Below are 104,464 nucleotides of genomic sequence, written 5' to 3' on the forward strand. Positions count from 1 at the left end.
CGGCCCGCGCCCGCCCGCCAAGCGGAGCCCGCCGCGCCCGCCAAGCGGAGCGCACCCGTGAGCGAGGACGGCGGAGCCGCCCGAGCGCGGAAAGGGTCAGCCGACAGCGGCGATGGAAGCAGTCGGAACGGCCGCGGTGGTACACCCGCTGGGAGCAGTGGAAGCGCTCGGCACGGTGGACCCGATGGCGCTGGTCAACCCGATCACCCACTGCGACGAGCCGGCCTTCGCCCCGGGAACGTTGACCTTCACCGGGATCTCCCGGTCGACGGTCTGCCAGACGGTGGAGCCGGAGGCGTCGGTGGTGTGCCAGCACACTCCGTTCAGCAGCCAGACGTCGTCGGTCTCCGGGAAGCTCGCCGGGGGAACGCCGCACGACACCACCATCGCGGGATCGCCGTACGCCGCGTTCTGCTCGGTGCCGGCGGTGACCGGCCGGCGGGGCATGTCGCGTACGCGATCAGGCAGCTTGGCGACGAGAGCCCGGCAGACGACGGCGGCGCGTTCGTTCAACGGCTGGGCGTCGACGGTCACCGGACCGGTCGCCGTAGCGTTGGGCTGTGCGGAGGTGTCGCCGGGCATGCCGAGGTTGTAAACCACGACACCGGTCAGGAGGGCGACCGGCAAGGCGATGAGGGCCGCGAGGAGGCGTGGGCTCAAAGCTTGACCACCGAGCAGGTCAGGGTTCGGGTGATGCCGGGCACGGCTTGCACTTTACTGATAATCGACCGGCCGAGTTCGTCGACGTTCGGGCTCTCCGTGAGCACGACGACGTCGTACGGGCCGGTGACCGCGTCGACGCGGACCACACCCGGGATCTTCTCGATCTCGGCGGCCACGTCGCGAGCCCGACCGACCTCGGTCTGAATCAGGATGTAGGCGTGGACCACGACGTTGAAGCTACCGCACGTGACAGGCGTGTTTCTTCGGGTGTCCGGTTGAGTGGCACAGGAGAGTTCGGTCTCATCGATCGAATGACGGCTCGCCTGCCGCAAGGCGAGATCAGTCTGCTCGGCCCGGGCGACGACGCGGCGATTGTGGCCGCGCCCGACGGACGGGTTGTGGCCTGCACGGACGCGCTCGTCGAGGGCCGGCATTTCCGCCGGGACTGGTGCGAGGCCGCCGACGTGGGGCATCGGGCCGCGGCCGCCAATCTGGCCGACGTGGCGGCGATGGGCGCCGTCCCGACCGCTCTGCTCGTCGCGCTGTGCGCGCCGGGCGACCTCCCGGTTCAGTGGGCGGAGGAGTTCGCGGAGGGTGTCGCCGACGAGGCCGGGCTCGTGGGGGCCAGCGTGGTGGGCGGGGACACGACCTCGTCCGCGCTGCTCACGATCGTGGTCACGGCACTCGGCGACTTGCAAGGACGAGATCCGGTGGTACGCGCGGGGGCGCGACCGGGTGACGTCGTGGCCTTGGCGGGGCGGGTCGGCTGCGCCGCTGCCGGGTACACGGTCCTGTCGCGGGGGTTCCGGACGCCGAAGGTGCTGGTGGACGCGTACCGGCGGCCGGAGGTCGACTATCGGGCCGGTCCGGCCGCCGCCATCGCGGGCGCGACCAGCATGATCGACGTCTCCGACGGGCTGCTGGCCGATCTCGGTCACATCGCCAAGGCCAGCGAGGTGCACATCGACGTGACGAAGGACGCGTTCGGTCTGCCGCAGCAGTTGCGCGATGCCGCCCGAGCCCTCGGCGTCGACCCGTACCAGTGGATTCTTGCGGGTGGTGAGGACCACGCGTTGGCCGCGACGTTCCCCGCGCACGCGTCGTTGCCGCCCGGCTGGATGGTGATCGGGAAGGTGGGCCGGGGCGAGGGCGTCACCGTCGACGGCCGCGACTGGGTCGGACCGCGAGGCTGGGACCACTTCACCCGCAGCGGGTCTTGATCTACTCTCACGCTCGTGAGTGATCTCCAGATCCGCCCCGTACGCTACGGCTCGCCCGTCGCCCAGCGCCTGGTCCAGGCGATCTTCGCCGATCAAGAGGCGCGCTACGGCGGCAGCGACGGCGCCCCGGTCGAGGCGATGGAGTTCGACCCGCCCGAAGGCGCTTTCCTGGTCGCGTACCTGGCGGGGGAGCCGGTGGGCTGCGGGGGCTGGCGCAGCTTCGACGAGAGCGAGGAGGTCGCCGAGCTGAAGCGGCTCTACTGCGCGCCGGAGGCCCGCAATCGGGGCATCGCGTCGGCGCTGGTCGCGGCGGTCGAGGAGAACGCGCGCGAGCACGGGCGCAAGCGGATGATCCTGGAGACCGGCGACCGGCAGCCGGAGGCGATCGCGCTCTACACCAAGCTCGGGTACGCCCCGATCGAGCACTACGGCTTCTACAAGGACGAAGACGGCGTCGTCAGCCTAGGCCGCGACCTGTAGACCCACGCCCGAATCCGCATACGCGGAAAGGCCGCCCGTCGACGACGAGCGGCCTTGGCCGAAGTTCAGGCTGAATCAGCTGCGGGCGACCTTGCCGGCCTTGATGCACGAGGTGCACACGTTCAGCTTGCGGGTCGTGCCGCCACCGGCCGGGGTGCGAACCGTCTGGATGTTGGGGTTCCAACGACGGTTGGTCCGCCGGTGCGAGAAGGACACGTTGTGGCCGAAGCCCGGCCCCTTGCCACAGACGTCGCACACGCTTGCCACGGGATACTCCTGAGGTGGATAAACCCCGCCGCTGCGGGGACGGATCTGGACCCGCGTCGCGGGCAACCTGGCCAGGATACCTGACCGGACCGGTGCGTACCCAATCGGGCCGCCTCGGCAACCGGTGGAGCTTAGCGCAGTACGCCGCGCGCGCAGCCAGGTGGGTGTCGGGAGTCACGACTAGGCTGGGCGGCGTGCTGGAGGTTTTGGACGCGGCGGCGGTGCGGCGCTTCGCCGAGCGGGCGGTGACCGCACTCGGTCGGCATCGGGCGGAGATCGACCAGCTAAACGTCTATCCCGTGCCCGACGGCGACACCGGCACCAACATGCACCTGACGATGGTCGCCGCCCGGGATGAGCTGGCGGTGCACTCCGGCGAGGCGACGACAGAGCCGTCGGAGGCCGCCGGGTTACTGGCGCGCGGCGCGTTGATGGGCGCGCGGGGCAACTCAGGGGTCATCTTGGCGCAGCTGTTGCGCGGCGTCGCCGATCTGATCGCCGACGGCTCCCCGAGCGCGGTCGCCGCGGGCCTCGGAGAGGGCGCGAAGGCAGCGCGGGCCGCGGTCGCCCGTCCGGTGGAGGGGACGATCCTCAGCGTCGCCGACGCGGCGGCTCAGGCTGCGCGTGACGTCGCGCTGCGGGCGGGCTCGCTGGCCGACGTCGTGGGGGCGGCCCTGGGCAAGGCGGTCAAGGCGCTGGCGCTGACCACCGAGCAGTTGCCGGCGCTCACCGCGGCCGGAGTCGTCGACGCGGGGGGCCGGGGCCTGGTGGTGATCCTCGACGCCCTTCGCGGCGAGGTGACCGGCGAGGAGAGCGAGCTGCCCGAGGTGACCGGGGCCGCCGTGATCGGCGTCGACGCGGCTGCGGCCGCCGACGAGGCGGTCGGTCAGTTCGGCTATGAGGTGCAATACCTCCTCGACGCTCCCGAGGCCGCCGTCGAGCGGCTGCGCGGGACCCTCGACCGGCTCGGCGACTCGCTCGTCGTCGTGGGCGGACCGGAGACCTGGCGAGTCCATGTCCACGTCGCCGACGTGGGCGCCGCCATCGAAGCAGGCGTTCGGGCCGGCCGGCCGTATCAGATCGGCGTGACCGACCTCACGAAACAGGTCGCCGGGCGGCAGTGCCTGGACCCGGAGGCGCGCGGCGTGGTCGTCGTCTCCGCCGGTGACGGGCTGGACGACCTGTTCCAGGCCGAGCACACGGTGACGGTCGGGGCGAACCCGTCGACGGCGGAGTTGCTGGAGGCGATCCGGCGCGCGGCGGCCGGCCGGGTCGTGGTGCTGCCCAACGACCCCGATACGCAGGCCGTGGCCACGATGGCGGCGGGGGAGGCGTACCACGAGGGCATCAAGGTGCGAGTCGTGCCGACGAAGTCGCCCGTGCAGGCGATCGCGGCGTTGGCCGTGCGCGACCCCGCCCGCCGGTTCGAAGACGACGTCATCGCGATGGCCGAAGCCGCCGGAAAATGCCGGTACGCCGAGGTCACCCGGGCCGCCCGGGAGGCGCTGACGGTCGCCGGGCCGTGCCGCCCGGGTGACGTGATCGCGTTGGTCGAAGGCGAGGTGCACCTGATCGGCAGTGACCTGGTCCAGGTCGGCCGGGATCTGCTGGATCGCCTGCTCGGCGGCGGCGGCGAGCTCGTCACGCTGTTGCTGGGCGCGGATGCTCCGGCCGAACTGGAGCAGGTGCTCGTCGAGCATCTCGCGTCGGCGTGGCCGTTCGCCGAGGTGCAGTGCCTGTCCGGTGGCCAACCGCATTACCCGCTGATCGTGGGGGTCGAATGACCGGCCGTAGGACGGGCATCGGCAGGCTCAGCCCTAGTCGTGCGAGCGCCGGCCGCAGGTCGGTGATCGCATGACCGGCCGTAGGACGGGCATCGGCAGGCTCAGCCCTAGTCGTGCGAGCGCCGGCCGCAGGTCGGTGATCGCATGACTACGGTGACTGCGCCGGAACTGGCGACGCCTCTGAAGAAGCTCGTGGGGGAGAAGACCGCGAAGGCACTGTCCAGCCACCTCGGTCTGGAGACCGCGGGCGACCTGCTCTACCACCTGCCCCGCCGATACGACCAGCGCGGCGAGCACACTGCGATCCGCTCGCTGGAGGTGGGCGAGGAGGTGACGATCCTCGGCCAGGTGCTGACGACCAACCAGCGCCGGATGCGTGACCGCCGGGGCAACATCCTCGACGTGGTCGTCGGCGACGACGCGGGCGGCCGGATCAAGCTGACCTTCTTCAACCAAGCCTGGCGGGAGAAGGACCTGCGGCCCGGGCGCTGGGGTCTGTTCGCCGGGAAGGTCAGCGAATTCCGGGGGGAGCGCCAGCTCGCCCACCCCGAGTACGTGCTGCTCGGCGATGACGGCGCCGATCCCGGCGAGGTAGCGCTGGCGGCCGAGGCCGAGGTTGAGGAGTTCGCCGGGGCGTTCATCCCGATCTATCCGGCGGCGAAAGCCCTGCCTACCTGGGTCATTGCGAAGTGCGTACGCGTCGTGCTGGACACGGTGCGGCTCACCGAGGACCCGTTGCCCAGCGAGATCCGGGCCGACCGCCAGCTCGTGGATCTCCCCACCGCGCTCCGGCAGATTCACCGCCCCGAGTCGCAGGGTTCACTGGCGGCGGCGAAGAAGCGGCTGGCCTGGGATGAGGCGTTCGCCGTCCAGCTGACGCTCGTGCAACGCCGCGTACGCGCTGAGCAGTCGCCCGCCGTGCCTCGCCCGCCCCGGCCGGGTGGCTTGCTGGAGCGGTTCGACGCGCAGCTGCCGTTCACGTTGACCGAGGGGCAGCAGGCGGTCGGCGAGGAATTGTCGGCCGGCCTGTCGGCGGCTCATCCGATGCACCGCCTCCTCCAGGGAGAGGTCGGCGCGGGCAAGACCATGGTCGCGTTGCGCGCGATGTTGCAGGTCGTCGACGCGGGTGGTCAGGCGGTGCTGCTGGCCCCGACGGAAGTCCTCGCCGCTCAGCATCACCGTTCGATGCACAAGTTGCTCGGCCCGATGGGCCGGGCCGGTGAGCTGGACGGCGACCCCGACGGCACCCGGATCGTGCTGCTCACCGGCTCGCTACCGGCCGCCGCCCGGCGGCAGGCGCTCGCCGAGATCGCCGACGGCCGGGCCGGGCTGGTCGTCGGGACGCACGCGTTGCTCTACGGCGGCATCGACTTCGCCGATCTGGGCCTGGTCGTGGTGGACGAGCAGCACCGGTTCGGCGTCGAGCAGCGCGATGCGTTGCGCGCCAAGGCCGGTCAGCCCCCGCATGTGCTGGTCATGACGGCGACGCCGATTCCGCGAACGGTCGCGATGACCGTCTTCGGCGATCTCGAAGTCTCCACCCTCGCCCAGTTGCCGGGCGGACGGTCGCCGATCGCGTCGCACGTCGTGCCGGCCGCGGAGAAGCCCGCGTACCTCGATCGCGCCTGGCGGCGGATGGTCGAGGAGGTCGGCAAGGGACATCAGGCCTATGTGGTGTGCCCGCGGATCGGCGAGTCAGCCGCAGAGGAAGATACCGAGCCGTCGGGTGCGGAGGACGACGGCCGCCGCCCGCCGATCGCCGTCACCGACGTCGCCCCGCTGCTGGCCGAAGGGCCGCTGAAGGGTTTGCGGATCGGAGTCCTGCACGGACGGCTGGCCCCCGACGACAAGGACGCGGTGATGCGCGCATTCTCGGCCGGTGACCTCGACGTGCTGATCGCGACGACCGTCATCGAGGTCGGCGTCGACGTCCCCAACGCCACCATGATGATGATCCTGGACGCCGACCGGTTCGGCGTCTCGCAGCTGCATCAGTTGCGGGGCCGCGTCGGCCGGGGCTCGGCGCCGGGGTTGTGCCTACTGGTGACCGAAGCGATCGAAGGCAGTCCGGCTCGGGAACGACTCGACGCCGTGGCGTCCACCACCGACGGCTTCCGGCTGGCCGAGATCGACCTCGAACAGCGGCGTGAGGGTGACGTGCTCGGCGCGGCCCAGTCCGGCCGCCGCTCGCATCTGAAGGTGCTGTCGCTGTTGCGGGACGCCAAGATGATCGGTGAGGCCCGCGCGACCGCCGAACGGATGCTCGCGGGCGATCCCGAGCTTTCCGCGTACCCCAAACTGGCCGCGTCGATCAGCGCGCTCGTCTCCGACGACCGGGCCGAATACCTCGAGAAGGGCTGAGCCCGCAACGGCGAAGGCGCTGTGGTCCCGAGGGACCACAGCGCCTTCAATCATCCGTGGAGCGGATTACTCGACGTCCGTCAGCTTCCGCCGCCGCGCCCCGATGAGGAGCACCGCGCCCCCGCCGAGCAGCAGCGCCGCGACACCGGCGATCAAGCCGACCTGCACACCCGTGACCGGCAGCCCCGGGGTGCCGGTCGAGGTGCTCGGCGACGGGGTCTCCGACCCCGGTACGCCGGGCGAGTCGGTCGGCCGCGGCGACGGCGTCCCGGAGGCGCAGTCGGACGGCTTGGTGTAGACGAGGGTCACTTCCTTGTCGAAGTCGGGGAAGGAGACCGTTGCCTCGGTCGCGTCGCCCGCGGCGAAGGTGACCTTCTCCGTCCTGCCCGGCTGGACCGTCAGGTTCTTCGACTGGTCGCCGTACCGGACGGTGGCGTCGGCCGGCAGGTTGCCCTCCGGGTTGGTCACCGACACGGTGAACGAGTCGCAGGTGGACTCACTGGTGACGGTGGGCAGGGCGCAGTGCCCCGGCTGCCACATTCCTTCGGCGACGAAGTCCTTGCCCGAGGAGACGGTGACCTTGCCCCCCTTTTCGGCCGGGACCAGCACGTCGACGGACTTGCCGGGCTGGACGGTGACCTCCTTGACGAAGGAGCCGTCGAGTCCGGCGACCACCTTGAACGGCGCGTCGTACTTGGCGTCGGCGCCCGCGTTGGTGAGGTGGACCGTCACGGTTCCGTCGCAGGCCGAGACCATCGTCGCGTCCGGCGTGACACAGGCCTTCGAGCCGCCGTTGTACCAGGCCTGCGGGCCCTTCGACCGGTTGCCGGGCGCGCCGCCGGAGCCGAGCTTGCGGTCGTTGTACCGCTCGCCGTTGGCGACCATCGGGTTGATCAGCTTGTCGCCCCAGACCAGGTCGACCTGCGTGAAGCAGGCCGGAATGTCGACGCCCAGGTCCACAGTGGGGTGATCGGCGTCGATGACGCCGACGACCGAGTCGTACTTGTACTGCGGCCACGTCGCCGAGGCGGACGGCGCGTAGTACGAGACGAGCAGGAAGGACTGCGACTGACCGGCGCACAGCGGCAGGTCGCCCGCGAGCTTGATGGTCGAGGTCGCCGACGATCCGGACACCGCGAACGTGTGCGCGTACTTGGCGGCGTCCGCCGTGACGCACTTCTCGGTCGGCTGGCACGTGCCCTTGAGGCGTACGGTCTCGCTGACCTTCTTGGTGGCGCCGTCGTTGGGCTTGCCCTGCTCCTTGGACCACACGACGGTGAAGGAGAGCTGCGCCGACTTCGCGTCGCCCGGAAGAACCTGCGTCGCGGTCAGCTGACCGTCGATGTTGCGGTCCTTCTGCGGCACGACCGCTCCCGCGAGCGGAACGGCGGGGTCACCCACCGTCACGTCGCCCGCCGGCTGCGACTCCACCTCGGTGATGGTCGCGTCGCGGTTCCACTCGTTCTCGAGCGTCCAGGTGACTCGCCACTTGCCGGTGCTGGTGTCGCACTGGGTGGCGGACTCGGTCAGGCTGAACTGGTTCTTGTGGTGATCGTCGCCGGTCTGCACCGGACCCGAGGCAAGCGCGTGGCCTGCGCTGAGCAGCGCGAAAGCCACGCCCGCCACGGCCACGAGGGCACGCCGGACGGAGGTGTGGGTGGTCATTCGTTCTCCAGGGGTTGGGCACGGCTTCCCCTGTTCGGGTGCCAGCGCCGGAGATCCACGACAAAAGTCGGCCTACAGTATCGACATAAGGCCGTCACGTCACCTCATACTTTCGGCTATCGCGTAGCGTCAGAGGGTGACCAGAATCGTGGCGGGGGTCTACGGCGGACGACGGCTGACCACCTTGGCCGGACCGCACACCCGGCCCACCGCCGACCGCGTACGCGAGGCGCTGTTCTCCTCATTGGCCAGTGAGCACGGCGGTGACCTGCACGGCCTGCGATTCGCCGACCTGTACGCCGGATCCGGCGCGATCGGCCTGGAGGCGTTGTCCCGGGGCGCGGCGTACGCGTTGCTGGTCGAGTCGGATCCGAAGGCCGCCCGGGTGATCCGGGCGAACATCACAACCCTGCAGGCAAATGCCGAGCTGCTGACGACGAAGGTGGCGGCGGCCGTCGCGGGTCCGCCCCCGGGCGGTCCGTTCGACATCGTCTTCGCCGATCCGCCGTACGCCCTGGGCGAGGACGAGCTGAAGTCCGTCCTCGACGGATTGGCGGTCCAGGGCTGGCTGGCCGAGGATGCGCTGGTCGTCATCGAGCGGGCACGCCGGTCGCCGGAGCCGCCGTGGGTGCATCACATCACCGGAGAGCGGTCACGCCGTTACGGTGAGACGACTCTTTGGTACGGTCGCGCCGACCGAGGGGTAAACCCGGCAGCAGAAGGAATGGCGCAATGAGGCGTGCAGTCTGTCCCGGCTCGTTCGACCCGGTGACGAACGGGCATCTGGACATCATCGTCCGGTCGGCCCGGCTCTTCGACGAGGTCATCGTCGGAGTGTTGATCAACGCGTCGAAGTCGGCGGTGTTCACCGTCGACGAGCGGATCGCGATGTTGCGGGACGCGACCGCCGGTACGCCGAACCTGCGTATCGTCGGGTTCCACGGCTTGCTGGTGGACTTCTGCCGGGAACAAGGCGCGCAGGTCGTGGTCAAGGGACTGCGGGCGGTCAGCGACTTCGACTACGAACTGCAGATGGCTCAGATGAACGTTGGGCTGTCGGGTGTCGAGACCTTGTTCATGCCGACCAACCCCCTGTATTCGTTCATCGCGTCGAGCCTGGTGAAGCAGGTCTGCAAGCTCGGCGGCGACGTCGCCCAGTACGTGCCGAAGGCGGTCGAGGAGCGGCTCGTGGCCAAGCTCCGCACGGTCCAGTAAGCGCAACGTCGGCTAAGGGAACCGTGCATCAAGGACGAAACGGGACGTGACACGCCCCGTCCGTTCGTGCGACACGCGGCCGGACGTCCGGTCGGCCCATCCATGGCGGAGACGACGCATGATGGATCAGCTACGACTGCAACTAACGAGGAGTGTTCGGTGGACCCGCTCGACCGCATCGATGAGATCATCGCCATGGTGGAGAGCGCTCGGTCGGTGCCCATGTCGCGCAACTGCATGGTCGACCGCGGCGAGATGATCGGCGTGCTCGACGAGCTGCGCGCGGATCTCCCGGCCGAGCTGCGTAAGGCAGCGGCGCTCCTGGAAGAACGCGACAACATCCTGGACGCCGGTCAGCGCGAGGCGGACCGGATCATCAACGAGGGTGAGCGAGAGCACTCCCGGCTCGTCTCCATGCACGAGATCACGGTCTCGGCCGAGCACGAGGGCAATCGCATCATCTCCGAGGCTCGGGCCGAGGCTCAGCGGCTCCGGGAAGAGGTCGACGACTACGTCGACACCGCGCTGGCCAACTTCGAGCAGTTCCTGACGCGGGCGTTGGCCTCGATCGAACGCGGCCGCGACAAGATGCACGCGCTGCGCGAGATCGGCCAGTTCGTCCCCGGCGAGGACGAACGTCCCCTGCCGTCCCTGTAGACCGTGTGAGGTCCAACCCCCGGTTGGACGTCCGCCCGCGCTTCCAGGTAATCTTCTACGTCGGCCTCACTACGGCCGGAGTCTTACTATGCGTGATCATCAGCCGAAGCACCTCGATGCCCGGGCACCGCTTGTCCTCGATACGAGGGAGCTGCCGCGCCGCCCGGGGGCGATGCGTGCCCTGAAACTGGTCGTTCCCGCACCGGCGGACCTCGGTTTGGAGCTGATCGGCGTGCCGGAAGGCGCCGACCTCACCCTCGATCTGAGGATGGAGTCGGTCACTGAGGGCGTGCTCGTCTCCGGCACCGTTCACGGTGCGCTGGAAGGTGAGTGCGGTCGCTGCCTGCGCCCGATCTCCGACGAGCTCACCGTGCGGATCCAGGAGCTTTACGCGTACCCGGACTCCGCGACGGACGAGACGACGGATGAGGACGAAGTCGGCCGACTTCAGGACGACATGTTCGACCTGGAACCGGCGCTGCGGGATGCGGTGGTGCTCGCACTACCGGTCAACCCGCTTTGCCAGCAAGACTGCCCGGGATTGTGCCCCGACTGCGGGGTGCACTGGGACGAGCTGCCCGAGGGGCATACCCACGAGCAGGTCGACCCGCGCTGGGCGGCCCTGAGCAACCTGACCGTGAGCACTGAGGAGTAACTACCGTGGCTGTCCCGAAGCGGAAGATGTCGCGCAGCAACACCCGTCACCGCCGGGCGCAGTGGAAGGTCTCCGCTGTCGCGACGGTCGCCTGCCCGCAGTGCAAGTCGCCGAAGCTCCCGCACGGCGCCTGCACCGTCTGTGGCACCTACAACGGCCGTCAGGTCCTCTCGGTCTGACCCGGTCACCGGTGACGCTCGAAGTCACTCGGAAAGACGATCTTCGCGCCGGTCGGTCCGTGACACACGGGCCGACCGGTGACGCGTCGTCAGGGCCGGTGAAGATCGCCGTCGACCTCCTCGGCGGGGACGATGCTCCCGCCGTCGTGGTGGGCGGCGCTCTTCAGGCGCTGTCCGTCGATCCGAGGTTGTGCTTGCTACTCGTCGGCCCGCACGATGCGGCCGACGCGGTTCTGCGTACCCTGCCGCCCGCCGATCGCGTGCGGGTCGAGGTCCGGGCGGTCTCCGGCGGCGTCGCCATGGCCGATCCGCCGACGCGGGCCGCCTCCGGCGAGACCAGCATCCGGGTCGCCGCGCACGCTGTGGCCAGTGGCGCCGCCGACGCGCTGGTCTCCGCGGGTTCCTCCGGCGCGACGGTCACCGCCGCGGTTCTCGCCCTCGGCCGTTCCCAAGGTGTACGCAAACCGCCGCTGGCGGCGTGGCTGCCGACGATGCGGCCGGACCGGGAAACCCTGCTCCTCGACGTCGGCGGCTCGATGGAATCCACCGTCGCCGTCCTGCTGTCCCACGCTGGGCTGGGGACGGCGTACTGGTCTCAGCACACCGGACACGATCAGCCGCGGATCGGGCTGCTCTCGGTCGGCCGGGAACCCGGCAAGGGCGACCGCGTACGCCGGGCGGCCGAAGCGGCGCTGGCCACCACCGACGGCTTCGTCGGCCTGGTCGAAGGCGACGACGTGCTGACCGGTGACCGGGCCGATGTGGTGGTCACCGATGGCTTCACCGGTAATGTGCTGCTCAAAGGGATCGAAGGTGCGTACCGGCTGGCGACGGCGGGGATCGCGGGTGCGTCGCACGGGATGGCCCGGGCGGCCGTGCTGCTGGGAGTGCCGGGCGTGGTCGTGGTCTGCCACGGCGCGGCCGATGCCGGCGACCTGGCGTCGGGGCTGCTGGAGGCGGCGCGCCTGGTCCGTGCCGGCCGAGACGGAGAGCGGGAGGATCAGCGGTGAAGAAGCGTCCGCCACTGTCGCATCTGGAGGAAGCCCTCGGCGTCAAGCTCGAGGAGACGCTGCTGGAGCTCGCCCTCACGCACCGGTCGTATGCGTACGAGAACGGCGGCATCCCGACGAACGAACGACTGGAGTTCCTCGGTGACGCCGTGCTGGGCGTGGTCGTCACCGATGCGTTGTTCCGCGATCATCCGGAGCTGGCCGAGGGGCGGCTGGCCAAGCTCCGCGCCAGCGTCGTGAACTCCCGGGCGCTCGCCAGCGTCTCCCGTACGCTCGGCCCGTACGGTCTGGGCGCGTACCTGTTGCTGGGCAAGGGCGAAGAGGGCACCGGCGGCCGGGAGAAGGACTCGATCCTGGCCGACGCCCTGGAGGCGGTGCTGGGCGCGATCTACATCGAGCACGGCATCGAGACCGCCACCACCGTCATCCTGAAGCTTTTCGACCCGCTGATGAGCGAGTCCGCCCGCAAGGGCGTCGGTCTGGACTGGAAGACCAGCCTCCAGGAGCTGACCGCGATGAACAGCTGGGGCGTGCCGGAGTACGAGGTCACCGAGGAGGGCCCGGACCACGCCAAGGCGTTCACCGCCTGGGCGGTCGTCGGTGGGGAACGCTTCGGCGGCTCGCGCGGCCGGACGAAGAAGGAGGCCGAGCAGCGCTCGGCCGAGGAGGCGTTCCTCGTGCTGAGCAATCGCGCGGTGGACGAAAGCCATCCCGAGGCGGAGGGATCCGATGCCGGAACTGCCTGAGGTCGAGACGGTCCGGCAGGGGGTCGAACGCTGGATCACCGGCCGGACGATCGCCGCGGCCGAGGTGCTGCACCCGCGCGCGGTCCGGCGGCACGTCGCCGGGGCCGGCGACTTCGTGGCGGCCCTGCGCGGCGTCAAGGTGCTGGGGGCGCGGCGGCGGGGCAAGTACCTGTGGCTGCCGTTGGACAGTGGGGACGCCGTCGTCGGCCATCTCGGCATGTCGGGTCAGCTGCTGGTCCAGCCACCGGACACGGAAGACGAGAAGCACCTGCGCATCCGGTTCCGCTTCGAAGACGGCGACTCCGAGCTGCGCTTCGTCGACCAGCGCACGTTCGGTGGGCTCGCGCTGTCCCGGGGCGGGGCCGAGCTGCCGGCCGAGATCGCGCACATCGCGCTCGACCCGTTCGACGCCGACTATCGCGAGGCGCTCGTCGCCACCGCGCTCCGGGCCAAGAAGACCGAGGTCAAGCGGGCCCTCCTCGACCAGACTTTGATCTCCGGCGTCGGCAACATCTACGCGGACGAGGCGCTCTGGCGGGCCAAGCTCCACGGCGCGCGGCCCACCGACCGGCTCAGCCAGGCCGTCGCGCTCACGCTCCTCGGTCACTGCCGCGACGTCATGGCCGAGGCCATGATCGCGGGCGGCACCAGCTTCGACGCCCTCTACGTCAACGTCAACGGCGAGAGCGGCTACTTCGACCGGTCACTCAACGCGTACGGGCGGGAAGGGGAACCGTGCTCGCGGTGCGGGTCCGCGATCCGGCGCGAGTCCTTCATGAACCGCAGCTCGTTCAGCTGCCCGCGCTGCCAGCCTAAGCCGCGGCTCAGCGCTCGGTGACGTACAGCTCGAAACCCTTGTCCCGGCACGCTTTCATCGCGCGGTCCACGTCCGGTCCCGCCACATAGCACACCGGGGTACGCCCAGCGGCGCGGACGTCTTTCACCACTTCGGGACTGGCCCCGAACGCGTCGAACACGGCGACCTCGTCCGGGGTGTAGTCGCCGGGGTCGAGCTCGCGCAGGTCGGGCTGGGCGCGGCCGATCACCATCAGCGTGATGACGACGGCCGCGCCGAGCAGCAGGATCTTGACGAGCTTCACCGCCGGGCGGCTTTACGCCGTGGCCATCGCCGGAGCGAGGCAGCCCGCCGAGGTCGCGACGCCCCAGGTGGCGCCCCGGCCCCGCATCAGTTCCAGGCAGTGCTCCAGGCGATCGCCGGGCACTCCGTGCACGACGTGCCCGTCACCGGGGCGTACGCCGTCCTCGGTGCCGGCCTGGTAGTCGATCCAGTCGCCTTCGAAGGTGCAGATGATTGCACCCAGCCCTCGATAGAGACTGTCGGTCGGCCGGCCCGGGTTGATCAGGATGGTGTCGAAGCCCAGCCGACGCGCCGAGCGTACCGCCATCGCGACCGGGCCGATCGAGAACGGACTGGTCGGGACCTGGTCGAAGAAGAGGCCGCCGACCGCCTGCGCGGCCCATTCGTCGAGTTCGGCCTTGACCGACTCGACCGGGCGCGAGCCGAAGGCGAGGTCGAGGTAGCCCAGGGGGACGCCGGCGTTGACGGGACCGGCGACCGGATGCGCGTAGATCGTCAGGTGTCTGCCCACACCGACGTCAACGATTTGCCCGTTTGACCCGCGACTGTCGCTGAATTGACAGGCGCCGGGGAGTGCTTGCGCGAGCCGCCAGAAGTGCAGTCAGTTTGACGGCTGGCCCGGCGGTGTTACTGCCGTCCGAAGTCCTGGGTCCAGTACGGTGACGACTTTCGGTACGCCAACCCGACGCCGATCGCCTTCAGATCGCAGTTGAGGATGTTGGCCCGATGACCGGGGCTGTTCATCCAGCCCTTCATCACCGCCGCCGCGTCGGCATACCCGTACGCGATGTTCTCCGCCGCGGCCGCGCTGCGGGGATAGCCGGCCGCTACGACCCGGTCGACGAAGGAGGACCCGTCCGGCCCCGTATGGCTGAAGAAGTTCTTCTCGGCCATCAGGGCGCTGTAGGACCGGGCCGCTCTGTGCAGGCGCGAGTCGTTACGCAGCTTGCCGCAGCCGGCTTTCACCCGTTCGGAGTTCACCAGATCGAATACTTTGTTCTCGATCGCCGTGATCTTGTCGACCGCGGTCGGGGAGGCCTTGGTGGGCGACGGCGTCGCCGAGGCCGACGGCGTACTGCTCGAAGGCGACGCCGGGACGGGTGAACCGGTCGGTCCGTCTGTCGCCCCGGAGAGGGAGGCCGAGGCGGTCGCCCCCGGGTTGCCGGCCGCCAGCGACGGCGCGAAATTCGGGGCGAACAGCGCAACAGCGGCGAAAAGCCCGACGATCAAGGTCACCGCAAGCAGGAGGGCGAGCGCCAAGGGCAGGGGTGACCTGCGCGGAGCCCGGTGCATCGGCCGATCGGGGGAGGGGCGCACCCGCCGAAGCTATCGGGACGACCGGGCATGGGCAACCCAGACGATGTGTCAGATCACGACAGACCGGGAACAGGCGGTAACGGGTGTCACTCGGTGGCGCAGCTTGACTCCGACTCCCGATCGGCGGAGTATGGAATCCGACGCCGTATCGCGCCCTAACCGTGTCCACCCACATGCGCCGTGGGCTGGCTGCCGCGAGACAAATGGGCGCGTGTCGACCGGCATACCGGTGGCGCAGAACAAGGAGATGAAATGGCGAAGGCCCTCTTTGGCCACGTCACGATGGCACCAGACCGGCGCCTTCTCGACGAGGTCACGAAGTTGCGTGCCCGGGTGAACTCGTTGGAGTTCGAGAACACCCGCCTGCGGGCGGAGAACGATCGGCTGGCCGCTGCGGTCGCCGGGAGCGAGAACGACGAGTTCCTCCGTCTCGCCGAGACGGCCATGGCCTGATCGGCCTGGTCGGAAGAACCTGATAGCGCGCCTGCCACGATGGTGGCGGCGCGCTGTTGTCTGTCTATGGCCCGGCCGCGACCTGCGCTTGTGTAGCGCTGTCCGATAGTGGGTAGGTGCGCCCGGCACCGCGTCCCGCCGCGCCGCCGCCGACGTCGGACCCCGAGCGGGTAGGCTCCACCTCTGCACCTTCACGAGACAGCGGAGACCCGTGCACCTCAAGACCCTGACGGCGAAGGGGTTCAAGTCCTTCGCCTCCACGACCAAGTTGCAGCTGGAGCCGGGAATCACCTGCGTGGTGGGCCCGAACGGCTCCGGCAAGTCGAACGTGGTCGACGCCATCTCCTGGGTTCTCGGCGAGCAGGGCGCCAAGGCGCTGCGCGGCGGCAAGATGGAAGACGTCATCTTCGCCGGGACCGCCGGTCGCCCGCCCCTGGGCCGCGCCGAGGTCACCCTGACGATCGACAACGGTGACGGCGCGCTGCCGATCGACTACACCGAGGTGTCGATCACGCGGCGGATGTTCCGCTCGGGCGAGAGCGAGTACGAGATCAACGGCGACCGCTGCCGCTTGATCGACATCCAGGAGCTGCTCTCCGACTCCGGCATCGGCCGGGAGATGCACGTCATCGTGGGGCAGGGTCAGCTCGACGCGGTTCTGCACGCCAAGCCGGAGGACCGCCGCGCGTTCATCGAGGAGGCGGCCGGCGTACTGAAGCACCGCAAGCGCAAGGAGAAGGCGCTGCGGAAGCTCGACGCGATGCAGGCCAACCTCAACCGGCTCAACGACCTCACGACGGAGCTCCGGCGGCAGCTCAAGCCGCTCGGCCGGCAGGCCGAGATCGCCCGGCGGGCCGCCGGCATCCAGGCCGATCTACGTGACGCCCGGCTGCGGCTGCTCGCCGACGACCTCAACACGCTGCGCAGCACCCTCGATCGGGAGATCGCCGACGAAGCCGCGCTGCGCGACCGCCGGCGCACCGTCGAGGCCGAGTACGCCCAGGCCCAGCGCCTGCTGAACGAACTGGAGACGGCGCACGCCGCGGACGCGCCGGCCCTGCAGGCTGCTCAGGACACTTGGTACCAGCTCTCCGCCTTGCAGGAGCGGTTCCGCTCGACTGCACAGCTCGCGGCGGAGCGCCTGCGGCACCTGTCCGCCCCCGCCGAGGACGAGCAGCGTGGCCGTGACCCGGACCTGCTCGTCGAAGAGGCCGAGGCGGTCCGGGACGAGGAGATCGCCCTCCGCGAGGCTCTGGAGATCGACAAGGACCGGCTGGCCGAGGCGATCGCCGCCCGCCAACGGCTGGAGCACGAGCTCGCCGCGGCCGAGAAGGCGCTCGTCGCCGCGGTCAAGGCGATCGCGGACCGGCGCGAAGGGCTGGCCAAACTGGCCGGTCAGGTCGCCAGCGCCCGAACCCGGACGACCACCGCCGCCGAGGAGATCTCCCGGCTGAGCGCCGCGTACGCCGACGCCGCCGCGCGCGCCGGTCAGGCGCAGGAGGAAGTGGACGTCGCCAACGCCGAGTCGACCGAGGCCGACCGGGACAACGTGGCTCTCGACGAGGCGCTCGCCGAGGCGACTGCTGCCCTGACCGAGGCCAACGAACAGCTGAAACTGCTCTCCGACGCCGAACGGACGACGGAGAAGGACGCGGCGAGCTGGCGGGCCCGGGCCGAAGCCCTGTCGCTCGGCCTACGCCGCAAGGACGGGGCCGGTGCGCTGCTCGCCCGGTCCGACGACGTACCCGGGCTGCTGGGCAGCGTCGCGTCGCTGCTCACCGTCGAGGCGGGTTATCAGGGTGCGATCGCCGCCGCGCTCGGTGGGCTGGCCGACGCCGTGGTCGTCGCCGGGGTCGACGAGGCCGCCGAGGCGATGCGCCTGCTCAAGATCTCCGACGCCGGCCGGGCCGCGATGCTGATCGGCGGGCGCGGGGTGAGCCGGCCGCCCGCGGTGGCGCTGCCGGACGGCGCCCGATGGGCCAGCGACCTGGTGCGGTGCGCCGAGGAACTGCGGCCGGCCGTCGACAAGGCACTCGCCGAGGTCGCGATCGTCACCGATCTGCGCCAGGCGACCGAGCTGGTGACGGCGTACCCGCAGGTGAAGGCGGTGACTCCGGAAGGCGACGTCATCGGGGCGTACGCCGCTGCCGGTGGATCAGCCAAGGAACCCAGCTACATCGAGACCCAGGCCGCCGTCGACGAGGCCGACCAGAAGCGGGCCGCCGCCGAGGCGGAGTTGTCCCGGTTGCGCCATCAGATCACCGCGTCGCGGGAAGTCATCGCGGTCCGGAAGAAGTCCGTCGACGACGCCGCGGCGGCCAAGCGAGCGGCCGAGGGCGAGCGCAACGCCGTCGCCCGTCACCTGGCCGAACTCGGTGCGGCCGCCCGCTCGGCGCGAGCCGAGGCCGACCGGCTCGCCCTCGCCCGGGACAAGGCGGTGGCCAGCCGCGAGGAGGACCTCGAACGCCTCGCCGAGCTGGAGGAGCGCCTCGAACTGGCCCAGGACAGCCCGATCGAGGAGGATCCCTCGTCGGCGGAACGGGACCGGCTCGCAGCGTTGGTGCCGCAGGCTCGACAGAATGAGATGGAAGTCCGCCTCGCTGTGCGTACCAGTGAGGAACGGGTATCGAGCATCGCGGGCCGCGCGGATTCCCTGTTGCGCCAGGCGCAGGCCGAACGGGCCGCGAGAGAACGGGCAGCCGCCCGCCGCGCGGCCCGGGAGCGTGGCGCGGGTATCGCCCGGTCCGTCGAGAGCGGCGCGCGACTGGCCCTCGAACAGCTGTCCGGCGCGTTGATCGCAGCCGCGAGCCGCCGGGACGAGCTGGCCGAGGCGCGGACTGCGCGGGAAGCCGAACTGGCCGAGGTACGCGCGGACGCCAAGCGGCTCGGCGGCGACCTGGAGCGGCTCACGAGCGAGGTGCACCGCGACGAGGTGGCCCGGGCGGAGCAGCGGCTGCGCATCGAGCAGCTGGAGGCGAAGGCGGCCGAGGAGTACTCGATCGACGTCGACACCCTGCTCGGCGAGTATGGCCCGCACGTTCCCGTGCCGGTCGTGCTCGACTCCGATGGCGACGAAGAGGCCGACGCCATTCCTTACGACCGGGCGATCCAGGAGAAGCGCGCCTCGAAGGCGGAACGCGAGCTGGCCCTGCTCGGCAAGGTCAACCCGCTGGCGCTGGAGGAGTTCGCGGCGCTGGAGGAGCGCTACAAGTTCCTCTCCGACCAGCTCGAAGACCTCAAGGCCACCCGCAAGGACCTGCTCACCGTGGTCAAGGACGTCGACGACCGCATCCTCCAGGTCTTCGCCGACGCGTTCCACGACACGGCGCGGGAGTTCGAAGAGGTCTTCCGGGTCCTGTTCCCGGGCGGCGAGGGCCGGCTGATCCTCACCGATCCCGACGACATGCTGACCACCGGGGTCGAGGTCGAGGCACGCCCGCCGGGCAAGAAGATCAAGCGGCTGTCGCTGCTGTCCGGCGGCGAGCGGTCGCTGACGGCGGTCGCGTTGCTCTGCGCGATCTTCCGGGCGCGCCCCAGCCCGTTCTACATCATGGACGAGGTGGAGGCGGCGCTCGACGACGTCAACCTCGGCCGCCTGATCACCCTCTTCGAGCAGCTCCGCGAGAAGAGCCAGCTGATCATCATCACGCACCAGAAGCGCACGATGGAGGTCGCCGACGCGTTGTACGGCGTCACCATGCGTGCCGGTGTGACCGAGGTGATCAGCCAGCGACTGTCGCGTGAGGACGATTGATGACCGGCGTACGCGAGCCCGCGAAAGCCCTTCTGCTCGACCTGGACGGAGTACTTCGCCACTACGACGGGGCGATCGACGCCGTGATCGAGGACCGGCACTTCCTCGAACCCGGCGCGATCTTCCGGACGGCGATGGAACCCGCGCGCTACAAGACGCTGGTCACCGGCGGGTGGACTCGGGCCGAGTGGTTGGCCGACGTCGGTGCGACTCTCGGGCTGACTTCCGCGGAGGTCGACGAGCTGGCTGCGTACCGGGGTTATGTGGACCGTGAGGTGCTCGAGTTCGTCCGGGAGGTACGCGCGGCCGGCGTACCGGTCGGGTTGTGCACCAACGCGCCCCGGGATCTGGCGGACGATCTCGCCCAGCTCGGCATCGCCGAGGACTTCGACGCCGTCGCCAACTCCTCCGACGTCAGGTACGCCAAACCACAGCCCGAGTACTACCGGGCGGCGTGCGTACTGGTGCGGACGGTTCCGCGGTATTGCCTGTTCGTCGATGACTCGATGCGCAACGTCGAAGGCGCTCGCCGGGTCGGCATCGCCGCTTTCCGGTGGAGCGGCCACGGGGACATCCCTTATCTGAAAGCCGCGCTGGGTCTTTAGCTCTCAGCTGCAGATCACGGTTACGCAGGCCTCCCGGGGTCGTTCGAAGCATGCGTAACCGTGATCTGCAGCGATCGTCAGAGGTACTGACCGACCCGCTCGTCCGCGTCGACGGCCCGGGCGGACGGCGTACCGGAGCGGAGCGCGTACAGCTCGGCGAGGGTCGCGCCACCGGTAGGGATGCCGGACGGCGTACCGAGCCACGTGGCGGCCTCGGCGTACGGGAGAGCCGTCACCTCGATGCGCGCCAGGCAGCGTCCCGGGCGCAGGACTGCCGGGTGCAGCCGGGACAGGTCCTCGTTCGTGGTGATCGCGACCAGCACGTTCCGCCCCTGGCCCAGGAGTCCGTCGGTGAGGTTGAGCAGCCGCGACAGCGCCTGGCCGGTCGCCTGCTTCGCCTCGGCCCGGATCAGCTCGTCGCAGTCCTCCAGCAGCAGCATCCGCCAGCTCGGACCGTCCTCGTCGTCGTCCATCCCGACCGCCATGCTCATGAGGTAGGACGGCGAGCCGAACAGCGACTCGGGGTCGATGACGGCGTCGATCCGGCACCAGGACCGCCATTCGCGGGCGAGGCTGCGCAGCACGTTGGTCTTGCCGGTGCCGGGCGGGCCGTGCAGGAGCAGCAGGCGTCCGTCGATCGTGTCCGGGGTGAGCGCCATGAGCCGGTCGAACTGCTCGGCGACCGTGTTCGCGTAATTCCGCCGCAGCTCCCGCCACGGCGTGGTGGCGATCTTGCGTACCGCGCGCCGGGGTCCGTTCCCGGTGAAGTGGGCGAAACCGACCTCGACCGTCTCGGTGTCGGTCGGCTCCGGCTCCTGGACGTCCTTGATGCTCTCCTCGAGCACCGTCCGGGCCAGCTCGGCGGAGTCGGCGGTGACGGTGACCATGGCGGAGCCGCCGCGCCAGCGTACGGCCCGGAGGGTCCAGCCGTCGCCGGTGGCGAGGTGGGAGCTGGTGCCGTCGTCTTTGGCGGCGCGCTGGATCTGGGCGCCGGCGGGCAGCAGCAGCGCGTCCGACCGCACCCGTTCCAGGCGCTTCGTACGCGCGAAGGGCTGAGCGCCCGTCGCGAACTCGGCGAGCGCCATGGCGTCGATGACGTCGACCGGAGAGTCGCCGTCGTCCAGGTAGAAGGTGTGCGGGAAAGACACCTGAACATGATCGGGCCGGTGCCCCGCATCGATCAACGGATTTCGGCTGGGCCGACGCCGGGCGTGCCGACGCCGGGCGGCCCGAGTCTGAGAGGATGGCCGGATGGAAAACCTCGTCATCCCTCTGGTGGTGCTGATCGTTGTGATCGGCATCGCGCTCGCCGTCTTCGCAGTACGCCGTACGCGCCGCAGCGTTCCGCCGCAGCCGTCCGCGCCGAGCGTCGAGGCGGCACCCGGCGAGGTCACCGCTCCCACCAAGGCACCCGCTCCCGCTGAGGTCGCGCCCGCCCCGCCGACACCGGTCATCCGGGAGCCGGAGGCTGTGCCGGAGCCGCAAGTCGAGGTGCCCGAGCCCACCGCCGGTCGGCTCGTCCGCCTCCGGAGCCGGCTCGCCCGCAGCCAGAACGCCTTCGGCCGGGGTCTGCTGGCGGTGCTGTCCCGGGACCGGCTGGACGAGGACGCCTGGGAGGAGATCGAGGAGAGCCTGATCACGGCGGACGTCGGGGTCGAGGCCACCGGTCAGATCGTCGCCAAGCTGCGCGAGCGCACCCGTATCCTCGGTACGCGTACCGTGTCCGACGTCAAGACGCTGCTCGCCGAGGAGCTCACCGAGGCACTGGACCCGAAGCTCGACCGGTCGCTGAAGGCGAGCCCGCACGACGGCCGCCCGGCGGTGATCCTGGTCGTGGGGGTCAACGGCGCCGGCAAGACCACCACCTGCGGGAAGATCGCCCGCGTACTGGTCGCTGACGGCCACAGCGTCGTCCTCGGCGCGGCCGACACGTTCCGGGCCGCCGCCGCCGACCAGCTCGCCACCTGGGGTGGCCGGGTCGGCGCGACCGTCGTCCGCGGCCCTGAGGGCGGCGACCCGGCCGCCGTGGCCTTCGACGCGGTCAAGCAGGGCATCGACACCGGCGTGGACACGGTGCTCATCGACACCGCGGGTCGGCTGCAGAACAAGATCGGCCTCATGGACGAGCTCGGCAAGGTCAAGCGGGTGGTGGAAAAGCACGGCCCGGTCGACGAGACCCTGCTCATCCTGGACGCCACAACCGGACAGAACGGCTTGGAGCAGGCCCGCGTCTTCATGGAGGTGTGCGACGTCTCGGGTGTCGCGCTCACGAAGCTGGACGGAACCGCCAAGGGCGGTATCGTCATCGCTGTGCAGCGCAAGCTCGGGATCCCGGTCAAACTGGTGGGACTCGGCGAGGGCCCGGACGACCTGGCCCCGTTCGAACCCGCCGTCTTCGTCAGCGCTCTGCTGGGCACCGAACACCCGGACGCCGTGTGACTGTGGACTATGAGATCCCGCTGCGCGGAGGCAACGTCTCAACCGTAGTGCGGGTGGGAGACACCGTACGCCGGAACGCCGGGCCCTGGACCCCGTCAGTCCACGCTCTGTTGCGCCATTTGGAGCACGCCGGGTTCACCGGCTCGCCCCGGGCGCTCGGCATGGACACGCAGGGCCGTGAGGTCCTCTCCTACCTGGCCGGGGAGTGCGGCGAGTACCCGCTCAAGCCCTACTGGGTGACCGATGAGGCGCTCGTCACCGTCGCCACCATGCTGCGCATGTTCCACGACGCCCAGGCCGGTTTCCGCCCGCCGCCCGGCGCGGTGTGGCGCTCGTTCGGCCCGCCGCCGCCGGACGCCGAGGTCATCTGCCACCACGACGCCGCTCCGCACAACGTCATCTGGCGTCCGGACGGCACCCTGGCGATGATCGACTTCGACCTGGCGTCGCCCGGTGCGCGCATCTACGACGTCGCGTACGCCGCCTGGACCTGGGTGCCGCTGTTCAGCGACCGGGACTCGGTGACGCTCGGGTGGCACCGGCCCGACCGGCCGCGCCGCCTGCGGCTGTTCGCCGACGCCTACGGGCTGATCCCGCGCGACCGCCACCGCCTCGTACGCACGATCCGCAAGCGCATCGTCGACCACGTCGAAGGCATCCGCCGGATGGCGGCCGCGGGTGATCCTGCGTTCGTCCGGATCGTCAACAAGGGTCATCTCCGGCGGCCGATGCGCGATCTGCGGCTGCTTGATTACGAGCGCTACACGTTGGAACACGCCCTGCGTTGAGCGCGCCCGGCTTCCGGGGCGCTGGATCACGGATCTGGGTCGAATCACGCCGGGGAGCCTCTCGGGCGAGCCGCCAGGAGTGCGGTCAGTTGGGAATTCGACCGAGAACCCTGATCCAGCGCTAAAACGGACGGCCGAAGAGCCTCGTGAGGATTTCTTCACACGCCGGAAACACTTCGTCACACACACGAAACCGCGCAACGTGAATGCGTGAAACACGCGCCCGGAAAGCTCCCCCAACAACCGGCGCAGCGGCGATGCGGCCCAGCCGGGAGGGAGAATTCCACTCACTGAGGAGGGCACGTGCTGCTCCTGGAGGACGCGCCGACGATCGACACCGGGAACACGACCTGGTTGCTCGTCTCCAGCGCACTTGTGTTGCTCATGACGCCGGGTCTCGCCTTCTTCTACGGCGGTCTCAACCGGGCCAAGAGCGTACTGAACATGATGATGATGAGCTTCGTGACGATCGGGCTCGTCTCGGTCCTGTGGCTCATGTACGGCTTCTCGCTCGCGTTCGGCACCAACGACAACGCGGACGTGAACACCGTCATCGGTAGCTTCAGCCAGTATCTGGGCGGCAAGACCGGGACGACGTTCAGCGAGTTCTGGATGGCGGGCGGCGCGTCGACGGGCATTCCCACGTTCGTGGTGATGGCCTTCCAGATGATGTTCGCCATCATCACCGTCGCCCTGATCAGCGGCGCCCTGTCGGACCGCCTGAAGTTCGCGGGCTGGCTGGTCTTCGCCTTCGGCTGGTTCACCCTCGTGTACGTTCCGGTGGCGCACTGGATCTGGGGTGGCGGCTGGATCGCCACGAAGCTGCACGCGCTCGACTTCGCCGGTGGTACCGCGGTCCACATCAACGCCGGTGCGGCTGCCTTGGCCGTCGCGCTGGTGCTGGGCAAACGGGTCGGCTGGCCGAAGGAGGCGTTCAAGCCGCACAACGTGCCGTTCGTGGCGCTCGGCGCCGGCCTGCTGTGGTTCGGCTGGTTCGGATTCAACGCCGGTTCGGAGCTGACCGCCGACGGCACCGCCGCGATCGCGTTCGTCAACACCCAGGTCGCCACGGCGGCCGCCGTCCTGGGCTGGGTCGCGGTCGAGTGGATCAAGTCGGGCAAGCCGACCCTCGTCGGCGCGTCCTCGGGCGCGGTGGCCGGTCTGGTCGCCATCACCCCGGCCTGTGGCTTCATCTCCCCATGGGCCGCGGTCGTCCTCGGCATCATCGCCGGTGCGGTTTGTGCCCTCGCGGTGAGCTTGAAGTACCGCTTCGGCTTCGACGACTCGCTCGACGTCTTCGGCGTTCACTTCGTCGGCGGATGGATCGGCTCGCTGTCGATCGGCTTCTTCGCCAACGACTACGTGAACTCCTGGATCACCGACGACAAGATCCTCGGCGCCGACAACGGCCTGTTCTACGGGGGCGGCCTGACTCAGCTCGGCCGACAGGCGCTGGCCAGCGGCTCGGTCTCGATCTTCTCGTTCGGCGTGGCGGCCCTGATCGCCCTGGCGATCAAGTACACCATCGGGCTGCGGACGTCGCCGGAGACCGAGGTCGAGGGCATCGACGTCGCCGAGCACGCCGAGTCGGCGTACGACTTCGCTCCCACCGGCGGCGCTGCCGGTGCGTTCGCCCTGGCCGGCCTCGCGTCGGCGCCGGGCAAGGCCGCGGAGGCCGAAGAGTCGGCCCCGTCCACCGAGAAGGTGGCCGGTTAAGGTCCAACGATGGAGGGATTGAGCATGAAGCTGGTCACCGCGGTCATCAAGCCATATCAGCTGGACGCCGTGAAGGCGGCGTTGCAGACGCTGGGCGTGGCGGGCATGACGGTCAGCGAGGTCCAGGGATACGGCCGGCAGAAGGGACACACCGAGGTGTACCGGGGCGCCGAGTACACGGTGGAGTTCCTGCCGAAGATCCGTATCGAGGTGCTCACCGACGAACTGGACGTGGACAAGGTGGTCGACAACATCGTCACCGCCGCACGGACCGGGAAGATCGGCGACGGCAAGGTCTGGGTCACGGAGGTCTCCGAGGTGATCCGGGTGCGTACCGGCGAACGCGGCCTCGACGCACTGTGATCGACGCACAGCACATCGGCGCCGCCGCACGCTCTGAGCGTGCGGCGGCGTTCGACGTCTGGCTGACCAAGTTGGCGGCAGACTCGGGGTTGCCGCCGGGTGTCAGCCTCGTCGCCGTGGGCGGTCTCGGCCGTCGCGAATGCGCCCCCAAGGGCGACCTCGACCTGGTGCTGCTGCATACGGGAGTGGCCGGGATCGAGGAGCTGGCGGCGCGCATCTGGTACCCCGTCTGGGACAGCCGGGTCGGCCTCGACCACTCGGTCCGGACCGTGGCGGAGTCCCTGGCCGCGGCCGAGTCCGACGCCAAGGTCGCGCTCGGCCTGCTCGACGCGCGGCACGTCACGGGCGACGCCGGCCTCACCGCCCGGCTAGCGCGGAGTGCGGCCGACCTCTGGCGGCGTACCGCTCCGGTGCAGCTCAGCCGGCTGCGCGAGGTCACGGCGGCCCGGCACGCCACGCACGGCACGCTGGCCCAACTGCTCGAGGGCGACCTCAAGGAGGCCGCGGGCGGTCTGCGGGACGTGGGCATTCTGCGCGGGATCGGTCGCGCCGGCATCGCCGACGCAACTCCTCCAGTGATACGCGCAGCGCAGATCCGCCTTCTGGACGTTCGGGACGCCCTCCACCTGTCGGCCGGGCGGAACCTGGACCGCCTGGTGGCGCACGAGCGTACCGCCGTCGCCGAGGCGCTCGATCTGCCCGACGGCGATGCGCTGCTGCGACGAGTGGCCAACGACGCGGCGACGATCGAATGGGCGCTGGACGACGCCTGGCGGTCCGTTCATCGCTGGCGTGCCTCGTTGGGGCGGGGCGGCGTACCGCACCGGGCGCAGCGCCTGCCGTTGGCGACCGACGTCGTCGAGAGCGACGGCGAAGTCGTGCTCGCCCGGTCGGCGGTCACCCCGCATCCCGACCCCAGCCTGTCGCTTCGCGTCGCCGCGGCGGCCGCCACCGCGAAGCTCCCCATCGCCCGGTCCACTTTGGAGTGGCTGAGTCGCTACGTTCCGCCGTTGCCCAATCCGTGGCCCGCCGCTGCGCGTACCACTCTGATGAGCTTGCTGGGCTCGGGCCCGGCGCTGATCCCGACCTGGACTGCGTGTGACCGCTTCGGGCTGATCACGGCCTGGCTGCCGGAGTGGAGCCGGTTGCGCGGCGCGCCGCAGCACAACCCGGTGCATCAGTTCACATTGGACCGTCACCTGATCTCGGCGGCGGCCGAGGCAGCCGGGTACGCACGCGAGGTCGCCCGGCCCGACCTGCTCTTGCTCGGCGCGCTCGTGCACGACGTGGGCAAGGGCTTGCCGGGCGACCACAGTGAGGTCGGCGCGCCGATCGCGGCCGGAATCGCGCGCCGCGTCGGGCTGCCGGAGGCGGACGTCGCGTTGATCGAGCGCCTGGTCCGGCACCACCTCGTGCTGCCGGAGATCGCGACCCGGCGCGACATCGGCGATCCCGCGACGGTGACCGCGGTCGCGGAGATCGTGGGGGACACCGAGACCCTGGAGCTGCTCCACATGCTCGCGCGGTCGGACGCGGTCGCGACCGGACCCGCAGCCTGGACCACTTGGAAGTCGCGGCTGATCGACCAGCTAGTCGCCGCCGTCCGGGCGAGCCTGGCCGGAGCCCCGCTGCCGGTGCCGATGGCGCCGGACCCGACACTGTTGCGAGCCGACCTGCCGGTAGTGCAGGTGGCGCCGGATTGGGTCGCGCTCGCGGCCAAGGACCGCCGCGGACTGCTCGCGACGGTCGCCGGCTGCCTGGCCATGCACCAGCTCGAAGTGGTCGCGGTCAACTCGATCACGGTCGCGGAGCGGGCGGTTCTGCAGTGCGCTGTGCAGCCCCGTTATGGCACCTCGCCCGACCGGGATCTGCTGGCGGCGGATCTCCGCCGGGCGGCTCTCGACCAACTTGCCCTGCCGGCTCGGCTGGCCCGGCGCTCGCGTACGCCGAACGCCGCCCGTCCCCGTCCCCGGGTGCTCTGGCCCGCCGACGACCTGCTCGAAGTACGCGCGACCGACGAGCCTGGCCTGCTCTACCGGATCACCTCGACGCTCGCCGAGCTCGGCGTGAACCTCCGGGCCGCCCGGGTCTCCACGCTGGGCGCTGACGTCGTCGACGCCTTCTATCTGATCGGGCCGGTCGACCGGGTCGCGATTGAGGCCGCTCTTCTCCCCATGCTGGGTTAGCTGCCCGCCCCCGCCCGCTCGTCGCACGCTCGCGCGCTGTGCTGGTCTTTGGGCACCGGATCAGGGTTCTCGGTCGAATCTTGCCCCATGATTCGACCCACATCCCTGATCCGGCGGCTTCCTGCGGCCCACGAAGCTCGGCGCGCCGAGCGCCCTGGGCGGCGGGTAGTCTTTCGGGGGCGGCGGCGAGCCGCCCTTGATCGGACAAACCTCACCAACGGGATGATTGCGCTGTGTTTGACACACTGAGCGACCGGCTTTCGGGGATCTTCACGAAGCTGCGCGGCAAGGGGCGGCTCACCGAGGCCGACATCGACGCCACCGCCCGCGAGATCCGGCTCGCCCTGCTCGAGGCGGATGTCGCGCTGCCGGTCGTGCGCGCGTTCATCGCCGCGCTCAAGGAGCGGGCGCGCGGCTCCGAGGTGTCGCAGGCGCTCAACCCGGCCCAGCAGATCATCAAGATCGTCCACGAGGAGCTGATCAACGTCCTCGGCGGCGAGGCTCGGCGGCTCCAGTTCGCCAAGCAGCCGCCGACCGTGATCATGCTGGCGGGTCTCCAGGGTTCCGGTAAGACCACCCTGGCCGGAAAGCTCGCCAAGTGGCTCAAGGGTCAGGGCCACCAGCCGATGCTGGTCGCGGCCGACCTGCAGCGCCCGAACGCCGTCAACCAGCTGCAGGTGCTAGGCGAGCGGGCGGGCGTCGAAGTCTTCGCCCCCGAGCCGGGCAACGGCGTCGGCGACCCGGTCGCGGTCGCCAAGGAGTCGATCGAGTACGCCCGCCGCCACATGCGCGACATCGTCATCGTCGACACCGCCGGTCGGCTGGGCATCGACCAGGAGATGATGGCGCAGGCCGCCTCGATCCGCGACGCGGTCACCCCCGACGAGGTCATCTTCGTCATCGACGCGATGGTGGGTCAGGACGCGGTCGCCACGGCCGAGGCATTCCGCGACGGAGTCGGCATCACCGGTGTCGTGTTGTCCAAGCTGGACGGTGACGCCCGGGGTGGCGCGGCGCTGAGCGTACGCCATGTCACCGGGCAGCCCATCCTCTTCGCGTCCACCGGCGAGAAGCTGGAGGACTTCGACGTCTTCCACCCCGACCGGATGGCCAGCCGCATCCTGGGTATGGGCGACGTCCTCACGCTGATCGAGCAGGCCGAGGCGGCCTTCGACGCCGATCAGAAGGAGAAGATGGCCGCCAAGCTCATGGGCGGCGAGCAGTTCACGCTGGAAGACTTCCTCGACCAGCTGATCGCGATCCGCCGGATGGGCCCGATCGCCAACATGCTCAAGATGATGCCGGGCATGAACCAGATGAAGGGTCAGCTCGACGACCTGGACGACAAGCACTTCGACCGGGTAACCGCGATCATCCGGTCGATGACCCCGCACGAGCGCGCCAACCCGAAGATCATCAACGGGTCGCGCCGCGCCCGCATCGCCAACGGTTCCGGCGTCACCGTCATGGACGTCAATCAGCTGCTCAACCGTTTCACCGACGCGCAGAAGATGATGAAGCAGATGGGCGGCATGATGGGCCTGCCCGGCGGCGGCCGGCGCAAGGCGACCAAGAGCCCGAAGAACAAGCGCAAGGGCACCAAGGGCGGCGGCCGCTCCGGCGGCGGCTTCCCGGCCGGCCTGCCCGGTGGGATGCCTCAGCTTCCGCCGGGTCTGGACCCGACGCAGCTTGGCGGCGGCGACGACTTCAAGGTGCCGAAGCTGGACTTCAACAAGCTCTTCAAGCGGGACAACTAGCGTTCGTTCGGGGCGACGCGCGAGCGCGCCGCCGCCAGCGAGCGGGCGGAGGCCGCCGGACAACGCGAGCGAGCTGATACGAGCGGGGGCGGCGAAGCAGGGGCTGCGCGCGACGCTACTCGCGAGTACGTTGCGTCCATGTTGCGACGCATCACCTCCGTCGCCGCCGTTGCCGCGCTCACCCTGGGACTCGTGGGCGCTCCCGCGTCGGCCTCGCCGGACAGATCCACCACGTACTATCTGGCGCTCGGCGATTCGCTGGCGGCCGGCTACCAGCCGGTCACGCCGTTGGACCGCACCGAGGGCTACGTCTGGCAGCTGCACCGTCAGCTGCAGGCCACCCAACCGAAGCTGAGCCTGGAGAATCTGGGCTGCGGCGGCGAGACCTCGGGCACCCTGCTCGACGGCGGGATCTGCGAGTACCCCGGTCGCGCCTCTCAACTCGAGGCGGCCGAACGCTTCCTGCACGCGCACAAGGACAAGGTCTCGCTGGTCACGATCGACATCGGCGGCAACGACCTCAACCACTGCGCCAAGGGCGGCACGATCGATCCGGGGTGCGTACAGAGCGCGCTGGCGGCGTTGACCGTGAATCTCGGGCAGATCCTCGCCCGGCTGCGGGCGGTCGCTCCGCATACGCCGATCATCGGGATGACCTACTACAACCCCTACCTCGCGGCCTGGCTGGCCGGGCCGGCCGGTCGGGCGCTGGCGCTTCAGTCCATTCAGGTCAGTGGCCTCTTCAACAACATTCTGACGGCGCTCTACCACGCCGCGGACGCCCGGGTCGCCGACGTCGCGGGCGCGTTCGCCTCGACGGATCTCACGACTCAGGTCCCGCTCCCCGGCGTCGGCACGGTGCCGCTCGCCGTCGCGCGGATCTGCGCATGGACGTGGATGTGCGCGAAGACCGACATCCACGCGAACACCATCGGGTACGCCGTCCTCGCAGACGCGTACCAGGCGGAGGTCTGACCTGACCGGATGGGTCGCCACAAGGGCAAGGGCGTCGAGGAACGCCCTTGCCCTTCCGTATTACGCGGTAATAAAATCAACGGGTGACTGAGCCGGGGAGCGAGAAGTCGCGCAACAGGAAACCGATCGAGCCGGGCGCAAAGCCTGGCAGCGGAAAGGTGGTCAGGTTGTCGCTATCGCTGGATAGTCAGTTGGACACTCGCCTGCGGGAGGCCGTAGCCGCGTCGGGTGTCACGATGTCGGCCTGGGTGTCCCAGGCCATCGAAGAGCGCCTGGATCGGCTGAAGGCCGATCTCGAGGAGGATGCCAGGATCCAGCAGCGTCTCCGTGAGCTGGATGAGTTCTTCGGGCCAGTGCCCGAGGACATCGCCCGTGAAGTCGACGAGGAGATGATCCGGCTGGGTCTGATGGATCCGAAGGACCGCCGATGACGTCGATTGTTTATGACACTGGCGCCTTGTTGGCGGCGGAACGTCGCGACTTCCGCTTCGTCCGGATGCACCGGAACCGAACGACGTCGCAGGTCCCGCTATTCGTACCAGTCGTCGTCCTCGCCCAGGCTTGGCGGGACGGCAAGCAGCATGGCCTGATCGAGGTTCTCAAGGACTGCGAAATCACCCCTGACACTGAACGCATCGGCAGGGCGGCCGGGGAGGCCTGCGCAAGGTCCGGCACGAGTGACGTGGTGGACGCGATCGTGGTCGTCACCGCGCTCGCTCACGGATCGGCAGTGGTCTCCAGCGATCCCAGTGACCTCCGGAAGATCGCCGCCGCCCTGGGGAAGAAGCTGGACATCCTTGTGGTCTAGTGGAGCGCATGGCGTTGCACGTACGCGGAGTGCTCCTTCCCGACGATGAGACCGGCGATCTGTGGCTCGACGGCGACCGGGTGTCGCGTACACCGATACCTGGCGCCACCACGGTCAACGACGGCGGGTTCATCCTTCCGGGGCTGGTCGACGCCCACTGCCACATCGGGATCGCCCCAGGCGGCCGTCCAATCGAGAGCCTCGACCAGGCCCGGGAGCTCGCCCTGATCGACCGGGCCGCCGGAGTTCTCGCGATCCGCGACGCCGGTTCGCCGTATGCGTACCCGGAGCTGGACGACGAACCGGAGTTGCCCCGGCTGGCCCGAGCCGGGCGGCATGTCGCACCACCACGCCGGTATCTGCCCGAGATCGGCGTCGAGGTCCCCGCCGAACTCGTGGCGGAAGAAGTCACCCGGCAAGCGGCGGCCGGCACGGGCTGGGTGAAGCTGGTCGGCGACTGGATCGATCGAGACCGGGGCGATCTCGCTCCCGCTTGGGACGATGCGACCTTGGCGGCTGCGGTCGAGGCAGCGCACGCCGCCGGCGCGCGGATCACCGCACACTGCTTCGAGGAGCAGAGCGTCGCGACGCTGGTCCAGGCCGGGATCGATTGCGTCGAGCACGGCACCGGATTGTCCCCGGAGATCATCGCTGAGATGGGGCGCCGCGGGACGGCGCTCGTTCCGACGATGATCAACATCGCTACGTTCGGATCGATCGCGCAGCGGGCCGAAGCCAAGTTCCCGGGGTACGCCAAGCACATGCTCGCGCTGCGAGACGGCTTCCCGGCGGTGGTCGCGGCGGCCCATGAGGCGGGGGTGCCGATCTACGTCGGGTCCGACGCCGGTGGCGGCATCGCCCACGGGCTGGCCGCCGAGGAGATGCTGCTCCTGCACTCGGCCGGGTTGTCGGCCGACGAAGTGCTGGCCGCCGGTTCGTGGCGCGCGCGGGAATGGCTGGGCTTCCCCGGACTCGCCGAAGGCGGGTGGGCCGACCTCGTCGTCTATCCACGAGATCCGCGTCAGGACCTCACGGTCTTGCGTGAACCGAGCCTGATCATCCTGCGTGGCCGAATCGTCTCCGCCTGACCTCGGCGGTAGGCAAGCAGATCACGGATACGCATGCTTCCCGTGCCCAAGATCGCATGCAGATCCGTGATCTGGTGCTCACGGTGTCGGCGTGGGGCGGGCGGTGGCCAGCGAAGGCGAGCCGAAGGCGGCCAGTAGGATGAGTGCCCATGGCGCGTGTGCTGACTCCCCGGGCGGAAGACTTCCCCCGCTGGTACCAAGACGTGATCGCGAAGGCCGAGCTGGCTGACAACGGCCCGGTCCGGGGCACGATGGTGATCCGGCCGACGGCGTACGCGATCTGGGAGCGCATGCAGGCCGACATGGACGGCCGGATCAAATCGACCGGGGCGGAGAACGCGTACTTCCCGCTGTTCATCCCCGAGAGCTACCTGCACCGGGAGGCGCAGCACGTCGAGGGGTTCTCCCCGGAGCTGGCCGTCGTCACCCACGGCGGTGGTAAGCAGCTCGCCGAGCCGGTCGTGGTCCGGCCTACGAGTGAGACTGTCATCGGCGAGTTCATGGCGAAGTGGGTCGACTCCTACCGGGATCTGCCGCTGCTGCTCAACCAGTGGGCGAATGTCGTCCGGTGGGAGATGCGCCCGCGGATCTTCCTGCGTACCAGTGAATTCCTGTGGCAGGAGGGGCACACCGCGCACGCGACCGAGCAGGACGCCAAGGATTACACCCTGCGCATCCACCACGAGGTCTACGAGAAGCACATGCGTGAGCTCCTCGCCATCCCTGTCGTGCCCGGCCGGAAGACCGACCGCGAGCGGTTCGCCGGCGCCACGAGCACCTACACGCTCGAAGGCATGATGGGCGACGGCAAGGCGCTGCAGATGGGCACCTCCCACGAGCTCGGCCAGAACTTCGCCCGCGCCTTCGACATCCAGTACTCGAGCGCCTCCGGCTCCCGTGAGTACGCCTGGACGACCTCGTGGGGCTCGTCGACCCGGATGCTGGGCGGCCTGATCATGTGTCACGGTGACGACAACGGTCTGCGCCTGCCGCCGCTGCTGGCCCCGACGCAGGCGCTGGTCATGGTGGTGAAGGAGAGCGACGGTTCGGTGACGGCCGCTGCCGAGGGCCTCGTCGGCGAGCTCGCCGCTGCGGGCGTACGCGTGAAGCTTGATGATCGGGTGGACACGCCGTTCGGCCGCCGCGCCGTGGACGCGGAGCTGAAGGGCGTGCCGCTGCGGATCGAGGTCGGCCCGCGCGACCTGGCCGCCGGCAACGTGACGTTGGCCCGCCGGATCGACGGCTCGAAGACCCCGTTGCCGCTGGGCGGAGTGGTCGCCGAGGTGACCGCGGCGCTGGTCGCCGACCAGAAGGCTCTCTACGAGGAGGCTCTGGCCCGGCGCGAGGCGAACACGGTCGAGGTCAAGACGCTGGACGAGGCGATCGAGGCCTCGCAGACCGGCTGGGCCCGGGTGCCGTGGTCGGCGGTCGGCGTCGACGGCGAGGCGAAGGCGAACGAAAGCGCGATCACCGTGCGCTGCCTGTTCCGCGAGGACGGCTCGGCTCCGGCCGCGCAGGACGAGCCGAACCTGACCGCGATCCTCGGCCGTTCCTACTGAGCGCCAACGCGAGATGCGGTTCGAACCCGGCCGGGTGGTCCTGCACCGCCATTTCCAGGGTCCCCGGCTGGGTCTGCTGAAGACCGCGGTCGTGCTCGCCGACGACGATCGCGGCCTGCTGCTCTGGGTGCCCCGGGGTGCGCCGATGCTCGACCGGAAGGCGGTCGACGGCCGGGGTCTGCGGGCGATGCCGTTCGCGGAGTGGCTCGTCACCGAGACCAAGCTCTGGGAGATGACCTGGCGCGGTCCGGCCATCCTCAAGGTGCTGCCGCCCGGTGAGGACTACTCCGTGTGGCTCTTTCGCACCGAAGACGGCGCGTTCAGGGGCTGGTACGTCAACCTGGAAGAGCACGGCGTCCGGTGGGACGACGGCTCGGTGGCCGGAGTCGACATCGTCGACCAGGACCTCGACATCTGGGTCGAACCGGATCGCTCCTGGTCGTGGAAGGACGAGGAGGAGTTCGCCGAGCGGCTGGCGTACTCCTCCGATTACTGGGTGGCCGACGGCGACGCCGTACGCCAAGTGGGCGAGCGCGTGATCAAGCGCATCGAAGCCGCCGAGTTCCCGTTCGACGGCTCTCTGCGTACCCTCACGGGCGAAGCGGAATGGACCGGATCGCAGCACGTGCCCGCAGGCTGGGACCGACCACGAGCCCGGTGAGGGGCCGCGCGCCGGAAGCGACTCGATTACCTTGGGGCCCATGGTCTTCGAGCGGGGCGAGATCGTCTACTTGCGACACTTCCAGCGCGACACGATCGCGGGCCTGTACCCGCTTCGGGCCGTACGCCACGACGACCGTGGCGCGTTGCTGTGGGGCCATACGGGAAATCGGCATTTCGTCACCTCCCTGACTGACGGCCGTATGCTCCGGGAGGTCCCGCTGCCGGAGTGGGTACGCAGTCCGAAGCGGCTGATCGACTTCGAAGCGGTGCACTCCGTGCTGTGCTGGCATCCGGCCGGTGCCGACTACTCCATCCGATTCTTCTTCCGCCCCGGCGGCGAGTTCTACGCCTGGTACGCCAACCTTGAGCTGCCCGCGGTCGCCTGGCGGTCGGCCGACCTCGCCGGGCTGGACACCGTCGACTGGGACCTGGACGTGTGGATCGAACCGGGTCGGACTTGGCGCTGGAAGGACGAGGAGGAGTTCGTCGAGCGGCTGAGCCAGCCCGACTATTACTGGGTCGACGACGAGCAGCGCGTACGCGAAGCCGGCCGGGCAGTGATCGAACTCGTGGAGGCGGGGAAGTTTCCCTTCGACGGGACCTGGACCGATTTCCGGCCAGATCCGGACTGGAGTCCGATCGCGTCGACCGAGCCGCCGCCCGGCTGGGACGCCCCCCGCCGCTGCTGATAGGCGAGTGGATGTGATCTGCGTCCCGTACGCCCGGCGGGGTGGGTCCGCGGGTTCCCGGACGTCTGGCACAATTGACGATTGGTATTCGATGCGCGCACGGCAGCCCTCTAACTTCCGACGCCCGTCGTGTCCATGAACGCTCGCACCGCTCACAACCCCACGTGGGATGGCGAGCGCTCGAAACCTATCGCAACAGGAGCGAACAAACGTGGCCGTCAAGATCCGGCTTCTGCGGATGGGCAAGATCCGCAACCCGCAGTACCGCATCGTCGTCGCCGACTCGCGTACCAAGCGCGACGGCAAGGCGATCGAGTTCATCGGCGTGTACCACCCCAAGGAGGAGCCCTCGCTGATCGAGGTCAAGTCCGACCGGGTGCAGTACTGGCTGTCGGTCGGCGCGCAGCCGAGCGAGCCGGTCATCGCCATCCTCAGCAAGACCGGTGACTGGCAGAAGTTCAAGGGTCTGCCCGCTCCGGCCGAGCCGCTGAAGGTCGCTGCCGCCAAGGCCGACCGCAAGGCGATCTACGAGGCCGAGGCGCAGGCCGCCGTCGGCGTCACGGAGACCAAGAAGGCGGAGCCGAAGAAGGCCGAGAAGAAGGCCGAAGCCAAGGCTGAGACGCCCGCCGAGCCGGCTGAGGCTCCGGCCGAGGGGGCCTGACCTTGCGCGGCGGCTCGTCGGGCCGGACCGACAGCACCCTGCGTCCGGCGCTCGAACACCTGGTCAAGGGCATCGTGGAACACCCGGATGAGGTCCGGGTGCGGTTCGTCGACGCGCGCCGCGGCGCGCGGCTCGAGGTGCGGGTGCACCCCGACGATCTGGGCACGGTGATCGGCCGCGGCGGGCGTACCGCCCGGGCGCTGCGCCAGGTGATCGGGTCGGTGGGCGGCAAGGGGATGCGCGTCGACATCGTCGACGCGTACTGACCGTCGTCATGCTGCTGGTCGTAGGCAAGATCCTCCGTCCGCACGGTATCCGCGGCGAACTCGTCGTGGAGGTCCGCACGGACGAGCCTGAAGACCGCTTCGCGGTGGGGTCGGCGTTCGACGCCGGCCCCACCGAGCAGAAGCGGGACACCAGGCTCACCATCGAATCGATCCGTTGGCACCAGGGCCGTCCGCTGATCTTCTTCGCGGAGGTTCCGGACCGCCACGTGGCCGAAGAGCTGCGCGGCCTCTACCTGTGGGTCGATTCCGCCGGCATAGCCGCTCCGGCGGACCCGGACGAGTTCCACGACCACCAGCTGGTCGGGCTCGACGTGGTCACGGTCGCGGGGGACAAGGTCGGGGTGGTCGATCGCATCGATCACGCGCCGGCTTCGGACATGCTGGTCGTACGCAAAGAGGACCGGACGACCGCGTTGGTCCCGTTCGTGCGGGCCATCGTCCCGACGGTCGACGTCGCGGGGGGCCGAGTCGTGATCGACCCGCCCGGCGGACTGCTGGATCTCTAGGCGGCGTGATGCGCGTCGACGTCGTCTCCATCTTCCCCGAGTACTTCGCCCCGCTCGACCTCTCCCTGCTCGGCAAGGCCCGCACGGAGGGGCGGCTGGAGCTGGCGGTACATGATCTGCGTACGTGGACGCACGATGTGCACCGGACGGTCGACGACTCTCCGTACGGCGGCGGCGCCGGCATGGTCATGCGTCCCGAACCGTGGGGCGAGGCGCTGGACGCCCTGGCCGACGGGCGTACGCGATTGGTCGTCCCCGCGCCGACCGGACGGCTGTTCACCCAGGAACTGGCGCACGAACTGGCCGCCGAGGAGCACCTGCTCTTCGCGTGCGGGCGGTACGAGGGCATCGATCAACGCGTACTCGATCACGCGGCCGGTCGGATGCCGGTGACCGAGGTTTCGCTCGGCGACTACGTGCTCTTCGGCGGTGAGGTCGCCGTGCTGGTGATGCTGGAGGCGATCACCCGGCTGCTGCCCGGCGTACTCGGCAATGCCGCCTCGCTCGACGAGGAGTCGCACGCGAACGGGCTGCTCGAAGCGCCGATGTACACCAAGCCGGCCGTCTGGCGGGGGCTGGAGGTGCCCGAGATCCTGCGCTCGGGTGACCACGGCAAGATCGCCCGTTGGCGGCGTGACCAGGCCCTTCTGCGTACGGCCGACCGCCGCCCCGACTTGATCGAGGCGCTCGATCCCGAATCGCTCGACAAGAAGGACCGGGCGGCGCTCGCCTCTCGAGAGCCGGGACCAGCCTCGGCGGTGTGATCTGACCGGGCCGGTTTCCGCCCCGCGTACCAGATGTGGCAAAGTAGAGAGGTTGCCGTTCTCGCGGGGCTCTCGCACGCCCGCAGAACGAGGACCACGCACCCGCACTCGCGGGTCGGAGCAGCCGGTGACGGCGGCGAGCGAGGTCAGAAATGTCCGCACGCGCGCCGGGAGCGGCGCGCGCGACACTGAGGAACAGCGATGAACACGCTGGACAAGCTGGACGAAGCGTCCATCCGTACTGACACGCCGCCCTTCCGCGCCGGTGACACCGTCAAGGTCTATGCCCGAGTCGTCGAGGGCAACCGGTCCCGGGTGCAGATCTTCCAGGGCGTCGTGATCCGCCGCCAGGGTTCGGGCCTGCGCGAGACCTTCACGGTCCGCAAGGAGAGCTACGGCGTCGGCGTCGAGCGCACCTACCCGATTCACAGCCCGGCCGTCGACCGGCTCGAGGTTGTGACCCGTGGTGACGTCCGCCGGGCCAAGCTGTACTACCTCCGCGATCTGCGGGGCAAGAAGGCCAAGATCAAGGAGCTGCGCGAGGCCAAGGCGGCCTGACGCGGTTTCTTATCGGTCGAACGTACGACAAGACCTCGTCCAGATGGACGGGGTCTTGTCGCGTTATCGGGCCGTCAAGGCTCCGGACAGCACCGATGTCCCGGAACTTAACCGTTCGGACATAATCGGCCCTCCCCAAACAGTCCGGCACCCTCTAGAGTGCCTCCGGTGACCGACCGCACATACGACCGATGGCCGGAGCAGCCTCGGTGGGAGGATTCGCGCGAACCCGACGGGGACGCCTCGCGGGATCGCCGATCGACGGGTGAGCCCGCCGAGCCGTATCCTCCGCAGCGGTCGTGGGCGGACCAGAGCGATGCCCAGCGGTCATGGGCGGACCAGGACGAACCCCGGCGGTCGTGGGTGGACCCGCATGATCCCCGCTGGGAGAGCGAGCCCCGCTACGCGGAACCTCGCTATCAGGAGCCGCAGTATCAGGAGCCGCGGTATCAGGAGCCGCCGGATCGGTCCGGCTACGAGGAGCGCTGGGGCACCGGCGTACCCGCCGTGCCGGCGTCGCGATCGCTGGAGCCGGTCAACCGCCCCGCTCCGGCCGGCCCGCAGCGCCGTCAGCGGCGGCGGCTCAAGCTGTGGCAGGAGATCCCGCTGCTCCTCGTGATCGCCCTCGGCGTCGCCTTCCTGGTGCAGACCTTCCTGTTCCGGGCGTACTACATCCCCTCCAGTTCGATGGAGGACACCCTGGTGCGCGGGGACCGCGTACTGGTGAACAAGGTCGTCTACCACTTCGGCGACCCGGAACGCGGCGACGTCGTCGTCTTCAAGGGCCCGCCGAACTGGGCTCCCGAGTTCTCCGAGGACCCCAACGCCAGCTTCTTCTCCAAGGTCGGCAGCGGGCTCAGCGACCTCGTCGGCCTGGGCAAGCCGGGGGAGAAGGACTTCATCAAGCGGGTGATCGGCGTACCGGGGGACCGGGTCTCCTGTTGCGACGTCAAGGGCCGGATCTTCGTCAACGGTACGCCGATCGACGAGCCCTACGTCACCAAGAACGCCAACAAGGACAGCCCCAAGACGCCGGGGCAGTGCGGGCCACGACAGTTCGACGAGGTCGTGGTCGAGCCCGGCATGCTCTTCGTCATGGGGGACAACCGTTTCGTGTCCCAGGACTCGCGCTGCCGGGGCCTCGTCCCGATCGAGAACGTGATCGGGCGCGCAGGCAGTGTCGTGTGGCCGATCAGTCGCTGGGATTCGATCTCCTCCCCGGACTCGTTCAAGGATGTTCCCGCTGGTCAGACCCAGGCACTCGGCGGGATGCCGGTGCTGCCGGTCGATCCCGCCGCAGTCTGGACCGTAGTGCCGGTGTGGCTCACCCGCAGGAACACAGCGCGGTCGCGTAGGCTCCCTGCGTGATTGACGAGCAGACCAAGAGCAAGAGCAGCGGTAGCAGCGGATCGTTCTGGCGCGAACTGCCCATTCTTCTTGTCGTGGCCCTCGTGGTCGCGTTCCTGGTGCGGGCGTTCGTGGTCCAGACGTTCTTCATTCCGTCGCAGTCGATGGAGCACACGCTCAACATCGACGACCGGGTGCTCGTCAACAAGCTGGTCTACGACTTCCGGGATCCGCACCGAGGCGAGGTCATCGTCTTCGTGTCGCCCGAGTCCTGGCGGTCGGACCCGAACGAGAAGGACTTCATCAAGCGGGTGATCGGCGTACCGGGCGATCACATCACCTGCTGCGACCCGCAGGGCCGCATCCAGATCAACGGGCACCCGCTCGACGAGCCCTACATCCTGCCCAACACCGATCACACCGGGCAGAACGCGGCGCCGCAGGACTTCGACATCATCGTCCCCGCTGGTCGGCTCTGGGTGATGGGCGACAACCGGTACTCCTCCGGCGACTCGCTGCAGAACTGGCGCGCCCACAACAACAGCGACATCAACCAGGCGACGATCCCGATCGACTCGGTCGTGGGGCGAGCCTTCGTGCTTTTCTGGCCGTTCGATCGAATGCGCTGGCTCAGCGTCCCGGACAGCTATGACAGCGTTCCCGCGCCCACTGGCTAGATTGGGCCGATGAACTTCGAGGGCGGCCGCGAGCTCTTCTCCTTCGACCCGTCGGTTGGTTACCTCAACCACGGTTCGTTCGGCGCGGTTGCGGTCCCGGTGCGGCAGACGCACCGGGACCTTCTTGATGAGGTCGATCGCAATCCCATGCGGTTCGCGCGGCGGCTGCCTGGCCGGTTGGCCGAGGTCCGCGCCCGGCTGGCGGGCTACGTCGGCGCCGACCCCACGAGGTCCGCGCTGGTCGTCAACGCGACGACGGCCACGGCGACCGTGCTCCACACTCTTGCTCCACTTGTACGCCCAGAGCACGAGATCCTGACCACCGATCACGCGTACGACGCGGTGCTGACGGCGCTGGACCGGTTCTCCCGGCGGACCGGAGTGCGGGTGCGGATCGCGCACATCCCGTTGGCGGCCGACGACGACGAGGTGCTGGCGCGGCTGATGGCCGAAGTCCGCCCGGGCGTCACGCAACTAGCCATTGTGGACCACATCGCCGCCGCGACCGCGAAGTTGTTCCCGATCGAACGCATCGCCGCTGCCCTGCGGGCGGAGCGCGTACCGCTGCTGGTCGACGCCGCGCACGTGCCGGGAATGCTGGACACGGATGTCGAGGCCATCGGGGCGGACTTCTGGACGGGCAACTTCCACAAGTGGGCTTTCGCGCCCCGGGGAACCGCGCTGCTGACCGTCGGGCCGGAGTGGGTGGACCGCATCGAGCCGCTCGTTGTGTCGCACGGTGATCCGGAGGGCTTCCCCTGGGCGATCGAGCATCAGGGCACCCGGGATGTGACCGCCTGGCTGGCCGCCCCGGCCGGACTCGACCTGCTCGCCTCGCTCGGCCCGGACCGCGTCCGGGCGTACGCCGTGCGCATGGCGGAGTACACCCAAGCCGTAGTCGCTGACGCGGTCGGCGCCGACCGGCCGTACCCGGGCGACGGCGTGAGCATGCGGGTCATCCCGTTGACCGGACCGCCCGGGTCGGCCGCTGCCTTCTGGCCGGAGCTGCGGGCACGCCTAGGCGACGAGCTGGGCGTCGAGGTCAACGTCAATCCCTGGGAAGACGGTGGGCTGCTCCGCGTCTCAGGGCACGTCTACGTGACCGACGCGGACGCGCAGCGGCTGGCGGCCGGACTGCCGGGGCTGCTCCGAGGTGCAGCGGCTTGAGCCGGATGCGGCCCAACCCGAGCAGCGACAACGGATCCAGGTAGGTCTCGCCCCGGCGGGCTCCCCAATGCAGGCACCAGGTGATCGGGCACCCTGGATGCCCGGCGTCGAGCCGGCCGATCGAGTCACCCCGGTTCAGGACGGCTCCGGCGGTCGTCGTCGGCGTCACCGGTTCGTAGGTCGTGCGTACGCCGTCGGCGTGAGCCACGCTGACGACGCCTCGCCCGGCGACCATCCCGGCGAAGGTCACGCGGCCCGCTCCGGCGGTGCGGACGACCTCCCCCGCCGAGCCGGCCAGGTCGACTCCGCGGTGCCCGGGGAGCCACGGTTCCGGCGGGGGATCGAACCGGCGGGTCACCGTCGGCGTACCGGGCAAGGGCCAGCCGAACTGCGCCGACGGCACCGGCGGCAGAACACTCGACAAGATCAGCAGAATCGCCGGAAGCAGTCGCATCCCGGCATCGTCGGCCCGCCGACCGGCGTACGCCGAAGTGGCGTTCGTCGATTCTGTGGACGACGGGCGGATGTGGACAACCGGGCGGGTCCCGCCTCCCGGGTGTCACCCCGGTGACGTAACGTCGAGTCTGGAGAACGGTGGATGGATGATCCGGATCAGGGGGAGGGCGCTGGCCGCATGTTGATGCCGCCGAAGACGGTCACCCGCCGCGAGGGCGGGATCTACGCGCTGGAGCGCTCGCTGCGCCGGCGGGGATTCGCGTATGTCGCGGGGGCGGACGAGGCGGGCCGGGGCGCGTGCGCGGGGCCGCTGGTCGCTGCGGCCGCGGTGCTGCCCGACGGAAAGGCCGGCGAGATTTCGGGGCTGACCGATTCGAAGCTGCTCACGCCACTGGCCCGGGACCGGATCTACGACCAGGTCGTCAAGCGGGCGCTCGCCTACCACGTCGTCGTGATCGAGGCGGCCGAGGTGGACCGGCTCGGGCTGCAGTTCTGCAACCTGTCGGCGCTGCGGCGGTCGCTGGCCGCGTTGGCGGTGCGCCCGGAGTACGTGCTGACCGACGGGTTCCCGGTGGACGGCGCGGGCGTACCGGGGCTGGCGGTCTGGAAGGGCGACCAGGTGGCGGCGTGCGTCGCAGCGGCCAGCATTTTGGCCAAGGTCACCCGGGACCGGATCATGGTGCAAATGGCGGAAAAGTATCCTGAATATGGCTTTGAGCTGCATAAGGGATATACCACCCCGGAGCACTCGGCAGCGCTGCGCGAGCACGGGCCGTGCCCCGAGCACCGGTTCTCCTATCAGAACGTGGCCGAGTCGGAACGAGCGCTCGATGGGCGCGAAGACCACGGCCGGGGTACGGTCGGCGTGGCGTCCGGTGACCCGGCTCGCCGCCGGCGCCGGGTGGGGGAAGATGTCAGCATGGAGGGCGTGCGATGAGCGCTGAGGATCTCGAGAAGTACGAGACCGAGATGGAGCTTCAGCTCTACAAGGAGTACCGCGACATCGTCCGCCAGTTCTCGTACGTCGTGGAGACGGAACGGCGGTTCTATCTCGCCAACCAGGTCGACCTGCACGTGCGGAACTCCGACGGCGAGGTCTTCTTCGAGGTCGAGATGCACGACGCCTGGGTCTGGGATATGTACCGCCCGGCCCGGTTCGTGAAGAACGTTCGCGTGATGACCTTCAAGGATGTCAACGTCGAGGAACTGGAGAAGCCGGATCTGTCGCTGCCCAGCGACATCTGATCGGCTCCTCACAGCACTCATTCGACGGTGCTTATCGCCTGTCCGCGCGGTTTGCGGGCAGGCGACTGTTCTTTGGAATTACAGCACTGTTCGAGGTGCTTATCGCCTGTCCGTGCGGTTTGCGGGCAGGCGACTGTTCTTTGGAGTCACAGCACTGTTCGAGGTGCTTATCGCCTGTCCGCGCGGTTTGCGGGCAGGCGATAAGCACCTCCGCGCTCTTCTAGGAGACCCTTCGTGACCAGGGCCGGCAGCTTCGCCAGCGCGACGCGTACGGGGATGCCGGCGATCCGGGCGATCTCGCCGGACAGCATCGGGCGATGCGTCGGGACGGCGTCCATCAAGCGGCTCTCCACCTCGTCCAGCTGATCTTCCGGGCGTTCCGGCCCGAGCACCGGCGGGGCCAGGTCGGCCCCGATCCGGCCGATCTCCTCCAGCACGTGTGCGACGTTCGCCACCGCGAGCACCTCAGGTTTGCGCAGCTCCTCGTGGCAGCCGACCGAGGTCGCCGAGGTCACCTGGCCGGGCACCGCCATGGCCGCCCGGCCGAGTTGAAGCGCCCGGTGCAGGGTCTGCCGACTGCCGCTGCGAGCGGCCGCCTCGACCATCACGGTGCCCTGGGTGAGCGCCGCGATCACCCGGTTGCGGATCAAGAACCGGAACCGTAACGGCTCACTGCCGAGTGGCCACTCGCTCAGCACGAGTCCGGCTTCCGAGATCTGCTCGAGCAGTCCGGCATGCCCCATCGGGTACGCGCGATCGACCCCACAGGCGAGGACGGCGATCGTCGGGCCACCCGCCGCGAGGGCGCCTCGATGGGCGGCGGCGTCGATGCCGAACGCGCCTCCGGAGACCACGGCGTACCCCTTGCGGACGAGGTTGTAGCTCAACTCGGCGGCCACGTGATCGCCGTACGGGGTGCTCGCGCGCGCTCCCACGACGGCCACCGACCGGGCCACCGTCGCGGCCAGGGGCAGCGTTCCGCGTACCCAGAGGCATTGGGGCGGGAAGGTGTCCCGGTCGACTGCCGTTCCGCCGGACAGCGTCGGGCGGGAGATCCGCGCCAGGTCGGCCAGGCGCGTACCCGGCCATTCCAGGTCTTCCGGTGTGAGCACCCGGACTCCCGCCCGGTCAGCCGCGGCCAGCTGCCGCCGGGCGAGTTCCCTGGGGTCGCCACCGGCGAGGCGGCTGCGGACGACTTCGGCAGCGGCGGCGTCACCGGCGCAGAGCCGGGTGAGCGCTCCTTCCGGGCCCTCGGTCGAGACCAGTTCGAACAGGTCCCTCCGGCCCGGCTCCACCAGGCAACCGAGGGCGACTCGGGCCAGGCGTACGCGGTGCTCGTTCATCGAATGTCTCCCAATCGCAGGGTCAGCGCGGTCGCCACGTCCTCGCGGACCGGCCGGTCGCGACCGGCGAGGTCGGCCAGGGTCCAGGCGACTCGCAGCACTCGGATGTAGCCCCGGGCCGACAGCAGCCCGGTGTCGATGCGGTGGCGCAGGTCGGCGGTGGCGGCCGGGGCGAGCCGGAGGGCGGACCGGGAAGCCTCGGCGTTCAGCCGCCACCCGTACGCCCGCCAGCGCTCGGCCGCCGCGTTCCGGGCCTCGACCACGCGCTTGCCGACGGTCTCGGTGGTCTCCAGCGGCTCGTCGACGGCGAACAGCCCGGCCGAGGTGACCGGGAACAGCTCGACGCGCAGGTCGATCCGGTCCATGAGCGGCCCGGACAACCGCCCGAGATACCGCCGCCGGACGGTCGGGGAGCACTCGCAGTACGAGTCGCCGCCCGGTTTCGCGCAGGGGCAGGGGTTGGCCGCGGTGACCAGCTGGACCCGCGACGGGTAGCTGACCAGGTCTTTCGATCGGCCGATGCGGACCGAGCCCTCCTCCAGCGGCTGACGTAGCGCCTCCAGCGCGCTCCGGCTGAACTCGGGCAGTTCGTCCAGGAACAGAACGCCGCGGTGGGCGAGGGAGATCGCGCCCGGCCGGGCCAGTCCGGTACCGCCGCCCAGCAGCGCGGCAGTGCTCGTCGTGTGGTGCGGAGCCTGGAAGGGCGGCTGCCGGATGAGCCCGGCGCCTGGGGCGAGACGCCCGGCGATCGAGTACAGCGAAGTGACCTCCAGCGCGGCCGTGTCGTCCAGCGGCGGCAGCAGACCGGGCAGCCGGGCGGCGAGCATCGTCTTGCCCGCTCCCGGCGGTCCCAGCAGGCTCAAGTGGTGGCCACCGGCGGCGGCCACCTCCAACGCGACCTTCGCGTGCTCTTGTCCCACGACGTCGGCCAGGTCGAGGCGGGGACGGGCGTCCGGCGTACCGGCGGGGAGGGCGGCGGGCAGCTCCACGCCGTCGCGGACGTAGTTCATGACGGCGTTGAGCGAGGCGGCTGCCTTCACGCGTACGCCGGGGACCAGGGCGGCTTCGGCGGCGTTCGCCTCGGGCACGATCGCCCGGGTCAGCCCGGCCCGGGCGGCCGCCATCACCATCGGCAGCACTCCGCGTACCGGGCGGATCATGCCGTCGAGGCCTAGCTCGCCGATGAGCGCCACGCCGTCTAGGGCGGCCAGCGGCAGCCGCCCGGCCCCGCCGAGGATCGCGACCGCGATGCCGAGGTCGAAGCTCGACCCCTGCTTGCGTACGGTGGCCGGCCGGAGGTTGACCGTCATCCGGCGCTGCGGCCACTCCTCCCCGGCGTTGACGACCGCCGCGCGTACGCGGTCTCGGGCCTCGTGCAATGCCGCGTCCGGCAACCCCGACACGACCAGCTGCGGCATACCCATCGCCACGTCCGCCTCGACCTCGACGAGGACTCCGGTGACTCCGCTGATCCCGGCCGCATGCACCTTTGCGTAGCTCACCTAGAACGCACCCATCACGTGGTCGATCCGCGGCCGGTGGCCTTCGCCGGGGCGTACGGCGATCACGTCGAAGCGCAGTTCCCGGCCCTCGGCCTCGTGCTCGGCGAGCCAGATCGCCGCCAATCGGCGTACGCGCAGGGCCTTGCGGCCGAGCACAGCCTCGACGCCGGAGCCGAACAGGAGGCTTCGCCGGGTCTTGACCTCGCAGAAGACGATCGCGTCGCCGTCGAGGGCGACGAGGTCGAGTTCGCCGTCCGGGCAGCGCCAGTTTCGGTCGACCACTGCCATTCCGAGGTCCCGCAGGTATTGCTCGGCGACCTGCTCGCCCCACGCCCCCAGGGCGCGCCGTGTTCTCGTCATGGGCCGGGAGCGTCCCCGACCGACGGGTCCCCGCGCCACTGCGGAAGTGGCGCTGCTGTGGATTGCGACACGATGGGGAAAACTGCCCCAGACATCAGCCGTACGGCCGAGGCGATGTCACCGCCCAGTCAACGTGGATTGGCATTCCGGCGAGAAAGCGCCTACGGTCTACCGCCGTGGGCGGATACGACGGTGACCGTGGGTACGCGGACGAGCGGTGGCCCGGCGAAGATCGCGGGTACGAAGGCGACTGGCGCGATCGGCGCGGTGGCGGCGGATATGACGAACGTGGTCGCGGTGGGTACGCCCCCGTCGAAGTGAACCAGGGATACGGCGAGCCGAACCGCTTCGGGCCGCCCGCGCCGCCGCCGTTCGAGCCCGGCTACGGCCCCGGACCGAGTTCGCCGGCCGGCGGGCCCGGCCCCGCGTTCGGCCCCCGGCCGCCGGAGCGCGCGCCGATGATGGAGCCGCCGCCGACCCAGATCGCGCCGCCGACGCAGATGGCGCCCGAGGTACGCCCAGAGCCTCGCTCCCGCTCGGCCGAACGCGACGCCGATTCCGGTGTCTACCGAAGCAAGAAGCCCCTGCACGCCGCCCTGATCGGGGTGTCGCTGGGCGTCTTCGAGCTGATCATGTTCCTGGTCTTCGTCCGGGGTGTGTTCCAGCTCGACGTCAGCCGGATCGTCGCGGGCGGCCTGATGATGATGGCCTTGCCGCTGTTCGGGCTCGGCTTCTACGCCCTGATCACCGGGGCGGCCCACGCCGGGCCGAGGGCGTTCCTGAAGACGCCGCTGGCGTACCTACCGGTCGCGTTGATCCTGATGGTCGCGGCCGGCGCCGCGGCGTGACGCTCGGCTGAGCCGCCGACGAGGCGCTTGCCACCCTGGCTGGGGTGGCCCGAGGGCGGCGGCGTAGACTGGTCAATCGGTGACCGCCCCGTGCGGTCAACTTCGCGCGCCCAACTCCTGCATCCAGGGCACTGGTCAGGCACGCGCGGCCACCCTGGTCCCACCGCATGGTGGGCCCGCCGGGTCGCGGTGTGGGCGCCAGGGCGCAGACCGACCGGTCTGCGCGACAACCAGGGAACTAGGCAAGGAGCCATCCACATGGCCGTCGTCACCATGCGCCAGCTGCTGGAGAGCGGCGTTCACTTCGGGCACCAGACGCGTCGCTGGAACCCGAAGATGAAGCGCTTCATCTTCACCGAGCGCAACGGCATCTACATCATCGACCTGCGCCAGACGCTCGACTACATCGAGAAGGCGTACGACTTCGTCAAGAACACGGTCGCCGAGGGCGGCTCGGTGCTCTTCGTCGGCACCAAGAAGCAGGCGCAGGAGGCCGTGGCCGAGCAGGCCAGCCGGGTCGGCATGCCCTACGTGAACCACCGCTGGCTGGGCGGCATGCTCACCAACTTCCAGACGGTCTACAAGCGGCTCCAGCGCATGAAGGAGCTCGAGGCGATCGACCAGCTCGGCGCGGAGAAGGGTTACACCAAGAAGGAGACCCTTCAGCTCCAGCGCGAGAAGGACAAGCTCAGCAAGACCCTGGGCGGTCTGCGCGACATGCAGAAGCTCCCGGCGGCCATCTGGGTCGTCGACACCAAGAAGGAGCACATCGCCGTCGACGAGGCCCGCAAGCTGGGCATCCCGGTCATCGCGGTGCTGGACACCAACTGCGACCCCGACGAGGTCGACTACCCGATCCCGGGCAACGACGACGCGATCCGCTCGGCCGAGCTGCTGACCAAGGTCGTGGCCGCCGCCGTCGCCGACGGTCTGATCGCCCGTTCGGGCAAGTCGACCCGTGGCGCCGAGGCCAAGCCGGACGCCGGTGCCGTGGCAGCCGACGAGCCGCTGGCCGAGTGGGAGCGCGAGCTGCTCGAGGGTGACAAGGCCAAGGCCGCCGAGGCCGCCGCTCCGGCCACTGAGGCCGCTCCGGCCGCCGAGGCCGCTCCGGCTGCTGCCGAGCCCGCTGCCGAGTGACCGTCGCAAGACCGACCGAGAACTGAGGAAGAGTCAGATGTCTTTCACCGCTGCGGATGTCAAGCGCCTGCGTGATCTCACCGGCGCCGGCATGTTGGACTGCAAGAAGGCGCTGGAGGAGTCGGAGGGCGACTTCGACAAGGCCGTCGAGATCCTGCGCGTCAAGGGCGCGAAGGACGTCGGCAAGCGGGCCGGGCGGACCACCGCCAACGGCCTGGTCGCGCACGCCGGATCCGCCCTGCTCGAGCTGAACTGTGAGACCGACTTCGTCGCCAAGAACGCGGACTTCATCGTGCTGGCCCAGAAGCTGGTCGAGCACGTGGACGCGGTCAAGCCGGCCGACGTCGACGCTCTGCTCGCCACCGAGCTGGACGGCAAGAACATCGCCGACCTGCTGCAGGAGTCCTCGGCCGCGATCGGCGAGAAGCTGGTCGTGAACCGGTTCGCCGTGCTCGACGGCAACATCGCGGTCTACATGCACCGCAAGAGCGCGGACCTGCCGCCGCAGGTCGGCGTGGCCGTCCAGTACGCCGGCAAGGACGACGAGGCGGGCGCGGACGACGCTCGGGGCGTGGCCATGCAGATCGCCGCGATGCGTCCGAAGTACGTCTCGCGGGACGAGGTCCCGGCCGAGATCGTCGAGTCCGAGCGCCGGATCGCCGAGCAGACCGCTCGCGAGGAGGGCAAGCCGGAGGCGGCCCTGCAGAAGATCATCGAGGGCCGGGTGAACTCCTTCTTCAAGGACTTCGTCCTGGTCGAGCAGGCCTCGGTGACCGACCCGAAGAAGACGGTGGCCCAGGTGCTCACCGAGGCCGGGGTAACCGTCACCGCGTTCACGCGGTTCGAGGTCGGCCAGGCCTGACGGGGCACGCGCGGGGAGGTCGTTGGTGTGAGCCACGGCCTCCCCGTGGCATATCGTCTTCCCGGACCGCCGTGCGCGACAGCCAGGGCGGGCGGGGTCAGCAACGAAGGGGTGGTGCAGTGACCGAGCAGGTGATGACCCGGGCGCGCCGGGTAGTGCTGAAGCTGTCCGGCGAGGTCTTCGGCGGTGGCGCCGTGGGCGTCGACCCCGACGTGGTCGCCGGGGTCGCCCGGCAGATCGCCAGTGTCGTCCGCAAGGGCGTACAGGTGGCCGTGGTGGTCGGCGGCGGCAACTTCTTCCGGGGCGCGGAGCTGCAGAAGCGCGGTATGGACCGGGCTCGCGCGGACTACATGGGCATGCTCGGCACGGTCATGAACTGCCTGGCCCTCCAGGACTTCCTGGAGAAGGAGGGCATCGAGACCCGGGTCCAGACGGCGATCAGCATGGCCCAGGTGGCCGAGCAGTACATCCCGCTGCGCGCCATCCGGCACCTGGAGAAGGGCCGCGTCGTGATCTTCGGCGCCGGCGCGGGCATGCCGTACTTCTCCACCGACACCGTCTCCGCCCAGCGGGCCCTGGAGATCCACGCCGACATCGTGCTGATGAGCAAGAACGGCGTCGACGGCGTCTACACCGCCGACCCGCGGACCGATCCCGACGCCGTCAAGCTGGACACCTTGACCTTCGCCGAGGCGCTGCGCCGCGGCCTGCGCGTCGCCGACCAGGCGGCGTTCTCCCTCTGCATGGACAACGGCCTGCCGATGCTGGTCTTCGCCGCCGAAGGCGACGACACCATCGTGAAGGCGGTCAGCGGCGAGAAGATCGGCACGCTCATCACCGCCGAGTAGCGGATGATGGAACCGACTAGACGTGAGCCACCGCGCCACGCGGCGCGACAGCGAAGCACAGCAGCCTAAGGAGGCGACGAAGCCCGTGATCGACGACACGCTCCTCGAGGCCGAGGAGAAGATGGACCGGGCGGTCGAGCACGCCAAGGAGGAGTTCGCGGCGATCCGCACCGGACGTGCCAACGCCTCGATGTTCTCCAAGATCTCGATCGACTACTACGGCACGCCCACGCCGCTGCCCCAGATGGCGTCGGTCTCGGTGCCCGAGCCGCGCATGGTCATCATCAAGCCGTACGACTCGTCGCAGCTCGGCGCGATGGAGAAGGCCATCCGCGATTCCGACCTCGGGGTCAACCCGGCCAACGAAGGCACGCTCCTGCGGATCGTCGTCCCCCAGATGACCGAGGAACGCCGCCGCGACATGATCAAGATCGCCCGGGGCAAGGGCGAAGACGCGAAGGTCGCCGTCCGCAACATCCGCCGCAAGGCCAAGGAAGAGCTCGACCGGATCGTCAAGGACGGCGAGGCGGGCGAGGACGAGGGCCGGCGGGCGGAGAAGGAGCTCGACGACCTCACGCACAAGTACACGGCGGTCGTCGACGAGCTGCTGAAGCACAAGGAAGCAGAGCTGCTCGAGGTATGAGCGACGACGGGACGGACCCCGGCTGGGGTGCCGGCGCCAACGCGTACGCCCGGCTGCGCGGCCTCGGCGACGACGACGATTCGGGCGGCTTCTTCGAGCGCTCGGACGACGCCCCGGCCGCGCAACCGCCTCCGCCCGAGCGCCGCGTTGTGCGTACAAGTGAAGCCGAAGCAGCGACCCCCGTGGAGGCTGAGCCGGAACCGAAGCCGGAGCCCGAGGCCAACCAGCCCAGACGCGGACGCCGACGCCGCTCCGCAGGCCGCAACGTGCCCGTGTCGATCGCGGTCGGGGTGCTCCTGGCCGGGACGGTGCTGGGCGTGCTGTTCTACGCCAAGCAGCCGTGGTTCCTGCTGATTCTCGTCGCCGCGAGCTCGATCGGCATCTGGGAGCTGGTCCGGGCGATCCGCCCGACCGGCGCGAACCCGCCGCTGATCCCGTTGATCGTGGGCGGCGCGGTCATGCTGAGCCTGACCTGGTTCCGCGGTCTGGAGGCGCTGAGCCTGGGCCTGCTGATCACGGTGCTGGCGGTCTTCGTGTGGCGGCTGGCCGACGGTCCGCAGAACTACCAGCGCGACATCGGGGCATCCGCCCTGATCATGGTCTACGTCCCGTTCCTGCTCGGCTTCGCGGTGCCGCTCACCACGGCCGACGACGGCCAATGGCGCATCCTGGTCACGCTGGCCGCGGTGATCCTGTCGGATACCGGCGGTTTCGTGAGCGGCGTTCTGTTCGGGCGGCATCCGATGGCGCCGACCATCAGCCCGAAGAAGAGCTGGGAGGGGTTCGGCGGATCGATCGTCTGGGCCGCCGCCGGCTCGGCCGTCCTGGTCTGGCTGACCCTGGACGCGGCGCCGTGGTGGGGCGCGCTCTTCGGCGCGGTCGTCGCGGTCGCCTGCGTGCTCGGTGACCTGGCGGAGTCCCTGCTCAAGCGGGATCTCGGGATCAAGGACATGAGCAACCTGCTGCCCGGGCACGGTGGGCTGATGGACCGCCTCGACTCGATCTTGTTCGCGCTGCCGGCGGCGTACCTGTTGCTGTCAGTCATCGCTCCTGTCCCCTGAGAGTCTGCGGTGAGGGACGCCACCGAGGCCACAGCCGCTGGTTCCGGCGTGGGACACTGGAACGACCATGACTGAACTGCCGCTACTCTCCGTCGACCGCACCCCGATCGTGCTGGGCCGAGGCGTGAGCGAACCGGCGGCCCCGGCGCGCCATCGCGCCAAGCTGCCGCCGCGCCATCTCGCCGACCTCGACCTCGCCGCCCGGCGGGCGGCCGTCGCCGCGCTCGGGGAGAAGGAGTTCCGCGCCACCCAGCTCTCGACGCACTACTTCGCGAGGCTCGAGCGGGATCCGGCCCGGATGACCGACATCCCGCTGACCGCCCGCGACCGGCTCGCGGGCGATCTGCTGCCGCCCCTGCTCACCCCGGTACGCGAATTGCAGTGCGACGACGGCGCGACCCGCAAGGCGTTGTGGAAGCTGCACGACGGTTCCCTGGTCGAGAGCGTCCTGATGGGCTATCCGGACCGGGTCACGGTATGCATCTCGAGCCAGGCGGGCTGCGGCATGGCCTGCCCGTTCTGCGCGACCGGCCAGGCCGGGCTGACCCGGAACCTGTCCACCGCCGAAATCGTCGACCAGGTGGTCTACCTGGCCGGAGTGGCCGCTTCGGGCGGTGTGCCGGGCAGCCCGAACCGGCTCAGCCACGTCGTGTTCATGGGCATGGGCGAGCCGCTGGCCAACTATCCGCGGGTCATCGACGCCGTACGCCGCCTCACGAGCCCGGCTCCGGAGGGCCTCGGGCTGTCCCAGCGGCACATCACCGTCTCGACGGTCGGCCTCGTCCCGGCCATGCGAAAGTTGGCCGACGAGGACCTCTCCGTCACTCTTGCGCTGTCGCTGCACGCACCCGATGATGAGCTTCGCGATGAACTCGTGCCCGTCAACCAGCGCTGGAAGGTAGCCGAGGTGCTCGATGCGGCATGGGCGTACGCAGCTAAAACGGGGCGTCGAGTCTCCATCGAGTACGCCATGATCCGGGACGTCAACGATCATCCGTGGCGCGCGGACCTGCTGGGCAAGCTGCTTGCGGGGCGGCTGGCCCATGTCAACCTGATCCCGCTCAACCCCACGCCGGGCAGCAAGTGGGACGCGAGCCCCAAGCCCGTGGAACGGGAGTTCGTCCGGCGGCTGCGCGCGGCCGGAGTCCCGACTACTGTGCGTGATACGCGGGGGCGTGAGATCGACGGAGCGTGTGGACAGTTGGCGGCTAGCGAGGAGTCGGCATGAGCGGACAGGGTGGCCAGCGTTTCAGGCGGCGGGCCGTACGCCGTGGCTACAAGGTTGACGAGGTGGACACCTTCCTCGACCGAGTGGAGGCCACGCTGAACGGCGTCCCGAGCGCGCACGTCACCTCGCAGGAGGTCCACGACGTCGTGTTCCGCGTACGCTTCGGCGGCTACGACGAGTGGCAGGTCGACCTGCATCTGGACCGGGTGGAACGGCAGCTCGCCGAGCTGGAGGAGCGCTCCAAGGGCCCGGGCCGGGGTGAGGCGCTGCGAGCGTCCGAGCGACCGGGTCCGGTTCCGCCGGTCGGCGGCCAGCCGCCGCTGCCGTCGCGTCCGGTTCCGCAGCCCCAGCGGTTCGAGCCCGAACCGGCCTTCGGCGGGTACGACAACGGCCCGGTCGGCGCCGGTTACGGTCCCGGCCCCGGGCAGCACGGCAAGGCCGACATGACCACCGAGATGCGGATGCCGCCGCCCCCGCCGCCGGGTGCGTTCGAGCGTCCGCCGGCCGGTCCGCCGAGCGGGTTCGACCGGCCGCCGCAGGCGCCTCAGGGCTTCCAGGCTCCGCCGCCGCCGTCGCGGGACAGCTACGGGCCGGGTCCGGAGTTCGAGCGGCCGGCGCCTTCGGGCAACACCTACGGAGCTCCGGTTACGCCGCCGCCTGCGTACGGTGGCGCTCCGCAGGGTGGCTTCAGCAGCCCGCCCGCGCCCGCCATGAACGGACCGGCCGGCATGAACGGACCCGCCGCGATGAACGGTCCGGCCGCCGGGATGTCCGGTCCGGGTGCGGCCGACGTGCAGCGCGTGGACCAGATGCGGCGCACGTTCCAGTTGCGCCGGTTCGGCAGCGGCTACGACCCCAGCCAGGTCGATCGGCTCTTCGAGGGCGTCATCGGCGCGCTCGCCGGGCAGCCGGGTGCGCCCATCGGCGACAACGAGCTCGATCCGGCCCAGTTCAGCCTGGTGCCGGGCGGCTATTACGAGGCCGAGGTCGACGCCGCTTTGCGCGAAGTACGCGACATCGTCCGGCGGCACTAGCCGGCGCATACGCACGATCGCCGCGCTCCTTTCGGGGCGCGGCGATCCTCGTTTGTGCGGGCTTTCGGCTCCAGATCAGGGTTCTCGGCCGAATCATGGCCCAAGATTCGACGCTGAACCCTGATCCGGCGCGAAAGTGAGCCCTCAGCGCAAGCCGTTCCGCCGCAGCACGGCGTCGATGATGATCAGCGCCGCGATGATGCCGGCGGTCGCGACGAGGAAGAGGTCCTCGACGCGGCCTTCGTGGTTGCCGATGGTCATCAGCAGCAAGACGATGATCGAGAGCACGCCCGCGATCCGCGCGGCCTTGACCGGCGTGGGCTTGTGCTGATCGGGGGAGGTCACCGGTTCGGTTCCAGCCACTGTTCGGTCCTTCCAAGCGAAGCTGACGTGCTTAGTCTGGCATGCTCCGCGCGTCCGGTAGCCTCGGGGCGGGGAAAGGGGCCTGTCGGCGGGCCCTGACGACGAGCTGAGGGAGACGGGACCGGTGCGGATCACGGGCACGGGGCACGCGAGTATGCGGATCGACACGGCGGCCGGCAGCATCCTGTGCGATCCGTGGGTGAATCCGGCGTACTTCGCCTCGTGGTTCCCGTTCCCCGACAATTCGCAGCTCGACTGGGAGTCCCTCGGCGACTGCGACTACCTCTACGTCTCCCACCTGCACCGGGACCACTTCGACGCGGCGCACCTCAAGCGGTTCGTCAAGAAGACCGCCACCGTGCTGTTGCCGGAGTACCCGACCAGTCAGCTCGAGGACGAGCTGCGCGACCTCGGCTTCACCAGCTTCCTGAAGACCAAGTCCGACGAGGTGCACGAACTCGACGGCGGGCTCAAGGTGATGATCCAGGCGCTGATCTCGCCGACCGACGGCCCGATCGGAGACTCCTCGCTGTGGGTCGAGCACGACGGCGTACGCGTCTTGAACCAGAACGACGCGCGTCCGACCGACCTCACTCGGTTCGCCGAATTGGGCCACGTGCACGCGCACATGCTCCAGTTCTCCGGGGCGATCTGGTACCCCATGGTCTACGAGCTGCCCCAGGCGGCGAAGACCGCGTTCGGCAAGCAGAAGCGTGATCGCCAGTTCGACCGCACCTGGCGATACATCAACGACCTCCACGCCGACTGGGTCTTCCCGATCGCCGGCCCGCCGTGCTTCCTCGACGACGAGTTGTGGCAGTTCAACGACATCTTCGGGGACGAGGGGAACATCTTCCCGGACCAGTCCGTCTTCATCCGCGAATATGCTGCGGTAGGCGGAACAAATGGTGTCGTTCTACTCCCCGGTTCGGTGAGCGAGCTGACGACCGACTCGTGTGCGACGACGCACCCCGTCGACGATCTGGACGAGTTCTTCGAGCAGAAGGAAGCGCACCTCAAGGCGTACCGGGACCGGCAGCAGATCGTCCTCGATCGGGAGAAGGCGAGCTGGTCGCATCCCGAGATCGACGTGCTGGCGGGGATGAAGGATCGCATCGAGCCACTGCTCGACGAGTCGGTCTACCTGGCCAAGGGCGTCGGCGGGCCGGTCCGCTTCGACCTCACCGACCCGCACGGCGAAGTCATCGAGTCGATCGTCGTCGACTTCCCGGGCAAAGAGGTCCGCCCGGCCGCCGACGAGAAGGTCCGCTACCGGTTCAAGACCGAGCGCCGTCTCATCGAGCACCTGCTCTACCTCGATGAAGGCGACTGGGTGAACTCGCTGTTCCTCTCCTGCCGCTTCTCGGCCGCCCGGATCGGGCAGTACAACGAGTTCGTCTACGCCTTCTTCAAGTGCCTGTCCGAGGAGCGCCTGCAGTACGCGGAGGGCTGGTACGAGTCCCAGCGTCCGGACGCCGAGGACATCGTGATGGGCGGCTGGCAGTTCCAGCGCCGTTGCCCCCACCTCAAGGCCGATCTCACCCGCTTCGGCATCGTCGAAGGCGACGTGCTCACCTGCCAGCTCCACGGCTGGAAGTTCAACCTCGCCAGCGGCAAGTGCCTCACCAGCGTGGGCCACGAGATTCGCTCTTCACGCGCGGAATAGTCATTTCCCGGGTCCGCGTCGGTGCGGACCGCTGCTCCCGTCGGGCACCGGCCGGGCCGCCTTGGCGGCGTCCCGGCCTGCCAGGTCCGCGCTTGTCCCACTCACGGTCCGCGTCCCGCTGCCCGCTGGGGCCGCGCGTTATCCGGGGATAACGTCGCTATTCTGCGCGCCAAAGCCGCGTTATCCCGGGATAACGCGATGATCTTGCCGCGTCGGCGGTCGCCGAGTCCGCCGAGCGTCACAGGGTGAGCTGGCGAAGCATGTCCTCGAGGTTCTGCTCGAACAGCGGCTCGGTGTCGTCGGTGGCCCACCGAAGGTGCCCGAAGATCTCCATCGTGATCGCGCCGGACAGCCGGGTCCAGCCGATGAGGAAGAAGGCCACGCCCTCGATCGGCAGCGCCTGCCGGAGCGTCTCGACGTTCGGCCCGCTGAGGGCCTCGGCCACCCCGGGGACGAGCGGCTGCGGTGGCGTGGTGCGGGCATGCCAGACGGCGGTGAAGGGTTCGAGGAAGGCCAGGGTGAACCGCATGGCGGCGTCGCCCTTGGGGTTCGATTCGACGTGGTCGTGCACCGTGCCGATGACCGGCTCACCGCAGATCAGGGCGTACTCGTGGGGATTGCGCAGGGCCCAACGGCGGTAGGCGCGGCACGCCTCGCGGAGCTGGTCGAGGGGAGTGGCGCCGTTCTCCCGGGCGGCTAGGACCTCCGTGGTGAGCGCGTCGTAGCGGTCGGCGCAGAGGTCTTCGACGAGCGCGTCGAGGCTGTCGTAGTACCGGTAGAGGGCGGCGGCGGTGAGACCCATGTCACGCGCGATCGCGCGCAGTGAGATCGAGTTCGGTCCGCCCGCCGTGAGCTGGGCCCGCGCCGCGTCGCGGATCTCCGTCTTCGTGGCTTCCCGCTGTCGTTCCCGGCGGTTCGTCGCCATGTGACACCCGTTCCCCTTGACACGAGTTAACGGCGTTGGCAAAGTAAACGGCGTTAACTCTAATAAGCAGCGCTCACAGCTTAACGCAAGCTGGAGCGAAGGGGGAGGTACGCGATGTGGGGAAGGTTCATCCAGCGATTCCGCTGGCCTGTCCTGCTCGTCGCAATCGGCGTGGTGATCGTCAGCGCGGTCTGGGGCACCGGCGTCTTCAGCAAGCTCACCGGCAGTGGTTTCGAGAATCGGGCGAGTGAGTCCTACCAGGCCACCGTCAAGATCAAAGAAGTCTTCGGGGACCAGAGCATCGATCTGATCGCGCTCTACACCGCGCCGGACGGCAAGCAGATCTCGGACTACTCCGCCGCGGTCACGAGCACGCTGACCAACCTGAAGGCGAATCCCGAGGTGTCCGAGGTCATGTGGGACCCGAGCCGGATGACCTCGACCGACGGCCACTCCACCTATGCCGCGATCCGTCTGCACGGCGACGATCAGGACGCCAAGCGCGAGATCTACGACGATCTGCGGCCGTCGCTCGACGTGCCCGGGGTGACCACCGAGGTCGGCGGTGCGATCGCGTTCCTCAAGTCGGTCAACGCGCAGACCAGTGAGGACATCGCCTTCGCCGAGACCATCTCGATGCCGATTCTGTTGCTGTTGCTGCTGTTCATCTTCCGAGGGCTGGTCGCCGCCGTCACGCCGCTGATCGTCGGGGTGATCGCCACGCTCGGCGCATTCGCCGCGGTCCGGCTCATCACTTACGCCACCGACGTCTCGGTCTTCGCGATCAACATCATCACCATCCTCGGTCTCGGCATGGCGATCGACTACGCGTTGTTCATCGTCAGCCGCTTCCGTGAAGAGCTCGCCGCCGGGCTCGACACACCCGCCGCGATCACGCGTACCCTCCAGACCGCTGGGCGCACCGTCCTGGTCTCGGGCCTCACCATCGTGCTCGCGCTTTCCTCACTGCTCGTGTTCCCCCAGGTCTTCCTGCGGTCCATGGGCTTCGGGGGGATGGCGGCCGTGGGCGTCGCCATGCTCGCGTCCCTCACCGTCCTGCCCGCGTTTCTCGCGCTCCTCGGTCCGCGCATCAACGCGGGTCGTCTCCGATTTGGTACGCGTAAAGCAGCGACCGAATCCGCGAGTGAGGAACGGGGAACCTGGGGCCGGTTGGCGCACAGTGTGATGAAGCGGCCGGTGGCGTACGCCGTCGCCGTGGCCGCGGTCCTCATCACCATCGCGTTGCCGGCGCTGCGCATCAACTTCGGCGGGTTCGACGAGCGGCTGCTGCCCCCGGATTCGACCGTACGCACGGTGAACGACCGGCTCGACTCGGGCTTCACCGGCGCCACCACGGATTACCCGATTCAGATCCTGGCGACTGGCGACGCACCGAGCTCCTATGTGGACCAGATCCGGGCGGTCGACGGAGTGACCGGCGCGAACGTCGTGGCGACCAAGGACGGGGTCACCTTGATCACGGTCGACTACGACGGCGACCCGTCCGAGGCGGCCACCCGGGACATCGTCCGGGATCTGCGCGACCTCCCGCCCCCGGCCGGTACGCATACCCAGGTGTCGGGGCGCGCCGCGATGGATCTCGACCTGCTCGACAGCCTCGGCGAGCGACTGCCCTGGGCGGCGTTGGTCATGGCGGGTGCGACGTTCCTGCTGCTGTTCCTGGCCTTCGGCTCGGTGGTGCTGCCGATCAAGGCGGTGGTGATGAACCTGATCTCCATCGGCGCGAGCTTCGGCGTGATCGTCTGGGGCTTCCAGGAGGGCCACCTGGCCGGGGCCATGGGCTTCACCAGCACCGGCTTCCTCGATCCGACCAACCTCGTGCTCATCCTGGTCATCCTGTTCGGGCTGGCCACCGACTACGAGGTGTTCCTGCTCTCCCGCATCCGGGAGGAGTGGGACGCCACCGGCGACAACACTCGGGCGGTGGCGCGGGGCGTACAGCACACGGGCGGGATCATCACCGCGGCCGCGCTGCTGCTGGCGATCGTGGTCGGCGGGTTCGCCACCGGCGAGATGGCCTTCGTGAAGATGATGGGCGTCGGCATGCTCGTCGCGATCCTCGTCGACGCGACGCTGGTCCGGATGATCCTGGTACCGGCGACGATGCGGCTGCTCGGCCGGTTCAACTGGTGGGCGCCCGGTCCGCTGGGGGCGGTCTACCGGCGGTTCGGCATCAAACACGACGCCGCCGCGGCCACCCCCGATCCCACCGGCACCCGCGAAACCGTCCTGACCCGTTGATCATGAACCCAGGGTCCCCTTTGATGGCGTGTCGCACCCTCTTTGGCCGTGATCAACCACGCGGCGGCGCCGCGTTGATCACGACCGAGGGTGCGCCGACACGCCGCCGGGTGGGACCCTGGGTTCATGATCAACGGGGTGCGGGGACGGGCGTTACCGTTGTCGGGTGATTTTCGAGACCGAGCGCCTGATCGTCCGTGAGTGGCGCGACACCCCCGACGATCTCGACCGGGTCTTCGAGATCTACCGGCACGACGAGGTCACCCGCTGGATCGGGATGGAAGAACCGCTCAAGAGCCCGGACGAGGCGCGTACGGTCATGACTCGTTGGCAGGCCCGCTACGAGAAGAACGAGCACAAGTACGGCCCGTGGGCGATGGAGATCAAGGCGAGCGGGATCGTGGCCGGAACGGTGCTGCTCGGGCCGCTCCCGGAGCCGTCCGACGGGAGCGAGGGCCGGGGCGAGATCGAGGTCGGCTGGCACCTCCATCCCGACTCCTGGGGGCACGGGTACGCGACCGAGGCCGCCCGCGGCGCACTGGAACTCGCGTTCGGCCGCTACGAGGTGCCCGAGGTGTACGCGGTGGCGTACCCCACGAACGAGCGATCGATCGCCGTCATGCAGCGGCTGGGCATGTCCCCCCGAGGATTGACTACTCGCTGGTACGGCCGGGAAGCGCAGTGTTACGTCACTCTGCCGAGGCAGCGGGCCGCATCGAATTGATCTTGAACGGGTAGACTCGTGCTTGTGAGCGAACCCCGCGCCATCGTCCTGCTCGGCTCGACCGGATCGATCGGTACGCAGGCGATCGACATCGTCCGGGCGAACCCGGATCGGTTCCGGGTGGTCGGGATCGGCGCAGGAGGCGGCAACGTGGAGTTGCTGGCCGCGCAGGCGCTGTCGCTCGAGGTCGACGTCGTCGGGGTCGCCAAGGCCAGCGCCGTTCAAGATCTGCAGCTCGCCTTCTACGCCGAGGCCGCCCGCCGGGGGTACGCCACCGGTGAGTTCAAGATCCCGAAGATCCTCGCCGGTCCGCAGGCCATGGCCGAGCTGGCCGAATGGCCCGCCGACGTCGTGCTCAACGGGGTCGTGGGTTCGCTGGGACTCGCTCCGACGCTGGCCGCTCTGCGGGCTGGTCGCGTACTCGCGCTGGCTAACAAGGAGTCGCTCGTAGCTGGTGGGCCCCTCGTGCGTGCGGTAGCCGCGAAGGGGCAGATCGTGCCCGTGGACAGCGAGCATTCCGCGCTGGCCCAGTGCCTGCTGGCGGGTGACCGGGCCGAGGTCCGCAAGCTGATCCTCACGGCGAGCGGGGGCGCGTTCCGCGACCGCCGGCGCACCGAGCTGGCCGGCGTCACCTATGAAGAGGCGCTCAAGCACCCCACCTGGGACATGGGACCGGTCGTCACGATCAACTCGGCGACCCTGGTGAACAAGGCGCTCGAAGTGATCGAGGCGCACGAGTTGTTCGACGTGAGCTACGACGACATCGAGGTCACGGTCCACCCGCAGTCGGTGATCCACTCCCTCGTCGAGTACGCGGACGGCTCGACCATCGCCCAGGCGAGCCCGCCGGACATGCACCTGCCGATCGCGCTGGCCCTCGACTGGCCGCGTCGAGTCGCTGGAGCGGCCGCGCCGGTGGACTGGACGATGGCCCACAACTGGGAGTTCCGGCCCCTCGACACCGAGGCCTTCCCCGCGATCGAGCTGGCCAAGCAGGCCGGCCGCACCGGCCGCTGCCGGCCGGCGATCTTCAACGCGGCGAACGAGGAGTGCGTCGCAGCCTTCTCACAGGGACGACTGCCATTCTTGGCGATCGTGGACACGGTCGCCGAGGTCCTCGCCGACGCACCGGAACTCGACGAACCGGGTACCGTCGAGGACGTGCTCGCCGCCGAGGAGTGGGCACGCACTCGGGCGACCGAGCTGATCGTCGGGAAGGGTTCTTGATGCTGATTCTGGGGATCGCCCTCGGCGCCTTGGCCATCCTGGTCTCGGTCTCGTTGCACGAGGCCGGGCACATGTTGACCGCCAAGATGTTCGGGATGAAGGTCACCCGCTACTTCATCGGCTTCGGCCCGACCCTGTGGTCGTTCAAGAAGGGCGAGACCGAGTACGGGATCAAGGGCATCCCGCTGGGCGGCTTCGTCAAGATCACCGGAATGACTCCGCAGGAGGAGGATGCCGACGACCCGCGGGCGATGTGGCGTTACCCGGTCTGGAAGCGGACCATCGTCATGGTCGCCGGCTCAGTGGTGCACTTCATCCTGGCGTTCCTGATCTTCTGGTTCGTCGCGGCGAACTTCGCCCTGGCCAACCCCGACAACCCCGGGCCGAACGTGGCGGACCAGACCGCCTCGCCGGCGTACCTCACGGTGGCGCCGTGCGTGCAGAAGGATCTGAACACGCCGTGCACCACGACCGACGGCCCGGCGAAGGCGGCCGGGCTGCAGGACGGCGACTTGGTGACCCAGGTCGGCACGACGACGATCACCAAGTACGGCGATCTGGTCACGGCCATCCGGGCGCTCGCTCCGGGTACGCCGACGCAGTTCACCTATGTCCGTGACGGGCAGACCCACACCACCACGGTGACCCCGGCCGAGGCCCAGCGGCCGCCGATCGACGACGACAACGGCGAAGTCAAGAAGGTCGCCGCGATCGGCGTCGGAGTCGGCTACGACCCCAGCAAGCCCAAGACCGTCGAGTACAACGCCATCGAGGCCCTGCCGGTGGCCGGCGACCAGATGAAGGCCGCCGCGACCGGCGTCGTGACCTCGATCAAGAACCTGCCCAACAAGATCCCCGGCCTGATCGACGCGATCGGGGGCGGTCAGCGCGACGCCGACAGCCCGGTCAGCGTGGTCGGTGCGAGCCGGCTCACCGGCGAAGCGATCGAACGCGGGTTCTGGGAGATCGCCCTGCTGATCATCGCGGGGCTGAACTTCTTCGTCGGCGTCTTCAACTTGTTGCCGCTGCTCCCGCTGGACGGCGGCCACATCGCGATCGCCTGGTTCGAGCGCGCGCGGTCGTGGCTGTACGCGCGGCTCGGCAAGCGTGACCCAGGTCGCGTGGACTACTACAAGCTGATGCCCCTGACGTACGCCGTAATCTTGGTGTTCGGTGCGTTCACCCTGCTGACCGTCACCGCTGACGTCGTCAATCCCATCACGATCTTCAAGTGAGAGAGCTGTGACCGCGATCAACCTCGGTATGCCGGCAACTCCTCCGCCCGCCCTAGCTCCCCGTCGCCAGAGCCGTCAGATCATGGTCGGTTCGGTGCCGGTCGGCGGTGGCGCGCCGGTCAGCGTGCAGTCCATGACGACCACGCTGACCGCCGACGTCAACGCCACCCTGCAGCAGATCGCCCAGCTCACGACGAGCGGCTGCCAGATCGTCCGGGTCGCGGTGCCCAGCCAGGACGACGTCGAGGCGCTCCCCGCGATCGCCAAGAAGTCGCAGATCCCGGTCATCGCCGACATCCACTTCCAGCCCAAATACGTGTTCGCCGCGATCGACGCGGGCTGCGCCGCCGTACGCGTGAACCCGGGCAACATCCGTCAGTTCGACGACAAGGTGAAGGAGATCGCCAAGGCGGCCTCCGACGCGGGCGTGCCGATCCGGATCGGCGTGAACGCGGGCTCCCTCGACAAGCGGCTGCTCGAGAAGTACGGCAAAGCCACCGCCGAGGCCCTGGTCGAAAGCGCGCTGTGGGAGTGCTCGCTGTTCGAGGAGCACGGCTTCCGGGACATCAAGATCAGTGTGAAGCACAACGACCCGGTCGTCATGATCCGGGCGTACCGGCAGCTGGCGGAGCAGTGCGACTATCCGCTGCACCTCGGCGTGACCGAGGCCGGACCGGCGTTCCAGGGCACGATCAAGTCGGCGGTCGCCTTCGGCGCGCTGCTCGCCGAAGGGGTCGGTGACACGATCCGGGTCTCGCTCTCGGCCCCGCCGGTCGAGGAAGTCAAGGTCGGCCACGCCATCCTGGAGTCGCTGGGGCTGAAGGAGCGCGGTCTGGAGATCGTCTCCTGCCCGTCCTGCGGCCGCGCCCAGGTCGACGTGTACACCCTGGCCGAGCAGGTCACCGCAGCTCTCGAGGGCTTCCCGGCTCCGCTGCGCGTCGCCGTCATGGGCTGCGTCGTGAACGGCCCGGGGGAGGCTCGCGAGGCCGACCTCGGAGTCGCCTCCGGCAACGGCAAGGGCCAGATCTTCGTCAAGGGTGAGGTCATCAAGACCGTGCCCGAGTCGCAGATCGTCGAGACCCTGGTGGAGGAGGCGCTGAAGCTCTCCGTCCAGATGGGCGTCGAGCTCCCCGACGAGCTCCGCGAACTCGCCGGACCGGTAGTTTCCGTCCACTGACGTCCCATGATCAGCGGAGAGATCGTGGGGTCATAGCACCGCGAAAACTCCGATGATCATGACACTCAGCGAAGAACCCCGCTCCACTCGAGCGGGGTTCTTCGCGTCGGGCTTACTCCTCCGCGAGGATCGCGTAGAGCTTCCGGCGCGTCTCGTTGAGGATCTCCAGGGCGCGGGCGCGCTGCTCCGGCGTACCGGTGGCACCCACCTGGTGCAGGGCCTGCATGATCCCGAATCCGGCCTGACGGAAGTCCTGAGCCTCGCTGACCTCGTCGGCCGTGAACTCCTGCCACGGGGCGCGGTTGGTCTCGGCCTCGGCCGCGGTGCGGCCCGCCTCGGTCAGGGCGTAGCTCTTGCGGCCGCCCGATTCGGTGACCTCGACCAGGCCTTCGTCTTCCAGCAGCTGCAGGGTCGGGTACACCGAGCCCGGTGACGGCCGCCAGACGCCGCCGGTGCGGGTCTCCAGCTCGGAGATCATCTCGTAGCCGTGCATGGGACGCTCGGCGAGCAGGCCCAGGATCGCGGCGCGGACGTTGCCACGGCGTCCTCGGCCTCGACCGCCGCCGCGGCGACCGTGCGGTCCCGGCCCGAATCCGGGGCCGAAGCCCGGCATGGGCGGGAAGCCCGGCCGGCCGCCGAAGGCGAACTGCCGGTGCTCATGGTCATGGTGCGCGTGATGCGCTTCGCGAAGTCGTTCGCGCAGTTCTCGAGGGATGCGGTTCCTCATCTCGGTTCTCCTATCGTAGTTCTATCACCGATGCGTTAACGATATATCGGAAACTGATCGCCCGCAAGTGGTCGCGCGAACCTTCGTGTTCTGGCAGGCTGGAGGGCGTGCTCACGAAGTCGGCGGTCCGGCAGCTCGGCGAAGCCGAGAGACCGGAGATAGAGCGGCTGCTCACCTCGGACCCCTACATCGCTGCTCAGGTCTGGGAGCGGATCGCCGCGCGCGGGCTCGGCTGGTGGCGCTCCGACGGCCGCATCTACGGTTACGGTCCGCGCGGCCGGCTCGAATCGATCTGCTGGCTGGGCACTCAACTCACGCCGGTCGCCGCCACGAGCGACGCGATCGTCGCGTTCGCTGACGTGCTCGGGCGCTTCGGGCGTACCTGCACCAGCATCGTCGGCCAGCGCGACCAGGTCATCGACCTCTGGGATCGGCTCACGCCCCGGTGGGGGCGGGCTCGCGACGTCCGCGCGGTGCAGCCGCTGCTGGTCGCTTCCGGTCCCGCGCCGGTTCCAGCCGATCCAGGGGTACGCCTTATGCGGGCGGACGAGATAGACGTCCTCTTCCCAGCGGCGGTCGCCATGTACACAGAGGAGGTCGGGGTTTCTCCGTTGGACGGTGGCCGGGGCTACCGACAGCGGGTCGCCGACCTCGTCAAATCCGGCCGGGCGTACGCCAAGATCGTCGACGGCCGGGTGGTGTTCAAGGCGGACCTGGCGGTCATCACTCCGCATACCGCTCAAGTGCAGGGCGTCTGGGTGGATCCGAAGTGGCGGGGGCGGGGCATCGCGACCGCCGGTATGGCGGCAGTCGTCAACGACGCGCTGCGCCGGGTCGCCCCGACCGTGAGCCTCTACGTCAACGATTACAACGTGCCCGCCCGGCGTGCGTACAAGAGTTGTGGGTTTCAGCAGGTCGCGGAGCTGGCGACGGTCCTGTTCTGAGACGGCCGGGATCGAATCGCGGCACGCCGATGCCCGCGCATTTCGTTACTTTCCGCATATGAGCGACTACGTTGCGCAACGATAGAGGGGCAAGCAGGTTACTGGCGCAGAGGTGTGTGGGCCCGATGGGGCGGATCGAGAAGAAGCTCTCCGACAGCACCACAAAGTACTACTGGTACCCCGGAGAGAAGCAGGAATGGATCCGCGCCGCAGTGTCGCTAGGTGTCGGCGTTGTCGTAGCCGCCCTGTTGATGCTGATGACCCACAACAGCGTGACCGCAGTCGTCATCGGCACCTCGGCCACTCTGGCGATGGCCGGCTTCAACTTCGGCCGTCGTGACTCCAAGGCTCTCGCCGGCTTTCCCGGCATGGTGGACAAGGCCGCTCGCCGGGCGGCGATCGGGCACACCGGCCGGGCGGCCTGGCGTGGTCTCGTGATGGGCGTCGGCAGCGCCGCGGCCGCCGTCCTCGTCATCAACCTGAGTCCCGAGGGCTGGCTCTACGACTGGCTGCTGCCGGTAGTCCCCGCCGTCGTCTGCGCGATCGCCCGGCAGATCGGGCTGGTCTGGGAGAAACTGGGCACGACGGTGGCGACCAAGGGCCCAGCCGCCGAACCTGCGAAGGCCGACCCGGCGAAGGCCGTCCCCACCGACGGGTAGCTGTGATGAAGCGCTCCCATAAAACCGGTTGGGCTGGTCGGGAACCGGTGGGAACATCCTCGGGTGGCGCTGCTCGAAGCTCATGATCTGACCAAGACCTTCCGCCGGCCCGAGAAAGATCCCGGGTTGCGCGGTTCGTTCAAGCATCTGTTCCAGCGCAAGTACAGCACCAAGACGGCGGTCGGCGGAGTCGATCTGTCCATTGAGGCCGGTGAGGCCGTCGCGTACGTGGGGCCCAACGGCGCCGGCAAGTCCACGACGATCAAGCTGCTCACCGGCATCGTCGAGCCGACCAGCGGCGAAGTACGCATCGGGGGCCTGGTCCCGCACCGCAACCGGGTCGCCAACTCCCGGCAGATCGGCGTGCTGTTCGGCCAGCGTACGCAGTTGTGGTGGGACCTGCCCGTCCGGGAATCGCTGGCTCTCCTCCGGGACATGTACGACCTCAGCCCGGATCGTTTCCGTGCTCAGTTGAAGCGTTTCGACGAAGTGCTCGGCCTGGACGAGTTGCTACCGGTGGTGGCCCGCAAGCTGTCCCTCGGCCAGCGGATGCGCGCCGATCTAGCCTGTGCGCTGCTGCACGATCCGCGGATCGTCTTCCTCGACGAACCCACCATCGGCCTCGACATCGCCGTCAAGGACCGCGTACGCGAGTTCCTCCGCCAGCTGAAGGCGGAGGGAACCACCATCATGCTGACGACGCACGACCTCGGCGACATCGAGGACACCTGCGAACGCATCGTCATCATCGACGGCGGCCGGGTCATCTACGACGGCTCGCTGGCCCAGGTGAAGGACCGGTACGCCCGCGAGCGCCGGGTGCATCTGCAATTGGGCTCGGAGCTGACCGTCACCGAGCTGGCGGACCGGTTTCCGCAGGCCACCGTAACCGCCGGGGCAGAAGGCCGCCGCGAGTTCACGATCGCCTTCGACAAGGCCGAGCTCACCGCAGGGGCCGTCCTGGCCGGCGTCGCCCAGATCGCCGAAGTGCTCGAAGTGAAGATTGACGAGCCCGCGATCGAAGACGTCGTCCGCAAGGTGTACGCCGGTGAACTCCTGCTCGCCGAGGGGAGTACGCCGTGAAGCCGTACCGGACGATGGCCCGCAACTCGATGCAGAGCACGTTCGCCTTCCGGACGGCATTCCTGATGGCGGCCGTCGCGGCGTGTTTCCAGCTTGTCGCGACCGTCGCGTTGTGGAGCGCACTGCTGTCCAACGGTGGCAGCATCGGCGGGTTCACCCTGCCGGAGATGAAGGCGTACCTGTTGATGGGGTATGTGACCGGGTGGCTCGGCAACGCGATCGGCGAGTGGGTGCTGGCCAACCGCATCCGCGACGGCCAGGTGGCGCTCGACCTGGTGAAGCCGATCGAGACCCAGAAGATGATGTTCGCGCAGACCCTGGGCGGGCTGCCGATGGAGCTCATCATGATCGTCACGGTAGGTGCCGGGTTCGTGCTGGTCGCCGGGCCGATGCCGGGCCCGAGCAACATCCCGCTGCTGATGCTGAGCCTGGTGTTCGTGATGCCGATCCGCTTCTGCATCGCGTTCCTCACGACGCAGCTCGTCTTCTGGACGCAGAACTTCCACGGTGTCTCCTGGGCTCGCAACGCCGTCGGAGCGGTGCTCTCCGGTTCGCTGGTCCCGCTGTCGCTCATGCCGACCTGGTTGCAGACGACCGCGGCGGTGCTGCCGTTCGCGAGCCTCACCTCCACCCCCGCGCTGATCTACCTCGGCAAGGTGTCGACGCCGACGGCGTACCTGCTGATCGGGGTGCAGGCGTTCTGGGTGGTGGCCCTCTGGTTCCTCGCCCGCGTGGCGTTCCGCGCGGCCTCCCGGCAGGTGACCGTTCATGGTGGCTGAAACCCTCTTCGCGGTACGCCGCAACGCCCGGCTCTATCGCCGTAGCCTGGGCGCGGTCGTCCGGGCGGTGCTGGAGTACGTCGCCGACTTCTGGATCCTCATCGCGGCCGGGATCGTCACCCAGTCCCTCGGGCTCGTCTTCCTCAGCGTCGTCATGTCCCGAGTGCCACACCTCAACGGCTGGTCGTACCCGGAGATGGTGCTGATCTACGGGCTCGCCGGGGTCAGCTCCGGGATCGTTCCGGTGCTCTCGGACGGGATCTGGCAGCTCGCCTCTTTCATCCACAATGGCCAGCTCGACTACGCGCTGACCCGGCCGGCCCCGCCGTTGATGCAGGTCATGAGCGCCTGGGTGGGCTTCAACGGGGTCGGCGACCTCGTGGCGTCGGCCGCCATGCTGACCTGGGCCCTCACCCGCGTCGACGTGCACTGGACCCCGCTGAACGTGCTGATCCTGCTGATACTGATGATCAGCGGCATCGCGCTGCGGCTCGCGATGTGCGTCGTGGCCAACACGGTGTCGTTCTGGCTGCGGATGCCGATGCCGATGTTCGCCATGACCGCGTGGCAGGTGGGCGAACTGGCCCGGTACCCGCTGGGCATCTACGGCTTCGGCCTGCGATTCCTGCTCGGGGCGGCGGCTCCGTTCGCGTTCGCCGGGTTCTTCCCGGCTGCGTGGCTCCTCGACCGCGGCGGGTACGCCTGGCTCGGCATCCTCACGCCGGTGGTGGCGGTGCTGTGGTGGATCTTCGCCGTCTGGCTCTTCCGACGCGGTCTACGCCGCTACGACAGCGCCGGCCATTAGGTTTTGGCCCTGAGAGCGGCCGCTATTTGGCCCCTGGCTGCGTTGCTTGCCCCCTTGTTGCCCCGAGGCAACGGCGGTGGCGTGCGCCTTGCCAGGAACCAAATATCGGCTGCTCTCATCCCTTGGCAGATATACAGGCAAAGAGCTAGATCAGGGATCGCGGTCGAATCTTGGTCCATGATTCGACACAGAACCCTGATCTAGCGGGAAGGGGCCGCGGGAAAGAGGCCGCGCGTAAAGGCAGCTGGGGCGCTGACGGGGTCAGGAGCGGAGGCGGGCGAAGGCGTCCACCGCGCGGGTGGTGGTCCAGTGGCGGTTGTGGGCGAACGGGCCGAACCGCTGCGGGTCGAGGGCGCGTACGTCCACTTCGGACGAGCCAGCCGTGATGAGCTCGGCGAGCGCCTTGCCGACGCCACCGGCGAGGGCCATGCCGTGCAGGCTCATCCCGGCGGCGGTCCAGAGCCCGGGGACGTCGGTCTGGCCGACGAGCGGTTCGCCGTCCGGGGTGAACGCCTCGGGGCCGCAGATCACCTTGATGATCTCGGGGAGATCGCGGACGCGGCCGGCGGCGGCGGCCACCAATTCGTCGGGCGGCCCTGGCGTGGCCTGCGTACGCGATTCGGCCAGTGGCGGCGCTCCGTTGAGCGGCCACGCCGGAACCGGAGCCGACGGGTACGCCCCCAGAATCAGTCCGCCCCCGGCACCCCGCAGGTAGAGGTTGCGATCGGGGTCGCGCACGGTCGGCAGGGTGTCCGGGTCGAGCGGGGGATCGAACGGGGCGGTGACGGCGTACTGGTGGTTGACCGGCGCGACGGGCACGGTCGCCCCGGCGGAATGACCCAGGTACGCCGACGCAGCCCCGGCCGCGAGCACGACCGTGCCGGTCTTGAAGTCGCCGTCCGACGTACGCACGCCGGCGATTCGCCGGGAGGCGACGGTCAACCCGGTGACGCGTACGCCGGTCCGGATGGTCACCCCGAGCGCGGTCGCGGCAGCGGCGAGCGCGGCCGGGAGGTCCTTCGGGCGGACGAAGCCCTCCTCGGGCACCCAGCCGACGGCTTGGACGTCCTTGTCGTTCAACGGCGGCGGCAGCGACGAAGGCGGTAGCAGCTCGACGCCCAGCGCCGTCAGGGCGGCGACCCGGGCCGGGGTGGAGGCCAGACGCAAGCCGCCGACCGGCCGCCACCCGGGGTCGAGGCCGGTCTCTTCGCGGAGCCGGGCGGCGAGATCGGGGAGGTAGCGGACTAGTGCGCGGGACGCGTCGGAGCCGCGCAGGGGCGTGACGAAGCCGGCCGAGTGCCACGTCGTTCCGTCGGTGAGCTGGTGCTGTTCGAGCAGGGTGATCTCCGTCCACCCCAGACTCGCCAGGTGGTACGCGACGGAGCAGCCGACGATGCCGCCCCCGATCACTACGGCACGGGTCTCGATCGTCACCCAGAGAGATCTATCAAAGCGTACGCCGACACGCCAGACGTCGAGCGGTGCGACTGTTGACGATCGAACAGCCGACCGGTAGATCTGACGTGTGACCGAGGCACCGATGAGTATCGAGGCGTTGCGGGTCGCGATCTCGGCCGAGACCGTCGACACGGTGCTTCTCGCATTGACCGACATGCAGGGACGACTCCAAGGCAAGCGGCTCTACGCGCCGTTCTTCCTCGATGAAGTGCTCGCCCACGGCAGCGAGGCCTGCAATTATCTGCTCGCCGTCGACGTCGAGATGAACACCGTCTCCGGGTACGCCATCTCCGGCTGGGAGCAGGGCTACGGCGACTTCGCGATGGTCCCCGACCTCAAGACGCTGCGGCGGGTGCCGTGGCAGCCGGGCACCGCGCTCGTCCTCGCCGACCTCGCCTGGCTCGACGGGAAGCCGGTCGCCGAGTCGCCCCGGCAGATCCTGCGCCGCCAGCTCGACCTGCTGGAGGCCGAGCACGGCCTGGTCGCGTACGTGGGAACCGAGTTGGAGTTCGTCGTCCACAAGGAGTCCTATGAGGATGCCCAACGGCAGCATTACCAGGCGTTGACCCCGGCCAACGGCTACAACGTGGATTATTCCGTGCTCGGCACCGCCCGGGTGGAGCCGCTGTTGCGCCGCATCCGGCAGGAGATGGCCGGCGCCGGGCTCTACCCGGAGAGCGCGAAGGGGGAGTGCAATCTCGGGCAGCACGAGATCGCCTTCCGCTACGACCGGGCACTCACTACTGCGGACAACCATGCCGTCTACAAGAACGGCGCGAAGGAGATCGCAGCGCAAGAGGGCTGCTCGATCACCTTCATGGCCAAGCCGAACGCGCGCGAGGGCAATTCCTGTCACGTGCACTTCTCTCTGCGTACAAGTCGGGGAGAGCCGGTGATGAGCGGTGCGGACGGCGCGTTGTCGCAGCTGGGGGCCCACGTTCTCGCGGGCATGCTGGCCGCCACCCGCGACCTGTCGCTGTTCTTGGCCCCGAACATCAACTCCTACAAGCGATTCCAGCCCGGCTCGTTCGCGCCGACCGCGTTGCGCTGGGGCCGCGACAACCGCACCTGCGCGTTGCGGCTGGTGGGCCACGGTCCGTCGCTGCGCGTCGAGCACCGCGTGCCGGGCGCGGACGTGAATCCCTATCTCGCGATCGCCGCGCTGGTGGCGGCCGCGCGGCACGGACTGTCCGGCAAGCTTGAGCTCGAGCCCGAATTCAGCGCCAACGCGTACGCGGACAGCAGCGCGCCTCGTGTCCCCGCTACCCTGCGTGAGGCGCTGTCGGCGTGGCGGGAGTCGGCGATGGTGCCCGAGTTCTTCGGTTCGGCGGTGGCCGACCACTACGCCCGCGCGGCCGAGGTCGAGATCGAGGCGTTCGACGCGGCCGTGACCGACTGGGAGCTGCGACGGGGGTACGAGCGACTGTGAAGATCCTGAATCCGGCGACCGGGTTGCCGGTGGCCGAGGTGACGCCGACGCCGATCGAGGGCGTGGACGACGCCGTGGCCGCCGCCCGTGCGGTGTTCCCGGCGTGGGCGGCGGTGTCGCCGGGTGACCGGGCGAAACTCCTGCGCCGGTTCGCGACCGTGGTCGATGAGCACCGAGCCGAGCTGGCCGAACTGAGCGTGGCCGAGGCCGGGCACCCGATCTCGCTGGCCCGCTGGGAGGCCGAGCACGTCCGGGACGTGCTGAACTACTTCGCGGGCGCGCCGGAGCGGCTGCTCGGGGCGCAGATCCCGGTGGCCGGCGGGCTGACGGTGACCTTCCACGAGCCGCTCGGCGTCGTCGGAGTCATCGTCCCGTGGAACTACCCGATGCCGATCGCCGCGTGGAGTTTCGCGCCCGCGCTCGCAGCGGGCAACACGGTGCTGCTCAAACCGGCCGAAGCCACCCCGCTCACCGCGCTGCGCCTCGCTGACCTGGCCGTACGCGCGGGGCTGCCGGAAGGCGTCCTCACGGTGGTGCCCGGCGAGGGACCGGTCGCCGGCGCGCGCCTGGTCGAGCATCCGGACGTCGCGAAGATCAGCTTCACCGGGTCGACCGCGGTCGGCAAGCAGATCATGGCGACCTGTGCGCATCAGGTGAAACGGGTGACCCTGGAGCTGGGCGGCAAGTCGGCCAACATCGTGTTCGCCGACGCCGACCTCGAACGAGCCGCCGCGACCGCGCCCGAATCGGTCTTCGACAACTCCGGGCAGGACTGCTGCGCCCGTTCGCGGTTGCTGGTCCAGCAGGAGGTCTACGACGAATTCCTCGCGTTGCTGGAACCCGCCGTCGCCGGTTGGCGAGTCGGCGACCCGAATCGCGAGGACACCCAGATGGGCCCGCTGATCTCGGCCGCGCACCGAGCCCGCGTGTCTTCCTATGTGGAGGATGCCGAGGTGCTGTTCCGGGGTTCCGCGCCCGACGGCGACGGATTTTGGTACGCCCCCACGGTGCTCGCGGCCGGGTGCCCCGGCGCGCGCGTCTGGCGGGAGGAGATCTTCGGGCCGGTGCTGAGCGTCCTGCCGTTCGCCGACGAGGCCGACGCGATCCGGCTCGCCAACGACACCGACTACGGGCTCTCCGGTTCGATCTGGACCCGGGACCTCGGCCGGGCGCTGCGGGTGTCACGCGGGGTGCAGACGGGCAACCTGAGTGTGAACTCGCACTCCAGCGTGCGGTACTGGACTCCGTTCGGCGGGATGAAGCAGTCCGGGCTCGGCCGGGAACTCGGCCCCGACGCGCCGCTCGCCTTCACGGAGACCAAGACCGTCTTCCTCGCCGTCGATCCGTTGATCATGAACTAAAGGTCCTGGTCGACGGTGTGTCGCGCCCCCAAAGTTCATGATCAACGACCGGATGGAGTGTGTGTGAACAGATTCGAAGGCCGCGTGGCGGTCGTCACCGGCGCGGCCAGCGGCATCGGCCTGGCCACTTCCCGTCGCCTGGCGGCCGAGGGAGCCACCGTCGTCACCGTCGACCTCACCGACACGGCCGAGCTCGCCGCCGAGATCGGCGGGAACGCGGTCGTGGCCGACATCGCCGACGAGGCGGCCGTCGAAGCCCTGTACGCCGGGGTCAAGGAGCGGCACGGTCGGGTCGACGTCGCCTTCCACAATGCCGGGATCTCCCCGCCGGATGACGACTCGATTCTCGACACCGGCCTGGCCGCGTGGGAACGCGTACTGCGGGTGAACACGACTAGCGTCTATCTGGGCTGCAAGTACGTGTTGCCGATCATGCTGGAGCAGGGCAAGGGATCGATCGTCAACACGGCCAGCTTCGTGGCGCTGATGGGCGCGGCGACCAGCCAGATCGCGTACACCGCGAGCAAGGGCGGTGTCCTCGCGATGACGAGGGAGCTGGGCGTACAGTTCGCCCGGCAGGGCATCCGAGTGAACGCCCTGTGTCCCGGGCCGGTGGCGACCCCACTTCTCCTGGAGCTGTTCGCCAAGGATCCCGAACGGGCCGCTCGGCGCTTGGTGCACGTCCCGATGGGAAGATTCGCTCAGCCGGAGGAGATCGCGGCGGCGGTGGCCTTCCTCGCCGGCGACGACGCATCCTTCATCACCGCTTCGCAGTTCATCGTAGATGGAGGGATCACCGGGGCGTACGTGACGCCGCTGTGAGAGACAGATGAGCAGACCACTGATCGGATTGACCACATACGTCGCCACGGCGGCCTGGACCTACTTCGAGACCGAGGCGGCGCTGCTGCACATGGCGTACGTCGACTCGGTCCGCGACGCGGGTGGCCGGCCCATCCTGCTGCCCCCGGACGACGTCGACGACGGCGTACTCGACCAGCTCGACGCGCTTGTGCTCACCGGCGGCAGCGATGTCGGCGCGGAGCACTACGGCGCCGTGCCGCACGAGCAGACCCGCAGCAATCCGGTACGCGACGCCGGAGAACTCCTGCTGACCCGGGGCGCCTTCGCCCGTGACCTGCCGATCCTGGGAGTCTGCCGGGGTCTGCAGCTCATGGCGGTCGCCACGGGCGGCATGCTCCATCAGCATCTGCCCGACGTCGTGGGATCGACCCGGCACTGCGTGTCGCCGCTGATCCAGCAGGAATTCTGCTGGCACGACGTCAAGTTCGAGCCCGGTTCGCTGACCGCCGAGGTGCTGGGACACGATCTGCTGTCGGTGCCGTCGCTGCACCACCAGGCGATCGACGATCCCGGGACGCTGACTCCCGTGGGCTGGTGCCCGGACGACGGCGTGATCGAGGCGGCCGAGGATCGCAGCCGCCGGTTCGCCCTCGGTGTCCAATGGCATCCCGAGGCGACTGACGATCGTCGGCTGTTCGAGGCGTTGGTCTCCGCGGTACGCGATCGCCGGGCCACTCACCTGGTCTGATTCGTTGCCACCTGTTCACCAGATGATCGGCAGGCGACGGATGCCGCCTGCCGACTTCTCGGTCTCGAACTCGATCTCCTCGACCGGACCAGCCAGCCGCGCGTCCGGAAGACGCCGCAGGAACTCCCGGACCGCGGCTCGCAGTTCCAGCCGCGCCAGCGCCGCGCCGAGGCAGAACCGGGGGCCGTAGCCGAAGGCGATGTGGGCGTTGGGCGTACGGTCGGCGAGGAACGTGGCCGCCTCCGGGAACACCTGCTCGTCGCGGTTGGCGGACTGGATGGCGAAGACGATCAAGTCCCCGGCCTGGACGTGCGATCCGGCGTACGCGAAGTCGCGTTGTGCGTACCGGGGGACCCAGCCGCCGCCCGGGACGATCATCCGCAGCATCTCCTCGATCGCGGCGGGAATCTGTTCCGGGGCCTCCCGTAGGCGCTTGGCTTGTCCGGGGTGGACGAGGAGGAACAGCAGCATGTGGGCGAGCCGGGTGGCGACGGTCTCGTATCCGCCGAGGAAGAGGAAGGTGCCGGCCTGGCTGGCCTGGTCCGGCGTCAGCCGCCCGTCGCCGTCGTGGTGACGCCGCAGGTGCGCCATGATTCCGACGGCATCGTCCGCGGTCTGCTCGACGAGCTCGCGAAACAGCTGCCGGACCTGCTGGTACGCCTCGACGGCGCGGCCGCGGTCGCCTTGGCGGCGGATCTCGTCGCCGAGCGCGAGTAGGACTGGCTGGTACGCCTCCGGCACGCCGAGCAGGTCGAAGATCACCTCGACTGCGAACGGCCGGATGAGGCGTACGCACAGATCAGCGGGCGGACCGTCGGCCACGATCTCGTCGAGGAGCCGGTCGAGGACTCGGTCGATGCGATGCTGGTAACCGGCGGACAGCGCCGGCATGCTCAACGGGCGGCTGACCGCTCGACGCCAGCGCGCATGGTCGTCCGATTCGGCCGCCCCGCCTGGTTCCGGCTCGAACAGGGCGGAGTCCCACAGGCGGGCCGCCGAGGACGGGTCGGGATGTCCCCGCCCGACGACGTCGTCCCGAGCGAGCGCCTTGACGTCGGCGTACCGGCAGACGAGCCAGGCGCTGTCGCCGGTGGCGGTCCGGACGGCGGGCAGGCCATCGGTTGCCCGCAGCCGGGTCAGTTCGTCCGGCTCGCCGAAGAGCGTCTCGGCCGGGAAGGGCACGGCCGGGCCCAGCAGCTCAGGCGTCGATTCGGCCTCGAGATGCGACATGGTGGCCCCGCTCGGGTGATCGATGGAGGTGTCCTGGTAGGACCGCCTTCCACGATATCCCGGCGACCCGCCAACTATTGACGGACATCACAATGCTCGACTGTGTGGCCGTCCTACTCCGCCCGCCCGTCCGTCGCCCGTAGGACTTATGTACGCCGTCATGTCACCCCACGCACTGGGAGAATCGATTCGTGGTGGCCAACGAGGGCCGGGCTTCAGCGGCGGACGCCGGTCGTCGGCTCGCCGAGCGTCTGCGGGCCGACGGTGTCGACATGGTCGCGCTGTCGTGGGTGGACAACGCCGGAGTCACCCGAGCCAAGACCGTTCCGGTTCAGCGGTTGCCTCAGGCGGCCGCTTGGGGCGTCGGCTTCGCCGCCGTCCGCGACTACTACGGCGTGGACGACACCGTCGCCGAGGACCGGCGAGCCGAGGCGCCGGTCGGCGACGTGCGTCTCCATCCCGACCTGGCGACGGTCACGCCGTTCGCGGCTCGGTCCGGCTGGGCGTGGGCGGCGGTCGACCGGTTCACCCAAGAGGGCGAGCCCTTCGCAGGCGACCAGCGTCTGTTCGCCCGGCGCATGGTACGGCGAGCGGCCGAGCAAGGGCTGACCCTGCAGATGGCCTTCGAACTGGAGTGGTTCGTGGCCGGACCGGACGGCCGCCCGGCCGGGCCTGGTTCGGCGTACGCCATGGCACGGGTGCTCGAACTCGCCGACTACGCACGTGAACTGGTCGTATGCCTTGAGGCGCAAGGCGTACCGGTCGAGCAGTTCCATCCCGAGTCGGCCAGTGGCCAGCTGGAGTTGGCTGTGGGGCATACCGACCCGATCGCCGCGGCCGACCGGATTCTCCTCGTCCGGGACACCGTCCGGGCCGTCTCGCAGCGCCATGGGCTGTCGGTCTCGTTCGCCCCGGTGCACACGGTCGGGCAGGCCGGCAACGGGCTGCATCTGCACGTCTCGGTCTGGAATGGCGAGACGAATCTGTTCGCCGGTGGGAGCGGACCCCATGGCGTGACGCCGGCCGGTGAGTCCATCCTCGCCGGGTTGCTCGCCTGTCTCCCAGCCTTGAGCGCGCTGACCGCGCCGGGGGTGCTCAGCCGGCTCCGGCTCGTGCCCCGGCGCTGGGCGGGTGCCCGGCATTGCTGGGGACGGGAGAACCGGGAAGCGGGCCTCCGGCTGATCACCGGCGCGACCGGAGAGCAGCGGGACGCCGCCAACATCGAGCTCAAGCCGTGTGATTCGGCGGCCAATCCCTACCTCGTGGTCGGTGCGGTGACCGCGCTGGCCGCGGCGTACGCCGAACGGGGGCTGCGGCTGCCCCCCGAGGTCACCCGCGATCCCGAGACCATGCCCGAAGAGCTTCGCCCCCCGTTGCTGCCCGGCACCGTCTCAGCAGCGGTGGATCACCTGCTGGACTGCGCCGAACTCGTCGAGGCGATGGGACCCGCGCTGCTGGGAGCCTTCGTCTCGGTCCGGCGCGCCGAGGCCGCCCGGTTCGCCGACCTGCCGGTCGAGGAGATCCTCGACCGGGTCCGGTGGACCTACTGATTCGCGGCTGCGGCTTGGTGACAAGCGTTCAGCGGCCGACTGCGGCGCTGGTGAAGGCGTCCACGACCGCCGCCATCGTCTCGGGGTGGAACCGGAGGAAGAGGTTGGGCTCGATGAGCTCCAACTCCATGACCACCGGATCGCGGCCGTCGACGCTCACCAGGTCGACTCGGGCGTACAGCAGATCTTCCGCCTGCGGTGCGACCGCGAGTGCCTGCTGCGCGACCGACAACTCGTCTTCCGACGGGGTCCACGGGCGGACGTTGGGGTGGGCCACCTTCTTCTCGTCGAACCGAGTGCCCTCCGTCAGGACCGCGTTCTTCCTGATCGCATGCAGGAACTTCCCCCGGAGGAAGACCAGTGCCCGTTCCCCGTGCTCGTCGATGTGCTGGTTGTACGGCTGGATCATCGCGACAGTGCCGTTGTCGTGGAGGTACGCGATGTGCTCCAGCGCCTGCTCGCGTTCGCTCGCGGTATAGCGGGCGGCGTACCGGGCGCCACCGCTGACCGTCGGCTTGACGACAAACTGGGCGTACTCCGGCAGAGTGATGGCCTCACCGGGAGCGACATACGTCGTCGGCATCACCGGTACGCCGTGCGCGCTCAACGCGTGGACGTAGTGCTTGTCCGCGTTCCAATGCACCACCGACGGCGGATTGAGCAGCTGAGTCTGCGCGGCACAGTGATCGACGAAGGCCAGATACTTGGCCGGGTCCCAGGAATAGTCCCAGGTGGACCGGAGAATGGCCAGGTCGAACTGCGACCAGTCGACCTCGGGGTCGTTCCAGATCGGATCCGACGCGTCCACGCCGGCGTCTCGCAATGCCTGCAGGATAAGCGGCATGTCGTAGTCCACGTTGACGTTCGGGTGTGCCCGCGCGGTCACCAAAGCGATCTTCGGTTTGGTCTGCACCATGGTGCCCATTGTCCTTCCGGGGGAATCGGGTGAAGAGCGGTGGCCCGCGACCTACTTCAACGCACCTGGAGGCGGGGGGAAACGAGGGGTCGGCTGCAACCGTACTCAGTGCTCGGCGCGTCCGGTACGCCTGGCCAACGTTTCGGCACGCAGTCGCCGAGCCTCCATCACCCGTCCTGCCACCAGGAGAATGTCGGCGAGGCAGTCGGCGCAATGCAGCGTCTCCGGATGATTCGCGCCGAGTTCCCGTTGATAGATCGCGAATGTTTCACCCGCAAGGCGGAGGGCTCGTTCGACGTCCCCGACCGATTGCAGCGTCTCGGCCAGGTTCCGGCCGGCCCGGAGGGTCTCCGGATGGCTGGCGCCGAGGACGCGCGTGTACCGCTGATAGGTGTCCTCCTGCAGCTCTTTGGCGTCCTCGTTCAAGCCGAGCAGGTGGAGGGTCTCGGCCAGGCTCGTAGCGGATTCCAGGGTGTTGGGATGGTTGATGCCGAGGACCCGGCGGCGGCGTTCGAGCGTTTCCGCCTGGAGTTCCCGAGCCCGGTCGAGATCACCTAGCGAGCGCAGATCGGCGGCGAGATAGTTCACCGATCGCAAGGTGTCCGGATGATCGTCGCCCAGCACTCGCCGGTATCTCTCCAATGTGTCCTCATGGAGGCGGCGCGCCTGCTCGTACTCGTCCAGTGCGTGCAGATCTTCGGCGAGGTGATTGGCCGAGTGCAGAGTGTGCGGATGGTCCTCGCCGAGAGTCGCCCGATATCGCTCGTACGCCTCTCGCTGAAGATTCCTGGCCTCTTCATAGCGACCGAGAAGATGCAAGTCGATCGCCATGCCATGGGCGATGCGCAAGGTCAGGGAATGATCGGTGCCGAGGACGCGGCGGCACCGCTCCAAGGCGTCCGTGTAGATCGCCAGCGCTTGGTCGTAATGGCCCTGCTCGCGCAAGGCCCGCGCGAGACTGCGGGTCACCAGCAGCACGTGGTACGCGTCCGGCCCCGATTCCGCCCGCCAGCTTTCGCGCAGATCCTCGGCGAGGCGGGCGCTGGCGTCGACGTCGCCCCGTTCGATGAGGTACCACGAGGCGTCGCAGGCCAGCGTCCGGAGCCCCGGATCGGCCGACGAACCCGGGTCCACCGCGATCAGATGCGGGACCATGCGTGACCATTTCGGCCAGGTGGCCGGGTCTTCGGGGTCGCCGGGCGTGTTGCCGACGAGGATCGCCCGGGCCCGTTCGCGCATCGCCTCGCTCTCGGCCGAGCTCAACCGGGACCTGAGGATGGCCTGCGTCAGCCGGTGCAGCCGGACGCCGCCCCCGGCGACGGTGGCCAGTCCGTAACGGCCGATCCACAGGATGCCGCGACGGGCTTCGCCCGCTGCCGGGACGGAGAGATCACGGGTGAGCCATTCGGTGGGGATCGTCTCCGCCGCAAGGAAGGCGCACAGCTGGAACATCGCCAGTCCTGGCGGCGAGATCTCGGCCAGCCGCGCGGTGCTGAGGTCGATGACTGCGACGAGCGACTGGGGATAGCCGTGTGGCCCGCCTTCGTTCAGCACCTCCGGGGCCTGGGTGGCGAGCAACTCGAGATACTTCTCCACCGAAGTCGCCGTCTCGGCGAGGAAACTGCCGGCCTGGACCAGGGCGAGCGGCAGATCGCCCAGCGCCTCCGCCAGCTGAGCGGCCTCCGCCTCGGTCAGCCCGGCGTGACACGTACGCAGCAGCCGCACCGACTCGGCGCGGTCCATGACGTCGATGTCGATGACGGCCGCGATGGTCTCCCAGCCGCCCCGCCGGGAGGTGATCAGCACGTGCCCGCCCCCGCCCGGCAGCCAATGGCGCAGGTCGTACGCGTTCTCGGCGTTGTCGAAGATCAGGAGCCACCGGTCGTGGCGGCGCAGGTGCTCCAGGACGATGGCGGCGGCGGTGGCCGTGTCGGCGGACACGTCGGCCAGGCGCAGGCGTACGCTCAGCGCCGCCAGCTGCTCGCCGATGAGGTCCGGATCTTCGGCGTTGACCCACCACACGAGGTCGTATTCGTCGGCGTACCGGTGGGCGTATTCGATGGCGATCTGGGTCTTGCCGACCCCGCCCAGCCCCCGCAATGCCTGCACCACCGCGGGCTGACCGCTGTGCAGCCGCTGATGCAACTCGGCCAGGAGCTCCTCCCGGCCGGTGAACTCGGGGTTCCGCGGCTCCATCCGCCACACCGACAGCTGACCGGCGGTGACGCCGAGCTTCGTCCGGTCGGGGCGATTGTCGTCGGCGGTCTGCCCGGCGCGCCACATCTCGAAGACCACCCAGACGACGACCAGTACGCCGAGGCCGATGCCGAGCGGCCAGCTCCAGCCGGAGGTGATCAGATTGGTCAGCAGTCCGGCCGCGAAGGCGAGCAGAGTGGAGACCGCCGCGAAGGTTCCGATCCGACGCACGAGTGCCCCATGTGAATAGTCCGACAACGATATTGCGAAGCTATCCCGATAGAAGCTCGTCCACATCCCTCTGTGGAATGGGTGGTGCTGACCGGACGGGCGGGCCCGATGGGGAAGATCGGTCCTTCCAATATGTGGATCATGCGTCTCAAGGGGTGCGACGGCGTGGCAGGCTGACCTCATGGGCCAGGTCTATCCGCACATCGACGACCGCATCCGCGACTTCCTGCTGGCACAGCCGGTGTTCTTCGTCGCGACCGCACCGGCCGACCCGGCGGGCCACGTCAACCTTTCCCCGAAGGGGATGAGCGGCAGCTTCGCCGTGCTCGGACCGCTCCGTTGTGCGTATCTGGAATATGGCGGAAGCGGAAACGAGACGGTCTCGCACCTGCGCGACGACCCGCAGCATGGCGGAGGCCGCATTACCTTGATGTTCTGCGCGTTCAGCGGGCCGCCGAAGATCTACCGGCTGTACGGCCGCGGTCAGGTGCTGTTGCCGCAGGACCCGGGCTTCGCGGAGCTGCTGGCGAACTTCCCGGAGCCGGCGCCGGGCCTGCGCAACATCAACGTGGTCGACGTCACGCGGGTGAGCGATTCGTGTGGGTACGCGGTGCCGCTGATGGAGTACCGGGAAGATCGGGACCTGCTGAGCCGATACTGGGATCGGCGCGGGCCCGAGGAGCAGGCCGAATACCGGGCGCGCAAGAACGCCACCAGCATCGATGGGGTGCCGGTCCGCTGGTAGGGTCGAGATCATGACGGTACGCGCTCCGCTGAAGCCCGGGAAGCTCTCGCCGATGCGGCCGGTGCCCGCGAGCATCCCGCGCCCGGAGTATGTCGGCCGCAAGGAGCCGAAGCGGCTCGGCACCGAGGTTCAGGACGCCGAGACCATCGAGAAGATGCGCATCGCGGGACGGCTCGCGGCGCAGGCGACCGTCCTGGCCGGTGAGCACTGCAAGCCGGGCGTGACCACCGACGAGATCGACCGGGTGGTCCACGAGTTCCTCTGCGATCACGGCGCCTACCCGTCCACGCTCGGCTACCGGGGCTACCCGAAGAGCTGCTGCACCAGCCTCAACGAGGTCATCTGCCACGGCATCCCCGACACCACGGTCATCGAAGACGGCGACATCATCAACGTCGACGTCACCGCCTTCATCCACGGGGTCCACGGCGACACCGACGCCACGTTCTGCGTCGGCGAGGTCTCCGAGGAGCACCGCCTGCTGGTCGAGCGCACGCACGAGGCGACCATGCGGGCCATCAAGACCGTGGCGCCCGGCCGGCAGATCAACGTGATCGGCCGGGTCATCGAGTCGTACGCGAAAAGGTTCGGCTACGGAGTGGTGCGCCATTTCGGTGGCCACGGCATCGGCCGCGCATTCCACAGTGGACTCTTTGTGCCGCATTTCGATTCGCCGAGTGCGACCGACGAGATGGTGCCGGGCATGACCTTCACCATCGAGCCGATGATCACCCTCGGGACGACCGACTTCGACATGTGGCCCGACGGCTGGACCGCGACGACGAAGGACCGGCGCTGGACCGCCCAGTTCGAGCACACCATCCTCGTCACCGAGGACGGTCACGAGATCCTGACCCTGCCGTGACGTCCTCTTCCAGCGGCTCCGCATTTCCGGGCGACTCCGACGAGGCTCCGGCGGCGCTCATCGAGCACCATCACGCGGATGTCACCGGCGGCTGGCTGCGCGCGGCCGTCTTCGGCGCGATGGACGGCCTCGTCACCAACATCGGCCTCATCGCCGGCGTCGGCGGCGGCGGGCTCTCCCGGGACGCGATCATCCTCACCGGCATGGCGGGCCTGGTCGCCGGGGCGATCTCGATGGCGTTGGGGGAGTACACCAGCGTCACGACGGCCAACGACCAGCTGGAGGCCGAACTCGCCAAGGAGCGGCGGGAACTCGAACGCAACCCGCACGCCGAGGCCGAAGAGCTCGCGCTGAATTGGATGGACCGCGGCCTGCCCGAGGACCTGGCGCGGCAGGTGGCGCACTTCCTGAAAGACAACCCCGAGGAAGCCCTGCGGGTGCACGCCCAGGAGGAACTCGGCGTCGTCCCCGATGCTCAGCCGAGCCCGTGGACCGCCGCGATCAGCTCGTTCCTCTGCTTCTCCGTCGGCGCGCTGATCCCGCTGCTCTCGTACCTGTTCGGCAGCGACTCGCTATGGCTGGCCCTGGCCGTCGGCGGCGTCGGCCTGTTCGTGGCGGGCGCGCTGACCTCCCGGTTCACCCACCGGAGCTGGTGGACTTCCGGGGCGCGGCAACTTCTGCTGGGGCTGCTGGCCGCCGGGGCGACGTACGCGATCGGCAAGCTGATCGACGGCTCCACCACCGCCCTCTGATCGACGGCTTTCCGCGCGATCATGAACTATCGGGCGTGATCAACCGGCGTGTCGTGTCCGGAGCGCCCTGATCGATCCCCCACCGCCCTGATCGATAACTGGACTAGTCGCGTGGAATCAGCTTGAAGATGCGCAGTCGCCGCCCCGAGCGCTCGGCGTACGCCGAATATGCGGGCCAGGTGAGCAGCAGCAACTGCCAAAGGCGCTCTCGTTCGGGCCCTTCGGCCAGCTCTGCGCGTACCGGGATCTCCCGGCCCTTGAGTAGGACGCTCGCCTCCGGGTTGGCCAGGAGATTGCCCGACCAGGCGGGATGATTCGGCTGACCCCAGTTGGAGCCGATGACGACATAGCCGTCGCCGTCCGGCACGTAGATGAGCGGCTGCCGCCGAAGCTCGCCGGACTTACGGCCGGTCGTGGTGAGCACGAGCGACGGCAGTACGCCGAGCGCGATGACCTTGCCCTTGGTCAGGCGGGCGACCCGGATGTCCAGGGGCGGCAGGATCACCCGCATCGACCGGGCGAACCACCGATGACGGCCGAGGCGCTGCGCGAGCTTGACGAGCATCGCGACAGTATGCCGGGCGCTACCGGCTGGTAGTCAACAGCTCCACGAGGCGGCTGCGGTAAGTCGTGTCCCCTTCGTTGGTGAGCATGTGCACCTCACCGGCCGGGCGGAAGATCACGTTGCCGGATTCCTCGGAGACCCGCCGGGGCTCGCCGCCGTCGATCGGGTCGATCCGGTTGCGAGCGCCCTCCAAGGCCATGACGAGGTACGGGTTCTCGTGCCGGTGCCACGTCTGCGACTCGCCGGGGGCCAGGGTGATCTCCCAGACCCGGACGTGCTCGTTCTCGAAGACGACCTGCTGGCCGACCGGCCCGAGCTGGATTTCGCGGACGTCGGTCACGATGCGCTCCTTGCGGGGGTGGGTGCTTTGAGCAGGCTGTGCAGTTGTGCGCTGGCCTCGGCGACCTCAGTGAGGTGCGCGCTCGGGCCGAGCTCACGCGGGCGGGGGATCTTCACCTCGACGACGTCGCGTACGCGGCCGGGCCGGGAACTGAGCACGACGACTCGGTCGGCGAGCAGCACGGCCTCCTCGATCGAGTGGGTCACCAGCACGATCGTGGTCTTCCGGGTCATGTGCACCCGCTGCAGTTCCTCGCCGAGTTCGATGCGGGTCAGCGAGTCGAGTGCCGAGAAGGGCTCGTCCATGAGCAGTACGCGGGGCTCGGTGACGAGGGCCCGGCACAATGCCACCCGCTGCTGCATTCCACCGGACAGCTCGTGCGGCAGCCGGCTCTCGAAGCCGCTGAGCCCGGCCAGCTCCAGCAGATCCCGGGCGCGCTTGCGTCCCTCGTCGGTACGCTGCTTGCTGATCTCCAGCGGCAGCATGACGTTGTGCAGCACGTTGCGCCAGGGCAGCAGGGCCGGGCGCTGGAACATCATGGCGACGTCGGCCCGGGGTTCGGTGACGCCGTCGCCGTCTACGGCCACCGTGCCGGCGGACGGCCGCAGAAGTCCGGCGATCAGGCGCAGCAAAGTGGACTTTCCGCAGCCAGAGCGGCCGATGACGGCCACGCACTCTCCATCATGGACGGTGAGATTGACGTCAGCGAGCGCCTCGACGACGCCTTTGCCGCTACGGAATGTCTGCGACACTCCTTCTACTGTGATCACGGCGTACGCCTTCCGGTCGAGGCTGGACGGACCCGCAGAGTTTAGCGCTCCCACCGTTTCTGGGATTATTCGTGGCCGTTCCGAGACGTGGGCAGAGCTGTCCACCGAGGATGGTGAGTTCTAGGCTGTGCGGTTGGACGGGATCTATCAAGATCCGAAAGCACCGGAAGGAACCCCCTCATGACGACGCTGACTCGACGATCCGCGCTGGTGGCAGCGCTCGGCGCGGGTATCGCCGCGGCGACTGCCGCCTGCTCGGACTCTTCCTCCGACGATCCAGCTCCTCAGTCCTCCGGCACCGGAAGCACCGACAAAGTTAACTACGTAACATCGTTCGGGACGTTCGGCCGCGAAGCGTACGCGTACGTGGCCAAGAAGAAGGGCTTCTTCACGGAAGCCGGACTGGACGTCTCGATCAAACCCGGCAACGGAAGCGGCGACAACATCAAGCTTCTGGCCGGTGGCCAGGCCGACTTCGTCGTCGTGGACTTCGCCGCGCTCGCGATCGCGGTCGGCAAGGGCCAGGCGTCCGGCCTGGTCGGCATCTCCGCCGTCCTCCAGCGTTCGCTCGCGGGTGTCATGTCGCTCGACGGCTATGGCATCAGCGCCCCGAAGGACCTCGAGGGCAAGAAGATCGGCGACCCCTCCGGCTCGATCATCGGCACCCTGTTCCCGACGTACGCCAAGCTCGCCGGGATCGACGCGAGCAAGGTCCAGTTCGTGAACCTGCCCGCGCCGAACCTGCCCGCCGCGCTCGCCAGCAAGAGCGTCGACGCGATCGGGCAGTTCATCGTGGGTAAGCCGACCATCGAGGCGGCGTCGGGCGGTAAGACGGCGGTTTCGCTGTCCTACAGCGACTTCCTGACCGACCTGTACGGCAACACGGTCCTCGCGACCGAGAAGATGACCAAGGAGAAGCCCGACCTCGTCAAGCGCTTCAACAGCGGGCTGATGAAGGGCCTCAAGTACGCGATCGACAACCCGGACGAGGCCGGCCAGATCCTGGCGGGCGAGGTGCCGACGGCGAAGGCGGCCGTGGCCGCGGCGGAGCTGAAGATCATGGCGTCCTTCGTCCGGGGCTCGTCCTCGGTCATCGGCGCTCTGGAGCAGGACCGTGTCGCCCGCGCGCTCGCGATCCTCTCCGGCTCGGGCACCATCCCCACCGCGCTCAAGCCCGAGCAGATCGTCTCCTTCGACATGACGCCGAAGGCCTGATCAGCCAGAAAGCCGCGCCGGGCGGGCATGGCCCGGCGCTGAAGCAAACGGGGTCTCCGGCCGCCGATCGGGCGCGCCGGAGACCCCGCATGATGGCAAGGAGAGCCCATGACGAGGATCCGCTCGCTGGCCGTGGTCGTCTATCCCCTGCTCGGATCGGCGTTGCTCGTACTCGCGTGGTGGGCCGGCGTACGGGTGTTCCGTCCGCAGGTGATCGTGCTTCCCCCACCCGGTGGCGTCCTGCGGGCGTACAACGAGAAAGCTGAATATCTCTGGCAGATGGCCTGGGTCAGCACCTGGGAGATTCTGCTCGGCTTCGCCATCGCCACGATCGGTGGCATGGTGATCGGCCTGCTGCTGTTCACCTCCCGCACGGTGGACAAGACGTTCTCGCCGCTGCTCGTCGGGGTGAACGCGGTACCGAAAATCGCCCTAGCCCCGGTGATGATGGTCTGGCTCGGGCTGACCTACCAGGCCCGCCTGGCCATGGTCGTCCTGCTGTGCTTCTTCCCGATCGTTCTCGGCATGACCGCCGGCCTGCGCAGCACACCGGCCGAACTGGCCGAGCTCGCCCGGGCGATCCGGGCCTCCCGCTGGCAGACCTTCGTGAAGATCCGGTTGCCGGGGGCCCTGCCTCAGCTGTTCACCGGTCTGAAGGTGGCCATGCCACTGGCCGCGGTCGGCTCGACGATCGGTGAGCTCATCGGCGGCGACAGCGGCCTGGGCTACGTCATCACCGCCGCCAGTGGGCAGACGGACATGGAGTTGATGTGGGCCGCGCTGATTCTGCTCGCGCTGCTGAGCGTCGCGCTCTATCTGCTCGTCGAGGCGATCGAATGGCTGCTGCTGCCGTGGGTACGCAGCGTCACCGCCTGAACCCGCCGCCGACCCAAACGATGGCGCTGGATCAGGGTTCGCGGTCGAATCATGGCGCATGATTCGACCCAGAATCCTGATCCAGCGCGTAAAGCGCTAGCACCAAGGCGCCAGCCCCAACGGACGAGCGCCTAAGGCAAGCAGGGGCTCAGGAGGCGAGCCGCCACCGGCCACCGCGGACGACCAGAAGCGTCAGCGTCTGGGGCATGACGGCGGAGTGGTCGTCCGGCCGGAAGCTCAGCGGCCCGGTGAAGCCGTCGATCTGCAGGAAGTCGAGGGTGTCGCGCAGATCGGCCCGGCTGGTGCTCCCGGCGCGATCGGCCGCTTCGACGAGCAGTTCCAGCGCGTCGGCCGCGTAGGAGGCGTACCCGCTGTAGCCGCCGTAAGAGGCGGTGTAGTCCCGGAACCACTGCTGGCGGAACGACTTGGCGGGGTTGGTCGCGATGACCTCGTCGATGACCATGGTCTGCGGGAACGCCATCATCGCGCCCTCGGCGGCCTGCGCGGTCGCCTTGGCGAAGAACAGGTCGCCGCCCGCGCCGGTGTCGAACAGCAGCCGGCCCTTGTAGCCGGTGGCTCGGGCGTCGACCGCGATCGCACCGGCCACCGACGCGCCGGTCCACGCGATCAGCGCGTCCGGGTGGTCGCTCAGCGCGGCGGTGACGGTCTGGCTGAACTCGGTGGCCGTGACCGAGACCTGCCGGGTCGTCTGCAGCTCGATGTCGGCGTTCTTCAGCGCGTCCTTGAGGGCGTCTTCGCCGTCCTGGCCGTACTGGTCGTTCGTGGTGACGAGGGCGACCGTCTTGACGTCGGCCGAACTCAGCTGCGAGACCAGTGCGGCCGCGCCGTCTTTGGCGTTCGGGCCGACTTTGAACACGTACTTGCCGGCCTTGTCGGTGTCGGCGAGCTCGCTCGCGCCGGCCAGCGACAGCAGCGGAATCGCCTTCTGCGTCACGGCTGCCGACGAGGCGAGCGCGCATTCACCGCAGGCGCCGGTGATGATGGCGCTGATCTCCGAGTCGGCGGCGAGGGCCGCGATGTTCGACTGGGACAGGCTCTTGTCACTGCGATTGTCGCGGTAGACGACTTTGATCTGCCGCCCGCCGGTCGCGTTCAGCTGCTCCACCCGCAGGCGGAGGGCCCGCTCGAACGCGGTGCCCATCTCGGCGTACGCCCCCGACAATTCGAGGTCGGCGCCGATGACGAGTTCGTCCGGCTCACTCGACGTGAGGGGGGAACTGCAGGCTGTCGCGGCCAGCAGCGCCGCCAGCGAAATCACTGTGGACAGACGGGCGCGTACGCGTGCCATCGGACTCCCTCTCGGTCAACCGAGCACACCTTGCCAGCCCTGCCATAGCGGGTCAAGTCGGGGTGCCCTAGTCTGTCGACTTCAGACAGTCCACTTTATGATCTTCGCGGGGAGACGGAGGAAATCGGTCCATGATACTGGGAAGTTGCTCCGCTCGGCTTGTCGCGATCGGACCCGACATGGTGGAATCGGCGCCGTGCCACGTGTGAGCCTGCGCGACGCGCGGATCCGGACGAAGCTGGCGGTCGTGCTGTTGGTCCCGGTAATCAGTACCGTGGGCCTGGCCGCGGCGCGACTGGTCGACAGCGGCCAGCGCGCGGCGGACGCTCGACTGTCCAACCACCTCACTACGCTGTCTTCGCGGGTGACCGCGTTGAGTTACTCGCTCCACCACGAACGGATGGCGTTCGCCCAATTCGTCGCCGACAGCTCGGTCGACGCCGCCACCCTCAGTGCCCCGATGGCCGAGACCGACGCTCAGGTCGGCTCCTACCGTGAGGCGCTCAAGGCGCTCGACGACCCGCCGAGCACGCTGGAAGCGCCGCTGCACCGCATCGACACCCACCTCGACGCCTTGGCCGACATCCGCAAGGAGGCCCAGGACCGCAAGGACACGACGGTCGCCCAGGTCGTGCTGCGGTACTCGGCCATCCTCGCCGACATGACCAGCTACGTCACCGAGGCCGCCGAGGAGATCGGGGTCGGCAGTGACCTGACCGAGAGCGCCCGTTCGGTCGCCGCGTTCGCCGCCGCCCAAGGCGCTGCGGCCGAACAGCAGGCCGTGGCGTTCGTGACGCTGAGTCAGAGCGGATCGATCAGCGAGGAACAGCAGTCGACCTTCCTCGCCACGCTCACCACCCAGCAGCAGGCCTTCCAGGACTTCCTCCGGCAGGCCAGCGCGGAGCAGTGGGCGACCGCCCGGACGTTCGTGACCGGTGACGCCATCGTGCTCGCCGACTCGGCCGCCGACGACGTCAGCCGCTCTCAGGGCACCAAGGCCCGCATCGGCGCACTCGACGCGTCGCGCGCCATCGGGGCCGAGGTCGACCTCATGCGGTACGCACAGCAGCGCCTCGAGTGGCAGCTGGGCGATCAGATCAACGCTCTCGCCAGCCAGGTGACCCGGCAGGCGATCATCGAGTCCTCGCTGCTCATCGCGGCACTGTTGCTCGCCATCCTGATGGCCGCCTACGTGGCCCGGATGATGGTGCGTTCGCTGGAACGACTGAGGGGCGGCGCGATGGTCGTGGCGCAGCGCAGCCTTCCCGAGACGGTCGAGCGGCTTCGCGACGCGCGGGGGCTCGACGAACGCAGCGCGGATCAACTCGCCTCGGAAGTGCGCGACGAGATCCAGGTACGCGGCAAGGACGAGATCGGCCAGGTGGCGCAGGCGTTCAACGTCGTGCACCGCGAAGCCGTACGCATCGCCGCCGACCAGGCCGTCCTGCGCGGCACGGTGTCGGCGATGTTCCTCAGCCTCGCCCGCCGAAGCCAGACCCTGGTCGACCGGATGATCGCCGAGCTGGACTCGATCGAGCAGCACGAGCAGGACCCGAAGCGGCTGGCTCGAATGTTCCGGCTGGACCACCTCGCGACTCGGATGCGTCGTAACGACGAGAACCTGCTCGTCTTGGCGGGCGCCGACGCGAGCCCGGCACGGCGGGAGGACGCGGGTCTGGAAGACGTCCTCCGCGCCGCCCAGTCCGAGGTCGAGCTCTACGACCGCATCGAGTTCAGCACGGTCGACGCCGACACGGCGATCGCCGCGCACGCGGTCAACGACGTCGTCCGGATGACGGCTGAGCTGATGGACAACGGCACCCGGTTCTCCCCGCCGGGGACGGTCGTGGTCGCCGACGCCCGCCGGATCGGCGACTACGTGCTGATCCAGGTCGAAGACCGTGGGCTCGGCATGACCGACGAGCAGCTCCAATCGGTCAACGAGCGGCTCGACCAGCCGGGATCGGTCGACGTCTCGTCGTTCCGCATGATGGGTCTGGGCGTCGTGAGCCGCCTCGCCCACCGGTACGGCATCAAGGCCGAGCTGCGGCGCAACGCCGACAGCGGCATCACTGCCGGTCTGGTGCTGCCGCGCAGCATCCTGGTCCTGCCGAGGTCGGCCGACAACGCTCTGCGGCAGCGTCGCCACCTCGCCATCGAGGAGCCGGGCCGGCACGCCGCGTTGCCGTCCCCGCCTCGGGAAGCACCGCCGGCTCCCCGCGAAGCGCCACACGAGCCGGTCGGCTTCCGCGAGCCGGGGCTGCCGACTCGCGTACCCGGGCAGCGGATCGCCGGCGACTCGGCCGGTCCGCCGCCGATCTCGGTGTCCGCGGTTCCAGTGTCCGCGCCGAGTGCGACCGCGACGCAGTCCCCGCCCATGGCAGCGCCGATGACGCCGCCGATGCGGGCCGCCGACGACACCGCCGAACTGCCGATCTTCCGTCAGATGCAGGCCACGTGGTTCGGTTCGACCACCACCTCGCCGACCGTGCCCGACTCATGGCAGCAGCCCGAACCGGCCCGGGTGACCGCCCGTGCGGCGGTCCGGCAGGAGACGGCCCGATCCGACTGGCCCAGCGCCGGTGCGCCGCCCGCGCAGTATCGGCCGACGCATGACGACCTTCCGCAGGAGACGTCGAGGCCCGAACCTTCGGCGGGCCGGCCTGAACCGGTCGCGCGGCTCGAGTCGCCGACCCGGGACGTCCGGCAGTCATCCACTCAGGACAGTTGGGTGGAGCCCGGCCAGGAGAGCTGGCGGACGACGGCCGACACCGGCTGGCGGGCGGCGGCCGCGGCGGCGGCTCCGGACGTCTCCTCCACGACCAAGTCAGGCCTGCCGATCCGTACGCCGCAGGCGAACCTGGTCCCCGGCAGCGTCGGCGAGCCGGCTCCCACCCGGGTCAAGCGAACTCCCGAACAGGTGCAGGGTCTGCTGTCGGCGTACACGCGCGGAGTCCAGCGCGGACGCGACGACCTGGCCAGTCCGCAGCAAAGCAGAGCACAGAATGAGGATCGTCGATGACCGGCCCGAAGATGCAGAACATCAGCTGGCTGCTGAACAACTTCAGCTACCAGGTCCCTGGCGTGGCGCACGTCGTGGCGGTCTCCGCCGACGGGCTGTTGCTCGCCGCGACGCAGGATCTGCCCGAGGAGCGGGCCGACCAGCTCGCCGCGATCACCGCCGGGGTGATCAGCCTGACCGACGGGGCTTCCCGCGCCTTCGAGGGCGGGCCGATCCGGCAGACCATCATCGAGATGGACGGCGGTTATCTGTTCCTCATGTCGGTGAGCGACGGCTCGGCCTTGGCGGTGCTCGCGGCGCGGGCCTGCGACGTCGGCCAGGTCGGCTATGAGATGGCGCTGCTGGTGGACCGGGTGGGTGGCGCGCTCACGCCGGCCGGCCGCGAGTTCGCCCGGCAGTCGTAGGGCTTGGCGAGGGTCGTGAGAGTGGGGGTGGCGAGTCGTGGCTCAGCCTGATGAGGAAGGCTTCCGCCGAGATCCGCGGGGCGCTCTCGTGCGCCCGTACGCCGTCACACGCGGCCGGACGGAGCCGCGCCAGGACATCGCGATCGAGTCGGTGCTCGTCACCACTCCCGCGGGCCGGCAAGAGGGCCGGTTCGCCGGTCAGCACAAGAACCGGATAGCGAGCTTGTGTGACGGGGCGCCCCGCTCTTTGGCGGAGGTGGCCGCATTGCTTCAGATGCCGTTCGGCGTGGCCCGGGTGCTGGTCGCCGACATGGTCGCCGAAGGCCTGCTCGACCTGCACCAGATCGCTCGGGAACAGAGCGTCAACGATCGTTTGCACGTCTTGGAAAGGGTCTTAAGTGGACTACGCAGGCTTTGACACCACGGGGCCCTCGCAGCAGATCACGTCCGCGAAGATCGTCATCGCGGGAGGCTTCGGCGTCGGAAAGACCACCTTGGTCGGCACCGTCTCCGAGATCACCCCGCTGACGACCGAGGCCATCATGACCTCCGCCGGAGTCGGGATCGACGACGCGTCGAAGGTGCCCGGCAAGGAGTCCACGACCGTGGCCATGGACTTCGGCCGGATCACCATCGCGTCCGATCTGATCCTCTACCTCTTCGGCACGCCGGGGCAGACCCGGTTCTGGTTCATGTGGGACGAACTCATGCGGGGTGCGCTGGTCGCGGTGGTCCTGGTGGACACCCGGCGGCTGGCCGACTCCTTCGCGCCCATCGACTTCTTCGAAAGCCGCGGGCTGCCCTACATCGTCGCGCTCAACATCTTCGACGGCACCCGCCGGTACGCCGTCGACGAGATCGCCGAGGCGCTCGCGGTTCCCGCCCGGGTGCCGATCCTGGAATGCGACGCCCGGCATCGTGAGTCGACCAAGCAGGTCCTCATCAAGTCGGTCGAGCACGCGATCCAGATTCTCCAGGAGGAGAACCCCCAGCTCAGCATGCCCGTACGGTGAGGCTTCGATGATTCTGAACGGCCGGACCATCCTGCTCACCGGCGGGTCCAACGGCATCGGGCGGGCGCTCGCGGAGCGCTTCGCCGAACTGGGCAACACCGTCATCGCCCTCGGGCGCGACGAAGCCCGGCTCGCCGAGGTCAGCTCGCTCTCTCCGCGCATCCATGCGCGGCGGTGCGACCTGGAGGACGCCGCGCAGCGTGTGGAGCTCGCGGAATGGGTGGTCAAGGAGCACCCGGACTTCGACGTGCTCTACAACAACGCCGCTGTCCAGTACCGGTTCGACGTCACGCAGCCCATCGATCTGGTCAAGGCGCAGCAGCAACTGGAGATCAACCTCCTCGCGCCGTTGCACCTGGCCTCGCTGCTGGTCGATCATCTGGCCACCCGGCCGAAGGCCGCTATCGTCAACACGACCTCGGCCCTGGCGTTCACCCCGCTCGTCGAGATCGGCGTGTACAGCGCGACCAAGGCCGCCCTGCACTCCCTGTCGATCTCGATGCGCTACCAGCTCCGCGAGCGGGGGATCGACGTCATCGAACTGCTTCCCCCCAAAGTGGACACGACGATCGGCGCTGAGCTGCGCGACGATCCCGACTCCACCCAGGGCGGGATGCCGGTGCCGGAGCTGGTCCGCCAGGCGGTGGCCGGTCTCGCCGGGGACGACCAGGAGATCCTGATCGGGCTGGCCGTCCAGGCGAAGGCGGACCCCGAGGCGATCTTCCGCCGGCTCAACGACGACAACTCGCACTGACTCTCCCCACCGGATCAGGGTTCTAGGTCGAATCACCCTTCAAGATTCGACCGAGAACCCTGATCCGGCGCTAAGCGGCCGTTAGCGGACCTGGACGTCGACGATCCGCAGAAGCTCGGTGTAGCGGTAGGCCCGCGTGGCGCCACGCGGCAGCGTGGTGACGGCGGCCCGCACCGTGCGGTCGTCGAGCCAGGCGATCCCCCGTAGGTCCGGCGTTCCCGGTTCGATCATGCCCAACGGGTCCGGAGCCGAGTACAACTCCGAATCGCTCACCAACGCACCCGTGGCGACGTCGAAGACGGCGAGGCGTACCCGGTCGGCTTGGCGGGGGCCGTAGACGACCGCCAGCGAACTGCCGTCCGGGCTGAAGCGCATCTCGCCCACGCCACATCGGCTGGGATCGCCCGGCAACGCAAGTCGGCGAGACGGGCCGACCAGCGGTCCGATATGGATAGACGGACACTGCTCCTCGGTCCGGACGACCGCGATCGCCGACGCCACAAGGGAAACCGCGCCGATCGAATCGGCCGCCGGGAGTGCGGAGAGCCGCCTCTCCTTGCCGCTAGCCAGGTCCCGTTGGAAGAGCCCGCGCTCGCGGCGGAGGATCGCCGTCTTCTCGTCCGCCGCGGCCAGTTCGACGTCCTCGCCCTGGATGCGTACATTCGGCGATTGGGCGACGGTGCCGTCCGGGCGCACCACCACCAAGTGGATCTCCAGGTCGGTCACGTCGACGCCGTCGGTGCGCTGCGTACCGGGCTTCAGGTCCTTGATCCCCAGCGCAACCAGGCCGCCGCTCGGAAGCGCCACGACGTTGACGAGACCGCCGTTGTAGCTCGGCGTCTTCAGCGCCCGCAGTTTGCCGGTGGGCAACAGCTCCGTCAGCCGCGTCGGTCCGTCGATCCCGGCCTTCGTGCCGTCGCCGTGCGTCACGGTTCCGGTCGCGCCGTTCACCAGCAACCGCTGCGCCGCGGTGGTCCAGACTCGCGGTGACGAGCTGACCGTGGGCGATGCCGAAGGCGATGCGCTGGTCGAGGCCGCGGGCTGCGGTCCAGTCCGCTCTGCCCAATTGACAGCCAGTGGTACGCCTAACGCACTAACCAAGACGGCCAAAGCGGCGACGGAGCCGACCGCGGCGGTCCGGCGACGGCGCATCCGCCGACCGCGAGCGGTGATCTCGGTCAGCGTCGCGTACCCGGTGGGCACCTGGTCGGCGATGGCGCGGACGGCGCGATCGAGGTCTTCGGGGACGCCGTTCACGATTGCACCTCCTCGGTCAGTTCGGCCCGCAGCGCTGCTAGGCCCCGGGCGAGCCGGCTCTTCACGGTGCCCTCGGGCAGCCCGAGGACGGTGGCGGTCTGGGCGGTGGACAGATCCAGCAGAACCCGGCAGACGATGACGGTCCGGTACGCCAAAGGCAGCCGAGTCAGCGCGACCTGCGCGGCGACGACCCCGGCGGACGAGGGCCCGGCGGCAGCGGCCACCTCCACGGGGACGAACCGTTCGCGGCGTAACTTCCGCCAGCGCGAGGTGGCCCAGTTCAACCCGACGCGGAAGACCCACCCGCCTGGGTTGTCCAGCGCTCCCACGCGTTTCCAGCGGGCGTACGCCCTGGTCATAGCCTCGTCGGCGGCTTCCCGGGCCAGCTGGGAGTCGGCCAGGGCCACCGCCAGCGACCGGTAGACCCGATCGGCCTGAGCTCGATAGAAGGTCTCGAACGAGACTGCGTCAGACGCCTCGGCCACGCGGTACTCCGTTCGGACGGCGATGCTTCTCACGCCTGTACACGCGGACACCGCGCCTACGGTTCCCCGGAAGTAAATCGCAGCTTCACAGCGCAGTTTAGGTAGATCGAATCTACGTAGATTCGATCTACCTAAGCCGGGACCTCCCGATGTGCACGAACGTGCACGGCAGTATTCGGATGCACGTACGTGCACATCGGCTAGAATATGCACGTACGTGCACGCCACGAGGAGGTCCGAGTGCGCATCAACACCGCCGCCGACCTGGGTCATTACGTTCGAGAGCGTCGGCACCAACTCCGCAAGACTCGGCATGAGCTTGCGGAGGAGGCGCACGTCAGCGTGCGGTGGTTGGCAAATCTGGAAGCCGGTAAACCAGGGGCTGAGGTCGGACTGATCATCCGCACGCTTCACGCCCTGGAATTGGGGATCACTGTTCAGCCGGTGGTGCTACCCCCGGATGAGATCGATTTGGGCGATCTCCTCGACTCTCTGAAGGACCGCTCGTGACTGCCCAGCTGGTGGTGATGATGCGCGGCCGCCGCATCGGTCTACTCGAGCAAGATGATCGAGCTCGCCTCATGTTCCGTTATGACGATGAATGGCGGTCGGCGTCGGCGGGGACGCCGCTGTCGCTGTCGATGCCGCTGTCGATGGCAGATCATCATGACTCGGTCGTGCGAGCGTTCCTGTGGGGCCTGCTGCCCGACAACGAAGCGGTTCTCGAGCGCTGGGCGCAGGCGTACCACGTGTCAGCGCGGAATCCTTTCGCGCTCCTTCAGCATGTCGGTGAGGACTGTGCAGGAGCGGCGCAGTTCGTCGTGCCCGCGCGGGTTGACGCGATCGCAGCTGGAGAAGGTGGCGTGGACTGGGTGGAGGCTGACGAGATCGCCGCCCGCATCCGTACGCTCAGGAGGGACCCCGCCGCCTGGCACTTGTCTCGATCCGGGCAGTTCAGCCTTGCAGGTGCACAGGCGAAAACCGCGCTTCACTTCGACGCCGATGCGGGTCGCTGGGGCGATCCCTGGGGATCGGTCCCGACTACGCACATTCTGAAACCCGCGATTTCTGGATTCGATGAGCACGACCTGAACGAGCATCTCTGCTTGGAATTGGCCCAAGCGCTCGGGATGACTGCGGCTCGGTCGCGGGTAGCGGAGTTCGGCGGCGAGAGGGTGATCGTGGTCGATCGGTACGACCGCCGACGGGTTGCCGGTGACTGGGCTCGGGTCCATCAGGAGGACGCCTGCCAGGCATTGGGCCGGCTTCCGACGGCTAAGTATCAGAATGAGGGTGGCCCGGGGCCCGAAGACGTCGTCCGACTGTTGCGGTCGGCGGTCTTGGCGCCGAAACAAGCGGACGCGGATATCCAGCGCTTCGTGGACGCGCTGATCCTCAATTGGCTGATCGGCGGGACGGACGCACACGCGAAGAACTACTCGGTCCTTCTGGGTGCTTCCGGCGCTCGCTTGGCCCCGCTGTATGACGTGGCGAGCGCGCTGCCCTACGACGACATGTACGTACCGCGTCTGCGGATGGCTATGCGGGTCGGTGGTGACTACCGGCTCGACGGAATCACCGGTACGCGTTGGCGTCGGCTGGCCGATGGGATCGGGCTGGATCCAGAGGAGTGCGTCAACAGGGCGCGGGCGTACGCACAGCGGCTTCCGGAGGCGATTCACCGGATAGTGAACGCCGACGAGATCTCCGGACTAGGGAGCCATCTACCCGTACGCCTCGCCCAGTGGATGACCGCCAGGGCTGCGCTGTGCGAGCAACTGCTCCACCGTTGAGAAAGAATCTGCTGGTCAGTCACCTTCAGTTGACCATCACATACTCAGTATGCATACTCGGTAGCTATGTCCATCAGACACGGGTTGCTCGCGTTGCTCGAACGCGGGCAGATGTACGGCTACCAACTCCGCTCCGCCTTCGAGGCGGAGACCGGCGCGACCTGGCCGTTGAACATCGGTCAGGTCTACACGACGCTGACCCGCCTGGAGCGGGACGGTCTCGTGCGGGGGTTGCCGGAGCACGACGGGGGGCAGCGGCCGTACGAGATCACCGCCGAGGGCCGCACCGAGTTGGCGCTGTGGTTCGCGACGCCGATCGCGCACGCCGACCGGCCGCGCGACGAGCTGGCGATCAAGCTGGCGCTGGCCTTGACCACGCCGGGGGTGGACGTCCAATCGGTCGTGCAGACCCAACGCAGCGCCACCATGCGGACGTTGCAGCAGTACACGCGGCTCAAGAAGGACGACGGCGAGCTGCCGTGGCGGCTGGTGCTCGACTCGCTCATCTTCCAGGCCGAGGCCGAACTGCGGTGGCTCGACCATTGTGAGGCTTCGCTCGTGCGGTTCGTTCCCTCGACGTCGCCGGTTCCGACAGCTGCCTCGGCCGAGGAGGAGAACGTCCATGAGCGTGCTTGAGCTGCGAGACGTGCACCGGACGCACGGTCAGGGCGCAACTGAGGTGCACGCCCTGCGCGGCGTCAGCATCGCGGTCGCGCCGGGGGAACTCGTCGCGGTCATGGGACCGTCCGGTTCCGGCAAGTCCACCCTGCTCAACCTGGCCGGCGGGCTGGACTCGCCCACGTCGGGCTCGGTCGTCATCGAGGGCGTCGACCTCGGCACGCTCAACCGGTCCGGGCTCGCGGGGCTGCGCCGCCGCCGGCTCGGCTACGTCTTCCAGGATCTCAACCTGCTCGCGAGCCTCACGGCCGCGGAGAACATCGCGCTCCCGCTCGAACTCGACGGCGTCGCCCCGCGCAAGGCTCGTCCGCAGGCCGAGGCCGCGCTGATCGAGGTCGGTCTGGACGGGTACGCCGAACGCTTTCCCGACGAGATGTCGGGTGGTCAGCAGCAGCGCGTGGCGATCGCCCGGGCCCTGGTCGGGCAGCGGCGGCTGATGCTGGCCGACGAACCGACCGGAGCCCTGGACTCGCAGACGGGTGAGGCGGTCCTGCGGCTGCTGCGGTCCAAGGTGGACGCCGGGGCGGCGGCCGTGCTCGTCACGCACGAGGCCCGGCACGCGGCGTGGGCCGACCGGGTGATCTTCCTCCGGGACGGCGTCGTCGTGGACACCTCCGTCGGTTCGGCCGACGCGGCCGCGTTGCTGGAGACGGCCGGATGACCAAGTGGTGGAAGTCATGGCGAGTCTCGCTTCGCTTGGCTCGCCGAGAGGCTCGGCGGCACAAGGGCCGGTCGGCGATGGTGGCGGCGCTGATCGGCGCGCCGGTGATCGCATTGGCCTTCGTCGCCGTCACGTATCAGACGTTCAGCCTGACGCGGGACGAACGGGTGACCCGGCAGATGGGCACCGCCGACGCCTTCCTGAACTGGTCCGGCGACGAGCCGATCGACCAGCTCGGCTCGAACGCCGACGCCAACGCCGTGTCCCAGCAGCCGCCGAGCGGCCCGCCCAAACCCAAGAACGACCAGGCGCTCCTGTCCCTGCTGCCGTCCGGGAGCACCATCTCGCGGCTGGACAACAGCGGAACTCAGCTGCGGATGCGTACGCCGAACGGGATCGCCGGCGTGCAAGCGCGGTATGTCGACCTGAACAGTCCGCTGGCCCGGGGATTGGTGACCGTCCGGTCCGGACGCGCTCCGGCGAACGACGGTGAAGTGGCGTTGTCGCCGCAGGCGGCCGACCGGTTGGGCGCGAGCGTCGGCGGCACCGTGCGTACGCTCGACGGCGATCGCACGCTCACCGTCGTCGGGCTCGTCGAGTTCCCGGACGATCTCCGGGAGATCATCCTCTTCCCGCCGAGCGCGCTGGCCGGTGACGGCAAAATGGGCGGGTCTTGGCTGGCCGGGGTCCCCGGCGGCATCACGATCGATCTGATCAAGCAGCTGAATCACGCGGGGATCTGGCTGACTCCCCGCGTCGAACTCCCCGGTATGCCGACCGACGACGGCCCGCAGTCGACCGAGGAACTCACGATGGGCACCATCGTCGTGGGGCTGATCGTGTTCGAAGTCATTCTGTTGTGCGCACCGGCTTTCGCGGTCGGAGCCCGGCGGCGACGGCGGGAACTCGCCTTGGTCGCTGCCAACGGCGGTACGCCGAAACAACTACGCCGGATCATGTTGGCCGACGGTGTCGTGCTCGGCGTCGTGGGCGCCGTTCCGGGGCTGCTCCTCGGCGTACTGCTGGCTGCTCTGGCCCGGCCGTATCTCGAGGAGTATCTCGGAGCCCGGGGCGGTGCTTTCCGCGTATTCCCGCTGGCATTGGCCGGTGGACTCGCGCTGGCCGTGCTGACCGGACTGCTCGCGGCGCTGGTGCCGGCAGTGACGACGGCGCGGCAGGATGTGGTGACCGCGTTGTCGGGACGGCGGGGTGTCATCCGGTCTCGCCGTCGGTGGATCGTGGCCGGGCTGGCGGTGATGGCGGCCGGTGTGGCCGCAAGTGGTGGCGCGACGCTGCTCAGCGACTCGCAACTGTTGCTCGTGGGCCTGGTGCTCGCGCAGCTCGGCTTCGTCGTCGTGACCCCGGCCCTGGTCGGACTGCTGGGCCGGCTTGGACGAGCATTGCCGCTGGCCCCGCGGATCGCGATGCGCGACGCCTCGCGGAACCGAGCAGCGGCCGCCCCGGCGATCTCCGCCGTGATGGCGGTCGTCACCGGCAGCGTCATGCTGGGCATCTACATGAACAGCGAGACCGTGCGGAACGAGGTCTACTCCCGGCCGATGCTGCCCGACGGGTACGCCTCGGTCCGGCTCATGGACTTCAGTCCGACCGGTGGCCCGAAGCCCATGGACGCCGCGATGACGGCTCGGCTCGACGCCCGCGTCCGCGAGATTCTGCCGGTACGCGAGACCGCAGTGGTCGGTGGACTTGCCTGTCCGGCATCCGAGGCCGACAAGTACTGCGCGCTGGAACTGGCTCTGCCCGAGCGGGAAAAATGCCCGTTCGCGGAAGCGCCGACCGATCCCGCGCAGCAGGCGCAGGCGCGGGCGGACGAGCGGTGTCACGAGGGCCGCATGATGGGCGCCGGCTTCGGCACGCTGGTCGACGACGGTTCGCATCTGGGATTGATAACCGACGCTACCTCGGACGACGTGACGAAGGCGACGGCGGCGCTGCGATCCGGCGCAGTCGTGGTGACCGACTCTCGTTACGTCGTCGACGGCCGAGTCCAGGTCGTGCCGATCGTCGGCGGAGAGAAGGGCGACGTCCGCGGTACTCCGGTGGCGCTGCCGGCGTACGTGCTGTCGTCGGGGGTGCACGGATTCGACATCGCGGTGGATCCGGGCACGCTCGCCACGCTCGGTCTCGGTACGCAGCCCGCCTATCTCGTCGCCGCCACCTCCCGGGTGCCGACCTCCGGCGAGGAGGAGCAGCTCAACTCGGCACTGCTGGAGTTCAGCCAGTCCGCGTACGCGATGGTGGAGCGCGCCGGCCATGACCGGCTCGACATCGTCCTCCTCGCCTTGGCTCTCGCATCCGCGCTGGTGACACTGGCCGCCGCGGCGATCGCCACCGGGCTGGCCGCCGCCGACGGGCGAGCCGACCTGGCGACGCTCGGCGCCATCGGGGCGTCGCCACGCGTACGGCGGTTCATGTCGCTCAGCCAGTCCGGGGTCATCGCCGGCGTCGGGACCGTCCTCGGGTTGGTCGTGGGCGTCGGCGGGGCGTTGGCCCTGATCGCCGGGGTCAACCGCAGTCAGAGTCTGCGGGTGTGGCCCATTCCGGCGGAGCTTCCGCTGGTGGTGCCGTGGCTGCAACTCGGGATCGCGGTACTGGTGCCGGTCGTGGCGATGGTGGGGGCCGGGTTGCTCACCCGGTCGCGGCTGCCCATCGAGCGTCGCTGACCCGCTTCGTGTCGGGCCCGCTTCGTGCCGGGCCCGCTTCGTGCCGGGCCCGCTTTACGCCGGGCGGCCGGGGAAGGGCACCGTGCCAGGTGTCGTCCCGGCCGCCCGCCGCCACGCGGCCGCCCGGTTCGCGGCGTCGACCATGGCGTCGAGCACGGTCTTGCGATTGCCGCCCGAGGTGGCGGCCAACGCAGCCCGGTACGCCGTCGTCACACCTTCTTCGACGAGGACGGCCAGGGCCAGGGCACTCGCCTTGTCCTTGACCGGCTGCGGCAAGGCGTACCCGGCGGCGGCGGTCGGCGCGGCGTCCCCGAGCAGCGCCTCGATCTTGTCCCGCCGGGTGCGGTGGGTCGCCTCGGCCGTGCGGGCGGAAGTCCGGAGGCTGCCGGTCAGGTACGGGCCGAGCACACCGTAGGCGTACACCGCCTGGTGTTCCAGGTCCAACGCGGTGGACAGCCGGGCCTGGCCGTCGGCGCTCAACGGCGTCTCCGAAGCCGACGGCACCGCGGAAGGATTCGTCATGCGATCACCGACCTGCGGCCGGCGCTCGCATGATGGGGACTGAGCTGGCCGATGACCGGCCGGTGGCCGGTCATGACAGGACCGCCAGATGGGTCGCGCGGGCGGCCGCGATCTCGCCGAGCAGGGTGGCCCGAGCGGGCGTGGTCGCCAGGCAGGCGTCGTATGCGGTCTTCGCCGCCGTCGTCTCGGCCCGCTTCAGATCGGCCACCGAAGCGGCCGTCGTCGTCGAGGAGGGCGTCGCCGTCGGAGAGGGCGGGCTGATCATGGCGGTCAACGCGGTGAGATGCGCCTCGTGGGTCGCCCGGATCGGCTGAAGCTTGGCGGCGCTCTGCGCGTCGGCCGCAATGACCTGGTCGTACGCCGTCAGCAGCGCGCGCGTCTCGGTGAGCAGGCCCAGCAGCGGGTCCGGATCGGGCTCGGGCGCGGCGAGCAGGTCACACCCGGCCAGCACGCCGGCCGCCCCGACCGCCGCCAGTGCCCTGAGCAGGTCACGGCGAGTCGTCGCGACCGTCCCGTCCGGTGTACGCATCTGGACAAGTGAACACGATCGGATCCAGTGCGCCAAGCGCGCCGGGCGGGCGCGCCGATTCACGCTCGGTAGTCGAGGCGCGTTACGCTCTGCGCAGCCGTATTCCGCGCGCGCCGAAGCCGCCGACTGACGTTCAACCGCTCAGCCAGGCGCAAGATCTTCCAGGAAGGGGTCCGCTCATGGCACAGCGTAGCCGCCGGAGCGCGCCCCCGAGCGTCCCGGCCGTCCCGCGTCGTTCCCCGGCTCAGCTGACGGAGACCCGTGACCGCGTACGCGATCTGATCGAACCGGTGCTCGCCAAGGCCGGCTACGACCTCGAAGATCTGGGCGTACGCCAAGTCGGCCGGCGCTATCAGCTCCGGGTGACGGTGGACGGCGACGGCGGAGTGACCTTGGACACCATCGCCGAGCTGTCCCGGGCGGTGGCCGACGCGCTGGACGCCGCCGAGGAGTCCGGCGAGGAGATCTTCCCTGGTGAATACCAGCTGGAGGTCAGCTCGCCGGGTGTCGACCGGCCGCTGACCCTGCCCCGGCACTGGCGGCGCTCGGTCGGCCGGCTCGTGGCGGTGAAGGTGCAGGGCGACCCAACCGCGTCGGATTCCGCGCAGAAGACCGATAGGCAGGTGACCGGCCGGGTCTTGGCGGCGGACGAGACGAGCGTCACGCTGGAGCTCGCCGAGAAGAAGACGGTCATCAAGCAGACGTACGCACTCGACCGGCTGGGCCCGGGCCGGGTGCAGATCGAGTTCAACCGGCTTGACGAGATCTCCGACGAGGACTTGGAAGAGATCGCCGACAGTGACGACGGGGTTGACGAAGACTTAGACGAAGAAGACGTGGAGGAGCAGTGAACATCGACCTGGCCGCGCTTCGTGCGCTGGAGCGAGAGCGGGAGATCCCGTTCGAGACGATTCTGGCCGCGATCGAGTCGGCGCTGCTCACCGCGTACCGGCACACTGAGGGCGCCGAGGCGCACGCACGCGTGGAGATCGACCGTAAGACCGGTGCCGCCACCGTGCTGGCCCAGGAGGTCGACGAGGAGGGCGCGATCCTGCGGGAGTGGGACGACACCCCGCACGACTTCGGCCGCATCGCCACCATGACGGCCAAGCAGGTCATCCTGCAGCGGCTCCGCGAGGCCACCGACGAGGTGCACTTCGGCGAGTACGTCAACCGGGACGGCGACCTGGTCACGGGCGTGATCCAGGCCCACGAGACCCGGTCCGAGAAGGGCATCGTCACCGTCGACCTGGGCAAGCTGGAGGCGGTCCTGCCGCAGTCCGAGCAGGTGCCGGGCGAGGTCTACCGGCACGGCGAGCGGATCCGCTGTGTCGTCGTCCACGTCGTGAAGGGTCCCCGTGGCCCGCAGGTCACCCTGTCCCGGTCGCACCCGGCGCTGGTGAAGAAGCTGTTCGCGTTGGAGGTTCCGGAGATCGCCGACGGGACGGTGGAGATCGCCGCCATCGCCCGCGAGTCCGGTCACCGCACCAAGATCGCCGTACGCTCGACCGTTCCCGGGGTCAACGCCAAGGGCGCGTGCATCGGCCCCATGGGGCAGCGCGTACGCGCGGTGATGAGCGAGCTGCACGGCGAGAAGATCGACATCATCGACTGGTCGGACGACCCGGCCGAGTTCGTGGGGAACGCCCTCTCGCCGGCGCGGGTTCTGAAGGTGGAGGTCGTCGACCTCGCCGCCCGGGCCGCCCGGGTGACGGTTCCCGGCGAGGTGCTGTCGCTGGCCATCGGGCGGGAAGGGCAGAACGCCCGGCTGGCCGCCCGGCTCACGGGGTGGCGGATCGACATCCGTTCGGACTCCCCGGAGACGGGTCAGGCGCGCCCGCCGCGCGGTCTGGATCACGAAGCCGAACCGGCCTGAGCCTTCGGGCGGGCCTAGGGGTAGACTTCTTCGGTGGAACGTCGCACGGAGTCGGGCGACGTGGGTCTCACACGTGAGCGATCACGTCCCGTGCGGACCTGCGTCGGCTGTCGGCAACGGGCGGCAACCTCCGAGTTGCTGCGGTTCGTCGCGATCGCGATCGACTCTGACCAGCCAGGATCTCCCGACATCGGGGGTTCCCGCGCGGTCCGGGTCGTGCCCGATCCGACCCGCAGGGCGCCGGGTCGGGGAGCTCATCTGCACCCTGTTCCGGCATGTCTCGCTCTGGCGGAGAAGCGCCGCGCCTTCGGGCGCGCGTTGCGAGTCGCGGGTGACTGCGACATCACCCCGCTGAGCGAGGCGATCCAAGGCGGGAAGGCCCGCCCGATCGGATCATGAGGCACCCTCCGGGGCACCGCGCCTGCGGATGGATGTAGAGCAAGGTAGGACGACCGACATGAGCACACGATGAAGTCCCTGAAATGACCAGGCTTCAAGTGCACAAGTGAGGTCGCTGCGGGCTGCCGCCCGCACGGCCTCGGAGTGAGGAGTGCAGTGGCAGGCAAGGCCCGCGTACACGAGCTCGCCAAGGAGCTCGGCGTCGAAAGCAAGATCGTGCTCGCCAAGCTCAAGGAGATGGGCGAGTTCGTGAAGTCCGCGTCGAGCACCGTGGAAGCTCCCGTCGCCCGTCGGCTGAAGGAGGTCTTCAGCCCCGGATCGGCGGCACCCAGCGGGGGTGCCCCGTCCGCGCCGAGCGCATCGGCCGCGGCGACCGCGAGCGATTCCCGGACGCCGGCGAGGCCGGCTCCGCCCCTGAAGAAGGCGGTGCCCGCTAAGCCGAAGGCCCCGGTTCCGGCGGCCAACGCGATGGGGAAGAGCGCACATGACATCGAGGTCGCGGCCGCGGAAGCGCGCGCCACGGCTCTCAAGGCCGAGCAGGAGGCTGCCGTGAAGGCGGCCCAGCAGGCGGCCCAGCAGCGGGATACCCGCCGGTCGACCGGCGGCGAAGGCCCCAAGCCCACGTTCATGCCGCCCAAGCCGGGTACGCCGGCGGCCCGTCCGGCCACGCCGGGCGGCCGTCCCGAGCGTGGCCCGGGCCAGGGCGAGCGTCCGGCCGGCGACCGCGCTCCGCGTACGCCGGGAGCACCGGGCGCG

General features: G+C 69.3%; 107 protein-coding genes and 1 pseudogene. 81 read left to right on the top strand and 27 right to left on the bottom strand.

Annotation, left to right across the window (positions count from 1 at the left end; translation table 11 throughout):
- Window positions 1-96: 96 nt before the first annotated feature.
- Both HOV77_RS13115 and HOV77_RS13120 read right to left on the bottom strand, forming a co-directional pair.
- On the bottom strand, window positions 97-660 hold the full coding sequence (locus tag HOV77_RS13115) for a DUF3515 domain-containing protein (protein ID WP_290861844.1): 564 nt from the start codon (window positions 658-660) through the stop codon (window positions 97-99).
- A complete protein-coding gene (locus HOV77_RS13120) occupies window positions 657-890 on the bottom strand; it encodes an Lrp/AsnC ligand binding domain-containing protein (RefSeq protein ID WP_290861846.1) in 234 nt (77 codons plus the stop codon). The genes HOV77_RS13115 and HOV77_RS13120 overlap by 4 nt, the downstream gene beginning before the upstream one ends.
- A 48-nt stretch (window positions 891-938) precedes the next feature.
- On the opposite strand from HOV77_RS13120, the gene HOV77_RS13125 reads away from it, so the two are divergent.
- Both HOV77_RS13125 and HOV77_RS13130 read left to right on the top strand, forming a co-directional pair.
- Window positions 939-1,883, top strand: a complete 945-nt coding sequence (locus HOV77_RS13125) for a thiamine-phosphate kinase (RefSeq protein WP_290861847.1) — start codon at window positions 939-941, stop codon at window positions 1,881-1,883.
- 15 nt (window positions 1,884-1,898) lie between these two features.
- Window positions 1,899-2,363, top strand: coding sequence for a GNAT family N-acetyltransferase (locus HOV77_RS13130; RefSeq protein WP_290861849.1), 465 nt, complete (start codon window positions 1,899-1,901; stop codon window positions 2,361-2,363).
- Window positions 2,364-2,438: 75 nt separating this feature from the next.
- Here the strand turns inward: HOV77_RS13130 and rpmB are convergent, their stop codons facing one another.
- Window positions 2,439-2,630, bottom strand: a complete 192-nt coding sequence (gene rpmB / locus HOV77_RS13135; protein ID WP_290861850.1) for a 50S ribosomal protein L28 — start codon at window positions 2,628-2,630, stop codon at window positions 2,439-2,441.
- 194 nt (window positions 2,631-2,824) lie between these two features.
- Here rpmB and HOV77_RS13140 point away from each other — a divergent pair, with 194 nt between their 5' ends.
- A complete protein-coding gene (locus tag HOV77_RS13140) occupies window positions 2,825-4,414 on the top strand; it encodes a DAK2 domain-containing protein (protein WP_290861851.1) in 1,590 nt (529 codons plus the stop codon).
- A 144-nt stretch (window positions 4,415-4,558) separates the two neighbouring features.
- Window positions 4,559-6,775 carry an ATP-dependent DNA helicase RecG gene (gene recG, locus HOV77_RS13145; protein WP_290861852.1) on the top strand — a complete coding sequence of 739 codons (2,217 nt, stop codon included), beginning with the start codon at window positions 4,559-4,561 and terminating at the stop codon, window positions 6,773-6,775.
- 66 nt (window positions 6,776-6,841) lie between these two features.
- Here recG and HOV77_RS13150 read toward each other — a convergent pair whose 3' ends face one another.
- Window positions 6,842-8,440, bottom strand: coding sequence for a cell wall anchor protein (locus HOV77_RS13150; protein WP_290861854.1), 1,599 nt, complete (start codon window positions 8,438-8,440; stop codon window positions 6,842-6,844).
- A gap of 136 nt (window positions 8,441-8,576) precedes the next feature.
- Between HOV77_RS13150 and rsmD the strand changes: the two genes are divergently transcribed.
- The 8 genes from rsmD (at window position 8,577) to mutM (ending at window position 13,740) form a co-directional block, all read left to right on the top strand.
- Complete coding sequence (rsmD, locus tag HOV77_RS13155) at window positions 8,577-9,176, top strand: 16S rRNA (guanine(966)-N(2))-methyltransferase RsmD (protein ID WP_290861856.1); 600 nt, start codon at window positions 8,577-8,579, stop codon at window positions 9,174-9,176.
- Window positions 9,173-9,655 (top strand): pantetheine-phosphate adenylyltransferase, encoded by a 483-nt coding sequence (gene coaD / locus HOV77_RS13160; RefSeq protein WP_290861858.1) that lies wholly within the window; start codon window positions 9,173-9,175, stop codon window positions 9,653-9,655. Before rsmD ends, coaD begins: the two co-directional genes overlap by 4 nt.
- A 159-nt stretch (window positions 9,656-9,814) precedes the next feature.
- Complete coding sequence (locus HOV77_RS13165; protein ID WP_290861860.1) at window positions 9,815-10,312, top strand: hypothetical protein; 498 nt, start codon at window positions 9,815-9,817, stop codon at window positions 10,310-10,312.
- Window positions 10,313-10,400: 88 nt separating this feature from the next.
- Window positions 10,401-10,967, top strand: coding sequence for a DUF177 domain-containing protein (locus tag HOV77_RS13170; RefSeq protein WP_290861862.1), 567 nt, complete (start codon window positions 10,401-10,403; stop codon window positions 10,965-10,967).
- A gap of 5 nt (window positions 10,968-10,972) precedes the next feature.
- Window positions 10,973-11,146: a 50S ribosomal protein L32 gene (gene rpmF / locus HOV77_RS13175; protein WP_253757082.1), complete on the top strand. Its 174-nt coding sequence runs from the start codon at window positions 10,973-10,975 to the stop codon at window positions 11,144-11,146.
- A 59-nt stretch (window positions 11,147-11,205) separates the two neighbouring features.
- Window positions 11,206-12,156: a phosphate acyltransferase PlsX gene (locus HOV77_RS13180; RefSeq protein ID WP_290861866.1), complete on the top strand. Its 951-nt coding sequence runs from the start codon at window positions 11,206-11,208 to the stop codon at window positions 12,154-12,156.
- Window positions 12,153-12,902, top strand: a complete 750-nt coding sequence (rnc, locus tag HOV77_RS13185; protein WP_290861868.1) for a ribonuclease III — start codon at window positions 12,153-12,155, stop codon at window positions 12,900-12,902. Before HOV77_RS13180 ends, rnc begins: the two co-directional genes overlap by 4 nt.
- On the top strand, window positions 12,886-13,740 hold the full coding sequence (mutM, locus tag HOV77_RS13190) for a bifunctional DNA-formamidopyrimidine glycosylase/DNA-(apurinic or apyrimidinic site) lyase (RefSeq protein WP_290861870.1): 855 nt from the start codon (window positions 12,886-12,888) through the stop codon (window positions 13,738-13,740). Before rnc ends, mutM begins: the two co-directional genes overlap by 17 nt.
- Here mutM and HOV77_RS13195 read toward each other — a convergent pair.
- From HOV77_RS13195 to HOV77_RS13205, 3 genes are all read right to left on the bottom strand, one after another.
- The gene (locus HOV77_RS13195) at window positions 13,727-14,002 is read right to left on the bottom strand and encodes a hypothetical protein (RefSeq protein WP_290861872.1); all 276 of its coding nucleotides are present in this window, start codon (window positions 14,000-14,002) and stop codon (window positions 13,727-13,729) included. The two genes, mutM and HOV77_RS13195, sit on opposite strands and share 14 nt — an antisense overlap.
- Window positions 14,003-14,014: 12 nt before the next feature.
- Complete coding sequence (locus tag HOV77_RS13200) at window positions 14,015-14,512, bottom strand: spherulation-specific family 4 protein (protein ID WP_290861874.1); 498 nt, start codon at window positions 14,510-14,512, stop codon at window positions 14,015-14,017.
- 116 nt (window positions 14,513-14,628) lie between these two features.
- Window positions 14,629-15,318, bottom strand: coding sequence for a CAP domain-containing protein (locus HOV77_RS13205; RefSeq protein ID WP_290861876.1), 690 nt, complete (start codon window positions 15,316-15,318; stop codon window positions 14,629-14,631).
- A 252-nt stretch (window positions 15,319-15,570) separates the two neighbouring features.
- Here HOV77_RS13205 and HOV77_RS13210 point away from each other — a divergent pair, with 252 nt between their 5' ends.
- The 3 genes from HOV77_RS13210 to HOV77_RS13220 all read left to right on the top strand — a co-directional run bounded on the left by HOV77_RS13210 (window position 15,571) and on the right by HOV77_RS13220 (window position 20,130).
- The gene (locus HOV77_RS13210) at window positions 15,571-15,771 is read left to right on the top strand and encodes a hypothetical protein (protein WP_290861878.1); all 201 of its coding nucleotides are present in this window, start codon (window positions 15,571-15,573) and stop codon (window positions 15,769-15,771) included.
- 211 nt (window positions 15,772-15,982) lie between these two features.
- The gene (smc, locus tag HOV77_RS13215; RefSeq protein ID WP_290861880.1) at window positions 15,983-19,525 is read left to right on the top strand and encodes a chromosome segregation protein SMC; all 3,543 of its coding nucleotides are present in this window, start codon (window positions 15,983-15,985) and stop codon (window positions 19,523-19,525) included.
- Window positions 19,525-20,130: an HAD-IA family hydrolase gene (locus tag HOV77_RS13220; protein WP_290861882.1), complete on the top strand. Its 606-nt coding sequence runs from the start codon at window positions 19,525-19,527 to the stop codon at window positions 20,128-20,130. Before smc ends, HOV77_RS13220 begins: the two co-directional genes overlap by 1 nt.
- Before the next feature lie 77 nt (window positions 20,131-20,207).
- Here HOV77_RS13220 and HOV77_RS13225 read toward each other — a convergent pair whose 3' ends face one another.
- Entirely contained in the window at window positions 20,208-21,278 is a 1,071-nt protein-coding gene (locus HOV77_RS13225) for a DUF5925 domain-containing protein (RefSeq protein ID WP_290861884.1), read from the bottom strand.
- Between the two features lie 103 nt (window positions 21,279-21,381).
- Between HOV77_RS13225 and ftsY the strand changes: the two genes are divergently transcribed.
- From ftsY to HOV77_RS13330, 21 genes are all read left to right on the top strand, one after another.
- Window positions 21,382-22,569, top strand: coding sequence for a signal recognition particle-docking protein FtsY (gene ftsY / locus HOV77_RS13230; protein ID WP_290861886.1), 1,188 nt, complete (start codon window positions 21,382-21,384; stop codon window positions 22,567-22,569).
- Window positions 22,566-23,357: an aminoglycoside phosphotransferase family protein gene (locus HOV77_RS13235; protein ID WP_290861888.1), complete on the top strand. Its 792-nt coding sequence runs from the start codon at window positions 22,566-22,568 to the stop codon at window positions 23,355-23,357. The genes ftsY and HOV77_RS13235 overlap by 4 nt, the downstream gene beginning before the upstream one ends.
- Before the next feature lie 312 nt (window positions 23,358-23,669).
- Window positions 23,670-25,073, top strand: a complete 1,404-nt coding sequence (locus tag HOV77_RS13240; RefSeq protein ID WP_290862040.1) for an ammonium transporter — start codon at window positions 23,670-23,672, stop codon at window positions 25,071-25,073.
- A 24-nt stretch (window positions 25,074-25,097) separates the two neighbouring features.
- Window positions 25,098-25,436, top strand: coding sequence for a P-II family nitrogen regulator (locus HOV77_RS13245; protein WP_253757051.1), 339 nt, complete (start codon window positions 25,098-25,100; stop codon window positions 25,434-25,436).
- Complete coding sequence (locus tag HOV77_RS13250; protein WP_290861891.1) at window positions 25,433-27,622, top strand: [protein-PII] uridylyltransferase; 2,190 nt, start codon at window positions 25,433-25,435, stop codon at window positions 27,620-27,622. Before HOV77_RS13245 ends, HOV77_RS13250 begins: the two co-directional genes overlap by 4 nt.
- Window positions 27,623-27,855: 233 nt before the next feature.
- Window positions 27,856-29,379: a signal recognition particle protein gene (gene ffh / locus HOV77_RS13255; RefSeq protein ID WP_290861893.1), complete on the top strand. Its 1,524-nt coding sequence runs from the start codon at window positions 27,856-27,858 to the stop codon at window positions 29,377-29,379.
- Between the two features lie 138 nt (window positions 29,380-29,517).
- A complete protein-coding gene (locus HOV77_RS13260; protein ID WP_290861895.1) occupies window positions 29,518-30,354 on the top strand; it encodes an SGNH/GDSL hydrolase family protein in 837 nt (278 codons plus the stop codon).
- A gap of 83 nt (window positions 30,355-30,437) precedes the next feature.
- The gene (locus HOV77_RS13265; protein WP_290861897.1) at window positions 30,438-30,785 is read left to right on the top strand and encodes a ribbon-helix-helix protein, CopG family; all 348 of its coding nucleotides are present in this window, start codon (window positions 30,438-30,440) and stop codon (window positions 30,783-30,785) included.
- Window positions 30,782-31,162, top strand: coding sequence for a PIN domain-containing protein (locus HOV77_RS13270; protein ID WP_290861899.1), 381 nt, complete (start codon window positions 30,782-30,784; stop codon window positions 31,160-31,162). The genes HOV77_RS13265 and HOV77_RS13270 overlap by 4 nt, the downstream gene beginning before the upstream one ends.
- 8 nt (window positions 31,163-31,170) lie before the next feature.
- The gene (locus HOV77_RS13275; RefSeq protein ID WP_290861901.1) at window positions 31,171-32,250 is read left to right on the top strand and encodes an amidohydrolase family protein; all 1,080 of its coding nucleotides are present in this window, start codon (window positions 31,171-31,173) and stop codon (window positions 32,248-32,250) included.
- A gap of 149 nt (window positions 32,251-32,399) precedes the next feature.
- A complete protein-coding gene (gene proS, locus HOV77_RS13280) occupies window positions 32,400-33,809 on the top strand; it encodes a proline--tRNA ligase (protein ID WP_290861903.1) in 1,410 nt (469 codons plus the stop codon).
- Between the two features lie 13 nt (window positions 33,810-33,822).
- On the top strand, window positions 33,823-34,470 hold the full coding sequence (locus HOV77_RS13285) for a DUF402 domain-containing protein (RefSeq protein WP_290861905.1): 648 nt from the start codon (window positions 33,823-33,825) through the stop codon (window positions 34,468-34,470).
- Between the two features lie 40 nt (window positions 34,471-34,510).
- Window positions 34,511-35,161, top strand: a complete 651-nt coding sequence (locus tag HOV77_RS13290; RefSeq protein ID WP_290861907.1) for a DUF402 domain-containing protein — start codon at window positions 34,511-34,513, stop codon at window positions 35,159-35,161.
- Between the two features lie 211 nt (window positions 35,162-35,372).
- Window positions 35,373-35,822, top strand: a complete 450-nt coding sequence (rpsP, locus tag HOV77_RS13295; protein WP_290861909.1) for a 30S ribosomal protein S16 — start codon at window positions 35,373-35,375, stop codon at window positions 35,820-35,822.
- Window positions 35,823-35,824: 2 nt separating this feature from the next.
- Window positions 35,825-36,088: an RNA-binding protein gene (locus HOV77_RS13300; RefSeq protein WP_290861911.1), complete on the top strand. Its 264-nt coding sequence runs from the start codon at window positions 35,825-35,827 to the stop codon at window positions 36,086-36,088.
- A gap of 11 nt (window positions 36,089-36,099) precedes the next feature.
- On the top strand, window positions 36,100-36,615 hold the full coding sequence (rimM, locus tag HOV77_RS13305) for a ribosome maturation factor RimM (protein ID WP_290862042.1): 516 nt from the start codon (window positions 36,100-36,102) through the stop codon (window positions 36,613-36,615).
- An 8-nt stretch (window positions 36,616-36,623) separates the two neighbouring features.
- The gene (gene trmD, locus HOV77_RS13310; protein WP_290861913.1) at window positions 36,624-37,379 is read left to right on the top strand and encodes a tRNA (guanosine(37)-N1)-methyltransferase TrmD; all 756 of its coding nucleotides are present in this window, start codon (window positions 36,624-36,626) and stop codon (window positions 37,377-37,379) included.
- A 201-nt stretch (window positions 37,380-37,580) separates the two neighbouring features.
- On the top strand, window positions 37,581-37,937 hold the full coding sequence (gene rplS / locus HOV77_RS13315) for a 50S ribosomal protein L19 (RefSeq protein WP_290861915.1): 357 nt from the start codon (window positions 37,581-37,583) through the stop codon (window positions 37,935-37,937).
- Between the two features lie 168 nt (window positions 37,938-38,105).
- Complete coding sequence (gene lepB, locus HOV77_RS13320; protein ID WP_290861917.1) at window positions 38,106-39,305, top strand: signal peptidase I; 1,200 nt, start codon at window positions 38,106-38,108, stop codon at window positions 39,303-39,305.
- Window positions 39,302-39,961, top strand: a complete 660-nt coding sequence (lepB, locus tag HOV77_RS13325; protein ID WP_290861919.1) for a signal peptidase I — start codon at window positions 39,302-39,304, stop codon at window positions 39,959-39,961. The genes lepB (HOV77_RS13320) and lepB (HOV77_RS13325) overlap by 4 nt, the downstream gene beginning before the upstream one ends.
- 9 nt (window positions 39,962-39,970) lie before the next feature.
- Window positions 39,971-41,128: an aminotransferase class V-fold PLP-dependent enzyme gene (locus HOV77_RS13330; protein ID WP_290861921.1), complete on the top strand. Its 1,158-nt coding sequence runs from the start codon at window positions 39,971-39,973 to the stop codon at window positions 41,126-41,128.
- Here HOV77_RS13330 and HOV77_RS13335 read toward each other — a convergent pair.
- The gene (locus tag HOV77_RS13335; RefSeq protein WP_290861923.1) at window positions 41,010-41,582 is read right to left on the bottom strand and encodes a M23 family metallopeptidase; all 573 of its coding nucleotides are present in this window, start codon (window positions 41,580-41,582) and stop codon (window positions 41,010-41,012) included. The two genes, HOV77_RS13330 and HOV77_RS13335, sit on opposite strands and share 119 nt — an antisense overlap.
- 180 nt (window positions 41,583-41,762) lie before the next feature.
- Here HOV77_RS13335 and HOV77_RS13340 point away from each other — a divergent pair, with 180 nt between their 5' ends.
- Window positions 41,763-42,521: a ribonuclease HII gene (locus tag HOV77_RS13340; protein WP_290861925.1), complete on the top strand. Its 759-nt coding sequence runs from the start codon at window positions 41,763-41,765 to the stop codon at window positions 42,519-42,521.
- The gene (locus tag HOV77_RS13345) at window positions 42,518-42,829 is read left to right on the top strand and encodes a DUF2469 domain-containing protein (protein WP_253757005.1); all 312 of its coding nucleotides are present in this window, start codon (window positions 42,518-42,520) and stop codon (window positions 42,827-42,829) included. Before HOV77_RS13340 ends, HOV77_RS13345 begins: the two co-directional genes overlap by 4 nt.
- A 167-nt stretch (window positions 42,830-42,996) precedes the next feature.
- Here HOV77_RS13345 and HOV77_RS13350 read toward each other — a convergent pair whose 3' ends face one another.
- The 3 genes from HOV77_RS13350 to HOV77_RS13360 are packed head-to-tail and all read right to left on the bottom strand — an operon-like array spanning window position 42,997 to window position 46,034.
- On the bottom strand, window positions 42,997-44,172 hold the full coding sequence (locus tag HOV77_RS13350; protein ID WP_290861928.1) for a DNA-processing protein DprA: 1,176 nt from the start codon (window positions 44,170-44,172) through the stop codon (window positions 42,997-42,999).
- On the bottom strand, window positions 44,169-45,674 hold the full coding sequence (locus tag HOV77_RS13355) for a YifB family Mg chelatase-like AAA ATPase (protein ID WP_290861931.1): 1,506 nt from the start codon (window positions 45,672-45,674) through the stop codon (window positions 44,169-44,171). The genes HOV77_RS13350 and HOV77_RS13355 overlap by 4 nt, the downstream gene beginning before the upstream one ends.
- Window positions 45,675-46,034, bottom strand: a complete 360-nt coding sequence (locus HOV77_RS13360) for a YraN family protein (protein ID WP_290861933.1) — start codon at window positions 46,032-46,034, stop codon at window positions 45,675-45,677.
- Window positions 46,035-46,210: 176 nt separating this feature from the next.
- On the opposite strand from HOV77_RS13360, the gene HOV77_RS13365 reads away from it, so the two are divergent.
- The 8 genes from HOV77_RS13365 to HOV77_RS13400 all read left to right on the top strand — a co-directional run bounded on the left by HOV77_RS13365 (window position 46,211) and on the right by HOV77_RS13400 (window position 53,695).
- Complete coding sequence (locus HOV77_RS13365) at window positions 46,211-46,882, top strand: hypothetical protein (RefSeq protein WP_290861935.1); 672 nt, start codon at window positions 46,211-46,213, stop codon at window positions 46,880-46,882.
- 258 nt (window positions 46,883-47,140) lie between these two features.
- Window positions 47,141-48,019 carry a 30S ribosomal protein S2 gene (rpsB, locus tag HOV77_RS13370; protein WP_290861937.1) on the top strand — a complete coding sequence of 293 codons (879 nt, stop codon included), beginning with the start codon at window positions 47,141-47,143 and terminating at the stop codon, window positions 48,017-48,019.
- A 37-nt stretch (window positions 48,020-48,056) separates the two neighbouring features.
- Entirely contained in the window at window positions 48,057-48,881 is an 825-nt protein-coding gene (gene tsf, locus HOV77_RS13375; RefSeq protein WP_290861939.1) for a translation elongation factor Ts, read from the top strand.
- Window positions 48,882-49,015: 134 nt separating this feature from the next.
- Window positions 49,016-49,729, top strand: a complete 714-nt coding sequence (pyrH, locus tag HOV77_RS13380) for a UMP kinase (RefSeq protein ID WP_290862044.1) — start codon at window positions 49,016-49,018, stop codon at window positions 49,727-49,729.
- 85 nt (window positions 49,730-49,814) lie between these two features.
- Window positions 49,815-50,372, top strand: a complete 558-nt coding sequence (frr, locus tag HOV77_RS13385; RefSeq protein ID WP_290861941.1) for a ribosome recycling factor — start codon at window positions 49,815-49,817, stop codon at window positions 50,370-50,372.
- On the top strand, window positions 50,369-51,433 hold the full coding sequence (locus HOV77_RS13390) for a phosphatidate cytidylyltransferase (protein WP_290861943.1): 1,065 nt from the start codon (window positions 50,369-50,371) through the stop codon (window positions 51,431-51,433). The genes frr and HOV77_RS13390 overlap by 4 nt, the downstream gene beginning before the upstream one ends.
- A 163-nt stretch (window positions 51,434-51,596) precedes the next feature.
- Window positions 51,597-52,661: a 23S rRNA (adenine(2503)-C(2))-methyltransferase RlmN gene (gene rlmN, locus HOV77_RS13395; RefSeq protein ID WP_290862046.1), complete on the top strand. Its 1,065-nt coding sequence runs from the start codon at window positions 51,597-51,599 to the stop codon at window positions 52,659-52,661.
- On the top strand, window positions 52,658-53,695 hold the full coding sequence (locus HOV77_RS13400; RefSeq protein WP_290861945.1) for a DivIVA domain-containing protein: 1,038 nt from the start codon (window positions 52,658-52,660) through the stop codon (window positions 53,693-53,695). The genes rlmN and HOV77_RS13400 overlap by 4 nt, the downstream gene beginning before the upstream one ends.
- 144 nt (window positions 53,696-53,839) lie before the next feature.
- Here the strand turns inward: HOV77_RS13400 and HOV77_RS13405 are convergent, their stop codons facing one another.
- Window positions 53,840-54,058: a DUF2631 domain-containing protein gene (locus tag HOV77_RS13405; protein WP_290861947.1), complete on the bottom strand. Its 219-nt coding sequence runs from the start codon at window positions 54,056-54,058 to the stop codon at window positions 53,840-53,842.
- Window positions 54,059-54,182: 124 nt separating this feature from the next.
- Here HOV77_RS13405 and HOV77_RS13410 point away from each other — a divergent pair, with 124 nt between their 5' ends.
- Window positions 54,183-55,724, top strand: a complete 1,542-nt coding sequence (locus HOV77_RS13410) for a Rieske 2Fe-2S domain-containing protein (RefSeq protein ID WP_290861949.1) — start codon at window positions 54,183-54,185, stop codon at window positions 55,722-55,724.
- A 238-nt stretch (window positions 55,725-55,962) separates the two neighbouring features.
- On the opposite strand, the gene HOV77_RS13415 is transcribed toward HOV77_RS13410, so the two are convergent.
- A complete protein-coding gene (locus tag HOV77_RS13415; RefSeq protein ID WP_290861951.1) occupies window positions 55,963-56,649 on the bottom strand; it encodes a TetR/AcrR family transcriptional regulator in 687 nt (228 codons plus the stop codon).
- Window positions 56,650-56,763: 114 nt separating this feature from the next.
- Between HOV77_RS13415 and HOV77_RS13420 the strand changes: the two genes are divergently transcribed.
- The 5 genes from HOV77_RS13420 to ispG all read left to right on the top strand — a co-directional run bounded on the left by HOV77_RS13420 (window position 56,764) and on the right by ispG (window position 63,274).
- Entirely contained in the window at window positions 56,764-58,911 is a 2,148-nt protein-coding gene (locus tag HOV77_RS13420; RefSeq protein WP_290861953.1) for an MMPL family transporter, read from the top strand.
- A 166-nt stretch (window positions 58,912-59,077) separates the two neighbouring features.
- Window positions 59,078-59,635 (top strand): GNAT family N-acetyltransferase, encoded by a 558-nt coding sequence (locus HOV77_RS13425; protein ID WP_290861955.1) that lies wholly within the window; start codon window positions 59,078-59,080, stop codon window positions 59,633-59,635.
- A 24-nt stretch (window positions 59,636-59,659) separates the two neighbouring features.
- Window positions 59,660-60,862: a 1-deoxy-D-xylulose-5-phosphate reductoisomerase gene (gene dxr, locus HOV77_RS13430; RefSeq protein WP_290861957.1), complete on the top strand. Its 1,203-nt coding sequence runs from the start codon at window positions 59,660-59,662 to the stop codon at window positions 60,860-60,862.
- Window positions 60,859-62,097: a site-2 protease family protein gene (locus HOV77_RS13435; protein WP_290861958.1), complete on the top strand. Its 1,239-nt coding sequence runs from the start codon at window positions 60,859-60,861 to the stop codon at window positions 62,095-62,097. Before dxr ends, HOV77_RS13435 begins: the two co-directional genes overlap by 4 nt.
- Window positions 62,098-62,104: 7 nt before the next feature.
- Window positions 62,105-63,274, top strand: coding sequence for a flavodoxin-dependent (E)-4-hydroxy-3-methylbut-2-enyl-diphosphate synthase (ispG, locus tag HOV77_RS13440; RefSeq protein WP_290861960.1), 1,170 nt, complete (start codon window positions 62,105-62,107; stop codon window positions 63,272-63,274).
- Between the two features lie 112 nt (window positions 63,275-63,386).
- Here the strand turns inward: ispG and HOV77_RS13445 are convergent, their stop codons facing one another.
- Window positions 63,387-63,887: a PadR family transcriptional regulator gene (locus tag HOV77_RS13445; protein ID WP_290862048.1), complete on the bottom strand. Its 501-nt coding sequence runs from the start codon at window positions 63,885-63,887 to the stop codon at window positions 63,387-63,389.
- 221 nt (window positions 63,888-64,108) lie between these two features.
- On the opposite strand from HOV77_RS13445, the gene HOV77_RS13450 reads away from it, so the two are divergent.
- The 5 genes from HOV77_RS13450 to HOV77_RS13470 all read left to right on the top strand — a co-directional run bounded on the left by HOV77_RS13450 (window position 64,109) and on the right by HOV77_RS13470 (window position 68,271).
- The gene (locus tag HOV77_RS13450) at window positions 64,109-64,945 is read left to right on the top strand and encodes a DUF4081 domain-containing GNAT family N-acetyltransferase (protein ID WP_290861962.1); all 837 of its coding nucleotides are present in this window, start codon (window positions 64,109-64,111) and stop codon (window positions 64,943-64,945) included.
- 125 nt (window positions 64,946-65,070) lie between these two features.
- Window positions 65,071-65,604 (top strand): hypothetical protein, encoded by a 534-nt coding sequence (locus HOV77_RS13455; protein WP_290861964.1) that lies wholly within the window; start codon window positions 65,071-65,073, stop codon window positions 65,602-65,604.
- Window positions 65,605-65,667: 63 nt separating this feature from the next.
- A complete protein-coding gene (locus tag HOV77_RS13460) occupies window positions 65,668-66,687 on the top strand; it encodes an ATP-binding cassette domain-containing protein (protein ID WP_290861966.1) in 1,020 nt (339 codons plus the stop codon).
- Window positions 66,684-67,466 carry an ABC-2 family transporter protein gene (locus HOV77_RS13465; protein WP_290861968.1) on the top strand — a complete coding sequence of 261 codons (783 nt, stop codon included), beginning with the start codon at window positions 66,684-66,686 and terminating at the stop codon, window positions 67,464-67,466. The genes HOV77_RS13460 and HOV77_RS13465 overlap by 4 nt, the downstream gene beginning before the upstream one ends.
- Complete coding sequence (locus HOV77_RS13470; RefSeq protein ID WP_290861970.1) at window positions 67,456-68,271, top strand: ABC-2 family transporter protein; 816 nt, start codon at window positions 67,456-67,458, stop codon at window positions 68,269-68,271. Before HOV77_RS13465 ends, HOV77_RS13470 begins: the two co-directional genes overlap by 11 nt.
- 261 nt (window positions 68,272-68,532) lie before the next feature.
- On the opposite strand, the gene HOV77_RS13475 is transcribed toward HOV77_RS13470, so the two are convergent.
- On the bottom strand, window positions 68,533-69,705 hold the full coding sequence (locus HOV77_RS13475) for an FAD-binding oxidoreductase (protein ID WP_290861972.1): 1,173 nt from the start codon (window positions 69,703-69,705) through the stop codon (window positions 68,533-68,535).
- Between the two features lie 106 nt (window positions 69,706-69,811).
- On the opposite strand from HOV77_RS13475, the gene HOV77_RS13480 reads away from it, so the two are divergent.
- The 4 genes from HOV77_RS13480 to HOV77_RS13495 all read left to right on the top strand — a co-directional run bounded on the left by HOV77_RS13480 (window position 69,812) and on the right by HOV77_RS13495 (window position 74,071).
- On the top strand, window positions 69,812-71,158 hold the full coding sequence (locus HOV77_RS13480) for a glutamine synthetase family protein (protein ID WP_290861974.1): 1,347 nt from the start codon (window positions 69,812-69,814) through the stop codon (window positions 71,156-71,158).
- A 5-nt stretch (window positions 71,159-71,163) separates the two neighbouring features.
- Window positions 71,164-72,519: an aldehyde dehydrogenase family protein gene (locus HOV77_RS13485; RefSeq protein ID WP_363260189.1), complete on the top strand. Its 1,356-nt coding sequence runs from the start codon at window positions 71,164-71,166 to the stop codon at window positions 72,517-72,519.
- 63 nt (window positions 72,520-72,582) lie between these two features.
- Window positions 72,583-73,341, top strand: coding sequence for a 3-oxoacyl-ACP reductase (locus HOV77_RS13490; protein ID WP_290861978.1), 759 nt, complete (start codon window positions 72,583-72,585; stop codon window positions 73,339-73,341).
- 7 nt (window positions 73,342-73,348) lie between these two features.
- A complete protein-coding gene (locus HOV77_RS13495; protein WP_290861980.1) occupies window positions 73,349-74,071 on the top strand; it encodes a gamma-glutamyl-gamma-aminobutyrate hydrolase family protein in 723 nt (240 codons plus the stop codon).
- A gap of 15 nt (window positions 74,072-74,086) precedes the next feature.
- Here the strand turns inward: HOV77_RS13495 and HOV77_RS13500 are convergent, their stop codons facing one another.
- Window positions 74,087-75,301, bottom strand: coding sequence for a cytochrome P450 (locus tag HOV77_RS13500; protein WP_290861982.1), 1,215 nt, complete (start codon window positions 75,299-75,301; stop codon window positions 74,087-74,089).
- A 191-nt stretch (window positions 75,302-75,492) separates the two neighbouring features.
- On the opposite strand from HOV77_RS13500, the gene HOV77_RS13505 reads away from it, so the two are divergent.
- Window positions 75,493-76,851: a glutamine synthetase family protein gene (locus HOV77_RS13505; RefSeq protein WP_290861984.1), complete on the top strand. Its 1,359-nt coding sequence runs from the start codon at window positions 75,493-75,495 to the stop codon at window positions 76,849-76,851.
- A gap of 28 nt (window positions 76,852-76,879) precedes the next feature.
- Here the strand turns inward: HOV77_RS13505 and HOV77_RS13510 are convergent, their stop codons facing one another.
- Both HOV77_RS13510 and fxsT read right to left on the bottom strand, forming a co-directional pair.
- The gene (locus HOV77_RS13510) at window positions 76,880-77,767 is read right to left on the bottom strand and encodes a hypothetical protein (protein ID WP_290861986.1); all 888 of its coding nucleotides are present in this window, start codon (window positions 77,765-77,767) and stop codon (window positions 76,880-76,882) included.
- Window positions 77,768-77,872: 105 nt separating this feature from the next.
- Window positions 77,873-80,194 (bottom strand): FxSxx-COOH system tetratricopeptide repeat protein, encoded by a 2,322-nt coding sequence (fxsT, locus tag HOV77_RS13515; RefSeq protein WP_290861988.1) that lies wholly within the window; start codon window positions 80,192-80,194, stop codon window positions 77,873-77,875.
- A 181-nt stretch (window positions 80,195-80,375) separates the two neighbouring features.
- Between fxsT and HOV77_RS13520 the strand changes: the two genes are divergently transcribed.
- From HOV77_RS13520 to HOV77_RS13530, 3 genes are read left to right on the top strand one after another with little or no spacing between them, the layout of a single operon-like run.
- A complete protein-coding gene (locus HOV77_RS13520) occupies window positions 80,376-80,939 on the top strand; it encodes a pyridoxamine 5'-phosphate oxidase family protein (RefSeq protein WP_290861990.1) in 564 nt (187 codons plus the stop codon).
- 10 nt (window positions 80,940-80,949) lie between these two features.
- The gene (gene map, locus HOV77_RS13525; RefSeq protein ID WP_290861992.1) at window positions 80,950-81,804 is read left to right on the top strand and encodes a type I methionyl aminopeptidase; all 855 of its coding nucleotides are present in this window, start codon (window positions 80,950-80,952) and stop codon (window positions 81,802-81,804) included.
- The gene (locus tag HOV77_RS13530; RefSeq protein WP_290861993.1) at window positions 81,801-82,556 is read left to right on the top strand and encodes a VIT1/CCC1 transporter family protein; all 756 of its coding nucleotides are present in this window, start codon (window positions 81,801-81,803) and stop codon (window positions 82,554-82,556) included. The genes map and HOV77_RS13530 overlap by 4 nt, the downstream gene beginning before the upstream one ends.
- 103 nt (window positions 82,557-82,659) lie before the next feature.
- On the opposite strand, the gene HOV77_RS13535 is transcribed toward HOV77_RS13530, so the two are convergent.
- The 3 genes from HOV77_RS13535 to HOV77_RS13545 are packed head-to-tail and all read right to left on the bottom strand — an operon-like array spanning window position 82,660 to window position 84,231.
- A complete protein-coding gene (locus tag HOV77_RS13535) occupies window positions 82,660-83,121 on the bottom strand; it encodes a nitroreductase/quinone reductase family protein (RefSeq protein ID WP_290861995.1) in 462 nt (153 codons plus the stop codon).
- A gap of 19 nt (window positions 83,122-83,140) precedes the next feature.
- The gene (locus HOV77_RS13540; protein WP_290861997.1) at window positions 83,141-83,461 is read right to left on the bottom strand and encodes a cupin domain-containing protein; all 321 of its coding nucleotides are present in this window, start codon (window positions 83,459-83,461) and stop codon (window positions 83,141-83,143) included.
- On the bottom strand, window positions 83,458-84,231 hold the full coding sequence (locus HOV77_RS13545) for an ABC transporter ATP-binding protein (RefSeq protein ID WP_290861999.1): 774 nt from the start codon (window positions 84,229-84,231) through the stop codon (window positions 83,458-83,460). Before HOV77_RS13545 ends, HOV77_RS13540 begins: the two co-directional genes overlap by 4 nt.
- A 180-nt stretch (window positions 84,232-84,411) precedes the next feature.
- Here HOV77_RS13545 and HOV77_RS13550 point away from each other — a divergent pair, with 180 nt between their 5' ends.
- Together HOV77_RS13550 and HOV77_RS13555 are read left to right on the top strand one after the other, a co-directional pair.
- On the top strand, window positions 84,412-85,446 hold the full coding sequence (locus tag HOV77_RS13550; RefSeq protein ID WP_290862002.1) for an ABC transporter substrate-binding protein: 1,035 nt from the start codon (window positions 84,412-84,414) through the stop codon (window positions 85,444-85,446).
- Window positions 85,447-85,554: 108 nt separating this feature from the next.
- Window positions 85,555-86,322, top strand: coding sequence for an ABC transporter permease (locus tag HOV77_RS13555; protein ID WP_290862003.1), 768 nt, complete (start codon window positions 85,555-85,557; stop codon window positions 86,320-86,322).
- 148 nt (window positions 86,323-86,470) lie between these two features.
- Here the strand turns inward: HOV77_RS13555 and HOV77_RS13560 are convergent, their stop codons facing one another.
- The gene (locus tag HOV77_RS13560) at window positions 86,471-87,631 is read right to left on the bottom strand and encodes an ABC transporter substrate-binding protein (RefSeq protein WP_290862005.1); all 1,161 of its coding nucleotides are present in this window, start codon (window positions 87,629-87,631) and stop codon (window positions 86,471-86,473) included.
- A 196-nt stretch (window positions 87,632-87,827) separates the two neighbouring features.
- On the opposite strand from HOV77_RS13560, the gene HOV77_RS13565 reads away from it, so the two are divergent.
- The 5 genes from HOV77_RS13565 to HOV77_RS13585 are packed head-to-tail and all read left to right on the top strand — an operon-like array spanning window position 87,828 to window position 92,824.
- Window positions 87,828-90,653 (top strand): nitrate- and nitrite sensing domain-containing protein, encoded by a 2,826-nt coding sequence (locus HOV77_RS13565; RefSeq protein ID WP_290862007.1) that lies wholly within the window; start codon window positions 87,828-87,830, stop codon window positions 90,651-90,653.
- A gap of 11 nt (window positions 90,654-90,664) precedes the next feature.
- Window positions 90,665-91,057, top strand: coding sequence for a roadblock/LC7 domain-containing protein (locus tag HOV77_RS13570; protein WP_290862050.1), 393 nt, complete (start codon window positions 90,665-90,667; stop codon window positions 91,055-91,057).
- 37 nt (window positions 91,058-91,094) lie between these two features.
- Window positions 91,095-91,475: a DUF742 domain-containing protein gene (locus HOV77_RS13575; RefSeq protein ID WP_290862009.1), complete on the top strand. Its 381-nt coding sequence runs from the start codon at window positions 91,095-91,097 to the stop codon at window positions 91,473-91,475.
- Entirely contained in the window at window positions 91,456-92,070 is a 615-nt protein-coding gene (locus tag HOV77_RS13580) for an ATP/GTP-binding protein (protein WP_290862011.1), read from the top strand. The genes HOV77_RS13575 and HOV77_RS13580 overlap by 20 nt, the downstream gene beginning before the upstream one ends.
- 7 nt (window positions 92,071-92,077) lie before the next feature.
- A complete protein-coding gene (locus tag HOV77_RS13585) occupies window positions 92,078-92,824 on the top strand; it encodes an SDR family NAD(P)-dependent oxidoreductase (RefSeq protein ID WP_290862012.1) in 747 nt (248 codons plus the stop codon).
- 81 nt (window positions 92,825-92,905) lie between these two features.
- Here HOV77_RS13585 and HOV77_RS13590 read toward each other — a convergent pair whose 3' ends face one another.
- Entirely contained in the window at window positions 92,906-94,081 is a 1,176-nt protein-coding gene (locus tag HOV77_RS13590; protein WP_290862014.1) for a hypothetical protein, read from the bottom strand.
- Window positions 94,078-94,566, bottom strand: coding sequence for a sigma factor-like helix-turn-helix DNA-binding protein (locus HOV77_RS13595; RefSeq protein ID WP_290862017.1), 489 nt, complete (start codon window positions 94,564-94,566; stop codon window positions 94,078-94,080). Before HOV77_RS13595 ends, HOV77_RS13590 begins: the two co-directional genes overlap by 4 nt.
- Before the next feature lie 240 nt (window positions 94,567-94,806).
- Between HOV77_RS13595 and HOV77_RS13600 the strand changes: the two genes are divergently transcribed.
- The 5 genes from HOV77_RS13600 (at window position 94,807) to HOV77_RS13620 (ending at window position 100,382) form a co-directional block, all read left to right on the top strand.
- Complete coding sequence (locus HOV77_RS13600) at window positions 94,807-95,076, top strand: helix-turn-helix domain-containing protein (RefSeq protein WP_290862019.1); 270 nt, start codon at window positions 94,807-94,809, stop codon at window positions 95,074-95,076.
- A gap of 17 nt (window positions 95,077-95,093) precedes the next feature.
- On the top strand, window positions 95,094-96,359 hold the full coding sequence (locus HOV77_RS13605) for a type II toxin-antitoxin system HipA family toxin (RefSeq protein WP_290862022.1): 1,266 nt from the start codon (window positions 95,094-95,096) through the stop codon (window positions 96,357-96,359).
- Between the two features lie 66 nt (window positions 96,360-96,425).
- Window positions 96,426-96,995 carry a PadR family transcriptional regulator gene (locus HOV77_RS13610; RefSeq protein ID WP_290862024.1) on the top strand — a complete coding sequence of 190 codons (570 nt, stop codon included), beginning with the start codon at window positions 96,426-96,428 and terminating at the stop codon, window positions 96,993-96,995.
- The gene (locus HOV77_RS13615) at window positions 96,982-97,698 is read left to right on the top strand and encodes an ABC transporter ATP-binding protein (protein WP_290862026.1); all 717 of its coding nucleotides are present in this window, start codon (window positions 96,982-96,984) and stop codon (window positions 97,696-97,698) included. The genes HOV77_RS13610 and HOV77_RS13615 overlap by 14 nt, the downstream gene beginning before the upstream one ends.
- The gene (locus HOV77_RS13620; protein ID WP_290862028.1) at window positions 97,695-100,382 is read left to right on the top strand and encodes an FtsX-like permease family protein; all 2,688 of its coding nucleotides are present in this window, start codon (window positions 97,695-97,697) and stop codon (window positions 100,380-100,382) included. The genes HOV77_RS13615 and HOV77_RS13620 overlap by 4 nt, the downstream gene beginning before the upstream one ends.
- Window positions 100,383-100,436: 54 nt before the next feature.
- On the opposite strand, the gene HOV77_RS13625 is transcribed toward HOV77_RS13620, so the two are convergent.
- Together HOV77_RS13625 and HOV77_RS13630 are read right to left on the bottom strand one after the other, a co-directional pair.
- Complete coding sequence (locus tag HOV77_RS13625; protein WP_290862030.1) at window positions 100,437-100,904, bottom strand: ferritin-like domain-containing protein; 468 nt, start codon at window positions 100,902-100,904, stop codon at window positions 100,437-100,439.
- Between the two features lie 70 nt (window positions 100,905-100,974).
- Window positions 100,975-101,433, bottom strand: a complete 459-nt coding sequence (locus tag HOV77_RS13630; protein WP_290862032.1) for a twin-arginine translocation signal domain-containing protein — start codon at window positions 101,431-101,433, stop codon at window positions 100,975-100,977.
- Window positions 101,434-101,612: 179 nt separating this feature from the next.
- Here HOV77_RS13630 and rimP point away from each other — a divergent pair, with 179 nt between their 5' ends.
- The 4 genes and pseudogenes from rimP to HOV77_RS13650 form a co-directional block, all read left to right on the top strand.
- A complete protein-coding gene (gene rimP, locus HOV77_RS13635) occupies window positions 101,613-102,284 on the top strand; it encodes a ribosome maturation factor RimP (RefSeq protein ID WP_290862034.1) in 672 nt (223 codons plus the stop codon).
- The gene (gene nusA / locus HOV77_RS13640) at window positions 102,281-103,309 is read left to right on the top strand and encodes a transcription termination factor NusA (protein WP_290862036.1); all 1,029 of its coding nucleotides are present in this window, start codon (window positions 102,281-102,283) and stop codon (window positions 103,307-103,309) included. The genes rimP and nusA overlap by 4 nt, the downstream gene beginning before the upstream one ends.
- A gap of 60 nt (window positions 103,310-103,369) precedes the next feature.
- Window positions 103,370-103,642, top strand: a pseudogene (locus tag HOV77_RS13645) (YlxR family protein); the annotation flags it as partial.
- A gap of 222 nt (window positions 103,643-103,864) precedes the next feature.
- On the top strand, window positions 103,865-104,464 hold a 600-nt coding region (locus HOV77_RS13650), incomplete at its 3' end, for a translation initiation factor IF-2 N-terminal domain-containing protein (RefSeq protein ID WP_290862038.1).

The sequence above is a fragment of the Hamadaea sp. genome (genome assembly GCF_013362815.1).
In the GTDB taxonomy this organism is placed as follows: domain Bacteria; phylum Actinomycetota; class Actinomycetes; order Mycobacteriales; family Micromonosporaceae; genus Hamadaea.

What these genes read in the sequence shown, in the direction of transcription:
- recG (WP_290861852.1), top strand. Translation starts at nt 4,559, where the DNA reads ATGACTACGGTGACTGCGCCGGAACTGGCGACGCCTCTGAAGAAGCTC.
- HOV77_RS13150 (WP_290861854.1), bottom strand. Translation starts at nt 8,440, where the DNA reads ATGACCACCCACACCTCCGTCCGGCGTGCCCTCGTGGCCGTGGCGGGC.
- coaD (WP_290861858.1), top strand. Translation starts at nt 9,173, where the DNA reads ATGAGGCGTGCAGTCTGTCCCGGCTCGTTCGACCCGGTGACGAACGGG.
- HOV77_RS13170 (WP_290861862.1), top strand. Translation starts at nt 10,401, where the DNA reads ATGCGTGATCATCAGCCGAAGCACCTCGATGCCCGGGCACCGCTTGTC.
- mutM (WP_290861870.1), top strand. Translation starts at nt 12,886, where the DNA reads ATGCCGGAACTGCCTGAGGTCGAGACGGTCCGGCAGGGGGTCGAACGC.
- HOV77_RS13210 (WP_290861878.1), top strand. Translation starts at nt 15,571, where the DNA reads ATGGCGAAGGCCCTCTTTGGCCACGTCACGATGGCACCAGACCGGCGC.
- HOV77_RS13220 (WP_290861882.1), top strand. Translation starts at nt 19,525, where the DNA reads ATGACCGGCGTACGCGAGCCCGCGAAAGCCCTTCTGCTCGACCTGGAC.
- ftsY (WP_290861886.1), top strand. Translation starts at nt 21,382, where the DNA reads ATGGAAAACCTCGTCATCCCTCTGGTGGTGCTGATCGTTGTGATCGGC.
- HOV77_RS13245 (WP_253757051.1), top strand. Translation starts at nt 25,098, where the DNA reads ATGAAGCTGGTCACCGCGGTCATCAAGCCATATCAGCTGGACGCCGTG.
- HOV77_RS13260 (WP_290861895.1), top strand. Translation starts at nt 29,518, where the DNA reads ATGTTGCGACGCATCACCTCCGTCGCCGCCGTTGCCGCGCTCACCCTG.
- HOV77_RS13270 (WP_290861899.1), top strand. Translation starts at nt 30,782, where the DNA reads ATGACGTCGATTGTTTATGACACTGGCGCCTTGTTGGCGGCGGAACGT.
- HOV77_RS13275 (WP_290861901.1), top strand. Translation starts at nt 31,171, where the DNA reads ATGGCGTTGCACGTACGCGGAGTGCTCCTTCCCGACGATGAGACCGGC.
- proS (WP_290861903.1), top strand. Translation starts at nt 32,400, where the DNA reads ATGGCGCGTGTGCTGACTCCCCGGGCGGAAGACTTCCCCCGCTGGTAC.
- HOV77_RS13285 (WP_290861905.1), top strand. Translation starts at nt 33,823, where the DNA reads ATGCGGTTCGAACCCGGCCGGGTGGTCCTGCACCGCCATTTCCAGGGT.
- HOV77_RS13290 (WP_290861907.1), top strand. Translation starts at nt 34,511, where the DNA reads ATGGTCTTCGAGCGGGGCGAGATCGTCTACTTGCGACACTTCCAGCGC.
- trmD (WP_290861913.1), top strand. Translation starts at nt 36,624, where the DNA reads ATGCGCGTCGACGTCGTCTCCATCTTCCCCGAGTACTTCGCCCCGCTC.
- rplS (WP_290861915.1), top strand. Translation starts at nt 37,581, where the DNA reads ATGAACACGCTGGACAAGCTGGACGAAGCGTCCATCCGTACTGACACG.
- HOV77_RS13330 (WP_290861921.1), top strand. Translation starts at nt 39,971, where the DNA reads ATGAACTTCGAGGGCGGCCGCGAGCTCTTCTCCTTCGACCCGTCGGTT.
- HOV77_RS13335 (WP_290861923.1), bottom strand. Translation starts at nt 41,582, where the DNA reads ATGCGACTGCTTCCGGCGATTCTGCTGATCTTGTCGAGTGTTCTGCCG.
- HOV77_RS13340 (WP_290861925.1), top strand. Translation starts at nt 41,763, where the DNA reads ATGTTGATGCCGCCGAAGACGGTCACCCGCCGCGAGGGCGGGATCTAC.
- HOV77_RS13345 (WP_253757005.1), top strand. Translation starts at nt 42,518, where the DNA reads ATGAGCGCTGAGGATCTCGAGAAGTACGAGACCGAGATGGAGCTTCAG.
- HOV77_RS13350 (WP_290861928.1), bottom strand. Translation starts at nt 44,172, where the DNA reads ATGAACGAGCACCGCGTACGCCTGGCCCGAGTCGCCCTCGGTTGCCTG.
- HOV77_RS13360 (WP_290861933.1), bottom strand. Translation starts at nt 46,034, where the DNA reads ATGACGAGAACACGGCGCGCCCTGGGGGCGTGGGGCGAGCAGGTCGCC.
- rpsB (WP_290861937.1), top strand. Translation starts at nt 47,141, where the DNA reads ATGGCCGTCGTCACCATGCGCCAGCTGCTGGAGAGCGGCGTTCACTTC.
- tsf (WP_290861939.1), top strand. Translation starts at nt 48,057, where the DNA reads ATGTCTTTCACCGCTGCGGATGTCAAGCGCCTGCGTGATCTCACCGGC.
- pyrH (WP_290862044.1), top strand. Translation starts at nt 49,016, where the DNA reads ATGACCCGGGCGCGCCGGGTAGTGCTGAAGCTGTCCGGCGAGGTCTTC.
- HOV77_RS13390 (WP_290861943.1), top strand. Translation starts at nt 50,369, where the DNA reads ATGAGCGACGACGGGACGGACCCCGGCTGGGGTGCCGGCGCCAACGCG.
- HOV77_RS13400 (WP_290861945.1), top strand. Translation starts at nt 52,658, where the DNA reads ATGAGCGGACAGGGTGGCCAGCGTTTCAGGCGGCGGGCCGTACGCCGT.
- HOV77_RS13415 (WP_290861951.1), bottom strand. Translation starts at nt 56,649, where the DNA reads ATGGCGACGAACCGCCGGGAACGACAGCGGGAAGCCACGAAGACGGAG.
- HOV77_RS13420 (WP_290861953.1), top strand. Translation starts at nt 56,764, where the DNA reads ATGTGGGGAAGGTTCATCCAGCGATTCCGCTGGCCTGTCCTGCTCGTC.
- HOV77_RS13445 (WP_290862048.1), bottom strand. Translation starts at nt 63,887, where the DNA reads ATGCCGGGCTTCGGCCCCGGATTCGGGCCGGGACCGCACGGTCGCCGC.
- HOV77_RS13455 (WP_290861964.1), top strand. Translation starts at nt 65,071, where the DNA reads ATGGGGCGGATCGAGAAGAAGCTCTCCGACAGCACCACAAAGTACTAC.
- HOV77_RS13470 (WP_290861970.1), top strand. Translation starts at nt 67,456, where the DNA reads ATGGTGGCTGAAACCCTCTTCGCGGTACGCCGCAACGCCCGGCTCTAT.
- HOV77_RS13480 (WP_290861974.1), top strand. Translation starts at nt 69,812, where the DNA reads ATGAGTATCGAGGCGTTGCGGGTCGCGATCTCGGCCGAGACCGTCGAC.
- HOV77_RS13495 (WP_290861980.1), top strand. Translation starts at nt 73,349, where the DNA reads ATGAGCAGACCACTGATCGGATTGACCACATACGTCGCCACGGCGGCC.
- HOV77_RS13500 (WP_290861982.1), bottom strand. Translation starts at nt 75,301, where the DNA reads ATGTCGCATCTCGAGGCCGAATCGACGCCTGAGCTGCTGGGCCCGGCC.
- HOV77_RS13510 (WP_290861986.1), bottom strand. Translation starts at nt 77,767, where the DNA reads ATGGTGCAGACCAAACCGAAGATCGCTTTGGTGACCGCGCGGGCACAC.
- HOV77_RS13520 (WP_290861990.1), top strand. Translation starts at nt 80,376, where the DNA reads ATGGGCCAGGTCTATCCGCACATCGACGACCGCATCCGCGACTTCCTG.
- map (WP_290861992.1), top strand. Translation starts at nt 80,950, where the DNA reads ATGACGGTACGCGCTCCGCTGAAGCCCGGGAAGCTCTCGCCGATGCGG.
- HOV77_RS13535 (WP_290861995.1), bottom strand. Translation starts at nt 83,121, where the DNA reads ATGCTCGTCAAGCTCGCGCAGCGCCTCGGCCGTCATCGGTGGTTCGCC.
- HOV77_RS13550 (WP_290862002.1), top strand. Translation starts at nt 84,412, where the DNA reads ATGACGACGCTGACTCGACGATCCGCGCTGGTGGCAGCGCTCGGCGCG.
- HOV77_RS13555 (WP_290862003.1), top strand. Translation starts at nt 85,555, where the DNA reads ATGACGAGGATCCGCTCGCTGGCCGTGGTCGTCTATCCCCTGCTCGGA.
- HOV77_RS13560 (WP_290862005.1), bottom strand. Translation starts at nt 87,631, where the DNA reads ATGGCACGCGTACGCGCCCGTCTGTCCACAGTGATTTCGCTGGCGGCG.
- HOV77_RS13570 (WP_290862050.1), top strand. Translation starts at nt 90,665, where the DNA reads ATGCAGAACATCAGCTGGCTGCTGAACAACTTCAGCTACCAGGTCCCT.
- HOV77_RS13585 (WP_290862012.1), top strand. Translation starts at nt 92,078, where the DNA reads ATGATTCTGAACGGCCGGACCATCCTGCTCACCGGCGGGTCCAACGGC.
- HOV77_RS13605 (WP_290862022.1), top strand. Translation starts at nt 95,094, where the DNA reads ATGATGCGCGGCCGCCGCATCGGTCTACTCGAGCAAGATGATCGAGCT.
- HOV77_RS13610 (WP_290862024.1), top strand. Translation starts at nt 96,426, where the DNA reads ATGTCCATCAGACACGGGTTGCTCGCGTTGCTCGAACGCGGGCAGATG.
- HOV77_RS13615 (WP_290862026.1), top strand. Translation starts at nt 96,982, where the DNA reads ATGAGCGTGCTTGAGCTGCGAGACGTGCACCGGACGCACGGTCAGGGC.
- HOV77_RS13620 (WP_290862028.1), top strand. Translation starts at nt 97,695, where the DNA reads ATGACCAAGTGGTGGAAGTCATGGCGAGTCTCGCTTCGCTTGGCTCGC.
- HOV77_RS13625 (WP_290862030.1), bottom strand. Translation starts at nt 100,904, where the DNA reads ATGACGAATCCTTCCGCGGTGCCGTCGGCTTCGGAGACGCCGTTGAGC.
- HOV77_RS13630 (WP_290862032.1), bottom strand. Translation starts at nt 101,433, where the DNA reads ATGCGTACACCGGACGGGACGGTCGCGACGACTCGCCGTGACCTGCTC.
- rimP (WP_290862034.1), top strand. Translation starts at nt 101,613, where the DNA reads ATGGCACAGCGTAGCCGCCGGAGCGCGCCCCCGAGCGTCCCGGCCGTC.